This window comes from Microvirga guangxiensis (genome assembly GCF_900102135.1).
In the GTDB taxonomy this organism is placed as follows: Bacteria; Pseudomonadota; Alphaproteobacteria; order Rhizobiales; family Beijerinckiaceae; genus Microvirga; species Microvirga guangxiensis.
The window spans coordinates 269,380-382,960 of record NZ_FMVJ01000002.1 but is presented as its reverse complement, the minus strand read 5'-3'; the positions used below and the strand labels follow the sequence as shown (position 1 = coordinate 382,960).

Here is a 113,581-nt window from a genome sequence, read left to right as displayed (position 1 = left end):
TGCGCTGCTCCAGCATGCTCTCGGCCTTGCGCAGCACGACCGCCCAGCTCTCGTCGGGCTTCTTGCAGGCGCAGCTCTCGTCGAAGGTCTTGCGGAACTTGAAGGCGTTGGCGAGGGACGTGTAGGCCCGGTTGCCGGAAAGGGAAACCGCGCGGGTGAGGCCATCATCGCCGCCGGGATAGGCGAAAGCGGTCGTTTCCGTGCCGGGGCAAAGGGCCTGGCACATCTCGTCCGCGCTCTGCCGGCCGCCGGGCGGGGTGGTGAGCGGGAAGAACGAGCCGTCGCAGGTCTTCACGCAGATCAAGCGGCCGCCGCCGAGAGAGGGCGATCCCTCATCGGCAATGATCGGCTGGCCTTCGGGGGCGATTTCCTGCTGTTGCTGACCACGCGGGGGGCCAAAAAGCGACTCGAAGAAACCGCGGGGCTGATCGGCGGAGCAGGTCTGCTGCACGGCGGCCTGAAGCTGGCGGCGGCGTCCCTCGACGGCTGCGGGATCGATGGATTGCTGCGCAAGGCGAGCATAGCCGGCCTCGAGCTGGCGGATCTGTCCGGCGATGGCGGGACATTCTGCCGGGGGAGGACCGGCAAAGAAACTCAAGGGGCCGCGCTCGCAGCCGATGGAGCTGTAATAGCGGACAAGGCGGTTGATCTCCGCCCGCTGGGCCTGCATCTGCCCGGTCGGCGCTCCGCCTCCGCTGCGCTCGAGATTCGCCAGTTCCGCACGAAAGCGCTGGCACTCGGCCGATTGGGCGAAGGCTGCCTGGCCGGCGGCGAGAAAGGCCGTCACGGCGAGGAGAGAGCGGAGAAAGAATGTCTTTGTCATCAAGCTGATCGCAGAACTCATGTCCGATAGGGCGCCATGGCCAGGGTGATCATGTGGCGCCGGAATGGGGCCCTATTGTGGTTACCGCCTCGCAGGCTTCCGGTGAAGCTGCGAGGCAGCAGATTGCATGTACCCCCATCCGGTCCTGGGAGCAAATAAGGTTGCGGCACTCTCGTCAAAAGCGGGCGGCATCCCCACATGGAGCGTAGCATTAGGAGACAACGAAGAATGCTTGCGCGAATCGTCCTGGCCCTTGCCCTCGTCATGGGAGGCACCCTCGGTGCCACGGCCCAGGAGCCGGACCTGATCTTCAAGAAGTCCACTGTCTGGCGGGCGCTCACCCCGGACGACAAGCTTGCCGTCTACGGGATCGACGATCCGCTGGTGGAGGGTGTCGCTTGTCACTACACGACCCCGGAACGGGGCGGCATCTCCGGCACGTTCGGCGTGGCGGAGGAGGTCTCCGACATCTCGCTGTCCTGCCGTCAGGTCGGCCCGGTGAAGTTCAAGCAGCGCTTCGGCCAGGGGGACGTGGTGTTCAGCGAACGGCGCTCGCTCATCTTCAAGAAGATGCAGATCGTCCGTGGCTGCGATGCGAAGCGCAATACGCTCGTCTACATGGTCTACTCGGACCGTCCCATCGAGGGATCGCCCAAGAATTCGACCTCGAGCGTGCCATTGATGCCCTGGGGCACGGAAGTTCCGCCGAAATGCGGGGAATGGCTGAACAAGTAGCGGCGGCTGATCAGGTTTCGTTCAGCAGCAGCCTTGCCGCTGTGACCCACATGATGAGTCCAATGGCCACATCAAGGATGCGCCATGTCACAGGCCGCGCGAAGAGCGGCTTGAGGAGACGCGCGCCATAGCCAAGCGAGAAGAAGAACGTGAACGAGGCCAGCATCGCTCCAAGGGCGAACAGGCCCCGGCTCTCCGAAAACTGCGTTGAGATTGAGCCGATGAGAACCACCGTGTCGAGATAGACATGCGGGTTGAGCCACGTGAAGGCCAGGCAGGTGAGCACCACGCGCTTCAGGCTCTCCGGCGCGGCTTCCGAAGGTTTCAGGGCTTCAGTCCGGAATGCGTCCCTGAAGCTGCGGGCGCCATATACGATGAGGAATGCGGCGCCGAAGTAACGTAGAACATCCTCGGCCCAGGGCAGGGTCGCGCTGATATGGGAAAAGCCGGAGACGCCGGCCAGGATCAACAGGGCATCCGAGAGGGCGCAAGCCAGGCAGACGGCCCAGACATGCTCGCCGCGCAAGCCCACCCGCAGAACAAAGGCATTCTGAGCGCCGATAGGGAGGATCAGGCTGAGGCCGAGGAGGAAGCCTGCAAGAAGAGGGGAGGTCATATCGATCGTCCAAGCGAAAGGTCGACCTTCCGTAAGCGGAGTCTTGAGATTAGGATAGTTAAAGAAACTATCCTCACATTAGAAAAACTTATCCATGTTCGACTATGAGCAACTGTCCGCCCTTGCTGCGGTGGTCCGGAGCGGCAGTTTCGAGCGCGCTGCGCAGCAGCTGAACGTGACACCTTCCGCAATCTCCCAGCGGATCAAGCTCCTGGAAGAAAGGGTCGGAACGGTTCTCGTCATTCGCGGTCAGCCTTGCTTGGCGACCGATGTCGGGCAGCGTCTGTGCCAACATCTGGAACAGGTGGCCCTTCTTGAGAACGCCATGCGGCAAAGCCTTCCGAGGCTTCAAGCCGACACCCGGCCCATGACCCTGCGCATTGCCGTGAACGCGGATAGTCTTGCCACATGGTTCATCCCGGCCATGGCGGAGACACAGGGGTTCCTCTTCGATCTGGTGGTGGACGATCAGGATTACAGCGCGGATTGGCTGCGGCGCGGGGAAGTCATGGCGGCCGTCACTTCGCATGGTACGCCGATCCAAGGGTGCAATTGCCGTCCCCTAGGCGCCTTGCGTTACGCAGCAACTGCAAGCCCAGGTTTTTGCGAGCGCTGGTTTCCCAACGGATTCAATCAGGAGAATGCGGCCCGCGCCCCGAGTCTGATCTTCAATCAGAAGGACAGGTTGCAGAATCTATGGCTGCAGAAGGTATTCGAGACGGAGATTCAGCCGCCGCAGCACTGGCTGCCCTCATCCCAAGCTTTCGTAGATGCCGCCCTTGCCGGGTTAGGGTGGGGAATGAATCCGGAGCTTCTGGTGAGAGAATACCTGCGGGCGGGGCGATTGGTGGCCCTCGATCCCCGCTTTCCCTTTGAGGTGCCTTTGTTCTGGCAGGAAAGCCGGATCGTGGGTCCGGTGATGGCCGACGTGACCCGGGCCGTCTTGAAAACAGCCCGGGCCATGCTGGCGCCGATGCCTGCCTCATCTTGAGGTAGGGCGGCTTAACGCTCTCAGTTCGAGCAGGTGATCGAGATCGGACGATCTTCCGGTGCTGCCATGGACACCTTCTGGATCGAGCCCGTCGTCTCGGCGTCAATCTGGCGGAACGATACTGCCTTGGCGTAGCCCTGAGCCTCGCACCAAGTATTGGCCACAACTTGGCCACAAGGCTGGTTTGAGATGAGGCATTCCGCGACGCCGTAACCATCGGCTGCGGGGACCAGGAAGGTCGCTTCGGACGATGAGGCTTGAGTGCCGCCGGGAAGCAGGGTGAGAGACGCTGCCCCAATGAACGCAGCAGTACTCAATCCGAGCATGGTGAATGCGCGGCGCATAGAAAACCTCATCAATTGAACTCGTGCTTTATTGTCACGGAACCCCGTGAATAAAGCTCTAACGGGTTTGGTAAAGACACGTTTCTTGCATGCCTGCAAATCAACTGTGCTAACCAGCATGGGAACCTTGACGCCTGCCAGCGGACGAGGCATTGATTGTTTCATGAACACGGCAACGATCCTCATTTCCGGGATTATTTGCGGCTAGCGACCCACGCTGGCTGGAGCCGTCTCGTTCTCATTCCAAGAATGAAACCAATCTCCGGCCTCGTGGCCTGATAGGGACTTGGTTTCATGGCGCCCCAGCTGAAACTCTACAACACGCTTACCCGGTCGAAGGACGCCTTCGTCCCGATCGATCCTACGGGTGTGCGCATGTATGTCTGCGGCCCCACGGTTTACGACTACGCCCATATCGGCAACGCCCGCCCCATCATCGTCTTCGACCTTCTGTTCCGTCTGTTGAGACATGTGTACGGCACGGAAAGCGTGACGTATGTGCGCAACATCACGGATGTGGACGACAAGATTAACGCCCGCGCCGCTCGCGATTACCCGGACCTGCCCCACAACGACGCCATCCGGGAAGTGACCCGGAAAACCGAGGAACAGTTCCACGCCGACATCCGCGCCCTCGGCGTCCTGATGCCGGAGGACGTGAACCTTCCCGGGCAGCGGCCGAGCTTCGTCGAGCCTAGGGCGACCGAGCATATCGACGAGATGCGCATGATCATCGAGCGTCTCATCGAGCGGGGGACCGCCTATGTGGCCGAGGAGCATGTGCTCTTCTCGGTGTCGGGCATGCAGAAGCTCTCCGGCGTGCCGCAATACGGCGCCTTCTCGAAGCGTTCCCTCGACGAGTTGCTTTCCGGCGCCCGCGTGGATGTGGCGCCCTACAAGCGCGACCCCATGGATTTCGTTCTCTGGAAGCCGTCCGGCCCGAACGATCCATCCTGGCCCTCGCCAGCAGGCATCAAGACACCGGGCCGTCCCGGCTGGCATATCGAGTGCTCCGCCATGTCGTGGAAGCACCTGATCCAGGCCTTCGAGAACCGTCTCACCTGCAGCGACCCGACCGAGCGCGAGATCTTCGACATCCACGGTGGCGGCATCGACCTCGTGTTCCCGCACCACGAGAACGAGATCGCGCAGAGCTGCTGCGCGTTCGACACGCCGCGGATGGCCAATGTCTGGATGCACAACGGCTTCCTGCAGGTGGAAGGCGAGAAGATGTCGAAGTCGCTCGGCAACTTCTTCACCATCCACGATCTGCTGAAAGACTGGCCGGGCGAGGTTTTGCGCTTCAACATGCTGCGCACCCATTACCGCCAGCCCATCGACTGGACGGCGAAGGGACTTGAGGAAAGCCAGAAGACCCTTGACCGTTGGTACGACCTTGCGGGCCATGGCGATGCTGCACGTCTCTCCGAGCAGGTCGTCGAGGCTCTCGCGGACGATCTCAACACGCCGAAGATGCTGGCCGAGCTCCATGCTTTGGACGGGCAGGGGGCACATGAGGAACTCGGTGCGAACCTGCGCGCCATGGGCTTTCTGGCCGAAGGGGCTGAGGCATGGAAGGCGCGTAAGCAAGCCTCGCTTTCCGTCGATCCCGCTGTGGTCGAAGGCTTGATCGCCGCCCGCAAAGAGGCGCGGGCATCGAAAAACTGGGCTGAGTCCGACCGCATTCGCGACGAACTCGCGGCGTTGAATGTCGTGGTGAAGGACAACAAGGACGGCACCACCACTTGGGAGGTTGCACGCTGATGGGACAGTCATTGCCGAAGCCTGGGCTTCGTCCCTTTCTTCCCGCCGACATGCCAGCGCTCGTCGAAATCTTTCAGGCGAGCATCGAAGAGTTGACGGGAGAGGATTACAGCGAGGCGCAGCAGGAAGCCTGGATGATGCAGGCCGACGATGCGGACTTTGCCCAGAAGCTGACGAAGGATCTCACGCTCATCGCGACGCTTGAAGGTTCCGCTGTCGGTTTCATTGCCTTGAAAGACAACGAGCTGATCGAGCTCTTCCATGTGCATCCCGCCGTGGCGGGGCAGGGGATCGGCACCATGCTCTATGACGCGGTGGAGAAGCTCGCCACCGCGCGCGGCGCGTCGCGCCTCGTGGCAGAGGTGAGCGACAACGCCCAGCCCTTCTTCCAGAAGCAGGGCTTCCAGCCGCAACGCCGCAACACCTTGTCTCTCGGAGACGAGTGGCTCGGCACCACCACCATGGAAAAGCGCCTCGCATCCGCCGAGGACAGGAAGTTGTCATCATGACCCGCGAGCGCGTCTATCTCTTCGACACGACCTTGCGCGACGGCGCGCAGACCACGGGCGTCGATTTCTCATTGGAAGACAAGCGCGCCGTTGCAGCGCTTCTCGACAAGCTCGGGATCGATTACGTCGAGGGCGGTTATCCGGGCGCTAACCCGCTCGACACCACCTTCTTCTCTGAAAAGCGTACGAAGAACGCCAAGTTCACGGCCTTCGGGATGACGAAGCGGGCAGGGCGCTCCGTCTCGAACGATCCCGGCGTCTCGGCGCTTCTCGACGCGCAGGCCGATGCGATCTGCTTTGTCGCGAAAGCCTGGGATTACCACGTGCGGGTGGCGCTCGAGACGACGCCTGAGGAGAACCTCGCCGGTATCCGCGACAGCGTCGAGGCCGCGCGCGCCAAGGGGCGTGAAGTAATCGTCGATTGCGAGCATTTCTTCGATGGCTACAAGGCCAATCCGGATTACGCGCTCTCCTGCGCGAGGACGGCCTATGAAGCCGGTGCGCGATGGGTCGTGCTCTGCGACACCAATGGCGGCACCCTGCCTCACGAGGTGACGGAGATCGTGACGTCCGTCACGAAGGTCGTGCCAGGTGCTCATCTCGGCGTTCACGCCCACGACGATTGCGGCTGCGCGGTTGCCAATTCGCTCGCCGCAGTCGAGGCAGGAGCCCGTCACATTCAAGGCACGCTCAACGGCCTCGGAGAACGCTGCGGCAACGCCAACCTCATCACGCTGATCGGTGCGTTGAAGCTGAAGGATGTTTACGCATCGCGTTTCGATCTCGGCGTGTCGGACGAGGCTTTGAGCGGGCTGACCCATGTGTCCAGGCAGGTGGACGAAGTCCTCAACCGCCAGCCCAACCGCCATGCTCCGTTCGTCGGCGCGAGCGCGTTCGCGACCAAGGCGGGCATCCATGCCTCAGCCGTGCTCAAGGACCCGCGCACCTACGAGCATGTGGAGCCGGATGTCGTCGGGAATGCGCGCAAGGTGCTGGTGTCGGATCAGGGTGGGCAGTCGAACATCCTCGCCGAGCTCAAGCGTTGCGGCTTCGAACTGGAGAAGGGCGATCCGCGCATCGCCCGCGTGCTCGACGAGGTGAAGCGCAAGGAAGCGGAAGGCTTCGCCTTCGAGGGAGCGGACGCTTCCTTCTACGTGCTGGTCAAGCGCATGCTGGGCGAGGTTCCTGCCTTCTTCGACGTAGAGCGCTTCTCGGTCAATGTGGAGCGCCGCTACAACGCCATGGGCGAGCTCGTCACGGCCTCGGAGGCCATCGTGAAGGTGCGCGTGGGCGATGAGGTTCTCATCTCCGCCGCCGAAGGCAACGGTCCCGTGAATGCGCTTGACGTGGCCTTGCGCAAGGACCTCGGCAAATATCAGAACCTGATCCAGGATCTGGAGCTGGTGGACTATAAGGTGCGCATCTATCAGGGCGGCTCGGACGCCGTGACGCGCGTGCTCATCGAATTCACCGACGCCACGGGCGAACGCTGGACCACCATCGGCGTGTCGGCCAACATCATCGACGCCTCGTTCCAGGCCCTGACGGATTCCATGATCTACAAGCTGCTGAAAGGCGGGGCGACGCTTTAAGCGTTTTATGCGGATCCAAACCGTCATTCTGACGGGCCACTGAAGGCTGCATCTCGAAGGAGCTTCCGGCATGTGCTGGGACTGCCTTCGGGACGGCACTGATGCGCGTTGTCAGAAAGAGGACGGCGCTTGACCGTCAATCAAGAGCGGCTTTCATCTCCATTATGAGACAACCCATGAGCATCTCACTTTTACTTCCCCTCTTGGGGATCGTTCTGGGCGGCATTTTCGTGGCCGCGCAGGCCCCCATCAATGCATCGCTGGCCCGGGCGCTGGGAGACCCTCTGTTGGCGGCAGGCGTTTCGTTCGGAGTCGGCTTCGTTCTGCTCGCCGTCATAGCCTTGCTTCGGGGTTCATGGCCCGCGGAGGGCGCAATGGCCGCTGCCCCGTGGTGGGCTTGGCTCGGTGGGGTTCTGGGAGCTTTCTATGTAGCCATCGTCATCTGGGGAGTGCCGCAACTGGGCGCCATGAGCACTGTGGCCGCGCTGATCTTCGGCCAGGTAGTTGCTGCTCTGCTCCTGGACGCCGTTGGAGGCTTTGGCCTGCCTGTGCAGGCGATTACCTGGCAAAGACTCATGGCAATCGCGTTTATCCTGGGCGGGCTCCTTCTGTCCCGCGCAGGATGAGTTCTCTTTTCAGAACTTGGACTCGATGAGATCCGCATTCTCGACGATGCCGACGCGGCGCGCCGCGTCCTGAAGCATCGGGATCACGTCCTCGACCTTTTCGGCCACGAGGTAGTTGAGCTCGAGGCCGGGACGGATGAAGCCCTGGTCGCGCATATGGGCGAAGAGGGTGAGCAGCGGCTTCCAGAAGCTCTTCGTGCTCAGCATGAGGATCGGCTTCGTGTGACGGCCGAGCTGGGCCCATGTCATCTGCTCTACGAGCTCCTCCAGCGTGCCGATGCCGCCCGGAAGAGCCACGAATGCATCGGCCTTTTCGAACATCAGGCGCTTGCGCGTGTGCATGTCCGGCACGACGATGGTTTCCTGCACCTCATCGAGGAGCTTCTCGCGGGATTTCAGAAAATCGGGAATGATGCCTGTGACATAACCGCCGTTATCGAGCGTTGCCTGGGCGACCGTGCCCATGAGGCCAACGTTGCCCCCACCATAGACGAGGCTGATTCCCTGCTCGGCCATGTAACGGCCTAATGCCGCCGCATTTTCAGCGAAAACGGGATCGTCTCCGAAGCCGGAGCCGCAATAAACACAGATTGATTTGATAGGCTTGAGTTCTGACATGGGCGTTCCGGGGAGGCGGGGAGCCTCCCGCGTTGAATCATAAAACATACAGATTCCCTTATATGGCCGTAGCCTTTTGAAAGATAAATGGTTTAAATGCATGAAAGTGCCGCGGTTGAGAAAAAGCAGCATGGCTCAGGCGACAGAAATCAAAGGAACCATTGCGATCCTCGGCGCAGCCGCCGCAGGCGTCGTCGCAGTTCTTGTCGGTGCCCTTTACTGGGCCTGGCCCAGCACCCCTGAAACCTCAAGCCAGACCCCTGCGCCTCAAGCCGCTCTTCAGCAGCCTGCTCCACAGCAGAAGCCCGCAGCCGGGACGCCAGCCAAGGCACCGGAACCCAAGGCCGCCGAGACCAAGCCGTCCGAGCCTTCCATCGTGCCATCCTTCGATCTGGTTCGCGTGGAGCCCAATGGCGAGAGCGTGATCGCCGGGCGCGCGGCTCCCGGCGCGACCATCGAGCTGATGCGGGGCGATCACGTTCATGCCCGCGGCGTGGCCGATGCATCCGGCCTCTTCGCCATCGTGCCGCCGACCCTTCCGCCGGGTTCTCATCAGGTAGCACTGCAATCCATTGCTCCGGATGGCGTGCGCCAGCGTTCCCCCCAGACCGTAACGGTGGTGATCGACGCGGCCCAGAAGCGGCCCCTAGTGACCCTTACCACGCCGAACCAGCCGACGGTGGTTCTCTCCAATCCCGAGCCGCCTGAGCCGCAGGTCGCCCAGAAGGAGCCTGAGCCGCCGGCGAAGCCCGAGGAGCCCGCTCAGCCTGCGCCTCAGCCGCAGCAGCAGGCCAGCGCCAATCCTGAACCTCCTGCTCAGCAGCCCCCCGCTCAGCCCGCAACACGTCCCGAGATCAAGATAGTGAGCGTGGAAGCGGAGAGCGGGAAGCTGTTCGTGTCCGGGCTCTCGGCTCCGGGAGCGACGGTGCGCCTCTATCTCAATGAGACCCTCATCGCTCCAGGCGGCGCAGGGGGAGACGGCAAGGTCTCCTTCTCGATCGGCTCCGGCGTTCGTCCGGGCGATTACCGCATCAGGCTCGATGACGTGGACCCGGTTTCCGGGCAGGTGAAGTCCCGCGCCGAAGTCGGCTTCAACGTGCCGGAGCAGGTTGCCTCCGCGTTGCCTGAAGTCCCCGTCGCCTCGGCCACTCCCGATGTTTCCATCCAGGTGCAGTCTGCCGAGAAGCCCAACGTCGATGCTCAGATCGCCGCGGCGGGGGAGGCGGGAACGGTCGTCATTCCCAACATCAACACGGCCATCATCTCCAAGGGCGACAATCTCTGGCGGATCAGCCAGCGGATCTATGGCGCGGGCTACCGCTACACGGTGATCTACGGGGCGAACAAGGATCAGATCCGCAATCCTAACCTGATCTATCCTGGCCAAGTTTTCGTGCTGCCGACCGAGCAGGAACAGAAAACCAACTAAGTCTGGCTAGACCTGCGGGCATGGCAGGGTGAATTCCTGTGCTCGATCCCTTATATCGGGGTCCGATAGTACATTCGGATTCTCTGATCATGCCCCCCACCGCCTCGGTCCCCTCGACGAGCGCCACCGTGCGCAAAGCTAACGGCTTGGCCGAAACCTGGACGAAGCTCTGGCCCTATCTCTGGCCGCAAGGGCGGCCCGATCTCCAGCGCCGCGTTTTTCTGGCTTTCGGGCTCCTCCTCGTCGCCAAGGGCGTGACGATGGTGACGCCGTTCGCCTTCAAATGGGCGACGGATGCCCTCGTGGCGGTCACCAGCAGCGGCAATCAGGCCACGGAAGCGGCCGCCACCGCCGGATCGTGGCTGTGGAAGTCGCCGATCATTCTCACCATCATCTATGGCGTCACCCGGATCCTCATGGCGGTGCTGACCCAGGTGCGCGACGGCCTGTTCGCGAAGGTCGCCATGCATGCGGTGCGCAATCTCGCGCTCCAGGCCTTCGAGCATATGCATCGGCTGTCCCTGCGGTTTCATCTCGAGCGCAAGACCGGCGGCCTCACCCGTGTGCTTGAGCGTGGCCGCGAGGGCATCGAGGAATTGTCGCGCCTCGTGGTGCTGACGCTGGTGCCGACCATTCTCGAATTCGTGCTGGTTCTCGGCCTTCTCGCCTGGGAGTTTGACTGGACCTATTCCGCCGTCGTCTTCGGGATGGTGGTGGTCTATCTCGCCTATACCTACAAGGCGACGCAGTGGCGTATCTCGATCCGCAAGCAGATGAACGATTCCGACACGGACGCCAACACCAAGGCGGTCGACTCGCTGCTTAACTACGAGACGGTCAAGTATTTCGGGGCCGAGCAACGCGAAACCGCGCGTTACGACCGCTCCATGGAACGCTACGAAAAGGCTTCGACGCAGACTTACACCTCGCTTGCCGTGCTGAACGCAGGTCAGGCCGTGATCTTCTCCATCGGCATGGGCGTCGTGATGGTGCTCGCGGCGCGGGACATCATGGCAGGGCGCGTTTCCGTCGGCAGCTTCGTGCTCGTGAACGCCATGCTGGTACAGCTCTACATCCCCCTGAACTTCATGGGCATGCTCTATCGTGAGATCAAACAGGCGCTCATCGACATCGACGACATGTTCAACATCATCGAGCGCAACCCCGAGATTCAGGACAAGCCGGGGGCGAAGCCGCTTGAGGTCAAGCAGGCCGTCGTACGCTTCGAGGATGTGCACTTTTCCTACATTCCGGAGCGCCCAATCCTGAAGGGCGTGAGCTTCGAGGTGCCGGCCGGGCACACGGTCGCCATCGTCGGGCCTTCGGGCGCGGGCAAATCCACCATCTCGCGTCTCCTCTTCCGCTTCTACGAGCCCACGAGCGGGCGAATCCTCATCGATGGGCAGAACATCGCCGACGTGCAGCAGGGATCGCTCCGCAAGATCATCGGCATGGTCCCGCAGGATACCGTGCTGTTCAACGACACGATCGGCTACAACATCCAGTACGGCCGCTGGGACGCGTCCGAGGAGGAGGTGAGGGAAGCCGCTCGCCTTGCTCAGATCGACCGCTTCATCAAGCTCCTGCCGGAAGGCTACGACACGCCCGTCGGCGAGCGCGGCCTGAAGCTCTCAGGGGGCGAGAAGCAGCGCGTGGCCATTGCCCGCACCATCCTGAAGGCACCACCGATCCTGGTGCTCGACGAGGCCACATCGGCCCTCGATACCTTTACGGAAAAGGAGATCCAGGATGCCCTCGACCGGGTCAGCCGGGGCCGTACCACCCTCGTGATCGCCCACCGCCTGTCCACCGTGATCGGTGCCGACGAGATCATCGTGCTCGATCAGGGCCGCATCGTGGAGCGGGGCAATCATGCCAGCCTGCTGGCGCAGGGCGGGGTCTATTCGTCCATGTGGAATCGCCAGCGCGAGGCCGATCAGGCCCGCGAAACGCTCAAGCGCACGGAAGAGCAGGAACGGTCCGGGGAGAGCGTGGCAGGTTGACGGGAGCGCCGGCTCCTGCCATCCCCTCGCAAACTCAATAAGGTTTCAAGCGAATGACCGATATCCTGGAATCGATGCGCCGCATCTTCGTCCCGATCCACAAGGAGGGTTATCCCTTCATCCTGATCGCGCTGTTCGCGACCATCGTCCTGGCTTGGCTCTGGTCGCCCCTGGGCTGGATCGGGGCCATCCTCACCGTGTGGGTGTGCTACTTCTTCCGCGATCCGCCGCGCGTGACCCCCATGCGCGAGGGCCTCGTGATCTCCCCGGCGGACGGGCGGGTGAACCTCATCACCACGGCCGTTCCCCCGGCCGAGCTCAGCCTCCCCCCTGAGCCGATGACCCGCATCTCGGTCTTTATGAACGTGTTTGACTGCCACGTGAACCGCTCGCCGGTCACGGGCCGCATCGAGCAAATCCTTTATACGCCGGGCCTTTTCCTCAATGCCGAGCTCGACAAGGCGAGCGAGGACAACGAGCGCAATGCCCTGGTCATCGAGACAGCGGGCACCCGCATTGGCGTGGTGCAGATTGCCGGACTCGTGGCGCGCCGCATCGTCTCCTTCGTAAAGGTGGGAGATTCCCTGAGCACTGGCGAGCGCTTCGGCCTCATCCGCTTCGGCTCGCGCCTGGATATCTATGTGCCCATGAGCGCGCAGGTGCTGGTCGGCCTCGGCCAGACGGCTGTGGCCGGCGAGACGGTTCTGGCGGATCTCACCGCCAACGAGCCCGCCCGCCAGTATCGGGTCGGCTAACATCTTCGTCAGCGGAGGCCGGTTCCCGGCCTCCTTTGACCCTTTGGACGGAACTGTCCACAGCAGTTTGCGCTTCTCCCATCATCCGCTCACTGCTCAGCTCGGCTTGCCGGTCGGGCCCGCTCCTCCTAGGTTCATGTCATGAGTGACCTCTTCCCGCCCTTTGCTCCGGATCCGAACGAGCCGCGCAAGCGCCTCTTCAAGCCCGTTCCGGTTCGCGTCATCATCCCGAACATCATCACCCTGATTGCCCTGTGCCTCGGCCTCACGGCGATACGGCTGTCTTTCGAGGGGCGCTATGAGCCCGCCGTGGTCGCCATTGTCGTGGCCGCGCTGCTGGACGGGATCGACGGACGCATTGCGCGGATGCTGAAGGGCACCTCCCGCTTCGGCGCGGAACTCGATTCCCTGGCCGATTTCGTCAATTTCGGCGTTACTCCGGCGCTCATGCTCTACAGCTTCCTGCTGCACGAGCTGAAGGCGATCGGCTGGATTGCGGTACTGGTCTTCGCCATCGCCATGGTACTGCGCCTCGCCCGCTTCAACGTGATGCTCGACGATCCGAACCGGCCCGAATGGAAGAAGAACTTCTTCACCGGCATGCCGGCCCCGGCGGGGGCGCTCACCTCGATGCTGCCCCTCTACCTTTCGTTCCTGGGCTTCTCGATCGGCCCCGCCGCTGCTCCCATCGCGCTCGTCTATCTGCTGGGATTGGCCTTCCTGATGGTGTCCACCATTCCGGTTTATTCGGGCAAGACCATCGGATTGAGGGTGCCGCGCCAATGGGTTCTGCCGATCTTCGTCATCTCGGTGGCGCTGTTCGGGCTCCTGGCGAATTTCCCCTGGGAGATGCTGACAGCCATTACGGTTCTCTTCCTGGCCTCAATTCCGCTGAGCGTCCTGCGCTACCGTCAGCTCGAGCGCACGGAAGCTCAGGGAGCGGCTCCCGTTCCCCAGCCGGTTTCGCCATCGGAGAGCGAACCGCCTCCGGCAGCTTGATTCACGCGCGCTCGGTGCCATGTTGTGACCGGGCGTAGCCTTAGGCCTGAAAAGCAAGCAATAATCGTGCAGGGCTTAAGGATTGCCCTGAAGCGTGGAGATCAAAGTGGCGTCGTCTTCCGAGGTGTCGAATTCAAGCCTGCGTCCGAAGCTCGTGCTGGCTTCCGCCTCGCCCCGCAGGCTCGCCCTGCTGCAGCAGGGCGGCATAGAGCCCGATGCCCTTCTGCCCGCCGATGTGGACGAAACACCCTTGAAGAACGAGGGGCCCAAGGACCTCGCCAAGCGCCTCGCGCGCACCAAGGCGGAAGTGGCCCGCAAAACCGCACGCAACCGGGAGGACCTGAAGGACGCCTACATCCTCTCCGCCGATACGGTGGTGGTGGTCGGCAATCGTATCCTGCCGAAGGCCGAGGTGGTGGACGAGGCAGCAGGATGCCTACGCCTGCTCTCGGGGCGAGCGCATCGGGTCTATACTTCCATCTGTCTCGTCACTCCGAAGGATTCGATCCGTGAGCGGCTCGTGGAAACCCGCGTGCGCTTCAAGCGTCTCTCGCGGGAAGAGTTCGAGCGTTATCTCGCCTCCGGCGAATGGCGCGGCAAGGCGGGCGGCTATGCCATCCAGGGCCTCGCGGGCACCTTCGTGGTGAAGCTGGTCGGCTCCTACACCAACGTGGTGGGATTGCCGCTCTACGAATCCGTGGCACTGCTGGACGGGGAGGGTTATCCCGTGCGGTTCACCTGGCTCGACGCCGCCTGAACCCTGAAAAGGAGGCAAGGCATGGATCCAGCCAACGAGAACACGCCGAAAGCACCCGCTGGCAAATGCCCGATCTGCGGCAAGCCGACTGTCATGGAATACAAGCCCTTCTGCTCCAAGCGCTGTGCGGATGTGGACCTGAACCGTTGGCTGTCAGGAACCTACGCCATTCCCGCCGTCGACGACCCTGAGGATCGCGGCGAGGACGACCGGGAAGACACCGAATAACTTTTCTTATAAAATTTTCTCACGCGGCGGCTGGACAGGCGACAAAGGTCTGACTATACAACCGCCCACGACGCGCACGACAGAAGTCGCGCATCGGATGCCCAGGTAGCTCAGTTGGTAGAGCATGCGACTGAAAATCGCAGTGTCGGCGGTTCGACTCCGTCCCTGGGCACCACTTCTTCCCATCTCAGCGATAGATTACTTCGAGCGGCGAAATATCGAGCCTTGCCTCAGGCGGTTTCGGTAGATGGCCTCGCTTGAGCCAAGTCACCGAAGTAGGGCGCGAAGCCGGTGCTGAAGTGAGCTTTCTTGTTCAGCCCTAAAGCAAGTCTGCTTTTACTCCGTAGACTCATTGATCATGATTGTCCGAATGGCGCTCAGATGGTCGAACATGGCCTGCCGCGCTGCCTCCGGATTACGAGCGGCGATGGCATCGACGATGGCTAGATGCATGCGCCCCTGTTGAGCTGCATATTCCTTCTTGCGCGCCCGTCGGAAGGCAAGGTCGTGCTGCCGCTGCCAACGGGCGCGGCCGCGCACGGACGAGAGAACATCCAAAAAAGCGATCAGCAGCGGATTATTGGTGATCCGAGCGATGCCTTTGTGAAAGGCGTCATCTGCCTGTTCATAAGCCTGCCAGTCAGGTGCCTCACTGCTCTTCAGTGCATGACTGCGCAAGAACGTGATCTCCTCGGCAGAGGCATAGAGTGCCGCTGCGCCCGCGATCGGCGGCTCGATCAAAATTCGTGCGTCGAGCACATCGGCGGGTGAGGCCATCTCGGCCAGGACCGAGGGGCGGATCGGTTCATGAGCCGGGCGCGGCCCGACGAAGGTGCCTTGCCCCACATGCCGCCAGATCAGACCCTCCTTTTCGAGCACATCGAGCGCTGCCCGCAGGGTATCGCGGCTGCATCCGAGCTTGGGGGCCAGAACCCGCTCAGGCTCAAGCCTATCCTGCGGACCGTAGACGTTCTGCCTCAAATGGGCGCGCAGACGCTGTGTGGCATCATTCGTCGACAGGCGTACCCGAGCCATGACATCCAGACCAATTTTCAGACCAATTAGGTTCCGCCGTACGTATCAGACCTGGCTCTGTCAAGAAAGCCGTGCCGAGTTCCCCGGAGCAGAGGAGAGGTCTGATGCGAAACACGTTTGTCGAACGATTTTTTGATGATGCACCCGCCCAGGATGGCGCCGTCCGCGCCGGACGTCTCTTCGGCACCATTCTAGGGCTATCGATCTACCCCATGTTCGTCTGGATCGTAATCGACGGCCTCTTTCGGGTTCTGTGAACCATGACCCGCCTCAAGGCGAGAGCGGCTGGCTGAGCCAGCCGCGACAGCTCTTCAACGATCCACCAGGAACAGACAATGCGAAAGATCGATCCCTTCCTTCTACTGATCATGGGAGCCGTTGCCGTGGCCAGCGTCGCTCCAGCTCAGGGGACGGGCGCCGAGGTTCTCGACATTCTTGGGATCCTGGGGATCGCATTGCTGTTTTTCGTCCACGGCGCAGCCCTGCCACGTGAAACTGTGATCAATGGTCTGGTCCAATGGAGGCTGCATCTCTTCATCTTCGCCATCACATTCGTGGCGTTCCCAATCATCGTCATGCCGTTCGGCATCCTGCCGGCGGCTTGGATGCCAGCCGATCTGCTTCTCGGCTTTCTTTATCTGGCGGCGCTTCCATCCGCAGTCTCGTCATCGATTGCATTTACTGCGATGGCCAACGGCAACGTGCCGGCAGCCATCTGCAGTTCAGCTGCGTCGAACGTTTTTGGGCTGCTCCTGACGCCGGTTCTGCTGTCGCTGCTCACACGAACCTCGGTGGAAGGTGGGTTCGACCTGACCCAGGCCTTGGGCGACGTGATTCTCCAGCTCCTCGTCCCTTTCGCGGCGGGCCAGCTCGCTCGTCCCTGGCTGGCAGGCATCATGAGCCGGCATGAGCGGCGGATCGGCCAGCTGGATCAGGCGATCATCCTGCTGATCGTTTATACGGCGTTTTCGCAGACGGTCGTCGACGGCCTGTGGTCTTACCTCCCACCAGCGAGCGTTGTTTTGACGGTGATCCTGTGCCTGGTGCTGCTGCTAGCCGTTCTCGCCGTCACGACCTTCATCGCCCGTCGCTCCGGCTTCTCTCGTGGAGACGAGATAGCGGCGGTGTTCTGCGGCTCCAAGAAAAGTCTGGCATCAGGCCTGCCGCTCGCAAAGGTGCTGTTCGCGGCCGCCCCCGGCTTCGGCATGATCGTCCTTCCGATCATGTTCTATAACCAGATCCAGATTCTCGTAGGCGCGGTCCTCGCCCGCCGTTATGCGCGGAACGAGGCAATGCACATGGTCTCGCGTTAGAGGCCGCGCCTCACTTGATCGCGTCGAAGAGCGGGCCTGAGCACTGGACGACGAGGATCAGGAGCAGGATGCCGAAGAACCAGAGCCAGGAGCCGGATTTCTGCGGCTTCGCAGGTTGAGCGGCAGGAGCGGCTTGAGGCTTGAAGATCGGGACGGGCGGAGCGGGCAGGCGCTCGATCAGTTCTGCAGCCTCAGCCCGGACGCGGCCTTCCGTGCCGATGAAGCGAAAATGCACGGGGATGCCCCCGACGAAGCCAACCTCCGCCGGTTGAACCTCGGAATCGTGATGGACCCACCAATATTCCGTGCGGTCATTCATGCGGCATCCTCTCAGAATTTGCAGGCTAGCCCACCTTTTTTGCCAGCAGGTTGTACTGGAAATCCAGCCTCATTAAAGCGACCATACAAAAAGGGCACTGAAGGGGGATATGGATTGAACGTACTGGTGACTGGAGGCGCCGGCTATATCGGCGGCCATATGGTGCTGGCCCTGCGCGATGCGGGGTACAAGCCTGTGGTGTTCGATAATCTTTCGACCGGATTTCGCTGGTCCGTGCCGGAGGATGTTCCCCTCATCGTGGGCGATATCGGCGATTACGAGCTGATGCTCCAGACCCTGCGAGCCCATTCCATCGACGCGATCGTGCATTTCGCCGCCAAACTCGTCGTGCCTGAATCGGTACGCGATCCATTGGGTTATTACCTGAACAACACGGTCAAAAGTCGTTCCCTGCTGGCTGCCGCGGTGGCGGCGGGGATCAAGACTTTCGTCTTTTCCTCCACGGCGGCGGTTTATGGCAATGCATCCGACAAACCTCTTGCGGAGGACGCGCCATTGGCGCCCCTGTCGCCTTATGGAAGCTCCAAGCTGCTGACCGAGGTGATGCTGAGGGACGTGGCGGCGGCTCACGACATGCGCTTCGTGGTTCTGCGCTACTTCAACGTGGCAGGATCGGACCCTGCCATGCGGCATGGCCAATCCACAGTCAATGCAACCCATCTCATCAAGGTGGCGGTGCAGACGGCGCTCGGCATGCGCACCCACATGGAAGTCTACGGTACGGATTATCCGACGCCGGACGGCACCTGCATTCGTGACTACATCCACGTCAGCGATCTGATCTCGGCCCACATGCAGGCGCTCGAATATCTAGGCAAGGGCGGCGAGAGCCTCGTGGTGAATTGCGGCTACGGGCACGGCTATTCCGTCTCTGAGGTGATCGACACGGTCCGCAAGGTTTCAGGCCGTCCGCTCGAGGCACGCATCGGACCGCGGCGCGATGGCGATCCGATCACCATCGTGGCGGATTCAAGCCGCATCCGGTCCAAGCTCAAATGGGAGCCCCGGCACGACGATCTCGCCACCATCGTGGAGCACACCCTGCGCTGGGAAACCATGCTGCGGGAGCGGAACCTGAAGCTCTGACCGATTGGCTATGGACAACCCCGACGCGATAAGAACAGGTTAAGAACCTCTGCCTCATACAAAGGCCGCGGCCCGGCGATTCCGGGGCGCGCGAGGAGAGGGGAACGATCATGAATTCTGGCGCAACGAACGGAATCCTGCTGTTGAGCCGGGTTCTCCTTGCCATATGCTTCCTGCCCCCGGCCACGGCGCGGCTCAGCAACATTTCCGGATTTGCGGCGTCGCTCACCATGAAGGGCGTCCCCTATGGGGACATCGTGGCGACGGCCATCGTGGTCGTCGAGATCGTGGCACCGCTCGCCCTTATCCTTGGTCTCGCGCCCCGCATAAGCGCCTCCGTCCTGATCGCAGCGCTTGCGATCACCACCGGAGCCTTGCACCGCTTCTGGGAATATGGCGGCCTGACCCGTCAGGGAGAGCAGGCCGTATTCCTCGCCAATCTCGGTGTTCTCTCAGGTCTCCTGTTCTACCTGCTCGTGGGTCCGGGCGCCTGGAGCTGGCAGGGCTGGTGGAACGGCGCAGGTGCCAAGAAACCTGCCAAGAAAAAGCGCCAGACCCGTCCTCGTGCGGCCAAGCCGAAGCCCGCCCCTGTTCGCCCGATGGAGGATGACGAGGACGAATATGCGAATGCCGCATGATTGAGGCGTGCAAAGCCTCCATCCGTCCCTGGACGCGACTCGCTTTCGTCTGCAAGCTCCTGCCTTCATTAAGCCTCTAATCGACGCGATAAGGCGTGACCGCCACGGTTTCGCGGCCTCTCGCCTGGGCGGACATCTGTTGTTTATCGGGTTTGCAGTCGAGCCATGCTCAAGAAGTCTTTGCGTCGTGTTTCCGGTCTTGCCCTTCTGCTGGCGCTCACCTCGCCACTTGCGGCCCAACAACGGACGCCAGATCCGCTAACCCGCTTCCTCGACGGCATCTTCAAGCCTAACCAAGGGCAGGGCGCTCCTGCGGCTCAGCCCCAGGTTACGGAACCCGCAGCGCCTGCGGTCGAGGAGCCTCCGAAGCCTGCCGCAAAGCCCAAGACCGCAGCTCCGAAGCCGAAGGCTCCCCCTCGTCAACAGGCCGCGGAGCCCAAGCCTCAACCTGAGGCGCAGCCCTCGAAGACGCTTGCCGCGCCTAAGCCCGCTCCCGCCAAGCCTGAAGTGAAGCAGGCCGCGCCTGCCCCCGCTGTGTCCTCTCCTGAGCCGGAGCCTGCTTCCAAACCGGCTCCCGCGAAGGTGGCCGAGCCGCCCAAGCCTGCCCGGTCGACCCCGGCTCAGGCCGCGCCGACGCCCACGCCCATCGCGGCTGCGACAGCTGCGGCCACGCCGGTTTCGCCGCCAAATCCCTCATCTCCGGCGGCGGCTCTTGAGCGGGTGAACGCCTATTTCAACGCCATGGACACGCTGTCCGCCTACTTCGTGCAGAAGAACCCCAATGGTCAGCAGGTTGAGGGTACGCTTTCCGTCCGGCGTCCGGGGCAACTGCATTTCGCCTATGCGCCGCCCAGCACGCTGGAAGTCGTGTCCGATGGGCGCAACGTGGCGATCCGCGACAAGAAGCTCGGCACCAACGATGTCTATCCCGTAGGCCAGACGCCCCTGAAATTCCTGGTGCAGGACAATGTGGATCTGGCGCGGGACACCAAGGTCCGCGACGTGCAGATTGCCCGCGACGGCATGATCACGGTGAGTTTCGACGACAGCGCAACGCTCGGCGGCACCTCCAAGATCACCCTGCGCTTCGACAGCCGCGCCAACGCCCTGAAGCAATGGACCATCGTGGATGCCCAGGGCTACGAGACCACCGTGGTCCTCTCGGGTCTCAACGTCGTGCAGCGCAAGAACGCCAGCGCGGGCAACTGATCCCGTGGAAAGGCTTAAACTTTCTTAGGTTGAGGCCTAGCCTGCTTGCGGATTCAGTCTAGAACTCGGCGGAAACCCGAACTCCTTGGCAGGTGAGCATGGTCGATCAAGCAGCCCTTCAGGCTTATGCCGGTTACGTCCTTCAGGATGCGACGATCCCGGAACTGCCGAACCATTACCGGGGCAAGGTGCGCGACAACTACGACCTGCCGGATGGGCGGCGCATCATCATCGCCTCCGACCGCATCAGCGCCTTCGACATCAATCTCGCGTCCATCCCGCTCAAAGGGCAGGTGCTCACGCAGACCGCGCGCTTCTGGTTCGAGAAGACGGCGGATATCTGCCCCAACCACATCATCGAATATCCCGATCCGAATGTGGCAATCTGCAAGAAGCTGACCATTCTGCCTGTCGAGATCGTAGTGCGCGATTACCTCGCCGGCACCACGGGCACCTCGATCCTCTCGCTCTACAAGCAGGGGCAGCGCGAGATGTACGGCATCACGCTCCCCAATGACATGCGGGACAATCAGAAGCTTCCCCAGACCATCATAACGCCTACCACGAAGGCCTTCGACGGCGGCCATGACGAGCCTCTGACGGCGAAGGAGATCGTGGAGCGCAATCTGCTCACTGCCGAGCAGTGGAAGACCGTGTCCGACTACGCCCTCGCGCTCTTCGCCAAGGGCCGCGAGATGGCGGCCGCGCGCGGCCTCATCCTCGTCGATACGAAGTATGAATTCGGCATCGACGAGAACGGCAAGATCATGATCGCCGATGAGATCCATACGCCGGACAGCAGCCGCTATTGGTTCGCGGAGAGCTATCCCGAGCGTTTCGAGAAGGGCGAGCGGCCTGAGAGCTTCGACAAGGATTTCGTGCGCAGCTGGGTGGTCGCCCGCTGCGATCCTTACAAGGATCCAATCCCGCAGATCCCCGCTGACGTGATCCTCGAGACCTCGAAGGTCTATATCGACGCTTTCGAGCGCATTACCGGGCAGAGCTTCTCACTGCCCGATGCCAACGTGCCTGTATTGGAGCGCATTCGGAAGAACCTGGCTCCGTATTTCTGAGCCAGGTTCTCCTTAGAGAAAATCTCTGACCACCTTCGCGACATCCCGCGCCCGCTCGATGGGCAGCATGTGCGTTTCGCCGTTGAACAGCTTGAGCTGCGCGCCGGCGATCAGGCGGGCTGTTTCCTCCATGGCCTCCACATCGAAGAACGGGTCGCGCGTGGCGCCGACGATGAGGGTAGGGGGCTGGATGGCCTGGAGCCATGACGGGTCCTTGCCAAAATCATCGCCTGCCACCGCGTGAAGACCGCGCACGATGATGGCGGGGTCGTTCATCGTCTCGTGAAGCCTCTCCCTTTCCTGCCGGAAGCGCAGGCGCAGCAGCCAGTTGAGCCAGGGGCGACGGAAGACGAGGCCGAACTCCTTCAGGAAGCCTTCGAAATCGCCCTGCCAGGCGCACTCGATCTGCCGGTCGACGCTGCGGCGGCCCTCAGACGAGAAGCGATGCGCGCTCACCATCAGGATCAGGCTTTTCACGAGAGCGGGATGATCCGCGGCAAGGCGTGCCGCCACGAAGCCGCCGAAGGAAATGCCCATCACGCTGGCAGGACCGGTCTCGTCCCGGAGGATCCGCTCCACGTCCTTCACAATCGTGTGGATGCTGTAGCCTGGAGGCGGCGAGGAATCGTAGCCCAGCACATAGATCGGACGGTGAGGCGGCAGGAGCCGCGCGATGCGCTTGGCGTCTCTTTGCGCGTGTGCGGGCGTCGGACGGCGCACGAAGGCCTGTCCACCGTTCAGGACGACGATGGGGTTGGAGCCTGAGCCAATCTTCACGAAAGGGATTCGGTTCAGGAAAGTGCCTGTTTCAAAACTCGTCATAGCAGAAAGCTGTCATTGCAAGCAGCCTGTCACGCCATGACGTGAGAGCAAACAGAGGGCTGCTTCGAACTTGCAAGGGAAACCTGCCGGAGTGGATCGCGCGCTGATGTGCGCAAACGCACGCCATCCATGCGGATGAAACGCTGAGAATGGCAGATTGTGGAGCCGACGGACGCTGGAAGGGCGGCGTCGGCTTGCGGCCCGGAATCCTGTCCTAAGGGCTTTACGTTACGTCGTCAATCTCTTTGCGTGTTCACCGGCACCGCAAAGGAGCGCTCGCCCTTGTGCCGGTCCCATGGCCATCGTCCCTCGATCTCGACTTCGAGAGAGAAGCTCAAGAACGTGCGGATGAGCACGATGCCGCCAAGGATGAGAAGGCTCTGGAGCGATGGCTCGATGGCGACCGTATTGATGATATCGGCGGCAACCAGGAACTCGAGGCCGGGCAGAATCGCGCGTCCGAGATTGGACCGGTAGAGATTGAAGGCATCCTCGCTCCGGCGCCCCTGTAAAACCTGCCAGAGGACGGCGATCGTCGCCCCCAGGGTGCCGAGCACGATGACGGCGATGCCGCCCACTTCAATCACGCGCGTCGTGAGCCGCAACGCCTGCTGGAACCAGTCGTCCATGGGCAATCCTTTGCGAGGAGCATGGACATTGATTCATAGGACAGAGAGCCAGGGGCACCAGGGGTAGGGAAAACCTCAGGTAAAACCGGGCTTGCTTGGAAGCCCAAGCCGCTTGAACATCATCACGACCGGGCAAAGGCCCGTGAACGATGCCTGCACGAGGTGGGCTCCGAGGATTCCGGTCAGCCAGAGCCAGTTGATATTGACGTAGACCGCGAGCAGGACGCTGACGATGATAAGTCCGCCGACGGTGAGAAGGATCGCGCGTTCGACAGTCATGGCGTGCCTCCAGTAGAGACGCAGCCATCATACATCAGGAAAGGCTGCCGATAAAGAAAAGGGCCGGCCAGCGGCCAGCCCCTTGTTTCCATCCATGATGCGCCCGTTCAGTAATACGAGACGCGTTGTTGATCCTGTTCGACATCCGGGAGAGACGTGCCCTGAAGCACCACCACCGGGGAGCCCGTTGGCACGCGGCTGTAGAGGTCGATGATGTCCTGATTGAACAGGCGGATGCAGCCCGAGGACACCGACTGGCCAATGGACCAGGGTTCGGTCGTACCGTGGATGCGGTACATGGTGTCTCTGCCGTTACTGTAGAGATAGAGCGCACGGGCGCCGAGGGGGTTGTCGAGGCCGCCAGCCATGCCGCCAGCCCATTTCGCGTTGCGCTCGGGTTCGCGCTTGATCATCGCGGCAGTCGGTGTCCAGTTCGGCCACATGGCCTTGCGGCCGATCACGGCGCGGCCGGACCACGCCATGCCTTCCTTGCCGACGCCGATTCCGTAGCGGATTGCGCGGCCGCCCTCGCGCACGAGGTAGAGGTAGCGAGCAGCCGTATCGACCACGATCGTGCCGGGTTCCTCGCGGCCATAATAGGCGACCTCACGGCGCAGGAAGCGCGGATCCACTTCGCTGATATCGGTTGCCGGAAGCGGATGCTTCTCGTCGGGGCGCGCGCCATACATGGCCATGTAGGCCGGATCGATACTGCGGATGGCTTGCTGCGGGGGCGGGGAAGTCACGCAGGCAGCCAACGCCAGCGGGAGGGCCAGGACGCAAAAGCGGATCGCGTTCCGCAACGAAGAGAAGCTTGGGGCCGGGAGAGCAAACATCAGTGGGGAGGCTCACAGTTTCTGGTTTTTGGCGTGTGCCGTCGGAACTTGGTCCGGTGGCATTACTCTTAAAGAGAGTTCATAGTTCCGGCAGTGTCCACAAGGTGTTAACGAGGTGGCGGAAATGTGGCTGTGTCCGATTGTGATCAAAAGGCCACAATCGTTTGATTGGATTGGATTTATTTCGCTTTAGTGGGTACAAGATCCTCACGAAGCCGTGATGAAGACACAGCTTCAACATCCAAAAGGTTTTGCAATGCAATCTCTCTCCATTTCCATGCTGACGGTCTGCGGAATTTCCGAATTGCCGGAGCAGAAGGAGAGGGCCGTCACGCATGTGCTCTCGATTCTCGATCCTGACCATCCCGATCCGGATGCCTTCAGCGCCTACGATCCGCACTACCGCACGATCTTGCGCTTCCACGACATCATCAATCCCATCGACGGCATGATCCTTCCGCAGCCTGAGCATGTGGAAGCGGTACTGCGTTTCGGAGATGATGTAGCGGCAGGCAAGGTCGAGCGCGCGGAAGGGCACCTTCTCGTCCATTGCCACATGGGCATCTCGCGCTCGACGGCGGCGATGGTAACGCTGATGACGCAGACGAATGTGGACGAGAACGAGGAGAGGTTGTTCGAGCGTCTTTTGGAGATCAGGCCTCAGGCTTGGCCCAACTCGCGTATGATCGCCTTTGCGGATGATATGCTGTCACGCAATGGACGCCTCGTCGATGCTCTGCGCCGCCACTATGGACGCCAGATCAGCCGCAAGCCGGAATTCGCGCAGTGGATGAAGGAACTCGGCCGCGGCCGCGAGGTGGAGATGGCGGTTTAAGCCTTGCCCAAAGCGCCGAACTTCGCGTCTGCCTTGGCGTGAACGGGCAACGGTTCCTCGCTCGCAAGCTCCTCGAGAATAGGACAATGCGGGCGTGAATCCCCACAGCAATTCTCGGCGAGATGCTTGAGGGTCGAAGCCATGTCCTGCAACTCGCGGATCTTGCGCTCGAGCACGGCGACATGATCGAGCGCAATCGTCTTCACGTCCTTGCTCGCGCGTTCGCGGTCGCGCCATAACGACACGAGATCGGCGATCTGCTCCACCGAGAAGCCGAGATCGCGAGCCCGCCGGATGAAGCGCAGCGTATGCACGTCGTGATCGGAATAGACCCGGTAGCCCGATTCCGTGCGGATGGTCTTCGGGATGAGCCCGATGGATTCGTAGTAGCGGATCATCTTGGCGGAGACGCCGGAGGCGGAGGCTGCCTGTCCGATATTCATGCCACACCTTCCACGGTTCGAGTTGTGGGAGCTGATTGCGGTTGGGATTGGACTGGCGCCTTGAAGCGGCGCAGCCGCAGCGCATTGCCCACCACGAAGACGCTAGAAAGCGCCATGGCGGCTGCCGCTACGATGGGCGAGAGCAGGGTGCCGTCGATGGGATAAAGCACGCCCGCCGCAACGGGGATCAGCACCACGTTATAGGCAAAGGCCCAGAACAGGTTCTGCTGGATATTGCGGATCGTCGCCTTCGAGAGCGCAATCGCATTCACGACACCGCGCACGTCGCCGGACATGAGCACCACATCGGCGCTTTCGATGGCGATGTCGGTGCCCGTGCCGATGGCGATGCCGATATCGGCTTCAGCCAGAGCGGGCGCATCGTTGATGCCGTCACCAACGAAGGCGATGTGACCGTGTGCCTGGCGCAGGCGCTTGACCACTTCCACCTTGCCCTCCGGCAACACTTCCGCCACCACCTCGTCGATGCCGATGCGCCGTGCAATGGCTTCCGCCGTCCTGCGGTTGTCTCCCGTGATCATGGCCACCTTCAGTCCGAGAGCGTGCAATGCGGCAATGGCTTCGGAGGTGGAATCCTTGATGGGATCGGCAACAGCGATGGTCGCTGCGAGCTTGCCGTCGATGGCGGCGTAGAGCGGGCTCTTGCCCTCCGCGCCGAGGCGCGCTGCCGTATCAGCAAAGGTGGTGACATCAAGCCCGAGCTTTTGCATGAAACGGTCCGCACCGACATCGACCTTGCGCCCTTCGATCACGGCGGAAACGCCGAAACCGGGGACGGCCTCGAAGCTGTCGGTTGCAGGCAGATCAATGCCCCGGCGCTCCGCAGCGGCGACGATGGCTTGTGCGATCGGGTGTTCGGAGCGCGCTTCGACGGCGGCGACGAGGCGCAGGGTTTCCATGTCGGAGAAGGCTTCCGACGTCACGAAATCCGTCAGGTCGGGGCGGCCCTGAGTGAGCGTGCCGGTCTTGTCGAATGCGACAACGCCGATCCCCTTCAGGCTCTGCAGCGCTTCGCCCTGGCGGAAGAGCACACCGAGTTCCGCGGCCCGTCCGGTGCCGACCATGATCGAGGTCGGCGTCGCCAATCCCATCGCGCAGGGACAGGCGATGATGAGCACGGCGACCGCATTCACAAGGGCGAACGTCGTCGCCGGTTCGGGGCCGAAGATCAGCCAGACGACGAAGGTCAGCGCCGCTGCGGCCATGACGGCGGGCACGAACCATGAGGTGATCCTGTCGACCATCGCCTGGATCGGCAGTTTCGAGCCCTGCGCCTGCTCGACCATGCGGATGATCTGCGAAAGCACTGTATCCGCACCGATGCGAGTGGCGCGGAATGTGAAGCTGCCGGTCTTGTTGATGGTGCCGCCGACCACCTCCGAAGCCTGCGCTTTCTGCACGGGCAGGGGCTCGCCGGTGATCATGGATTCGTCGACGAAAGAAGATCCTTCGACCACCTCGCCATCCACAGGCACCTTCTCTCCGGGGCGCACCTGCACGATATCGCCGATCTGCACCTGATCGAGGGGGATCTCCAGGGCTTCGCCATTGCGCATTATGCGCGCGGTTTTCGGAGCAAGGCCGATGAGGCGCTTGATCGCTTCCGATGTGCGCCCCTTCGCTTTGGCCTCCAGAAAGCGGCCGAGCAGGATCAGCGTCACGATAACGGCCGCCGCCTCGAAATAGACATTGATCATGCCGGCAGGAAGGAGATTGGGCAGGAAGGTCGCGACGACCGAATAGGCATAGGCCGCGCTCGTGCCGAGCACGACCAGAGAGTTCATGTCGGGCGCCCAACGAAGGAGGGCAGGAACGCCCTTCCTGAAGAAGCGAAGGCCTGGACCAAACAGCACGAGGGTGGTGAGCGCGAATTGCAGATACCAGCTGTTCTGGTGGCCGATATTGTTCATCACCCAGTCGTGGACCGGGGTGATGAAGTGCGAGCCCATCTCCACCACGAAGACAGGCAGGGTAAGGATAGCCGCAAGCGCGAACGAACGCCTCAGAGCCGCGATCTCGGCCTCCCTGGCCGCACGCTCACGATCCGTACGGTCGGCATCCTGGCGGATTTCCTTGGCCGCGTAGCCCGTCGCATCCACTGCCTGTATCAGCCGGCCGATCACGTCGGTGCCGCCGAAATAGCGCACCGAGGCGCGCTCAGTCGCGAGATTCACATTCGCTTCGGTCACCCCTGGAACGCGCTTGAGAGCCTTTTCCACCCGCGCCACGCAGGAGGCGCAGGTCATGCCCTGGATCGTGAGATCGACCTGGCTGTCCGAGGGCTCATAGCCGGCATTGCGGATCGCCTCCGTTACGGCCCGAGGATCGCCCTTGTCCGACGCGAAGGTGACATGCACACGCTCCGTCGCCAGGTTGACGTTGGCGGCCGTCACGCCCTCGACGGATTTTACAGCCTTCTCGACCCGCCCGACGCAGGATGCGCAACTCATTCCTTCGACGGAGATGTCGAAGCTGTTCTGAGTGGCGGAACGATTGGCGACCATGTTGAATCTCCTGATTCATGATATGGGGCCAATGTGTAATCCTTCCAATCATAGGAAGGTCAAGGGAGGGCTGCATTTGCCTCATGCCGGAACTCTGGCCGATGATGGGTCATTGATCCGACACGTTTGCGCCATAGGTCGCCAACCAGTCACTCCTTTGGCTATCGTTCCTACCTACATTCACCATCGTTCGAGCCGGTACTGACCTTTGAATCACAGCGATAAACAGGGGCGACCCTTCCGGATCCTCACCTATAACGTTCACCGCTGGCTGGGCACCGACAGAAAAGTTTCGCCGACGCGGATCGCCGAGGTCATCGCCTCCTGCGAGGCCGATATCGTCGCGCTCCAAGAAGTGCGTGTCGGCCGCACGCGTGCAGGGGAGATCGATCAAGCCGCAACCGTAGCGGACAGGCTTGGCATGGATCTCTACTTCCAGCCTACGATCCGCATTCTCGGCGAGCAATATGGTATCGCCGTTCTGTCCAAACACCCCGCCCGTCTGGTGAAATCCGGCCGCCTGCCGACGCAATCGACGAAGCCGTCCTTCGAGAAACGCAGCGCTCTATGGGTCTGCACGGAAATTGACGGACAAAAGGTCAATGTCATCAATGCCCATCTTTCCCTCCGCTCCGGCGAGCGGCGCACACAAGCCAACGCGCTCGTGGGAAGCGATTGGATAAGTCACCCTGAATGCGCGGATCCGGCGGTTCTTCTCGGCGATTTCAACGCGCCGCCGTATTCACGCTCCTACCGCATGATCGCCAACCGCTTGCAGGATGCGCAGCTTTCGAACTCTCACGGCGAGCCTCAGCCAACTTTCCATACTCGTGCCCCTGTGCTGCGCCTCGATCATGTCTTCGTCACCAAGTCGGTGGAGGTCGTGAATGCCGGGCCAGTGCGGAACCCTCTTACGCGGGTAGCCTCCGATCATTTCCCGCTGCTCGCGGAGTTGCGGGTCCGCAACCATCAGGTTTCTGAACGTACAAGCGAACCGGAACGAGAACTCCTCTCATCCGGCCATGATCCTGCCTTAAAATGAGATAACATAACTACAATTTGATATGGGCTGCCTTATAAACAAATGCATTGTTATGACGTTTTAAAATCGTAACTTTCCGTGGGGGCGCGGGAGTGGGGAAACGGAATATGAAGCTCTACTACAGCCCCGGTGCGTCTTCGCTTGCACCTCATATTGTGATCCATGAGGCCGGACTGGAAGTCGAGTTCGACAGGGTCGATCTGAATACACAAACGACCGCTTCAGGACTTCGCTTCTGCAAGGTCAATCCCAAGGGGAACGTGCCGGCGCTGGCCTTGCGGAACGGGGAAGTGCTGACTGAAGTGTCCGTGATTCTGGAATACCTCGCCGATCACGTCCCCGATCGCCGCCTCCTGCCGGCTCCAGGCTCGTTCGATCGCTACAGGGTTCAGGAATGGGTCGGCTTCATCGGCACCGAACTACACAAGGGGTTCGGCCCGCTCTGGGACAGGCTCATGCCGGATGCCGCGCGGCGGCTCGCGGTTCAGTGTCTTCAGCGCCAGCTGACCTATCTCGACAGGTGCCTCGACGGCCGATCCTACCTGATGGGCGATAAGTTCACGATCGCCGATGCCTATTGCTTCACCGTACTGAGTTGGGCTCGTTTCCATCGGCTTGACCTAGGGGATTATCCCGCCGTCCGGGCCTTCATGCACGAAGTCGCGAACCGGCCCATGGTCCGCAAAGCCATGGAGGCGGAAGGGTTGATGCAGGCGGCTTAAAAGCCACACGGAACCGGCGTGCTTCCGCTAAAGGCTTGGCACCTCTTGCGTTCCTCGAAGAGGGCCGCTAGGCACCCGTTGCCATGCTTCCTTTATCCGTCTTCATCATCGCCAAGAATGAGGCCGACCGGATCGGCGCGACGATCCGCGCCGTCCGCGACCTGACGGACGATCTGGTGGTGATCGATTCCGGCTCGACGGACGGAACTCAGGCTGTGGCGGAAGAGCTGGGTGCCCGGGTGATCTTCAACCCCTGGCCAGGATATGGCCCGCAGAAACGTTTCGGCGAAGATCAGTGCCGCCACGAATGGATACTCAACCTGGACGCGGACGAAGAGCTCTCGCCAGCCCTGTGTGAGGAGATCAAGGCACTTTTCGCCAACGGAGAGCCCCCAAGACAGGCCTATGGCATCCGCATCGCGGAAACCTACCCCGGCGAGGCCGCGCCGCATCCTCTGGCCTATCGCCTTTCGCCCGTTCGGCTCTACCGCAAGGATGCGGGGCGCTATTCGTCCTCCCTCGTTCACGACCGGGTGGACCTGAAGCCCGGTACGTCGACAGGAACCCTCAAAGGTCTTGTCCACCACCGCTCCATCCGCTCACTCGGCGATCAGATCGCCAAGCTGAATCTCTATACGGATCAGCTTGCTCATGACCTCGAGGTGAGGGGGGTCTCCATTCCTACGTGGCGTGTTTATTTCGAGTTCCCGGCAGCCTTCATCAAAGCCTATTTCGGGCGCCTGCATTTCCTGCGGGGCACCTACGGCTTCCTGATCGCCATGAACTACGCCATCTGGCGGCATCTTCGTCTGGCGAAGCACTACGAGAAGAAGCGCGTCAACGCCTTGGCGAAGGCGAACAAGGCCAAGGGAGCCTGAACGCCTTCGCGGCTATCCGCTTAAACTGCGGCGGTCACCTGGATTTCCAGCGCATAATCCGGATTCGCGAGCTTGGCCTGGACAGTGGCTCGCGCAGGCGTATGGCCCGGCACGACCCAAGCGTCCCACACGGCGTTCATCTCGTCATAGGAGGCCATGTCCGTCAGCCAGATCGTGGCCTGCAAGAGCTTGGACTTGTCGCTGCCGATTTCCGTCAGGGATTGTTCGATCTGCGCCAGCACGTCCCGGGTCTGTTCGGTCACCGACTGTCCCACGCTGGTCTCGGGCACATATCCGGAGAAATAGGCGGTATTCCCATGAATCACGAGATCGCTGTAACGGGCGGCAACGCCAATCCGCTTGATATCTGCCATGTCGGGGCTCCTTTGGTTTTGCTGAGGGCAGCCTCCTAGCATGCAGGGGCAGGGCAGCCCAGGTTCAAGAGCCGGCTTTGCCTCTGTCCAAGTTACTTTTTGGCCTTGACGAAGGACGGCTGTTCGCGTCTATTGCGCCACCTGCGAGGCAGGGTTTCAGAACCCTGGATTATCGCGAACGGAGACGTGGCCGAGAGGCTGAAGGCACTCGTTTGCTAAATGAGCATACCCCAAAAGGGTATCGAGGGTTCGAATCCCTCCGTCTCCGCCATTTCCCTTCCCAAGTATTTGAACATGCAAGGTTTATTGGCTTCGCTTCATGTGATGCCATCTTCCGGGCGGGCGTAGACCGGCTTCAGGAATTATACTGTCATGGGGATCGGCCGAGATGTGTAGGCGGCCCATGTGATCGTAGCCGGTGTCACCTGAATTGGATCGGTGTGAGCCCCGTCTTGGAGAGCTGAGACCGAATGAGGGCTTTTGATCAGCGTCAATGTCGGGCCCCGGCAGCCAGGCCAGTATTCGCGATGTGCACCCTTGGATGCCGACACGCCCCACACGAACCAGACGTGGAGAACCGCCATGCCCAAGATGAAGGTTGCCATTTTCGTTGAGCCTGGGCGCATCGTCCTTGACGAGAAGCCGATCCCGGATGTGGGTCCGCTGGATGCCCTCTTGCGCATCACCACCACCACGATCTGCGGCACCGACGTTCATATCCTCAAGGGCGAGTACCCCGTAGCCCGAGGGCTCACGATCGGTCACGAACCTGTCGGTGTCATCGAGAAGCTCGGCTCCGCCGTGCAGGGCTACCGCGAGGGCCAGAGGGTGATCGCCGGCGCAATCACGCCTAGCGGGCACAGTGCGGCCTGTCTGTGCGGCTGCCACTCGCAGGATGGGGCGGGCACCAAACATGGCTGGAAGCCGCTCGGCGGGTGGCGGTTTGGCAATACCATCGATGGCTGCCAGGCAGAGTACGTGCTCGTTCCCGATGCCATGGCGAACCTTGCGCCCGTGCCGGACGGGCTGACCGATGAGCAGGTGCTCATGTGCCCCGACATCATGTCGACGGGTTTCTCGGGCGCAGAAAGCGGACGTATCCGCATCGGCGATACGGTTGCAGTGTTTGCGCAGGGGCCCATCGGGCTTTGCGCCACGGCCGGCGCGAGGCTGATGGGGGCCAGCACGATCATCGCCGTCGAGAGCGTGCCCGAACGCATGGAGGTGGCGCGCCGGATGGGTGCGGATCATGTGGTCGACTTTACGAAGGGCGATCCGGTCGAGGAGATCAGGCGCCTCACCGACGGGCGCGGCGTCGACGTATCCATCGAGGCGCTGGGGCGGCAGGAGACGTTTGAGGCGTCTCTGCGCGTGCTCCGTCCTGGCGGGACCCTGTCATCGCTCGGGGTGTATTCGGGCGATCTGAGGATCCCGCTCGATGGGTTCATGGCAGGGCTTGGCGATCACACCATTCGGACGACGCTCTGTCCGGGCGGCAAGGAGCGCATGCGGCGGCTCATGGAGGTGGTTGCATCCGGCCGGGTCGACACGCGACCTCTGGTGACACATCGCTTCAAGCTCGATCAGATCGAGGAAGCCTATGACCTGTTCGCTCACCAGCGCGACGGCGTGTTGAAAGTTGCCATCACGCCGTAAGGCCGCCCATGGGCAGTCAGGAACTAGGTTTGCAACACATATGCGCCGGGAGCGTCATGCAGCACGGGATAACCGCGCGATGAAGCGCCCATGGCGGGAGGCTGCGTAGGTTTTCCTGAATGTGAGGCGAGCCAGTGGACCCATTCGGGCCACCATGAGCCCTCGCGCCCAGGGGCGACCTTGGTCCAGGTATCCGGATCAAGGTAGCGGTCCGTGGCGGACTTCGTCAGAACCTGGAAGCGTCCTCCCGGCCGATCCGGGCCAGCCACGATGCCGGCATTGTGACCGCCGGATGCGAGAAGGAAGGTCACGTCGGTGTCGGCCAGGAGATGGATCTTGAAGGCGGAGCGCCACGGCGCCACGTGGTCGCGCTCCGTGCCGACAGCGAAAATGGGGGCTCGGATGTCGCTGATGGCAATGGCCTGACCGTCGACCCGGAAACGGCCCTCGGCGAGATCATTGTCGAGAAAGAGCTGCTCCAAGTAATCCGCGTGCATGCGGTATGGCATGCGCGTGGCATCGGCGTTCCAGGCCATGAGATCGTTCAGCGGCGTGCGCTCACCCAGCAGATAATGCCGAACCAGTCTCGACCAGATGAGATCGTTCGAACGCAGGAGTTGGAAAGCGCCTGCCATCTGCCGCGTGTCGAGGTAGCCTTGGCTGCGCATCAGATCCTCCAAGAAGTGGACCTGACTTTCGTTGATGAAGAGGGTGAGTTCTCCGGCCTCCCTGAAATCGGCCTGCGCCGCCAGCAGTGAGATGGTCTGCAGGCGCTCGTCTCCGTCACGGGCCATGGCGGCTGCCGCAATCGACAGGAGCGTGCCGCCGAGACAATAGCCGACGGCATGAACTTTTCGATCCGGAACAATAGCGCCGACCGCGTCGAGCGCCGCCATCACGCCGAGCTTTCGATAATCGTCGATGCCGAGATCCCGATCCTCCGCAGTCGGATTTTTCCAGGAGATGATGAACACCGTGAAGCCTTGCGCGGTGAGATAGCGAACGAGCGAGTTTTCCGGAGAGAGATCGAGGATGTAGTACTTCATGATCCACGCAGGCACGATCAGGATCGGCTCGGGTCGCACCTTGTCGACGGTCGGCTCGTACTGGATCAGTTCGATGAGTTGGTTGCGGTATATGACCTTCCCGGGCGTGGTGGCGACGTCGCGCCCGACCTGAAAGGCTTCTGTCCCAGCCGCGGGCTTCGAGTGGACGATCCTCTCCCAATCGTCCAAGAAATTTTGGAAGCCCTGCACAAGGCTCCGGCCTCCCGTCTCAAGGAAATGCCGCTGTACGATAGGGTTTGTGGCAAAGAAATTCGACGGCGACGCCATATCGAGGATTTGGCGCGAGACGAAGTCAACCACAGCTTCATGTTGCCTGGTAACGCCGTCGATATCCGTCGTGGCGTTGTGCCACCAATGCTGCTGCAGCAGAAAGCCCTGATGAATGAGGTTGAACGGCCAGCGCTGCCACTCACTTCCGTCGAAGCGGTGGTCCTGAGGCAGCGGGGTGATGCATGGCTCGCTGCTCCCGCCATCCATGACGCAGCGAGCGGCGTACTGCGCCAAGCAAGACCATGTGCCGGCTGCCTTTGCGGCGAGTTCAGCCTGCTTGCCGGGCGAGATGGCGAGGTGGACCGCCCAGTCCGTATAGGCTGCAGTGAGCGCTGCGGGTGAGAGGCCGCCCGTAAGCCGTGCTAGACCCGCATGGGCCGCATGATCGAGAGCATCCCGAAGCCGGTGAAGCTCCGCATCGTCCGGCAGGTGCGTCGGCGATATGGGTGAGAGTGCGGGCGAGCAAGGCAGGTTTGGATTCTGTGCCGGGATGGCGCCGGTTTTCCGCGTGGAAGTTTGCGTGAGAACACGAGACGAATGGGACGACATCGCAACCTCCAGAGCTTCTCGCCTGCCGAGATCGGTGAACTGTTCCACGCTAACCCGCGCCTTACCCAGGGGGATTGCGTCAAATCAAAGCATCTCTCCCGATTTCGACCACATGATGATCGGCAGTTGCTTGGGGCGATGCCCGGCATGTGGACGGAGAGAGCGATGATCAAAGACATCATGGTGCACCTCGATGGCAGTCTTGAGGACGAGATCCGGCTGGAACATGGGCAGGCGATCGCATCCATCGGACGGGCCCATCTGGTTGGGGTCTTCACCAACCTGTTGCCTGAACTGACGATGGCTATGCCGATGGATGGCGGAGCAGCCATGATTCAGGCTTTGAGTGAATTTGAGGACAGGGCTCGAGAGGAGGGTGATGCTCATGCCGAGCGCCTGATGAAACGATTGTCCGGCCTTCAGACGCCGAGCGAGTTCCGCCGGCTGGACGCAACCTTCGCCGGCCTGTCCGCAAGCGTGGCCGCCCAGGCCCGGTGTGCCGATCTCTTCATCGCGACGCGGCCTGACGGCAGAAGCGAGATTGCCGACTGGACCGACCTCGTTGAAGCAGTGATTTTCGGCAGCGGACGCGCTGTTTTGCTGGTGCCTCCGGGGCGTCGCCCGCAAGGGCCGATCCAGACCGTTCTGATCGCATGGAACGGGAGCCGCGAGTCGGCGCGGGCCCTGCGTGAAGGATTGGATCTTATCAGCCAGGCAACCCGTACAATCGTTCTCATCGTCGATCCATCACCCGACGCTGCGGCTTCCGTAAAGGCCCACCTGGCCCACCATGGCGTCGTCGCGGAGATCGCTACGGTGCAGAGCGGGGATCGCCGCATCGCGGATGTCATCCTCGAAGAGGCGCGCAGGGTCTCGGCGGATATCGTCGTCATGGGAGCCTACGGTCATTCACGCCTGAGGGAGCAGATCTTCGGTGGCGCGACCCGAGACATGCTCGCTGCCTCGGACCGGCCTATCCTGCTGGCTCATTGATTTCGCACAGCCCTCCGGCGGTTTCTCCCAGGGCCCGGTGGCCCTAACGCCGCTCCTGCAGAAGCTCGATCTGGAGCTCCTGGATCTCTGCGAGACGCTCCCATTGTCGCGTGATGAGATGGTCGATCTTCTCGTGCAGATGCCGAATCTCGAGTTCGGCCTTCAGGTTGACTTGGTAGTCGTTGAGGGAGCGCAGCCTGTCCTTCGCCTCCTGCCGCCTTTGGCTCATCATGATGATCGGCGCCTGAACCGCGGCCAGACAGGATAGAAGCAGGTTCAGGAGAATGTATGGATAAGGGTCGAAGGCCTCTGGCCCGCGAGCCGCGTTGACGATGATCCACGCGGCAAGTCCCAGAGCGAAGAAGATCAGAAACGGCCAGCTGCCGCCGAAGGTGGCAAGTCCATCCGAGAGGCGCTCTCCGAAGGTGCGGCGCTCGTGGTAGCTATTCTCTACGTTTTCAGTGACGGTGATGCCTTCTGCAAGGCTGCGCGCAACCTCCCTGTCTAGCCTGGTGAGATCGCCTCGTTCCTGTCGCAGGAGCTCTTCGACGTATCGGAGCCGATATTGGTCGACAGCTGCCCGGCTTATACGGCTATGGGCGGCCAAAGCCGGGTGATCCTGTCTGATCCTGTCGGCAAGGCCAGGGTGCAAGTGGTCGATCAGGAGGAAGTCTTTTGCAGGATAGGCTTGGCCTGTAACGGGGCAGATTTCGCTGGACGATGCTGCATGAGACGTCATGATTGCCGCTTCCGATGGTTTGGCATGGATCAAACTTAACGGCTCGGGGACGGTGTACCAAGGTTCGATCGTCCCGCTTGAACGCTCCTTGCACCCAGGAGATCCATTTGTCCCTTCGCTTGCATTTCTACGGCGCCGCCCGAACCGTAACGGGCTCCTGTTTCCTGCTTGAGACGGACGCGACCCGTGTCCTGGTCGATTGCGGGATGTTCCAGGGATCGAAAACCGAGCGGGAGCTGAACTACCAGCATTTCCCGTTCCGAGCGGCGGGGATCAGCGCACTATGCCTCACGCATGCGCATATCGATCATAGCGGTCTCGTGCCGAAGCTCGTGAAAGCCGGCTTCGATGGCCCGATCTATGCGACAGCCGGAACGGTGGATCTGGCCTCCATCATGCTTCCGGATTCAGGTTACATCCAGGAGGCTGAGGTCAATCAGCTGAACCGCCGCAACAGCCGCAGGGGGCTGGAGACGGTGTCTCCCATCTATACGCAAGAAGACGCCATAGAATCTCTCGAGCAATTCCAGCCCGTGGCCTATGGCCAATGGAGGGATGTCGCCCCGGGGTTCCGTGCCCGCTACTGGAATGCAGGCCATCTGTTAGGCTCCGCCTCCATCGAAATAGAAGTCGCATCCGAGGGGGGCGAGAAGCCGACGCGCCTTTTGTTCTCAGGCGATATCGGCCCCGATCACAAGCTGCTGCAACCCGATCCCGACGGACCTCGCGATCTCGATTACGTCATCCTCGAATCGACCTATGGCGACACGGACCGGGATGCGACGACCATTGAGCGCCGGCGGCGGATGCTGCGGGACGAGGTGCGTGCGGCCATGCATCCGAGCGGTGTTCTTCTCATTCCATCATTCGCGGTGGAGAGAACTCAGGAGCTACTCGTCGATCTCATGGAGTTGATGGAAGCTGGCGAACTGCCGGACATCCCGGTCTTCATCGACTCTCCCCTGGCCTCGAAGGCGAGTGCGATCTTCAAGCGGCATGCCAAGCATCTCAGGAACGGATCCGATCTGGTTCAAGCCCTCGAGTCGCGATGGGTCCGCTTCACGGAAACTGTCGAGCAGAGCAAGTCGATCGACCGCATTCACAGCTTTCACATCATCATCGCAGCCAGCGGCATGTGCGAAGCGGGCCGCATTCGGCACCATCTCAAGGCTTGGTTGTGGCGAGACGAGGCGACCGTTCTCTTCGTCGGATTCCAGGCTCAAGGTACTCTCGGGCGCATCCTGCAGGACGGGGCATCGAAGGTCAGGATCCATGGCGATGAAATCAAGGTGCGGGCCCGAATGCGAACGCTCGATCTCTACTCCGGCCACGCGGATCAACCCGAGTTGAAGGCCTGGCTCACCGAGCGCCTGCCGGTCCGGCGCGGAGTTTTTCTGGTGCACGGAGAGGACCCGGCGCTGAAGGCGCTGCAATCGTCGCTGGCTGATCTGGAGCACGCGCCTGACACGCTGATCCCCGAAATCGACGACGTCTTCGATCTTACGGGCGATAGAGCCGTTCGCATCGACCGCGCCCAACCGCGCATGCCTGGTTCGAGCGCGGGTCACCGGGACTGGCACAACGATTACGCGGAGATGCTTCTCGAGATCAACGATGCCGTCGAGGCTGCTGCCGACAGGAAATCCAAAGGGGTAATCATCCGGCGCATCCGGGATGCTTTAAAGGGCGAAACCATGGATTAGGCTGCTTTTCTCGCTTGAGGCGGACGGCGGATTGATCGGGATCAAGGCCGTCGAGCGGCGTGGCTCTAAGCTTTGCCACAATGGCGAGGTTCGCTTGCGGCACGCCTGAAACCGGGAGGGAAAAGTGCTTTTCCACGTCACGCTTCATTTGGCCCGCAGCAAGGAATTTCCCGAGGGCAGCCCACGCTACGGCTACGAGATTACCGCCCCTCTCGACGCGCAGGGGCATCTTGACCAGGAGGAATGGGCCGGCAAACGGGCTTATTGCCGGGTCCGTCGGTTCTGGGCCAATGAAGGCGAGCGTCAGGGAGTTCTGGTTCATCGTCCGGGCGGAGCCGGCGGAGCGACCTGGATGATCGACTATAACCAGGATCGCCCAGGCGACGAGGAGGCCGGTTATCACCTCCATCAGCACCGTTTCGCAGAAGGCGAATACGTCACCATCCAGGATGACGATGAAAAGCCATATACGTTTCGTGTCGTCTCGGTAGAGCGGGCCGAACCCAGAAGGCCAGAGGAGCAGGGATCATGAAGCGGCTCGTTCTTTTCGGAATAGCCCTCGCATTGGGCTCGTCGGCTGCCATCGCGCAATCCGGTCGCGTGCAGCGTGGGCTTACCTTCGCGCAGACCAACTGCTCCCAATGCCATGCCATCGGTCGTTTCGGTGACAGTCCCATCCCCGAGGCGCCGCCGTTCCGGACGCTCAGCAGCCGCTATCCGATCGAGGATCTCGCAGAAGCCTTTGCGGAGGGCATCACGACAGGCCATCCGTCCATGCCTCAGTTCGAGCTCGATCCGGCGCAGATCAACGATCTGCTGGCCTATCTGAATTCCATCCAGGGCTGATGGATGCAGCCGAGGCGTTTCGTCGAACGCCTCGGCTTTTCATGTTCAATAAGACATGAACAAGGGGACCGGGCAGTCCTTCAGCAGCGATTGCGTCGTTCCGCCGAGAAACATCTCGCGCAGGCGCGAGTGCACATAGGCACCCATTACGATCATGTCGGCCCGGGTCAGATTGGCGTGGTTGCGAAAAGTTTCGGCAACATCTCCATCCTGCGCCGGCAGTGCCAGCACATTCACCGCGATGCCGTGTCGGGCTAGATGCGGGGCGATCTCGGCGCCCGGAACGCTATGCGTCAGGTCCTTTTCGCCTGTGACACTGACGAGTTCGACATGCGAGGCCGTCCGCAGCAGAGGCATGGCATCGTTGAGGGCGCGCGCAGCTTTTGCGCTACCATCCCAGGCTATCACGATCCGGTCGCCTGCAAACGCCTCTCGTCCCTGCGGCACGACAATGAGAGGGCGTCCGCTTCCCGTCAGGACAGCCTCGATGAGGCCCCTGTCTACCGCGGTGGCGACGGGTTCTCCGTCCAAGATCGTCAAGTCATGGGTCCGCGCCAGAGCGGTGAAGCTCTTGACCAGGTCCGGATAAGCCAAGTGCGGCGCCTGGGTGGTGCAGGAAAGGCCCGATGCGGAAGCCGCTCGCTGCGATGCGTCTGCAACAGCGCGGGCAAGAGTGTCGAGGCGCTGGTTCTCGCTGGCCACGAGTTGCTCGGCGAAGTTGCTGATGAAGGCGTGCGTCACCATGAGCTTCAGAGAAGCTGCTTGGACTGTGACATGCGCATCAGCCTCGCGGGCGAGCGAAAATCCATAGGCTAGCGCCGAGGAGCGCTCTTCCCCATCTCCCTCTTCCGTGAGTCCGATCAGAACACTCTTGATATTTTGCAGCATGATCGCCTTTCTCTGGATTTTGCTTGGATGTTCATCCGGCACACGGCGCAGGCTTAGGCTGCTCCTCATGGACCAGGAGCGTATGCACCTCACGAAGAGCCATCGCCTTCATCGACAGGCCCTCTCGGATTCTTTCGCTTCGCCACCGATTAGTTGAAAGAGGCTTTTACCTGCTCCTGCAGTTCCTCGATCTCGACGATGTAGGGTGCCCGGCTCGCCTGATGCTGCCGTTCAAGCTCGGCGACCATCCTGCGCCTGAGGCTTTCCTCCTCCAGGCTGCGTTCGATAACATCGAGTTTTTTCTGATAGGCGACTTCCATATCGGCCAGGATAGCCAATAGCGACTGGAGCCGAGGCAGGATGTTCGGGGAATACATCCGACCACTGCTTGACCGTTGCTCAAAACGCGGGTGGTGCACACCGAATGCCATGGCTTCCTCCGCTGTCGTTCCGGTTCTCAGGCTGTGTCCGCCTAAGCTGCCAGCTGCAAGTTATCAGTACATTCTGATGAACCTGCGGCAGCTTGGCGGCTCCTCAAACCGGACAAGGCCAGGTAACCGTGCAGCATCTCGCGAGAACTTGCCTTGATAGAGATCAAACGAGCGGCCGAAGGAGTGCTATATTTACAATATGCTCATGGACGCGGCGCGGTGGTGATCCTGCGCCGTCCAGCTTGGCAGAGGAGGAAGGCATGATCTCCTGGGTCGTTCGTTTGCTGCTGATTGCCGCAAGTGTCGTGACGAGCTGGTTTGTCGCCAAGGATGCCGTCAACTTCGGCATCATCCAGATGATGGTAGCTCTCCTTTTGCTCACGCTTGTCGTGGCCATATTTGCCTTCTGGCCATCCCGCTGGACGATCAAGCTCAATCGCCTGCCAAAGTCCCGATAGCGGGTAGCGTCCGGCCCTGCACTGGCTGCCGGAACCTTGCAAATTACCACAAGCAAGTGATACGAATGTGCATCAGGGTAGCTTGAAGAGCTCCTTCTCCTGACCCTCCTAAGCATGACCGTTGAAGCCTGCGGTTCTGCCATTCCTCTCCCTGGCGCCTGATAAGTTCGGCCTCTTAGGTCTTTGCGGGCTTTCAGCGTCCTCTTAGCTTCGAAACCAAGCGAACGATTTGGCCCTGCCGATTGTGGAACATGTGATGCTGTTGTCGTGGATGAAACTGGCGATGGAGACAAACAGGCTGGCCGTCGAGTCTCAGCTCGTCATATGGACGCGGCTGACTCAGATTGCTTATGGTCAGGGCACCGTTGCCGAATCCATGCTGATGGTCACCGAGAAAGTCGCGGCTTTTGCGGAGGCTTCAGCCACGATGGCGACCGGCGGCTCGCCACATAAGGTGGTCAAGGGATACCGTAAGCGCGTGCGGGCAAATGTGAGGCGCCTAAGGCGCTGATGATATTCCTTTCTGCTTGCCTGCCGTCACCGCCAGCCTAACGCCGGAGCGACATGCTTCAGGATCGCTTCGATGACGTGGGCATTGTATTCGACGCCGAGCTGGTTCGGCACGGTCAGAAGAAGCGTATCGGCTTCCGCAATCGCCTCGTCGGCTTTGAGCTCCTCCACCAGTTTATCCGGTTCGGCGGCGTAGGAGCGCCCGAAGATCGCGCGCATGTTGTCGATGATGCCGATCTGGTCGCTGTCCTTGCCATGGCCGAAATAAGCCCGGTCGCGGTCGTCCACGAGCGCGAAGATCGAGCGTGAGACTGAAACACGGGGCTCGCGGGAATGCCCTGCCTTCTTCCACGCCTCCTTATAAAGTCGGATCTGCTTGGCCTGCTGGACGTGGAAGGGCTCGCCCGTTTCGTCTTCTTTCAAAGTCGAGCTCTGGAGGTTCATGCCTTGCTGCGCGGCCCATATGGCTGTTGCGTTCGATGCGGACCCCCACCAGATCCGCTCGCGCAGGCCCTCCGAATGCGGTTCGATGCGGAGCAGGCCGGGAGGGTTCGGGAACATGGGGCGCGGGTTTGGCTGCGCAAATCCTTCACCCTTGAGAACGTTGAGGAACACTTCCGTGTGGCGGCGGGCCATGTCGGCGTCGCTTTGGCATTCCTCGGGCTCATAGCCGAAGTAGCGCCAGCCATCGATCACCTGTTCTGGCGAGCCGCGGCTGATGCCGAGCTGGAGGCGCCCGCCGCTGATCAGGTCGGCCGCGCCGGCATCCTCGGCCATGTAGAGCGGGTTCTCGTAGCGCATGTCGATGACGGCTGTGCCGATCTCGATGCGGCTTGTCCTAGCGCCGATGGCCGCCAGCAATGGGAAGGGCGAGGCAAGCTGACGGGCGAAGTGATGGACGCGGAAATAGGCACCGTCCGCGCCGAGCTCCTCCGCCGCCACCGCAAGGTCGATGGATTGCAGAAGAGTATCGCGGGCTGATCGCGTTTGTGATTGTGGCGAGGGGGACCAGTGCCCGAACGAGAGAAAACCGATCTTCTTCATGAGGCGGCCCTATCCGAATACCAACAACGATTCGGCACGATAGCACGCGGATCGGCTGCACAAACCTGGAGCCTCAGTACGCGCCCCAGCGTGCCGTTGCACGAAATGGTGGAGGCGGACGCTTGACGCGTCCGCCTTGCTTTCAAGATGTCTTAGCGCTCGATCGTCTTGTTCCAGCGGCTGTTCCACTCCGGCCGCTTCTCGTTGATCGTGTCCCAGTCGAGCGTGACGGCAGTCTTCATGTACTCGTGGAACTTCTTGAGCTTGGCGTCTGCCTCCGGCGTGGGGGCCTTGGCCTTCACGTTCGAAGGTACGATGTTTCCGTACTGGAGCGCCTTGCTTTGTGCTTCCGGCGTCAGAAGATATGCGGCGAGCTTTTGAGCCAGTTCCGGCTCGCTGTTGTTGGCGATGACGCACTCGGTCACCATCAGAACGACAGAGCCTTCCTTAGGCTGGGCATATTCCACTGGAATGCCCTTCTCCTGGTGAGCCGCCACAGCCGTGGGGGTCAACGGGAAGATCGCGGCTTCTCCGGTCTGCACCATCTCGGAGATCTTGGCCGAGCTGGGGATGTATTCGAGCACGTTCGGGCCGATGGTGTCCTTGAACTTCGCGAAGCCCGGCTCGACATTCTTCTCGTCGCCGCCCTGGATGCGGTTGAACATGAGGAACGCATGCAGTCCGAAGGACGATGCGGCGGCCGACTGGAACACGACCTTGCCCTTGTACTTCGGGTCAGCAAGATCCATCCAGGAGGTCGGCGGAGCCCAACCGTTTTCGTCGAACATCTTCTTGTTGTAGGCAAGACCCGTCATGCCGAGGTCGATGCCAACTGCCATGTCGTCCTTCAGACGGGTTCCGGGAGCCAGATCGGCCAGAGCCGGAGTGTCCTTCACCTTCTCGCAGAGGCCGGCGCCGATAGCGCGTACCATGACGCCGTCGTCGAGAAACATCACGTGCATCTGAGGATTGCCCTTGGCCGCAGTGGCCTTGGCAAGGATATCGGACGACGTGCCCGGCACGACGACGACCTTCACGTTGTTCGCTTTCTCGAACTCGGGAAAGACGTGCTGCGTGTAGGTTCTCTCGAAGTTGCCGCCGTTCATTCCGACATAGAGCGTCTTCGTCTGTGCCTGGGCGGCGCCGGATGCGGCAATGGAAAGTGCAGCGAAGGCTGCGGTCTGCAGAAGCCTGGTCTTGGTCACTTCGATATATCCCTCTCTTGGGGCTCTGGAGTGGAACCCGCAGGAGAGCCCTGGTCCTTGCGGGAAAAACGGTCGATGGCGAAGGCCTCGATCGGCGTGCGGCTCGCACCGTCACGGACGAGTTCGGCCAGAACTTCGCCGACGCCCGGAGCGATCTGGAATCCCGCGCCCGAGAAGCCGAACGCATGGATGAGATTTGGGGTGGTGCGACTGAAACCGATCACGGGGTTTCTGTCCGCCATTTCGCCTTCCGTGCCGCTCCAGAAACGGATGGCGTAGCTGTTGCGCAGGGCAGGGAACAATGCGGCTGCGCGGTTCATGATTGTAACGGCTCCCGACCCCGTCGGTCGCGAGAAATCCAAATCTGTATTCGGCTCCCCGCGCATGCCGCCGACTATGCAGTTGCCGCGATCCACCTGACGGGCATAGATGCCGCCGCCTTCGGCGCCGATATTCGCGCTCATGAAGACACTGACCGGTTCCGTCACGATCATGCTTGGATAGATGCGGCTGAGAGGCACCGGCTCTCCGAACGCCTCGGCGAAGCTGTCAGCCCAGGCTCCGGCGCTGTTGATCACGAACTGTGCCTTGATCTCGATTCCAGGACCCGTCGAAAGATGAAAGCCCTCCGGCACCTTCTCGACGTGGGAAACTGGCGTGTGCTCGAGAACATCCGCTCCAGCCCGGCGGGCCGCAAGAGCGAAGGCTGCCGAAACCAGGCGCGGATTGGCATGTCCATCCCCCTGGCAGAGCGAGGCCCCTACGATATTTCCTGCAATCCAGGGAAACCGTTCCCGAAGCTGATTATGGCCAACCAGCTCAAGGCCGAGGCCCAGATCCGCAACACGCGCCGCATAGGCCTCGAGAGACGCCATCTCCGCCTCTGTCCGGGCGATCTTCAGATGGCCGGACCGTACGAACTCACCGTCTATGCCGATGACTTCCTTGAGGCGGGGCCAGATGGCGTGAGCCCGCTGGGAAAGGGCGATCTGTTCGGGCGGACGTCCCTGACGGCGCACGCCGCCGTAATTGACGCCGCTCGCCTGCGCGCCGCAATACCCCTTGTCGAGGAGGACGACGGAAAATCCCATGCGCCGGAGGGCGAGTGCAGCTGAGCTGCCGACAAGCCCGCCACCGATGATGGCAACATCCTTGTGAAGGGTTCGGCTCATGCGGCCTCTCCATCCGCCGCAATCCCCAGGGGAATGGGTTTGATGGGCGGCTGCGCACGCAGGCGGCCTGCCGCCTCCAGCGGCTGCCCGTGGACATCAGCCAGAATTTCAGCTGCCGCACATGCGCAAATTCGCCCTTGGCACCGGCCCATGCCGACGCGCGTCAGAGCCTTCAGACGATTGAGCTCACGCACTTCCTGCTCGCGCATGGCAGCGCGTGCCTGACCGACGGAAATCTCCTCGCAACGGCAGAGGAGAACATCGTCCGCTACGCTGGCAGCCCATTTATCGGGGAAGGGGAAGGCGATTTCGAGAATGTCGCGGAAGCGCTGGATTCCCGCGAGCCCGCGTTCCAACACAGCAACCCGTTCGCGGTTGACAGCGTAACCCGCGTCCTCGAGGAGGGCGAGGCTGGCGCGCTCTCCCGCAAGCTCTGCGGCGTCAGCTCCGGCAATTCCAGCCCCGTCGCCCGCGATGTATACGCCGCTCACGCTGGTGCGCCCTGCCATGTCACGCTCCGGACGCCATGCGCGATCCCGTTCGTCGAAGACGAAGCGGCATCCGGCGAGATCCGCCAGCTGCGTTTCGGAACGCAGGGCGAAGCCGTAGCCCACGGCATCGCAGGCAAGACGACGTTCCTTGCCTCGCTCACGCCAGACAATCCCCTCGACCCGTGCCTCGCCCTCGATCCGATCGGGCTCGACGCCGAAATGCACTGGGATGCCGCGCGCCATAAGCTCGGCTACATAGCGCATCCCACGCAGCACGACGCCGGGCTGAGATGGAAGGCCGCGCAGAAGATTGAGCTTTGCCGAGAATGGTGCCGTATCGAGGACGGCGGCAACACGGGCACCAGCCTTCACGTATTGCCAGGCAACGAGATAGAGCAGGGGGCCGGAGCCCAGGAAGACAACTTGTTCGCCGATGGCGCAGCCCTGCGATTTCAGAGCAATCTGTGCGCCACCCAGGGTGAATACGCCGGGTATGGTCCAGCCGTGGAACGGAACGATACGGTCCGTCGCTCCGGTCGCGAGGATCAGGTGGCTGAAGTCGAGGCGGCGCGTTCTGCCATCGATGGCCACATCCGCGGACGTGCCACGGACATTCCACACGAGGGTTTGCGGAAAATATTCGATCTTGTCCCTAATCCGCGCAAAGGTTTCGTGAAGCGCAGTCGCCTTGCTTGCCTCCGAGCCGTAAAGGTCGCGCGGCGTGCGCTTATCGGGGGCGAGCCTTTGGCGATAGATCTGCCCGCCGCCCGATGCTGCCTCGTCGACGACAATCGGCTTCAAGCCTGCTTCGACGAGTGCCTGAGCCGCGCGAATGCCTGCGGGACCTGCGCCGACGATCAGCGGGCGAACTGCGTTGCTCACGATCTCTGCTCCGCGAAGGTTCGAAGATTCATCCCCGGCTCGAGAGCCGTGCTGCAGGCGCGGATGCGCTCGCCGTCACTCGTCATGACCCAGCAATCCTGGCATGCGCCCATTTGGCAGAACCCGGCTCGGGGAGAGCCCGAGAAGTCGCTCAGGCGCAACTGGTCGGCCTGGGTGAGGATGGCGGTCAGAACCGTGTCTCCCACGCGCCCCGTACAGACGGTACCGTTCAGCGTGAATGAAATCGGAGGAAGCTCGTGCCGTGCCAGGCGCTTGAGAAGAGCCATATCCGTTTCCTCAGCGCTGCCCGACAAGAATGCGATCAAGTCCGAAGGCGCGATCTAGCACCAGCATGGCCGCAGCGGTGATTGCGATCATCAATGCCGAGACGGCCGCCATCATCGGGTCGATGGACTCTGTCGCGTACATGTACATGCGGACCGGCAACGTGACGGTCGAGGGCGATGTCACGAAGATGGACATCGTCAACTCGTCGAAGCTGTTGATGAAGGCAAGCAGCCAGCCGCCCGTGATGCCGGGCAGGATCATGGGGGCGGTGACGCGGCGAAACGCGGTCCACTCGCTGGCTCCGAGCGTACGCGCCGCCTGTTCCGCGCTGCGGTCGAGCCCGGACAGAGCTGCGAGCACAAGACGCAGGACATAGGGCGTCACGATGATGGTGTGCGTCGCGACGAGCCAGGAGAAGCTTCCGGTCGCACCGATGAGCGCGAACAGACGCAGGAAGGCGACGCCGAGAACAAGGTGCGGAATGATCAGCGGCGACAGGAACAGGGCGTTCAGAAAGTCCCGTCCCGGAAACGTATAGCGGCTGATGGCGAGACCAGCGGGGACGGCGAAGGCGACGGCAAGCGTCGCGGAGAACGTGGCAAGCCAGATGCTGTTCCAGAAGGACGCCATGAAATCCGGATGCGCGAACACGGCCTTGAACCAGCGCAGCGACAATCCGTTTGTCGGCAGGCTCAGCGTGTTTTCCGGCGTGAACGCGACGAGACAGATAATGACGAGCGGCGCCAGGACGAACGTCAGGACGAGAATGTGAAAGAGAAGAGCGATAGGGCCGTTCTTGTGCATGGTATCACCCAAGGGTCCGGCGCGCGCGAGCCTCGACCATGCGGTTGTAGGCCAGCATGATGCAAAGATTTGCGACAAGCACGATGATCGCGATGGTGGCTCCGAGCGGCCAGTTGAGTTCCTGGAGGTACTCGTCATAGACCAGCGTTGCCGCCATCTTGAGACGACGACCGCCAAGCAGGGCCGGAACGGCGAAAGCGCTGGCCGACAGGCCGAAGACGATGAGGCTGCCGGAGAGCATGCCCAACGTGACCTGCGGCATCACCACACGGCGCAGGGCAGTGAAATGCGAAGCGCCGAGCGTCCAGGCCGCAGCTTCCACCATGGGGTCGAGCTTCTGCAAAGCCGTCCACACCGGGATGACCATGAACGGCAGCATCACGTGGACGAGGGCGATGACAATGGCGGTCTCGGTGTAGAGGATTCTGACCGAAGGAAATCCGAAGAGCTGGAGAGCTTGGTTCACGAGGCCTTGCGAACCGAGCAGCATGCTCCAGCCGAAGGTGCGGACGACGACCGAGACGAGCAAGGGGCCGATAATGACGAGAAGGAAGACCGAGCGCCACGGATCCTTCATGCGTGAGAGAATATAGGCTTCCGGAACTCCAATCACGGCGCAGAGGAGCGTGGTTAGCGCTGCGATCCGCAACGTGCGCCAGAAGATCTCCAGATAATAGTCGTCAGTGACGACCGCGATGTAGTGAGACAGCGTGAACGTGTTCTGGATGCCGGTGGAATGATCGTAGGCGTGAAACGACAGAATGAGGGTCAATGCCAGCGGCAGAAGCACGAGGCCTGCAAAGAACAACGCGCCAGGGCCGGCAAGCAGCCATGGAATGGAAATGGTGGGGGAGCGTGAAATCATCTTTCTCCCTCAAGCCGCAGTGGCGGTGCCTGCCATGATGCGCAGGTTGGCAGGTGACCAGTCGAGGCTGACCGGCGAGCCTTCGGTGGGAGGCTCGTTGCCCTGATTGGGAATGGAAACCGTCATGGTTCCGACGGGAGTCTCGACCGTGAAGAGCCATTGACTGCCCAGGAAGAAGCGACTGAGGACGCGTCCGTCGAGGCGTCCCGAGCCCGCATCCCGCAACAGAATCTTCTCAGGACGGATCGACAGCGTGATCGGCGCGCCGGGAGCGATGTCCGGAGCAGATGCTTCCAGCACAACGTTTCCGATTTGCGCGCCGTTGCCGCGCCAAGTGCCGCTCAGAAGATTGGTCTTGCCGACGAACGAGGAGATGAAGGCGTTAGAAGGCTGCTCGTAGAGACGGTAGGGAGCGTCCACCTGCGTCATCTTCCCGTTCTCCATCACGACCACGCGGTCGCTGATGGACAGCGCCTCGGCCTGATCGTGAGTGACCATGATGGTGGTCGTACCGACCTTGCGCTGGATCCGTCGCAACTCGAACTGCATTTCCTCGCGCAGCTTGGCGTCCAGATTGGAGAGCGGCTCATCCAGCAACAGGACAGGCGGCGCGATCACGAGGGCGCGCGCAATGGCGACACGCTGCCTCTGGCCGCCGGACAGCTGACGAGGATAGCGATCGGCAAAGGAGGAGAGCTGCACCAACGAAAGAGCTTCACGGACACGCTCGGTGCGTTCAGCCTGCGGTACGCGCCGCATCTCGAGGCCGAAGGCCACGTTCTGCGCGACGGTCATGTGAGGGAAGAGGGCATAGCTCTGGAAGACGACGCCGAGACCGCGGCGATTGGGCTTCTCGCGGGTGATGTCGCGACCGTCGAGCGAGATGCGGCCGTGGGTCGGTTCAAGCAGCCCTGCGATCATCTGCAAGGTCGTCGTTTTTCCACATCCTGATGGCCCGAGCAGCGAAACGAATTCGCCTTTCTCGATTGTCAGGTCGACATCGCGCACGGCTGTGAACGTACCGAATTCCTTGGAAACCCTTTCGAGCGTCAGGAACGCCATACAGTCCTCCGATCATTGCAAAGCCTCGGATCTCGCGATCCGTGTGAGCACGCTGCCCGGGGACCCATCACGGCGAAGACCTCCGGCCAAGTCAACGAAGAGGTTCCACAGTATGAAATTTTTTTGACATTTCTTCCGCTATTTGAAAGATAGCCTCGGAATAGCAATTGACGGTTTCAAATGTCGGAAGATACAGTATCCGGAACGAGGCGAGCTCTGGGAATCCTCAAGGTTTTGGGGAGTGGAGATCCTCAAGGCATGCGCCTCACCGATATCGCCGCCGCAAGTGAGATCAGCCAGCCCAGCGCCCATCGAGCATTGAAGGCCCTGATGGCCGAAGGCTTCGTCGAGCAGGCCGAGGCCAGCCGGAAATATCGGCTCGCTCTCGACTTCTTCGTGCTCGCGGCGCGCGCGGCGCATGCAGGCGGTCTGCGCCGCGCGGCACGACCAGCGCTCTTGCGTCTGTCGTCAACCCTGAGCGACAGCGTCTTTCTTCTCGTGCGCAATGGCTTTGACGCAGTCTGTCTGGACAGGATCGAAGGGCCGTTCCCAATCAGAACTTTTACGGGCGATATTGGCGGCAAGGTGCCACTTGGGATCGGGCAGGGCAGTCTGGCTATTCTGTCCTATCTGCCGGAAGATGAGCGCGAGACGATCATTCGTTTCAATGTTCCGCGCCTCCTCGATCGAGGAAGCTTCGATGAAGTCGGGTTGCGGATGCATCTCGATAACGTCCGTAAGACCGGATATGCCAGCCTCAACACTGGTTTGATCCCTGGCATGGCCGGTGTCGGTGTTCCGATCCTCGATGCGGAGGGGCGAGCAGTTGCTGCGTTGAGCATCGGGACATTGTTGGAGCGGCTGCAGGGAGATCGCCTGCCGCTCGTCGTCGAATTGCTTCGGAAAGAAGCGGAGGGGATTTCTCGCCAGCTCAATCCCTTTGATCCGACGCTGCGCTATCCGGCCCGGAGCCTTGGAGCCGGATCCGTCTGATCGATCTCAAGAGATGCATCCGCCTCATACGCAGGTTTTTAAGGCCTACGTGAGGCGGATTTTGGAGTCTCTAATGCGCCACGTCGGCCTCGATGGCCTCGTGCCGGATTTCCTCGGTCAATTCGGCTTTCAAGCTGGAGAATTCCGGTGTCGTCTTCATCGTGTAGTGTCGCGGGTGCGGCAGGTCGACAGGGATGTCGGCCTTAATGCGGCCGGGGCGCGCCGACATGACGATGACACGGGAGGCAAGGAAGATCGCTTCCTCGATGTCATGCGTGACGAAGAGAACCGTCTTGCGCTCGCGCTCCCAGATGCCGAGCAGCAGCTCCTGCATCAGGCCGCGAGTCTGGTTGTCGAGCGCGCCGAAGGGTTCGTCGAGAAGCAGGATTTCGGGGTCGTTGGCCAACGCGCGGGCAATGGCGGTGCGCTGCTGCATGCCGCCGGACAGCTGCTTCGGGTAATGGTTCTCGAAACCGCGCAGGCCGACCTTCTCAGTATAGGACGCCACGATGTCCCGACGCTGCGACTTCGCCATGCCCTTTTCGCGCAGGCCATATTCGATGTTCTCGGCAATCGTGAGCCATGGGAACAAGGTGTAGGACTGGAACACCATGCCCCGATCCGCGCCGGGGCCCTTGATCTCGCGCCCATTGAGAAGCACGCGTCCGCCGCTCGGGCGGTCGAGCCCCGCTACGATGCGCAGGAGCGTGGATTTTCCGCAGCCGGACGGGCCGAGAATGGTGATGAAGTCGTTCTGCGCTACCTGCAGGCTCGTCGGCTCGAGCGCACGCACAGGCGCTCCGCCGCGAATGCCGGGAAACACACGCGAGACGTTTTCGATCTGGAGAATCGTGCCGGTCATGCGAGCCTCCAGGCGAAGATCTTGCGGTTGACCGCCTTGAACAGGAAGTCGGAGATCAGGCCGATGACGCCGATGACGATGATGCCGAAAATCATTTGTCCCGTCGCCATGAGCGCCTGGCTGTCGATGATCATGTGGCCGATGCCCGATGACGATCCGATGAGTTCGGCGACGATGACATAAGTCCAGGCCCAGCCCAGGACGAGACGCAGGATCTCCGCGATCTCTGGCGCATTGGCCGGAATGAGCACGCGTTTGACGACACCCTGATCGCTCGAGCCCAACGTATAGGCGGCCTCTACCAGATCGCGGCGGGTATTGCCCACGGCGACGGCCACCATCAGAATGATCTGGAAGACCGAGCCGATGAAGATGACGAGAAGCTTCTGCATCTCGCCGATGCCTGCCCACAGGATGAGCAGCGGCACGAAGGCGGATGCGGGAAGATAGCGCGCGAAGGACACGAACGGCTCGAGAAACGCCTCGAAGGATTTGTATGCCCCCATGAGGATGCCGAGGGGCACGGCGATGATCGCCGCCATGATGAAGCCGCCGACCACGCGCCAGACTGTGATGCCGATATCGCTCAGGAACCCGAAGCGCGTGAGCAGCAGCCACCCGTCCTGCAACATGGTGATCGGGTCTGCGAGGAAGGTGCGCGAGACGAAGCCGCCAAGGGTCGCAAAGGCCCAGGCCGCGAAGAAGAGCACGAAGAAGGAGATGCCGAGCGTAATACGCGTGCTCTGGCCGACAGGTTCGAGAGGACGAGGCATTAAGAAATTGCTTCCGGACAGCAAGGATGGGCGGTCGAGCGGTAGCTCACGGAGAGCTACCGCCGTGAGTGTGCGTTACTGGATGAAGCTCGTATCCGCGAGAGCTTCCATATCCGGCTTCTGCTTGATGACGCCGGTTTCGAGCAGCAGGTCCGCAGCTTCCGCCGAGAAGGTCTTGAACTCGCCTGCGAAGAATTTCTTGTTCGCTTCACGGTCCTGCCAGCGCAGGAACTGAGCCGACTTGCCGAAGGCTTCACCGGTCTGTTTCACGTCGGCGCCCATGATCTCATAGGCTTTCGCCTGATCCTTTGCGATCATGTCGACAGCGTCGAAATAGCTGTCCGCCAGAGCCTTAGCGGCCTTCGGGTTCTCCGTCAGGAATTTCGGCGTGCAGCCGAAGGTGTCCATCACAGCCGGATAGTCGAGGGTGGTGGCGATGATCTTGCCGGATTGCGGCGCGGCGCGCACCGATGAGAGATAGGGCTCATAGGTCATGGCCACATCGTTCTGCCCGGCAATGAAAGCCTGGGCGGCGGGGCCCGGCTCCATGTTGACCACCGTCACGTCCTTCACCGAAAGGCCGTTCTTTTTCAGCATCCAGGAGAGCACGAAATAGGGGGACGTGCCGGGAGCAGAGGCCGCGACCGTCTTGCCCTTGATGTCCTTGATGGAGCCGACGTCGTTTCTCACCACCATGCCGTCCGCGCCATAACTCTTGTCGAGCTGGAAGATCTGCTTGGTCGGCACGCCGTTGGCATTCCATACGATCCAGGTTTCAACGGTCGTGGCGGCGCACTGAATGTCGCCCGACTGAATCGCAAGGTGGCGGCTGGCCTGGGGAACCTTCTTGATCGTGACGTCGAGCCCGTTCTTCTTGAAAATGCCGGCCTCTTTCGCGAGCGTGAGGGGCGCAAAGCCCGTCCAGCCCGAAATACCGATGGTCACCTTCGTTTCCTGCGCCGCGGCTGGCCCTATCGCCAGCGCCAACACGGCCAATCCACCCATTACCGACTTCATAGCAGCCTCCGTTGCTTTCAAATCCTCTGGCCCGTTCTGTCGACTGCATCCCTTGAGGGATTTTGATCCTGCTGCGTCGAAGGTTTTTCCCGAGCGCGCGAATGGCAACATGCCGTAACGACAATGTCAAATGTATAGACATTTCCCGCTGCCACTGTTTTAGGCACCTCCCGCTGAAATTGGGCGCTACGCCGGATCGGGTTCGATCTCCACGAGAATGGCGCGGCCAGAACCGGAGATCTGCAGGAGGTCCTGCGTAGGCTCCAGCATGAGGGTATCCATGGCCTGAAGCGAATGGAGCATCGAATGGACCGTCACGTCGAAGGAGCCGTCGAGGGCTACGAGGGCAGCCGCCACGGTGTCTTCCGACAAAAGTGCGACGCCGGATTCCACGAACCGGGTCCGATGCCGGAAACGTCCACGGCGCGTCATCACGTTCAGGTCGCGGATCGGACCTGAGAGAAGATGCCCGGTTGTGATGTTGTCGCCTGAGAACGAGAGCTTCGGAGAGGCGCGATCCAGCTGATAGGCAATGCCCTCCACGTCGAGCTCGATGCCGTCCCCCTCGACCAGGATCAACGTGCGGTCGATGCCGGGGAACAGGGAGAACGGCCCGTCGGACGCGACATCGGCCATGCTGATGCGCCAGCTGAAGGAGTCGAAGCCCGAGCCCTCCGGGAAGGCGGCGACCTCCGCAGTGGTGCCGCCGCCATTCCTCCAGGGAACGCGAACAAGATCGCGGTTTCGGATCACGCGATCCTTCATCAGCGCAGGCTCGGCAGGTTGAGACCATGCTCGTGGGCGCAGTCGATGGCGATGTCATAGCCCGCATCCGCGTGGCGCATCACGCCGGTGGCGGGATCGTTCCAGAGCACGCGCTCGATGCGCTTGGCGGCTTCCGGCGTGCCATCGCAGACGATGACCATGCCTGAATGCTGCGAGAAGCCCATGCCGACGCCGCCGCCATGGTGCAGCGACACCCAGGTCGCACCCGAAGCGCAGTTGAGGAGGGCGTTGAGCAGCGGCCAGTCTGACACCGCGTCCGAGCCGTCCTTCATGGCTTCCGTCTCACGATTGGGGCTGGCGACGGAGCCGGAATCGAGATGGTCGCGACCGATCACGATGGGGGCCTTCAACTCGCCCTTCGCCACCATCTCGTTGAAGGCGAGGCCGAGGCGATGGCGGTCGCCGAGGCCGACCCAGCAGATGCGCGCGGGAAGGCCCTGGAACTTGATGCGCTCCTTTGCCATGTCGAGCCAATTGTGGAGGTGCTTGTTGTCCGGCAGCAGCTCCTTCACCTTGGCGTCGGTCTTGTAGATGTCTTCCGGATCGCCCGAGAGTGCAGCCCAGCGGAACGGGCCGATGCCCCGGCAGAAGAGGGGGCGGATGTATGCCGGAACGAAGCCAGGGAAGTCGAAGGCGTTTTCCACGCCTTCCTCCTTAGCCATCTGACGGATGTTGTTGCCGTAATCTAGGGTTGGCACTCCCGCCTTGTAGAAATCGAGCATGGCGCGCACGTGCTCGGCCATGGATTCCTTCGCCGCATGCTCGACAGCCTTCGGGTCTGTTTCACGCTTGGCTTCCCATTCCGCCAGGGTCCAGCCTTTCGGCAGATAGCCGTTGATCGGATCATGCGCGGAGGTCTGGTCCGTCACGGCATCGGGACGGATGCCGCGCCGGTAGATTTCGGGGAAGATTTCTGCGGCGTTGCCGAGAAGGCCGACGGAAACCGGCTTCTTGTCGCGGCAGGATTGCTCGATGATCGCCATGGCCTCGTCGAGAGTATCGGCGCGCCGGTCGAGATAGCCCGTGCGCAGACGCATCTCGATGCGGCTCGGCTGGCACTCGACGGCAAGGCATGAGGCGCCCGCCATCGTCGCCGCGAGCGGTTGCGCGCCGCCCATGCCGCCAAGACCTCCTGTGAGAATCCAGCGGCCCGAGAGATCGCCGTTATAGTGCTGGCGCCCCACTTCCACGAAGGTCTCGTAAGTGCCCTGCACGATGCCCTGGGTGCCGATATAGATCCAGGAGCCGGCTGTCATCTGGCCGTACATCATGAGGCCCTTGCGGTCGAGTTCGTGGAACTTGTCCCAATTAGCCCAGTGCGGCACGAGGTTCGAATTCGCGATCAGCACGCGGGGTGCATCCGAATGGGTGCGGAACACGCCGACCGGCTTGCCGGACTGGATCAGAAGCGTCTCATCCGTTTCCAGATTTTTCAAGGCGGCGACGATGCGGTCGAAACTGTCCCAATCGCGCGCCGCGCGGCCAATGCCGCCATAGACGACAAGTTCGCCGGGTTTCTCGGCGACGTTCGGATCGAGGTTGTTCATCAGCATGCGCAGGGGCGCTTCCGTCAGCCAGCTCTTGGCCGAGAGTTCGGTGCCGTGGGCGGCGCGGATTACGCGGGCATTGTCGATGCGTGTCATGGACATATCCTCGGGTCAGGCTTTCGAATGGGCAAAGGTGAGACAGGCTTTGAGAATCCGTGTGAGAACCTCGCGCATCGGCGCGGCATAGCTCTCGTCGTAAGGGGACGGCCATTGCCCCTCTGCAACAGGGCCGAGCGGCTCGTTCATGTAGCCGCGACAGGCCAGTTCCATCTGGATTGCATGCACGCCCTTGTCAGGCTCGCCGAGGCTTCGGGTAATGTACCCGCCCTTGAAGCGGCCATTGACTACATGACTCAGGCCGCTGCCGCTGCAAAGGTCTTCGATAGCTGCGCTCAACTCGGGGGCGCAGGTCGTGCCGCCATTGGTGCCGATGTTGAAATGGGGCAGGGTGCCTTCGAAGAGGCGCGGAATGACCGAGCGGATGGAGTGGCAATCGTAGACGACAACATGGTCATTCCGCGAGCGCAGGCGCTTGACCTCAGTTCTCAAAGCCTCGTGATAGGGATCGAAGAAGCGCGCGCGGCGTTCAGCAACCGCCTCTGCGTCCGGTTCTGCACCCGGCTCGTACAAAGGCTCACCATCGAAGGTGGTGGTAGGGCAAAGCTCCGTGGTGGCTTGGCCGGGATAGAGGGAGACTCCGCTCGGGTCGCGGTTCACGTCGATCACTGTGCGCGAGATCGACGTGCGAAGGACGGTCGCGCCGAGGCCGGCAGCAAAGTCATAAAGACGTTCTATCCACCAGTCGGCATCCTTGCGCGCAAGCCAGGGCGATACGAGACCGGAATCATAGGGGGCAGGGATGTCGGTGCCGGTATGCGGCAGGCTTACGACGAGCGGGGCATCGCCGCGAGTGATTGCCCGCCATGAAGTGCTCTGATCATGCATGATCATGCCTCATCCGTCACCAGAGGCAGGATATCGACACCGGCGCTTTCAGCGACCGCGCCGGAGGAAACAAGATCGGTCGCTAGTTGCATGTCGGGCGCCATGTGCCGGTCATCGCTGAGGTGGGCCACCCTTGCACGCAGCAGGGAGCGCGCGCGCTCCAGCCGTTCGCTTGACTGCATGGGGGCATGAAAGTCACAGCCTTGAGCTGCGGCCAGAAGTTCGATTCCGATAACATTCGCGGCGTTGGCAGCCATGGGCAGAAGCCTGCGCGCGCCATGGGTCGCCATGGACACATGGTCTTCCTGGTTGGCGGAGGTGGGGATGGAATCGACGCTCGCCGGATAGGCGCGCTGCTTGTTCTCGGACACGAGGGCGGCCGCCGTCACCTGAGGGATCATGAAGCCGGAATTCAGGCCCGGTTTCGGAGTCAGGAATGCAGGAAGGCCCGAGAGGCTGGGATCGACCAGCATGGCGATGCGGCGCTCCGCGAGCGAACCGATCTCGCACAAGGCCATGGCGATCATGTCTGCGGCAAAAGCCACGGGTTCGGCGTGGAAGTTTCCGCCTGAAATGACTTCGCCCGTATCGGAAAACACGAGGGGGTTGTCGGACACGCCGTTGGCCTCGGTGCCGAGCGTCTCTCCAGCCTGACGCAGCAGATCGAGCACCGCACCCATCACCTGCGGCTGGCAGCGCAGGCAATAGGGGTCCTGCACGCGGTCGTCATTGGTGAGGTGAGAGGCGCGGATGGCGCTTCCCTGCATCAAGGCGCGCAGCGATGCGGCCACCTCGATCTGCCCCCGATGACGGCGAAGCATCTGGATGCGTGCATCGAACGGACCATCGGAGCCCTTTGCCGCATCAGTGGCGAGAGCGCCTGTGACGAGTGCGGCCTGGAAAACACGCTCGGCTTCGAAGAGACCGGCGAGCGCCAGCGCCGTCGACACCTGCGTGCCGTTGAGGAGGGCCAGACCTTCCTTCGGCCCAAGGACCAGAGGATCAAGACCGGCTTGGGACAAGGCAGCTTCCGCGGGTATCCGCACGCCATCGACGAAGAACTCGCCAACGCCCATCAGCGCAGCGGTCATATGGGCAAGAGGCGCCAGATCGCCCGAGGCGCCGACCGATCCCTGGCCCGGAATGACGGGTACAAGCCCTGCTCTGAGGCACGCGATGAGGTGCTCGATGGTCGACCAGCGCACTCCGGATGCGCCTTGCGCAAGGCTTGCGAGCTTCAGCGCCATTACGAGACGCACAACAGGGATAGGAAGCGGCTCACCGACACCTGCCGCATGGGACAGCACGATATTGCGCTGGAGCGTTGCCAGATCGGCGGTGCCGATACGGACGCTCGCCAGTTTTCCGAAACCCGTATTGATGCCGTAGACCGGCTCACCCTTCGCAACGATGGTCTCGATGGTCTTCGCGCCAGCCTCGATACGCGTGCGGCATCCCTCGTCGAGCTCGACCTCGACGCCACGATAAACGCGACGCCAATCCGCGAGACTGACCGAGCCGGGAATGAGTGTAAGAATCTTGGTCACTGGCCTCTCCAGATACGGGCATGAAGGGGGTTGAAGCCGATGCGGTAGACGAGTTCTGCGGGCCGCTCGATCTCCCAGATCGCGAGGTCGCAGAACTTGCCGGGCTCCAGCGTGCCGATCTCGTCGAGCTTTCCGAGTGCGCGGGCGGCTTCGCGAGTCACGCCGGCAATGCATTCCTCTACTGTCAGGCGGAACAGGGTCGCGCCCATGTTCATCGTCAGCAGAAGGGACGTCATCGGGGAGGTGCCGGGATTGCAATCGGTCGCCAGAGCCATATGCGTGCCTGCTTCGCGGAAGGCGGCAATCGGCGGAAGCTGCGTTTCGCGCAGCATGTAGAAGGCACCCGGCAGCAGCACGGCGACTGTGCCGGCCTTCGCCATGGCGACTGCTCCATCCACATCCGTGTATTCGAGGTGATCCGCGGACAAGGCGCCGTAATCGGCGGCGAGCTTCGCACCGTTCAGGTTCGAAAGCTGGTCGGCATGGAGCTTGATTTTCAGTCGGTGTGTTCTGGCGGCTTCGAATACCCGGGCGACTTGCTCCGGAGAGAAGGCAATGCCCTCGCAGAAGGCGTCGACTGCATCTGCCAGACCTTCTCGGGCCAGCACCGGCAGCATCTGGTCGCAGACCTTGTCGATGAAAGCATCCTTGTCGCCATTCGCCTCGGGCGGCAAGGCATGGGCGCCGAGGAAGGTGGTGGTGACGGAGATGGGCCGCGTATCGGTCAAGCGGCGCGCAGCACGCAAGGAACGGGTCTCCGACTCAAGATCGAGGCCGTAACCAGACTTGATTTCGACAGTTGTGCAGCCTTCTGCGATGAGATGGTCCAAGCGAGGGAGGGCGCTTGCCACAAGCTCGTCCTCGCTCGCCGCGCGAGTCGCCTTCACAGTAGAAAGAATTCCGCCGCCTGCGCGGGCGATTTCTTCGTAACTTGCCCCTTTCAGGCGCAGTTCGAATTCATGGGCGCGGTCGCCGCCGTAGACGAGGTGAGTGTGGCAGTCGATCAGGCCCGGGGTAATCCAACGTCCCTCGCAGTCGATCCGCCCCGCCGCATCCCATCCGGTTGGAAGATCCTGCATCGGCCCTGCGAAGGCGATAAGACCATCCTTGGAGGCAACGGCCCCGCTTTCGATAATCCCAAGATCGTTTCCGCCAAGGGTCGCTAGGCGGGCGTTGAGCCAAACCCGGTCGAAGCGCATGTCTCTGCTCCGGTGCATTCGCGATAATGTCTATACATAATCGCGAATAATCGGTATTGTCTAGACTTATTCGATCAGCTCTGATGGTCAGGCGGCGGCGTGGCTTTTTGGCGGCCACCCATAGTCGGGCCGTTTTCACAGCAAAGGCGGCAGCAATGCGCAGGCTCATTCTCGATCATGCACTTCTTCCCCATGGCTGGGCTCGGAATGTCGGTCTCGACATTGAAAACGGCACTATCGACGCCGTGCATCCGGATGCTTCTCCGGAAGGGCGTGAACGTATCGCGGGGATCGCGCTGCCTGGACTTCCCAACCTCCACAGCCATACGTTCCAGCGCGGCATGGCGGGGCTTGCCGAAACGCGCGGCCCCGAAGGTGACAGCTTCTGGACATGGCGGCAGGTGATGTACCGGTTCCTCGGCTCACTCACGCCGGACGACGTAGAAGCCATCGCGGCCTTTGCCATGATGGAGATGCTCGAGAGGGGCTTCACCTCGCTTGCTGAGTTCCACTACCTGCACCACGACGCACAAGGGCGTTCTTATGGCGATATCGCTGAGCTTTCGGGGCGCATCGCAGCCGCGGCCCATGAAACCGGCATAGGCCTAACATTGCTGCCGGTCTTCTATGCACAAGGCGGTTTTGGCGGCGCTGCTCCATCGGAGGGGCAACGGCGATTCATCAATGATGTGGAGAGCTATTCCCGCCTTCTCGAAGGCGCTCGCAAGGCTGTGGCCGGACTCGACAACGCTGCGGTCGGCATTGCGCCCCACAGCTTGAGGGCCGTGACGCCGGAGGGCCTCAATGAGGTTCTGGCCATGGCTGGGGAGGGACCAATCCACATTCACATCGCTGAGCAGACCAAAGAGGTCGAGGATTGCCTAGCGTGGTCAGGACAGCGCCCAGTGGCGTGGCTGCTCGATCATGCGCCTGTCGATCGGCGCTGGTGCCTCATTCATGCGACGCACCTGGATCGCGACGAGGTCAAGGGCATGGCGAAGAGCCGTGCCGTGGCCGGACTGTGTCCGATCACCGAGGCCAATCTCGGCGATGGTATCTTCGAGGGTGTGGATTATCTCGCAGAAGGTGGCGTCTTTGGTGTTGGGTCGGATTCGAATATTGAGATCTCAGCTCCCGGAGAACTGAAGCAACTCGAATATAGTCAGCGCCTCAAGCACCGTGCCCGTAACGTTCTGGCGGCCGGTGAGGGGGATTCGACAGGCCGCACGCTCTATGAAAAAGCGCTCGCCGGCGGCGCTCAGGCACTTCGGCGGCGCATCGGCGTCCTGGCTCCAGGGCAGAGAGCCGACATCGTGGTTCTTAAGCCGGACCACCCGGATCTGGCTGCGGTTTCAGGAGACCGCTGGATCGATGCCTATCTCTTCGTCGCCAGCCATTCGGCCATCGACATGGTGATGGTTGCGGGCAAACCTTTGGTAAAAGACGGCAGGCACATTGATCGCGAAGTCATCACCGCACGCTACGTGCGTTCCATGAGGCACATTCTGTCGTGAAGGAAGCACCGTCCGGCATGAAACACCTGTACCAGCGTATCCGCGACGATATCGAAGCCAAGATCATGTCTGGCGAATGGCCTCCGGGATACCGGATTCCTTTCGAGCACGAACTCATGGCGGAATATGGCTGTTCGCGCATGACCGTGAACAAAGTGCTCTCGACGCTCGCAGTCAACGGTCTCATCACGCGCCGGCGCAGAGCTGGTTCGGTGGTGGCGGAGCCGAGCACGCGGCAAGCTGTCCTGGACATTCAGGATTTCGCCCTCGAGGCGGCGCGCACCGGCACCGTCTATCATTTCAAGGTCGTTCATCGGTCCATTGATCCCATCGATACCGCTGCCGCGCACCGCATCGGGCTGCCCGTCGGCACCGAAATGCTCTACATCTCGACCCTCCATGTCATGGATGATGTGCCTCAAGCCTTCGAGGAACGCCTGATCAGCCTTGCCACTGTTCCGGAAGCCAACGGAGAGGTCTTCAAGGACGCCCCTCCAGGCACTTGGCTGCTGAGGCGCGTGCCGTGGACAGATGCGGAGCACATCGTCCGCGCCGTCAACGCCGACAGCACGATGGCAAAACGTCTTCAGATCAGAACAGGAGCGGCTTGCCTCGTTCTCGAACGGCGAACCTGGCAGGCCGGAGCCTTCGTGACGGAAGCGCGGATCACTTATCCGGGCGAAAGGCACCACCTGATGGGTCGTTTTTCTCCATCCGTCAAAGGTAGCTCAGCCGTTCAATGACCATAAGGGCTGTAACGTCGACTGCGAGGTTCGCCCGCACGTAATGACGTCGACCGCTCCAGTCGCGCTCCCTTATGGGAGGCGTGAAATAGCTCGATAAACGCTTGCTGAGACTCGTTGACGGCTGCGGGAAAGATACCTAAATATACTCCAAATTGGAGTATTCCATTTTGGATACAAAAACGCTGTGTCTGGCTGTCCTGTCCATGGGGGATGCGTCCGGCTACGAGATCAAGAAGCGCGTCGAGGAGGTCTTCTCACGCTTCATCGATGTGGCGCCCAGCGGGATCTATGCCGCTCTGAAGCTCCTCGATCAGGAGGGACTGGTTTCGGCCAAGGTCGTGCCTCAGGAAGGGCGGCCCAATAAGACCGTTTACACCTTGCTCGAGGCAGGGCGCGAGGCCCTGACCACATCCTTGAGGGCCTCGGAAGGGCGACACAAGATTCGTTCCGAACTGGTCACGCTTCTGATGTTCGCCGATCTGCTGCCCCCCGAAAAGCTGCGTGACGTGCTCGCTAACCGGATGCTGGAACTCAAGCAGGTCAGGATGGAAATGGAAGCATCGACCGGCGCGTCTCGGCCGGGGCATCGCTTTCTGGTGCGCATGGGGATGGCGCTGGTCAATGCCGAGCTTGCTTTCCTGAACGAGAGCGTACCCGCCTTCCTGGCTGAGCTGTCGGGCGGAGCAAACAAGCAACACAAGCAGAAGACGGCCGATCTCGTCGACTCGGAACTGTCTTAGGAACATCGCCGTGAAGAAGAAAACGACAGCCGCGCTTGTTGTCCTCGGCATCTCTGCCCTGGGTATTGGAAGCGCACGCTACCTGAAGAACGATACGGCCCAGGCGGTGGTACAGCCGAGCGCGCCGGTAGTAACGGAGCTTGCTCGCAGCGAGACCTTTGCCGTTCGCAAGGCCGATTTACGCTTTACCGTGCCGCTTGCAGGTACGCTGCGGCCGGTCAACCAGACGACCCTCAAGTCCCAGGTTGCCGCCCAGGTGGCCGAGGTTTTGGTGCAGGAAGGTCAGCCGGTGAAGAAGGGCGACGTTCTCGTACGCCTCGACACCGAAGACCTGAAATCCCGGCTCAATGAGCGAGTAGCCAATCTTGAGTCCGCCAAGGCGCAGTTTGCTCTGGCGGAGAAGAACCGGCAGATGAAGCTCAGCCTGCAGGACAAAGGTTATGCAGCTCAGGCCTCCGTCAACGAGGTGGAAAGCGCGTTCCGGGCAGCTCAAGCAACCGTGCGGGCTCAGGAGGCGCAGGTGGAGCAGGCGCGCAAGGCTCTCGAGGACGGCGTCGTGCGGGCGCCCATCGACGGTTTTGTCTCCGAGCGTGCCGTCAATCCGGGCGACAAGGCTGCGGTGGACGGTAAGCTCCTTGTTCTCATCGACTTGGCCGAACTTGAAATCGAGGCTCCTGTGCCGACGAACGAGATCGGTCTTATAGCTGTCGGCCAGAGGGCGCTGTTCCGCGTGCCCGGCCTGGAGGGCCGCGAGTTCTCGGGGCTCGTGGAACGTATCAACCCCACCGCCAAGACGGGATCGCGTTCGATACCGGTCTACATCCGGGTTGAGAACGGCGACAGGATTCTGCGCGGTGGCATGTTCGCCTCCGGCGATATCGTCGTGCGTGAAGTGCAGGACGTCGTTGCAGTTCCGCCCGAGGCCGTGCGCGGTGATCAGAACCACCGATATGTGCTCAAGCTCGATGGCGAAACCATCGCCCGGCAGCAAGTCGAGGTGTCGAAGGATGCAACGGCCAGCCTTGTCGCCGTCACATCCGGCTTGCGGGAGGGCGATATCGTTGTGAGCGCCGGCTCCATCATTCTTGAGCCGGGAACGCCGGTTCGCATCGGGGACAAATAGGATGTTCCTTACGCGCATCAGCATTAACAACCCGGTTTTCGCCACCATGATGATGGTGGCGATCCTCGTGGTTGGGTTGTTCTCCTATCAGCGCCTCGGCGTCGACCAGTTCCCCGATGTGGACATTCCCACCGTGGTGGTGACGGCTGCCTATCCAGGCGCGTCGCCGGAGGCGGTCGAGAGCGATGTCACGCGCAGGATCGAAGACGCAATCAACACGATTGCCGGTCTCGATACGCTCACTTCGCGCTCCGTTGAGGGGCGTTCCATCGTAATCGCTCAATTTACCCTCGACACGCCCGCAGCCGTCGCTGTGCAGGATGTTCGCGAAAAGGTGGCGGGGATTCGCGGCCAGTTGCGGGATGAGGTAGACGATCCGACCGTCACCCGGTTCGATCCTGACAGCGCGCCGATCGTATCGGTGGCGGTTGAATCGCCCGTGCGCTCCCTGCGCGAGCTGACGACGCTTGCCGACGAGGTGCTGCTCAAGCGCATCCAGACCGTGCGCGGCGTAGGCAGCGCCACCATCGTGGGCGGCATGAAACGTCAGGTCGAGGTGCGCTTGAAACCCGATCGCATGCAGGCGCTTGCTATTGGCGTCGATCAGGTGGTGGCCACGATCCGCTCTGAAAACCAGGATTTGCCAGCCGGTAACGTGACCCGCGGGCGAGAGGACAAGGTCGTGCAGATCGAGGGCTCCGTGAAGGAGCCGCGCGAGATCGGCAACTTCATCGTAGCCCAACGGGGCGGGTCGCCGGTACGGCTGTCGGAAGTGGCCGATGTCATCGACGGTCAGGAAGAAAAGACGAGCCTCGCCTTGTTCAACGGCAAGCCTGCGCTCGCCGTAGATGTGGTGAAGGTGCAGGGTGCCAACACCATCGAAGTGGCCGACGGCGTGTTTCGCGCTGTCGAGGAACTCAAAAGCTCGCTGCCCTCAGATGTCGAACTGTCTGTGGTGAAGGATTCTTCGAAGGGGATCCGCAGTTCCGTGCACAATGTGCAGAGCACGATGTTCGAGGGCGCGTTCCTGACCGTCGCCATCGTATTTCTGTTCCTGCACTCGTGGCGTTCCACGGTCATCACCGGTCTGACGCTGCCGATCTCCGTGATCGGCACCTTCGCGGCGCTGGCCTTCATGGGCTTCACCCTGAACAGCATGACGCTGATGGCGCTGTCGCTTGCCATCGGCATCCTGATCGACGACGCCATCGTGGTGCGAGAGAACATCGCCCGTCACTTGGAGATGGGCGCGGGCCATTTCGAGGCGGCTCTCAAGGGTACGCAGGAGATTGGCCTTGCCGTGATGGCTACAACGCTCGCCATCGTGGCCGTGTTTGCGCCAGTCGCCTTCATGGGCGGCATCATCGGTAAGTTCTTCTACCAGTTCGGCATCACCGTATCGGTAGCCGTGCTGATTTCGCTTTTCGTGTCGTTCACCCTCGATCCCATGCTGTCGAGCGTGTGGCACGATCCATCCATCGGCCGGAAGCCGCGTGGGCTCATCGGCTGGCTCACGGGCCTGACCGACAAGGGGATTGCGGGCATTCTTGCCATCTATCGCCCTCTCATGCGCTTCAGCTTGCGACGGCGCTGGGTGGTGATGGTGGCGGCCATTGGTATCTTCGTGGGAAGTTTCGCCCTCGTGCCGATGATAGGCGTCGAGTTTGTTCCCTCCGCTGACATGGGTGAGATGAATGTGAAGGTCACGGCACCTGTGGGCTCCTCGCTCGAATATACGGAGACGAAGCTCCGTCAGGCCGAGGCTGCGATCAAGGAGTTCCCCGAGGTAAATTTCACCTACGCGACGATCAACAGCGGGCAGGCCGCAGGCAGAAACGAGGCCATCGTTGCAATCACGCTCAAGCCGATCGCCGAGCGCACGCGCTCAGCTACGCAGCTCGTGGACCTGATGCGTGCGCGCCTCAAGGCCATCCCCGGCATTGACCTCGCCGTCAGCCTGCCGGGCGTTGGCGATGGTAAGCCGGTGCAAGTGTCGATCCAGGGGCCGAACTTGGATGAACTGGCGCGGATTTCCCAGGAGACCGCCGCAATCATCGCGAAGGTGCCGGGTGTCGTCGATATGGAATCCAGCCTCAAGGCCGCCCGTCCGACCATCGCTGTGAGGCTCGACCGGGAGCTCGCGAGCGATCTTGGCGTGAGCTTGCAGCAGGTCTCCGACACGTTGCGGCCTCTGCTTTCGGGTGAGGATGCTTCGAGCTATCGCGCACCCAACGGCGAGAACTACGACGTCAACGTGCGCCTGCCCGAGACTGGGCGTGAGTCGCGCGAGGACCTGTCGCGGCTTTATCTTGCCAGCAGGATGACCAACGAGGATGGCACGCCTCGCATGGTGGCCTTGCGTGAGATTGCCAAACTGGAGGCGGGGGTCGGCCCGTCCCAGATCAACCGGCGCGATCTTGCCAGGGAGGTGCAGATCACCGCCAATGTCAGCGGGCGTGCTGCCGGTGACGTCACGCGGGAGATCGGGGCCGCCCTCAAGGAGGTGAAGCTGCCCGCTGGCTATCAATTCGTGTCCGGCGGTTCGGCCAAGAACATTCAGGAGACGTCCGGCTATGCGGGATCGGCGCTGCTTTTGGCGGTGATATTCATCTACATCATCTTGGCATCGCAATTCGGCAGCTTCCTTCAGCCGCTCGCGATCATGGCATCCTTGCCGCTTTCGCTGGTGGGCGTGTTTCTGGGCCTCTTGGCCTGGGGCTCGACCCTGAACATGATGTCGGCCATCGGCTTCATCATGCTCATGGGATTGGTGGTGAAGAACGCGATCCTGCTCGTCGATTTCGTCAATCAGGCCCGCAAAGGTGGTGTGGAGCGCACCGTCGCGATCATGCAGGCAGCCGAAGTCAGGCTCCGTCCGATTCTGATGACCACACTCGCGATGATCTTCGGCATGATCCCCATGGCGCTTGGTCTGGGAGAGGGCGGCTCGCAGCGCGCCGGCATGGCACATGCGGTGATCGGCGGCCTGATCAGCTCCACCATCCTGACCCTGGTGGTGGTTCCGGTCGCACTCACTCTGCTTGAGGACATGGCGCGCAAGCTGGGCTTCGGGCGCAAGCCCGATACGGCTTCGACGGCTCCAGTGCTCCAGGCGGCAGAGTAGGGGACGCCCACTCGCGTCTCCAGAAGAGATCATAGCTCCAGAGAGGCGCGCGCAAGTGCGCCTTTTTTCAGGGGCGTCAGGGCTGAAACGCTTGCCTAGCCTCATTCCGCGCATGGCGGTTACCATCTGTTAACCATGGTCGCGAATAATCCCCGGTAAATCACAAGGCTGGTTCGCAGCCGGTATTGTTCGGGGCTGAGTATCAACAGGAAACCCAATGATTACCGAGGGAAATCTGGATCAGAAGGCAGCGCGTCCATGGCTCGACCGTGATGCGCGGGAACAGATCGGAGCTCACCTCCAAGCTCTCTTCGCAGAAATCGAGGGGCAGCCGATCACCGATGAACAGATCGACTTGCTGCTGGCATTGCGGCGGGCTGAGCGGGAACTCGGGCGTAACGAAGTCTGACTGGAACGGTGTCGCAGCTTCGCCGTTGTCGAAGCTCGACACCAATCCAGGAGCGTTGAGCCCATGCCTCGCGAAGTCACGGACCCCGACGGCATCACATGGACCTGTATCCAGGCCTTCTCGGGTTTGGGGAAGAACCCGGAAAAGATGGAGGCAGCTCGCGTCGACGGGGAGGCTGACGCCTTTCAGGTGGTTTGCACTCCCTCTGGCGGGGCGCAATCAGTACGGATCGAGCTGCCCGGAGACTGGGAGCAGGGATATTCCGACGAGCAGCTGCTGAAGACGATCCAAGCCCAATTGGCTCAAAATCCATGACACGCGGACAGGAACTCCCTGCCTCTTTACGAAAGCTCCTTGAGCGGAACTTCCAGGCCGCCCGGTAATTGACCGGTTCACGCGAGAAGGAGCGTCCGCATGAGCCAGTCCGAGCAGGAGCATATCGACCCCCCAGGCACCGAGGCGGAGATGACGCCGCAGGCCGACCACGGAGAGGCGAGCTATCGCGGATGTGACAAGCTCACCGGACGGGTCGCGATCATCACCGGTGGAGACAGCGGGATCGGCCGCGCCGTGGCGATAGCCTATGCGAGGGAGGGGGCGGACATCCTCATCAGCTACCTCAATGAGGAGGAGGATGAAGACGCCCGCGAGACTGCGCGGCACGTGGAGGCCGCAGGGCGGCGTTGTGTGCTGATGCCCGGCGATATCGCGGAGGCCGCTCATTGCCGCGCCATCATCGACCGGGCCGTGGACGAGTTCGGCCGCATCGATATCCTTGTCAACAATGCCGCCTTCCAGCGCACCTACGAGTCTCTGGAGGAGATCCCGGACGAGGAGTGGAGCTATACCTTCCGCACCAACATCGAGGCCATGTTCCACCTTGCCAAGGCCGCCGTTCCGCACATGCGGCCGGGCTCTTCCATCATCAACACGACATCCATTCAGTCGGATAAGCCGAGCCCAATGCTCCTGGCCTATGCCTCGACCAAAGGAGCGGTTTCCAATTTCACCGCAGGCCTCGCGCAGATGCTGGGCAAAAAGGGTATCCGCGTGAATGCGGTTGCACCCGGACCGATCTGGACCCCATTGATTCCGTCCACCATGCCGGACGAAAAGGTGAAGAGCTTCGGCAAGGATACGCCGCTGGGCCGAGCAGGGCAGCCAAGCGAATTGGCCGGCATCTATGTTCTTCTTGCCTCTGACGAGGGCAGCTACATGACAGGTGGAATCTACGCCGTCACGGGTGGGACGCCGCTCCTGTAGGAACAGGGACCGCGAGCGTTACATCATCCAAGAGCTCGCAGCATCCGGAAAGGATCAGGATGCAAGCCTGCCGACAGCCACAGGGAGTACGAGGGAGCTCTTGGTCTTTATCACCTCAGGTCACCCTCATCCCTGCCAAAGTTAACGGAATGCCCACGATTATCGATGAAGGCTGAGGGAGATCGTCGCTCAAGGTTGAATCGAAGTTTGTTGTGCTCGCTAATGTGATCCTGATCCTCAGCATCCTGACAGCGGTGGCCGCCCTCGTTGGTGCAGCCTTCCTTCTGTTGCGTGAGCACAACGACGATCTTGCTAAGGCCGAAGGCGATCTGGCGAGCCTTGCGCTTACTCTTCAGGAGCGCACCGACGCTACGCTCCAATCGATCGAGAACGTTTTGCGTGATGTGGTCGGACGCATTCCACAAGCATGCCTGAAAGCGAACGAGTTCGATGGATATGCCGCTTCGCAGGCGACAAAAGCCGTTCTTGTCGGGGCTTGTCACACCCTGGCGCTGATCCAGCGCATCGATCTCGTCAATGCCCGTGGGCGGATCGTCGGAACATCGTATCCCCGGCCACTTGCCGATCCGATCTATCTGAGAGACACATCGTACTATCAGGCCCTCGCAAACGATCCCTCGCTTCTCGTCTACCTGAGTGAACCGGTTCTCATCCGGGCGACCGGCAAAAGGGTCTTCTCACTCTCACAAAAAATCAAAGATACGGATGGAAACTTTCTTGGTCTCATCGTGTCGACGATCGACCTGGGGCATTTCGAGAAACTGTTCGACAGTCACCTGAAGCCGCGATCTCTGGCGATCACGTTCTACCGGCGCGATGGGATCATTCTCGCTCACAGCCCAAAAGCCGACGGAATCCTCGGACGCAGGTTCTGGAAGCCCAGCACGCCTCTGCAGCGAATGGTCGTCAAGAACAGCCCTACGCTCATTCGCGACGTCAGCTGGATCGACAGGAAAGAGCGGCTCGTCGCCCTTCACCCCCTTGCTCATTATCCGAGCGGTATCGCCGTCAGCAGGACTTTGGCGGAGCTCATGGCCGGCCGACGCCTTGAGGCACGTCTGATCCGGTTCATCGCCCACCTCATGGATATCGCCATCGACGCCGCGAGCCTGCTGGGCATGAAGCATGTCAGAACCGGCATCCTGAGGGCTGCCAGTGAAAGCTACCTGTCCCGTCATGACATCCTGACCAGACTTCCGAACAGGCTTCTGTTCTCGGAGGAGCTGAAGCGGACGCATCTTGCCTCTCAAAGAGAGGGGAGAGACTTTGCGCTCCACCTGCTCGATCTCAACCGCTTCAAGGATATCAACGACAGCTACGGACACGCAGCGGGAGACGAGATCATTCGGATCGTGGCCCGGCGCCTCCGGGACCGTCTCAGGAAGAGCGACTTCATCGCCCGGATCGGAAGTGACGAATTCGCAATCGTTCAGAGGCCGACCAGGGGGCGGCAACAGGTCATGGACCTCGTCACGACGATTCAGGACGCGATGAAGGTCCCATGCACGGTCGGCAACACAGAGATTGAGGTCGGGCTTTCGATTGGTGTAGCCATTGCATCAACCGATGGCAGGACCTCGATTGAGCTGATGAAAGCGGCCGATGTCGCTCTCTACGCCGCAAAGTCCGATCCTGACCGCAGCTATCGGCTTTATGATGCGAGTATCAAGGATCCCCGCGCAGAGCGCCGCGCTCTCGAGGGAGCTCTGAAGAGCGCCCACGACAACAGGGAGTTCGAGCTCTACTATCAGCCGATCCTCGATCTGGCGACAAATCGTATGTGGGGCTGCGAGGCGCTTGTCCGATGGAAGCATCCGGCAAAGGGAATGGTCTCACCGCTCCAATTCATACCGGCTGCTGAAGAATCGGGTCTGATTGGTCAGATCGGCGACTGGATCCTGGAAGACGCCTGCTCGACGGCCATGAGCTGGGACCTGCCGCTGAAGGTTGCGGTTAATCTCTCTCCGGTGCAGTTCCAGCGGAGGGACGTGTTTTCCAGCGTCAAGCAGGCTCTCGACAAATCCGGCATGCCCGCTCAGCGCCTAGTTCTGGAGATCACGGAATCCGTCAAGCTCACTGAAGAAGCCACCGCGACGCTCAAGCGGCTCAAGGCCCTTGGGGTTTCGATCTCGCTGGACGATTTCGGTACCGGCTACGCATCGATGAGCTATCTCCGAAGCTTTCCGTTCGATAAGATCAAGATCGATCAGTCGTTCGTGCGTGGAATGATGGATGCATCCGATAGCCGCGCGATCATCAAGGCGACCATCGGTCTTGCGAACGATCTGAAGATCAGCACGACAGCCGAAGGTGTGGAAACGGAAGAGCAACTCAACGCTCTGCGCCTGGCAGGTGCGTCCCAGGCACAAGGCTACCTTATTGCAAAGCCCATGTCGCGCGAAGCTATCGCGACTTTCATCTCTGACCTCCGGGGGACATGGCAGGACAAGCCCTCACGCGCGCGGGCTACAGGAACGTCTTGGTCGTAAGCTCCTGGATGGAATAACCTATGCTCTTACGGAGCAGGAGATTTCTCGGTTCGTACCAATCCAGTCACCCTGAACAGGACGGAAGGCAGTTTCTGGAAGGCTGAAGCGCTCCCGCAGGCTTCTTTGCCTGGGATGAATCCGCGCAATGCCTTGCTCGGGCTTGCTCGGCAACTATAAAAGCTAAGCCTGCTCTACCACCGCTCTGACCCGTCTGCCTGCGCGGCTTGCCGGTCAGGATGTGTGGCCGAATATCGTCTATCAATCCCAAGGGGCCTCAATGGCACTGGTCAAGACGTCCGAACTCCCAGGCAAGGGTAACCTTCGTCCAGGGGGTGATGAAACGCCTCCTAAGAATGCATCTTCCGCTCCTGCACGTGGAGGGGCGTCCCAGCGCCGGATGCTTGGACGCGTCAGGGCACGAAAGCAGCAGGCTGCTGAGCGCATCGGCGCGGCCACGGAGCAGCTTGCGAGCGGCGTAGCGGAGGCATCTGCTGCTGCGGAGGAACTCCGGCGCTCCATGGAACAAATTGCCGTGGGAGCAGAGGAAGCTGCAGGCGCGTCGCAGCAATCGCTCTCTGCCATCGTAAGCCTCGGTGCCTCGTTCTCCGAAGCGCGCGGGCATGCGGAGGCCGCACGCACGAAGACCGCGAGCCTTCAGAGCCTCTTGATCGAGACTGCCGCTCAGATCGATGCGTCCGTAGCGTCCGTCGAGGCGAATGCTGCCCGCCAGAGGGGGATGGTAGATATCATCTCGCTACTGGAGAGGCAGGCGACCACCATCGGCGAGATCACCCGCGTGGTCGGCGACATCTCCGATCAGACAAACCTTCTGGCCCTCAACGCGGCAATCGAGGCGGCGCGGGCGGGAGAGAACGGACGCGGCTTCGCGGTGGTTGCCGATGAGGTGCGTGCCTTTGCGGGAGCCTCGGAGAAGAGCGCGCAGGACGTCCAAGAGCTGGCTGAGGTGATCGTAGACAAGGTCCGCTCCGTTGCCGAGAAGATCAGGGCGACGGCGGAGACCGCTTCCGGCGAGGCACAATCCGGCCGCGGCATCGTCGCGGCTCTGGATAGGATCAGGTCGGATATCACTCTTTTATCAGAAGGCAGTCAGTCCATCCTTATTGCCGCCATCGAGGCGGAATCGGCCATTCGCGAGGCGCAGCGCGGGGCCGAGCAGGTCGCCAGCGCTGCCGAGGAGCAGGCCGCTGCGGCGGCGGAAGCCCAGCGGGCCGTTCAGCAGCAGAGCGTTGCTCTCGACCAAAGCCAGCAGACCGCGCATGCCTTGGCGGTCTTGGCGGACAATCTGCAGGCGGATACTGCGGGCTCGACCAGCGCTGAGCAGGTGGGGTCGGCAGCGGAGGAGCTTTCGGCCGCCATCCAGGAGCTTTCAGGCGCTGCTGGCGAGATCATGACCGCGGTCGATCAGATCAGCCGTGGAGCTCAAATGCAGGCTGCCGCGACCCAGCAGACCAACGCGGCGATGGAACAGATCGAGCGGGCCACCAGTGCATCGCGGGAGGTGGCTGAAGCAGCCGTCCAGCGCATTGAATCCCTAGCAACGGCGCTCCAGGAGAACCGGTCCGGGACCATTCGCCTCGCAGGCGGGGTTGAAGGCGGGCTCAGGGAGATGCGCGTCGTGATCGAGATGATGGGCGGGTTGGACGAGTCCGGGCGGCGCATCGAGAAGATTGTCGACAACATCGCTCTTGTTGCGGTCCAGACCAATATGCTGGCTGTCAGCGGCTCCATAGAGGCCGCGCGTGCAGGTGATGCGGGACGTGGCTTTGCCATTGTCTCCGGCGATATCCGCAGCTTGGCGCGCGATGCGTCCGAGAATGCCGACCGCATCAAGGACGTCATCCGCCAGATCCGCGACCAGATCACCATTGTCCGTCACGATTTGGAGCAAAGCGCTGCCATCGCCGAAGCTGAAGTGGTCAAGAATACGTTGACGGCTGAGAAGCTGGGCGCCGTGGAGGCGGATGTCGACGAGATCCGTCGAGGCAGCGCTGCGATCCTCGCAGGCTCGGACAGCATTCTCGCGTCCGTGCGCGAGGTTAGGCTTGGGACGCAGCAGATCGCCGTTGTCGCTGAGGAGGCCGGGAACGCTGCTGCACAAGCTGCAAGTGCAGCGCGTCAACAGGCGCAAGGATCCGAGGATCTTGCAGCCGCGATTGAAGAGATCGCCTCGCTGGCGGACGAACTCCAGATCGTGGAGTCGTAACGTGGTAGCCCAGGCGGCTCCAGCATCCGTCTCTCGATCGTTTCTCACGGTCGAAGTGGGGGGCGAACGCTTTGCCCTTTCGGCGGCCGATGTTGCCGAGGTGATCCGCTGCCCGGCTGTCACCAGGGTACCGCTTGGCCCCGCGAGCCTTCTTGGAGTGGCAAATCTCCGAGGCGCAGTAGTGCCCATCGTGTCTCTGCACAAGCTCCTGGGAAAAGAAGCAACCTTCTCGGCAAATGCACGTGTCATCGTGGTCGACCGCGGCGCTCCGGTCGGAGTTGCGGTAGATAGTGTGGCGTCGCTTGGATCATCCCGATTTGGGTCAGAGGACGATGCCATTCAGGCACGGCTGATCGACCTCGATGAGCTGCTCGCCAAGGATTTCGGCGGCTTTATGCGACGAACCCAGAGCCGCTCGGTCTCCGCTCCACGAGTGCTCCATGAGCAGGCTGCCGAGCCTGACAAGATCTCTTTGGTATGCTTTGCCGTTGCGGAGCAGGAATTTGCGATGCCGCTGGCCTCCGTTCATGAGGTTGTCGCGTTGCCGGAATTCGTGACGGCAGTTCCGCGGACGGATGCCGTCATGCTCGGAGTGCTGCCCCTGCGAGGAAAGCTCGTGCCTCTGGTGTCCCTGCGGGGGCTCCTGGGCTTTAGCGCCACGGGTAATCGCGGCAGAGCTCGGGTGGTCGTGACTCAGGTCGGCGAGAGTCTGGTAGGGCTTGCCATCGATAGCATGAAAGAGATCCTTCGGCTCGCTCCGGACATGATCGACCCTGTTCCGGCGATCATCACACGAGGGGACGCTGAGGCGCAGATTCGAGGGATCTGTCGGCTCGATGGCGGCCAACGGCTGGTCTCCGTCCTGTCGTCGGACCATCTGTTCCGCGATCAGAATCTGCTTGAGCAGATTTCCTCCCAAACGGAGAAGAGCAACGACATGGGTACGCCTGACGGGCTCTCCCACCACGACGAGGAGCAATTCATCGTTTTTCAGCTGGGCGGCGAGGAGTACGGATTGCCTATCGGAGCTGTCGATGAGGTCGTGCGCGTGCCCGACACGCTGACACGATTGCCCAAAGCTCCCGCTTTCATCGAGGGGGTCATGAATCTGCGTGGCCGCGTGGTCCCGATTATCGATCAGAGGCGGCGCTTCAGACTTGACGCGCAAGGGGAGAAGCGGCGGGAACGCATTGTGGTCGTCAGGATCGATGACCTGCAAGCCGGCTTCGTCGTCGACACCGTATCGGAGGTTCTCAAGATTTCCCATGCGCAGCTTCGGCCAACTCCCGATTTGGCAACGGACGGAAACCAGGTTATCGACCGCATCGCCAATATCGAGATCGAAGGCCGGATGATCCTTCTGCTTGACCCGCGCGAGTTGCTGGATCGGGCAGAGAAGGATCTGCTCGCTGCCATGAGTAACGGTCATCCGGAGCGCTCCGCTCCGTGATCCGGCTGCTCATCGTCGACGATTCCCCTTTGATGAGACGCCTTCTCGGCAGTGTCTTCACGGCCGAAGGCGACTTTGAGATCGCACTCGCCCGCAATGGTGTGGAGGCGCTGGAGCAGGTGCATGCCTTCAAGCCGGATGTGGTCACGCTGGACGTGAACATGCCAGAGATGGACGGTCTCACCTGTCTTGATCGCATCATGCTGGAGCGTCCGTGTCCAGTTGTGATGGTTTCATCCCTCACCGATGCAGGTGCGAGCGTCACGCTGGAGGCCCTGGCTCTTGGAGCCGTTGACTTCATTGCAAAGCCTGCCCGCGCGATTTCGCTTGAAATGGAGACTCTTGCTCCGCAGCTCATCGAGAAGGTTCGTGCCGCATCGCGAGCGCGGTTGCCCGGCAGCCTGCGGCTGGCCGAACGGGTGCGGTTGCGGAGCGGCTTAGGTACTCGGGCGCGTAATGCTGCGCCGAGACAGCCTGCGCCTGTCGCGCCGGTTCGCCGCAGGCGCAAGAACGTGTCCTCTCATGGTGTCGTGCTGATTGGCGCATCGACGGGAGGGCCTCCTGCTCTGGATGCCGTCCTGTCACGATTGCCGGTGGATTTTCCTTGGCCGGTAGTGGTCGCCCAGCACATGCCCGGCTCGTTCACAGGCCCTCTTGCGCGCCGCCTCGACAAGCTGTGTGCTTTGAAGGTGACTGAGGTCGCTCACGCGATGCCGCTCGACGCCGGCAATGTTTATATCGCGAAGGGCGATGCTGACGTCATCATCAGCGTTCGGCCGGATGGTCCCGTTGTACTGGCCGCGCCTTCATCGTCCGACCATCGCTGGCATCCGAGCGTCGACCGTCTGGTTGAGAGCGCCATGCAGCACCTTGCGCCCGAGAGCCTCATCGGCGTGCTGATGACCGGCATGGGCAGCGATGGGGCCGAGACCATGGCGCGTCTTAAAGCCCAAGGCGGGCGGACCATCGCCGAGGCAGAAGAGACAGCCGTGGTGTGGGGCATGCCCGGTGAACTCGTTCGTCGCGGTGGCGCAGAACTGGTCGTGCCCCTGGAGCAGATCGCCGACCGCATCATGAGCATGGTAGAGTCATGAGCAGGGCGCGCAAGGAGCAGGTGCTGACCGCCGATGATATCCGCCGGCTTTGCGCGTTGCTCTACCGTCATACCGGGATGATTTTCGGAGAGAGTAAGCGCTATTACATCGAGAGGCGGGTCGCCGATCGCATGGCTGCGACCGGAGCGCAAACTTTCCCCGCCTATTTAGCACATGTTGAAGCCGATGGGGGTGAAGTCGAGCATCTCATCAATATTTTCACGGTCAACGAAACGTATTTCTACCGCGAGGAGCATCAACTGAGCTGCCTCAGCCGCTCCATTCTGCCGGCAATTGTGCAGAACAGGAAACCGGGAGATCTCGTACGGATCTGGTCGGTACCCTGTTCGACGGGAGAGGAGCCTTATTCGATCGCGGTATGGCTGCTGGAGAATTGGCCGCTGGTTGACGCCTATCATATCGAAATTATCGGCTCCGATATCGACACGCGGGTTCTGCTCGAAGCACAGGATGGAAATTACGGAGAACGTGCGCTTGCCCGCTTGCCGCAAGAGGTGATCGAGCGCTATTTCGAGCCGCTCCGAGACGGGAAGCGCAGACTGATCCAGGACTTGCGGGAATCGGTGAAGTTCACGGCGGCCAACCTTATCAATCCCGCATCGGTTGCAGCTCAGGGAAAGTTCGATGTCATCTTCTGCCGGAACGTGCTGATCTATTTCGACGATGCTTCCCGGCTTATGGCCGTCAATAATCTCTATGACGCCCTTCATCCGGAAGGGTACATCTGTCTTGGTCATACCGAGTCCATGACACGGATCTCGAAGCGCTTCGACTTGCGTCGGTTCGAGGATGCGATCATCTATCAGCGACCAGGAAAAGATCGCGATGGATGATCTTCTGCAACATTTCATCGTCGAAGCGCGTGAGTTGATACAGCAGGCCACGGATGACCTGTTGGCCCTTGAGCGCGACCCAAATGCTGTGGTGCCGATGGACGGCGCTTTCCGGGCTGTGCACACGCTCAAAGGATCCGTCGGCTTGTTCGATTTCGCTCCTATGGGCCTGGCGCTCCACGCGGCGGAGGATGTGCTGGGCGCTCTTAAAGAGGGGCGCGTGAGGGCCGAGGCCGATGTCATCGACACTCTCCTCGATTGCATCGGCCAAGCGGAACGTTGGGTCGCAGAAATCGAGCGAACAGGGCTGCTGCCCCCGGATGCGGCTGAGGAAGGCTATCGTCTGGCGAGGGTCCTGCGCTCACACGCGGATGAAAATTCGGCTCCTGCCGCGGCTGCGGGGTCACCGGTCGATCTCGGCTGGGTCAAAGACCTGATAGCCCAAAGCCCAGATGCGGCGGCGCAAGCAAAATCTCTCGTCGCCATCGTCTATACGCCTCGGTCCGATTGCTTCTTTTCCGGCGACGATCCGGTAGCGCTTCTGCGCTCGATTCCCAATCTCGTTTCCGTCCGCATTTCGAACAGGGAGCCTTGGCCGCCCGTCTCTGAGATCGATCCCTTCGCCTGCAATCTCAGGATCGAGGCGCTCTCCAGCGCAGCGCTCGATGCAATCAGGGCAATCTTCCGATTCGTGCCTGATCAGGTGACGATCCATGAGGTGCCTTGCAGCGCAAGCGATCGTGCAGCTACAGGAGCTGCGGGTCCCTTGGAGGAAGCTGCCGGAGGAGCCCGTGGGCGGACGCTTCGAGTCGATGCTGTGCGCATCGACCATCTGGCCGATCTTGTCGGGGAGATGGTCGTTGCGAAAAATGCTTTAGCGCATCTGTCAGGCCAAATCAGGGACAGGTTGGAGCACAAGGATTTGGCTCAGGCTCTCCTCACGAGCCAAGCGTCCATCAGCCGGATCGTGGCGGAACTCCACAGGGCCGTCATGGATGTCCGCATGATGCCCATGCGGGACATCTTCCGGAGGTTTCCCCGCGCTGTGCGCGACATTGCGGGCGCGCTGGGGAAAGCTGTCGATTTCTCCATGGAAGGAGAGGATGTAGAGGCGGACAAGTCCGTTGTAGAAGGCCTGTTCGAGCCTTTGCTTCATGTCTTGCGCAATGCAATCGATCATGGGGCCGAACCTGAAGAAGCCCGTCTGAAGGCAGGGAAGCCGGGAAGGGTCAAGGTCACGCTTCGAGCCCGTCGCGAGGGCGACCGCGTCGCGGTCGAAATCGAGGATGACGGACGTGGAATCGATCCCGCGGCTGTTCGACGTGTTGCTGGCGAGCAGCGGGTTACGTCGGCAGACGAACTCGAACGAATGAGCGATGCAGAGATCATCAATCTGATTTTCGCCCCCGGTTTCTCGACCGCATCGGAAGTAACCGATCTGTCGGGCAGGGGGGTCGGCATGGATGCCGTGCGTTCAGCGGTCGAGAGGATGGGCGGGCAGGTTTCCGTTCAAAGTCTGCTGGGCCACGGAACGACGATCCGTCTTTCCTTGCCTCTGACGATTGTCATGGCAAGAGTGATGGCCGTCAGAATCGGTCAGGAACTCTACGGCATTCCGCTCGATGGAGTGATTGAGACGACTATCGTGCCGAGGTCGCGCGTCATTCCGGTCGGGGATGCGGAGGCTTTCGTTCTGCGGGATCGGACGATCCCTCTGATCCGGCTCTCAGATCTCTTGGAAATTTCACGCTCGCTGGAGCTGCGCTCGAGCATGAAGGTTGTGGTGATGGCATTGGACGATGGGCCAGTTGGAATCGCAGTCGACTCCTTTGCCGAGAGAATGGACGTTCTGATGCGTCCCATGTCCGGTATTCTGTCCGGCATGCCCGGCGTTATGGGAACGACTCTCCTCGGAGATGGCAACGTCCTGATGATCCTCGATATTCCGGAGCTTATCGGATGAGCGTGCATCTTGATGGCAACATGGTTGTCTTGGAGGGGATCTGTCGTGTCGAAGATGCGGAGCCCTTGCTCCGCTGGCTCCAGGCCGATCCCGGTCGCATCGTCGACCTATCGAATGCCGAGCACCTCCACGCAGCTGTTCTTCAGGTTCTGATGGCCTTCAGACCCAGCTTGAAGGGACCACCCAAGGACGAATTTCTTCGAGGCTGGGTGATGCCGGCTTTGCTTGATCCAGGCTCCTGCGACATGACACCCGAGACGGGGTGAGCAGTTGTTATTCTCTAAGCATACTCTAAAAGAGCAAAGAGCAGTTCCTTCCATATCGTTCCGGTCCTTCCGGGCAGTATATTCCTAGCGGAGTACCTGAGTGGCGATAACCGTCCTGATCGTCGATGACAGCAAGCTGGCACGCATCGTTGCCGCTAAAGCTCTGACCGCACTCCAGCCGGAGTGGGAAAAGGTCGAAGCTGGTAATGCCCAGGAAGCCCTTGGCGTACTCAATAGCCAGAAGATCGATGTGGCGATGATCGACTTCAACATGCCGGAGAAGGACGGCCTCGAGCTTGCCGCCGAAATCCGTGCGAGCCATCCGATGATGCCGATCGCAGTGATCACAGCCAATATTCAGGATGAAGTCATTGCCCGGGCTCGCGAGGTAAATGCCACCTTCGTCAGCAAGCCGCTGACAGAGGAGGGGTTGCGAGGGTTCATCTCCGGAGCGGCGCTGCGCCTGCGGACCGGCGGTGTTTGATGTCCACGGTCAGGGAAATCGCTCTTTCAGAGCTCGAACGCGATGCCCTGACGGAGCTCGTCAATATCGGAGTCAGCCGGGCGGCTTCGAGCCTCCGGAAGATGATCGGCGAGGAAGTGCTCCTCTCCGTTCCATCTGTCGAGATCATGGCCCCGGACGATGCCGTCCGATTGATCGGTGAACGCGAGACGGATGAACTCGTCGCCATCCAGCAGCAATTCGAGGGAGCCTTTTCCGGCCAAGCCCTTTTGATCTTCCCACAGACGATCAGTCTGGATCTGGTTCGTGCCATCATCGGCGAAGACGTGCCGCCCGATCAGCTTAGCGAAATGGAGCAGGAGGCCCTTGCTGAAACAGGCAACGTAATACTGAACGGCTGCCTTGCCACAATGGCGAACATGTTGAAGCGTTCGCTGAACATCTCCCTGCCCGAGGTCGTTCGAGGCGACGGCTCTCGATTGTTCAAGCTCATGCAGCCACGTCCGGATGATGGGCTGGTGCTCTTCCTGTACATCAACTTCTCTGTCCGCAACCGGGACATCCGTGGCTACATCGCCATGCTCATGGATCTGCCTTCGCTGGCTGCTCTGAAAGAGCTTATTGCAGGCTTCATTCACCGGGTTGTCGGGGACGAGGCTTAGCCTATGTCCTGTGACCGTATCACTCAATGAAGACATTATTGGCATGATAGCCCGGATGCTCCCCTACGAGACGGCCGATAAGAGAATCGAGGCGGCCCTCGAGGAATTGCGCAGCATTGCCGGGCCGATCTTCTCGGCTCTGGAGCGCTCTGGGCTGGCGATGTTGGCAACCAACCCTCGGTTGCCCGATAATCCGATCGTCTTCGTAAACGATGCATTCTGCCGGTTGACTGGATACTCGGCTGAGGAAGCCCTTGGACGCAACGGCAGCTTTCTGCAGGCGCCCGAAACCGATGAAGAAACCGTCCTCCAGATCCGCGAGACGCTAAGAGAGGGCGGTTCAGTCTCGACCAAGGTTCTGAACCGACGCAAGGATGGAAGCCGCTTCTGGAATCATCTCTTCGTCACCCCTGTCAACAATGACAAAGGTGAACAGATTTTCCTTCTGTCGACCCAGGTCGATGTCACGCAGTCGCATCAGGCCGAGGAGATGCGCGCTGCTCTCCAAACGAGCCAACGTGAACTCGATTGGACCAATGAGCGGCTTCGCCAGACACTGACTGTTGCCGGAGCGGGTGGATCCTGGGATTGGGACATCCCTCGTGGGCACTTCACCGCCGATGTGCGTTTCGCCGCCCTCCATGATCTCGATCCAGTCGAGGCTGCAAAAGGCCTGCCAAGCGGGGACTTCTTCAAGGCCATTCATCCTGAGGACCGCTTGAGGATTCGGCTCGCTGTTGCAGGCATTCTCAACGGCGCCGAAGTCTTCTCGAAGGAATATCGGCTTCTTTCCGCCGACGGATCCGTGCGTTGGGCTCACGCGCGAGGCCGTTGCCATTTCAGCGATGAGAACCAACCCATCCGGTTCACCGGCGTTGTCCTCGACATAACCGAGCAGAAGCATATCGAGGAACGCCTGCGGATCGCTCAGAGCGCGGGCGGCGTCGGAACGTTCGAGTATATCGATGGTTTTGCGACCGTTAGCGTCTCCGAGGAGTTCTGCCGCTTGGTCGGACTTCACTCGACCAATGCCCTTCCCGTTCGCACGATCAACAATCTTGTCACCCCAGGCGATCCGCTTCTTGTCGAGCAGGGCTTGTGCTCCGAAGGCGTGACGTATGCCGAATGCCGAATCCAGCGGGCGGACAACAAGAAGCTCCGCTGGCTGGCTCGCAGAGGCGAGTATGTTCGTGACACCGAAACCGCGGGCTTGCGGTTCATCGGGGTCATCTATGACATTACAGCAGCGAAGCAATCCGAAGAGAGATTGCTGGAGCTCAACGAAAGGCTTGAGAGCCGCGTTGCTGAACGGACGGCCGAACTTGCCGAGAGCGAGCGCCGTTTCCGAGCAATCTTCAACACCACTTACCAACTTATCGCGCTTGGTGCGTTGGACGGTACCATTGTAATCGTCAACAACGCGGCCTTGCAGGCTTCGGGAGCCACGGCGAGCCAGATCGCCGGAATAAAGATATGGGATGCTCCCTGGTGGACGCATTCTCCTCATGAGGCTCAGAGAGTGCGCGAAGGCGTCGCGCGTGCTGCCGCCGGGGAGTTTGTGCGCTACGAGTCCGAACTCCTGCTGCCAGGCGGTCACCGCACTTTCGACTTTTCGATGAAACCAGTCCTGGACGAAGAGGGAAAGCCCATTTTTCTGGTGGCTGAAGGCCATGACATCACTGATCTGAAGCATACCGAAGAGGCGTTGCGTCAGGCGCAGAAGATGGAAGCCGTCGGGCAACTGACTGGAGGTATTGCCCACGACTTCAACAACCTTCTGACAGGTATCGTCGGCTCGCTGGATCTTCTGAATACGCGCATGGCGCAGGGCCGCCTCGACAATCTCGATCGTTATATCGCGGCCGCTACATCCTCGGCCAATCGCGCAGCTGCCTTGACGCATCGCCTTCTGGCCTTTGCACGACGCCAGCCCCTCGATCCGAGAAGTGTCGACGTCAACCGTCTTGTCATGTCCATGGAGGATCTTCTCCGGCGAACGATCTCCGAATCCATCGAGCTCAAGTTTGCCATCAGCGAAGACTTGCCCCTGACTCTGTGCGATCCCAATCAGTTGGAAAGCGCTGTCCTCAATCTTGCGATCAACGCCCGTGATGCCATGCCCGACGGCGGCATACTCACGGTCGAAACCGGCGTGTCGCATCTGGATGATCTCTATGAGGCGGCTCAGCATGGGGTCTCGCCCGGCCGCTATGTTACGATCAGTGTTTCCGACACAGGAACCGGCATGCCCGCCGACGTTCTGGCACAGGTCTTCGATCCGTTCTTCACCACCAAACCGATAGGAGTGGGTACGGGTCTCGGCCTTTCCATGGTGTATGGCTTTACGAAGCAGTCTGAGGGCCACGTTCGGATCCATAGCGAGCTCGGAAAGGGTACGTCGGTCAGGCTCTACCTGCCGGCTCACGAAGGCACGGTTGCTGAGGCTGTCTCCGTGACGGGTCTTAGCGAGGCGCATCGGGCAGAGGCGGGCGAAACCGTTCTAGTGGTTGAAGATGAGCGTGTCGTCCGCTCCCTGATCCTGGAGGTGCTCGCCGATCTTGGCTACCAGGCTCTCGAGGCGGTGGATGGGCCGTCCGGTCTGAAAATTCTGGAATCGAAGCAGCGGGTGGACCTGCTCGTGACCGATGTCGGACTGCCTGGACTGAACGGCCGCCAACTCGCGGATTATGCGCGTCTGATTAGGCCCAATCTCAAGGTTCTCTTCATCACCGGTTATGCCGAGCAGGCTGCTATGGCCACCGGCTTCCTCGATCCGGGCATGGAGATGATCACGAAGCCTTTCGGTATTGAGGCCTTGGCCGTGCGCATCCGTGAGATCATCGAGCGAGACTAGTCGGATCCATCGCGCGGGCCTGTTCCCCACGCTGGATCATGAGAAAAGCCTGAGGTCCTTACCGAACTCCAATCCTGAGCCCTAGCAACTTCGGGAGTTTGGCGACGACCTGTGCCAGGACGGGGGCACGAAGATTCCGCTCGTCAGCCTCTTCACAAGCGAGAATGGCTGAGCGGATCGCGCTGGCGCCGGTGAAGCGGAAGGGTTCGGGCGGCAGGCGGGGCAGGGAACGCGTGCAGAAGGGCAGGGTCGACCAGCGATCCTTTTCGTTAAGCACCAGCGATGCGAGGCATTGTCCCGCGATATAGGTGGCGTTCACGCCGTGGCCCGAGAAACCGCAGGCGTAATGGATACGCGTATCGGGGATAGTCTTGAAGAACGGCAGACGATCGGCGGAAACATCGATTGCGCCGCCCCAGGCACGAGCGAGCGAAACGCCTTTCAATGCGGGAAGCAAGCGACGAAGCCCTGTTTCCGCCCGACCGATGCTTGCCCTGTCATGCGTCAGATGCCGCGCCTGCGCGCTATTACCGTAGCCCACCGGCCCGGAGCCCGAACCCATCAGGACGCGGCCATCCTCTGTCTTGCGGAAATAGTGCAGGAACATCCGCAGGTCCGCGAGGCCTTCATCGCCTGTCCAGTTCATGGCAGCCAACTGTTCCGACGCAGGCTCGGTCATGACTACGTAGCTGGAAAATATGCTGACATGCGGCCTGACTTCCCGCCGCTCGCTGAGTGCTGCATTGGTCGCAAGCACGACCTCACGAGCAATGATTTGACCGCGAGGAGTCTTGATCCGGCAGGGAGACCCCGCATCGACGCGCTGCATCGGCGTATTCTCGAAAAGCCAAACGCCGCGATCAATGACAGCCTGGCGAAGAGCGCGTGCCAGACGTGCCGGATGCACGGTCGCCGCATCTGGATATAAGACGCCTCGACGGAACACCGGTGATGCACAACGCGCCTGAACTTCTTGAGCTGACAGCACGGTTACATGATCTTCCGCGCCCAGTTCCCTGGCTCGCTGCACGATGCCTGCGATCTTCTCCTCTTGCTCGGCGGTGGTGGCAACGACGAGATTGCCTCTATCCCGCCACCAGATGTCGCGGCCGCATTCGGAAGCAAAGGTTCGAATGCCATCTTGCGCCCAGTCACCGGCCTTGGCGATGGCAAGCGCGCCATCGCGCCCGAGCGCCTGGACGGCGTTGCCCAGGGAGGACCAGTAGCCGTGAGATTTTCCGCCATTCTTGCCGCTCGCACCTGAGCCGCAGATGGATGCCTCGATCAGAGCGATGGAAAGATCAGGACGGCGGTTCTTGAGGGTAAGCGCCGTCCATAGCCCCGCGAAGCCGCCACCGACAATGGCGACATCGACCGTCAGTTCACCTTCGAGCGGCTGGGCTGCAGGCACGTTGCCCTCGTTCCTCAGAGCTTCATCGAGCCACCAGGAGCGATCAGACGGATCGATGGAGGGCAGGGAGGAATTCATGATGCCAGTGCCATGAGAAAGTGATGCGCCGAATGTCTGAAAGCTGCGCGCGGCGCTGGCCGCGCGCAGCCGGGATGTCGGGTTTAGCCTTGCTGTTGCAGCTTCGTACGAAGCTCCTGCATCGAGCGGTGAACTTCTTCGAGATCCGCCACATCGAAGCCTTCAGCCAGGGCAGGGGAATGCTGAGCCAGACGCTCGCGCAGAACGCCCGTATAGCGCGCCCGCCGATCCTCTCCGACGACGAGACCGTTCTCTTCCTCGAAGCGTGAATTCCATGCCACGGCTTCTTCCCGCGAGATGGACGGCGGCAGGTTCAGCGACAAAGCGCCGTCTGTCAGCTGTACCGGATATCCTCCCGGCAGGCCGTAAGGGCCCGGAACGTGGCCCGTCCATGAGTTGCCTGCCGCCAGAGCGAGGATCATCGGGACACCGCTTGCTCCGGAAATGTCGATGACCGGCTCGGGCGTCAGCTTCACATCGCGGAATGTGCCGAATACGTCGTCGATTTCTTGATCGTCGATCCACACCCGCGGAGCCGATCCCGAGCGTGCTTCGACGGGGCGACGCCATGCTCCAAGGTGCTGGTAATGGGCCAGGACCTTCATGCGTTTCCTGTCCATCAGGCTGCGATCGGCTGCGAAGACATTGGACAGGATCGCGACATTGCCCATGCCGCATATCACCTGATGGCCGAGCGCCTTGATCAACCCGTTCACCACGTCCGGGAAACTGCAATTGATCAGGGGGGCGGTGCTGCCGAGGCGCGTCATGGCCGCCGCGACGCGGGAGCTGAGGAGCGCCTGGAAGACCGCAGTCGCGCTCAGGCCGCCTTCCTGGACGAGCTTGCTCCAGGCATCTCCCGATCCGGCGATCACGGACGAGGTCTGCACGGATGCCGCCTGCACGACTACAGAGGGTTTCGTCTCTTCGAGCAATTCGGTGGGAGAGCCTTCCGCAAGCAGATCCGCCTCACGCGCAATCACGGTTACAGGCGTGTCGAAGATTGCGGCTCGCGCACCTGCCGCGACTTTCAGCCATTGCAGGCGCTCGCGGTTGCGGCCCGCGAGAACCACCCGGGTTGGGGTAGTGGCGGTGGCTGCGATGTCCAACAGGATGCGGGCTGCGAAAGCTCCGGTTCCGGTCAGGAGAATGGTGGGTTCTGTCGTCATCTCAGCTTCCTTTCGCGAGCCTGTCCCAGCAATCGTCGAGACGCTTGGAGAGTTTATGCTTCATGATCCGCTGGCTCGGCGTGCGCTCGAACTCCTCGACGACCGCGATGTAGCGGGGGTTCTGGTAGCTTGCGAGGCGGGTGGAGAGCCACGTGGATATCTCAGCAGGCAGCACGCTGGAGCCCGTCTTCGGCTTGATGAAGAGCTTGATGTCCTGCTCGCCGATATCCGCCGCGACGCCGATCATGGCGCAATCCTCAACCGACGGGTGATCAGAGGCCACGCGCTCGACTTCCCAGGCGGAGACGTTCTCGCCGCGGCAACGGACGCTGTCGGTCATGCGGCCATGGAAGATCAGGTTGCCTTCCGCGTCGTATGTACCGAGATCGCCCGTATACAAGGCATCATTCCGTAAGGCCTTCTCGGTCGCGGACGGGTTGTCGAAATACCCTGGGAAGATCGCGCCAGGCAGCGAGGTGCGCACCACGATCTCTCCGCGCTCGCCTTGAGGCACAGGATTGCCCTCGGGATCGAGCAATTCCACCGTGAACCAGGGCACGGCGTTTCCGACGGACCCGACGATGCCCTTGTCGTTGAAGGTGGTGATGCTGGAGGCTTCCGTCATGCCGTAGCATTCACGGATCTGAACGCCGAAACGGTTCTGGAAGGCTTCCCAGATGTCACCGGGACAGCCTCCGCCCCAGGCGATCCTCACCGTATGGTCGCGATCCATCGGCGATTCAGGCTGCTTGAGGAGGATCTGCAGAATGCCTCCGAGATAGTGAATGTGCGTCGCGCCGTATTCACGCACCTGAGCCCAGAAGCGGCTAGCACTGAAGCGATCCACCATCGCGAGAACGACGCCGTGGGTCATCGGGAGGCTCAGAAGCTGGGCTCCTCCGATATGATAAAGCGGCTCCCACACGAACATCACGTCGCCTGCACGAGAGGCAGCGACGAGACTGACACCTTCTCCCGCGAGGCGGATCATCCGGTTGGAGACGATCACGCCTTTCGGCTGACCCGTCGTGCCAGAGGTGTACATGATGGCGAAGGGCGCATCCATGGTAGGCGCCGGCTCCGTGAAGGAAACTCCGGAACTCAGGACGTCGGCCAAATGTGGATGGCCCTCGGCCTCTCCATGAACGAGGAAGCCTTCGCGGGGATGGTCGGCCTCGCTTTCGACAATCGTCGGAAGGAGGTCGGCGTCGGCGACTATGAGAGCAGGCTTCGAGTGGTTGATGATGTATTGAAGGCCGGGGCCACGCTGCTGAGCGTTGAGCGGCACCCAGGCCAGACCGGCTTTGGCGAGGCCGAAGACCACTGCGAGGGTTTGCACGCTGTTGCGCATCATCACCGCAACATGCTCGCCGGATTGCAGGCCGCGGGATCGCAGCCAAGCCGCTAGGGATGAGGATTGGGCATCCAGCGTGGCGAAGGTGATGGGCTCACCGTTGAAGCGTGCGAAGATCCCGTCCGGGTCCTTCTCGGCCTGCAGACGCAACAGATCGGCGAGACTAGTTTCATCGAGTGACATCGATATTTCTCAGCTTGTGATTTTTCAGGTCGTACGGCGGAAGCGTTCCGCGAGGAGGAGGAGCACGGTCACGATCACGAAGACTACGACGGACACAGATGCGAGCGTGGGGTTGAGCTGCAGGATCATGTCGTCCCACATCTGCTTCGGCAGCGTCGTCTTGATCCCGCCGCTGACGAAGATCGCGATCGTGAGCTCATCGAAGGAGGTGATGAAGGCGAACAGGAATGCCGCAACCAATCCACCCTTCACGAGAGGGACCGTGACGAGCATCAAGGTCTTGAACCGGTTGGCTCCAAGCACTGCCGCCGCCTGATCTAGACGCCAGTCGTAGTTCTTCAGGATCGCCGTGATGGTCACGAAGGCAAAGGGAAGAGCCAGGACCGTGTGACCGATCACGAGGCCCATATCCGTCGCGACGAGGCCGATCTGTGCGAAGAGATAGAACAGGCCGACCGCGATGATGATGCGCGGGACGATCAGGGGAGCAAGGAACGTCGCAAAGACGAGACCGCCCCAACGGGTGTTCGAACGTGCCAGGGCCAATGCCGCCAGGCCACCGATGAGGGTTGCGCAGATTGCAGTCGCTGCGGCTACGCCGAACGAGCGCAACGTGGCGGAGAGCCATACGGGCGAGGAGAAGTAGGTCTCGAACCACTGCAGGCTGTAACCCGGAGGCGGAAATTCCAGGAACTGCGAGCTCGTGAAGCCGATCGGGATCACAAGCAGGGTGGGCAGCACCAGGAACATAAGGGCCAACGTGCAGTAGATCGGCAGCAGCCGGCGCGTTCCACGGGTTCCGATCACCCGACGGACGGCATCGGCCAGCACGGCGCTCGCCTTGGCGACAACCCTCAGGATTGCAAGGCCGAGCAGGCGCAGACGCCCTGGCCCACCGTCCTGTGCCGAGGTGTCGCCCGACAGGGACGACAGGCCAAAGAGACGGTCGTAGATCCAGACCGTGACGAGTGCCGCCACCAGCATCATGGCTGCAAGCGCGCCTGCAAAAGCCCAGTTGAGAAGCTCCTGCACCTGCGTGATGATGAGCTGCGCCAGCATCGTCTCGCGTCGTCCGCCCAGAAGAGCAGGCACGATGAAGAAGCCGAGAGACGAGATGAACACGAGCAGGCCGCCGGCGGTTACGCCGGGCAGGGAGAGCTTGAAGTAGATCAGCCAGAAGGATTGAGCGGGAGCCGCGCCCAGCGCCTGCGCGGCCTGGATCAAGCGCCGGTCGATACCGATCATGACCGGAAGCATGGTCAGCACGGCGAGCGGCACCATGGCATGGACCATGCCGACCATCACGCCGAATTCGTTATAGGCGAGGGGAAGAGGCTGGGAAGCAAGGCCGCTTCCAGTGAGCATGCTATTGATCACGCCGGTGCGGCCGAGCACGACCATCCAGGCGAAGGTCTTCACGAGATAGCTCGTCCAGAACGGGACCATCACGAGAAGCACCATGCGCTCCCGCAATCCCTCCTTCAGCCCCGCCAGCCAATAAGCGAGCGGATAGCCGAGCAGGATCGAGAACAGTGCCGTATTGGCAGCGATCTTGAACGTGATGCCGAGCACCTGGAGATACACGTCCGTGTTCGCGATGCGGGCATAGGTTGCGACGCTCAGGGCGCCGGTTGCCGGGTCCTGAACACTCAGCGCCAGCAGACGCAAAACCGGGTACAGGAAGAAGATTGCCAGAAAGGCAATGCCCGGTGCAGCAAGCCAGAGGGCGTTAGGGCGAAAGAGGCGCTGTCGGAGCGGGACGGCGGGAGCTGTGATGGCTGTCATGCTTGCGGTTCCCTTACCGTTCATGGCACCAGAACCGCTGCGTCCGGGTTCCAGCCCAAGGTTGCGCGTTCGCCATATCCAGGCGTGGGCTGGCCGGGCGGCAGGCGCACGATCACCGTTTCACCCTCATCCAGATCCACGATGAGACGAGTCTCGGAACCGGCATAGACGGCATCGGTGACGCGGCCTACGACGGTGTTCCCATTGCCGCCTCCGAGGCTGATCTGCTCAGGACGGATCACGATTGCCGCCTCTGCGCCTGAAAAGGACGCACCTGTGGGAAGGCGGAAATGCCCGTGGCGCGTTGCGAGGCGGGTCTCTCCATTGGAATTGTCGACCCGGCCACGGAAGATGTTCGAGATTCCGATGAAGTCGGCAGCAAAGGCCGTCGCCGGATGCGCATAGATCTCATGGGGAGAGCCGAGCTGCTCGATCCGCGCATGGTTCATCAGGCAAATGCGATCGGAGAGGGCAAGCGCCTCCTCCTGGTCATGGGTCACGTAGATGATGGTTGCGCCCGTCTCGCGGTGCAGCTGCTTGATCTCGATCTGCATGTGCTCGCGCAGCTTTTTATCGAGAGCACCGAGCGGCTCGTCCATGAGAATGATGGACGGCTGATAGACGAAGGAACGTGCGAGCGCGACGCGCTGCTGCTGTCCGCCGGAAAGCTCGCGCGGGAAACGGGCGGCGAGATGGTCTAGCTGCACCATCTTCAGCACATCCTTGACCCGCTGCTTGATCTCCGATGCGGACAAGGCACGCATGCGCAGAGGGAACTCGATGTTCTCGGCAACAGTCAGATGGGGGAAGAGAGCATAGTGCTGGAATACGAGGCCGATATCGCGCTGATGGACGGGCGTCTGAGTCTGATCGCGTCCATCGATGAGAATGCGCCCCGAGCTCGGCTCGACGAGACCGCAGATCATTTGCAGCAGCGTCGTCTTGCCCGATCCGGATGGCCCGAGCAGGGTGAGGAACTCTCCGGTCGGAACGGTCAGATGAGTCGGTTCCAGCGCAGTGACGGCGCCATATTGCTTTGACAGGCCTTCAATGATCAGCTTCGGCGTGGTTCCGCCATTCTTCGCTACCGTGGTCATCGGAGCGTATCCCTTCCTTCATATCAAAGCCGTGTGCGGGCGCGGTGTTGAATAGCTCCGCGACGTCCGCCCAGTCGAAAAATGCAATAAGTTCTGACCCTGCAGAGCCTAAGGCCGCATCCGGCCGCAGGCCCTCGTTCGAACCGTCGCGCATCAGCGAAAGCTCGCACGCGCCCGGTTCGTGAATCTCAACTCAGTCTTGGCGAAAGGCGCCGCCGCCTTGTTCAGTCATTGAGGCGGCGGCGCCTCTCATCAGCTCAGAAGCCAGCTGTTGAAGCGTTCAGTCACCGCAGCGCGGTTCTCGCTCCACCAGTTTTCATCGGCGACCCGCATCTTCTTGAGATTCTCAGGCGAAGTCGGCAGGACCTTCGCCCGCTCCGCCGAGATGCTCTTGTAGGCATCCAGGTTGGTCGGACCGTAGGCCAGGACATCCGTGAAGGCTGCCTGACGATCAGGTGCGGAGCAGAACTTGATGAACTGCTTCGCGGCGTCTGCACGCGGGCAGCCCTTCGGAATAGCCCAGCCCTCGATGGAGTAGAGGCCTTGCTCCCAAACGATTGTCGCCGGCGCGCCACCGTCGATTGCCGATTGGAGACGTGCGTTCCAACCGCTGATGATGTCGACTTCGCCGCTTTGCAGAAGCTGCGTCGATTGCGCGCCGCCGGTCCACCACACAGCGATGTGCTGCTTGATCTTGTCCAGGCTCTTGAATGCGCGGTCCACGTCGAGCGGATAAAGCTGATCGATGGATACGCCGTCTGCCATCAGGGCCTGCTCAAGAGAGTCGATGGCGTTCTTGCGCAGTGAGCGGCGTCCGGGGAATTTCTCCACGTTCCAGAAATCGGCCCAGCTCTTCGGTCCATTGTCCTTGAAGCGGTCGTTCCGATAAGCGAAGACCGTAGAGTACACGTCTGTACCCATCCAATGATCGGTGATGGCTTCGGGCATCAGACCGGGAGCCGCATCGCGGGTGAAGCCGATAGGCTCGAGGAGGTTTTGCTTCACCAGAATGTCACGCGCCGAGAGCGTCAGCGTACAAACGTCCCAGGTGTAGGATTTCGTCTCGACGATCGCCTTGAACTGAGCCGTCGGCTCGGCCTCGCGGGCAACGTTGATGACCTTGATGCCTGTGGCCTTCTCGAACGGGTCGTAGAAAGCCTTCCGGAAGGCAGGGCCGAACGGGCCGCCGGGGTCGGCGACGGTGATGGTCGTCGCCGCCAGGGCCCGGCCGGCGAGGCCTGGCATTCCGAGGGCCAGTGCTGCACCACCCGCGGTCTTGAGCAGGTGCCTACGATTGATGGTCAGATTGGTATCGGTCATGTTCATCCTCCAGTTTCGCAGGCCTTCGACCTGCTTTCCCTCGTGTTGTGGCGGGGGCTTCAGCCCTTCTTTGCCGCGGCCTTGCGAGCCAAGAACTCTTCCATCATCCGGGCCGGTTCTCCGGATGCATAGGCTTCGCGCTGAATGCGGACGCCGGCGGCAAGGCAATCGCGGAACCCTGCTTCCGTCATCTCGCGGAAACGCTGACGATCCAGGCGCATGGCAACGGGAGGCTTGCCGGCCAGGAATTCTGCAAGTGCAAGCGCTTCACTCATCACCTTGTCCTGCGGCACCAAGCGGTTGATGACGCCGATGCGATAGCACTCATCGGCATCCATCATGCGGCCGGTGAGCGTCAGATCAATGGTTCTTGCGAGACCAATGTGCTCGCGCATGATCCAGGGACCAGTGGTGCTGGCGATCCCTGAGTTAATTTCAGGCTGTCCCATAGTTACGCCGGGGTGCCCAATTCGGAGGTCGCAGAGGAGGGACACTTGAAAGGCAGAGCCTGCTGCAACGCCGTTCAGGGCTGCGATGATCGGCTTCGAGAGTGAGCGAATGCGGTCGTAGAGGCGCTCCCATTCACCCATCCACTGCTCGGCACGATCGGGATCGAAGGTCTTCGTCTCGTTGAGATCCTGACCAGCACCGAAAGCGCGGTCGCCTGCACCGGTGAGGATGATGGCGCGGACTTCCGAGTCCTCTTCCATGGTTGCCAGGGTGGCAGTCAGTTCCTCTCGCATGGCTGTGTTCCAGGCATTCAAAACCTGGGGACGATTCAGGGTGATGATACCGACGGCACCCCGCTTCTCACTCAAGATAAACTCAGCCATAGCCCGGAACCTCCTGATGTTTTATTGCAATGCAATAGGTCTTATTGTATGTTCCGCTTAACTTAGTGGGATTGTCAACTCCTATTGAGATTTTTATCGAGGCCGTTCAGATGCGAGAGAATTCAAGAATGGCGATTAGCAAGATGAAGAAGATTGAAGATGAGGAGCCGCTAAAGCGCGGCCGTGCGACAGATCCGCTGATGGTCATGTCGGTCGAAAAGGCTTTTCGAGTGCTTTCGGTTTTCGATCACCACAGCACGAACATGAGCCTTTCCCAGATTGCGGCAGCAACCGATATGGATGTCAGCGGGGCACAACGCTTCACGCATACGCTGACAAAGCTGGGTTATCTGCGCAAAGATCCGGATACAAAGCGGTTCGAGTTGACCGCGAAGACGCTTCAACTGGGGTACTACTATCTGCGTAGCAATCGACTTGTAGAGCGGGCGATGCCTTATCTGCTTCATCTCTCCAAGGAGACTGAGGAGACGGTGAACATGACCGTTCTCGATGATACGGAGATCATCTTCATATCCCGCTTCATGAGCCGGCACATGCTTAACACGAATGTGATCATCGGCTCCCGTATGCCCGCTTACTGCACCGCTCCTGGAATGGCGATCCTGTCGCGTTTGCCGGAGGATGAGGCTGTTGCGATTCTCGAGCGCTCTGATCGGAAGGCATACACTCCCTCAACGACATGGAAGATCGACGATCTGGTAAAGAAGTTGCGCGTTTCGCGTGAGCAGGGGTACGCCACCGCTTTCGACGAGTTCTATCGAGGCGATGCATCCATCGCTGCGGCAGTCGTTGCGGCAAACAACCGTCCAGAGGGCGCAATCAATATCGCAGTCCCGCTTTCACGGTTCTCGCCTGAGGCCGTCATCGAGCGCTTCGCAATGCACATCATCTCTGGAGCGCATTCGATCTCGTCCACCTAGGACGATTTCAATCCAGCTAATATTTGAGCGTATTGCCCTAAAGACCGAGGGGCTTTTCCTTGACAGCTGTTTTCCGCCACACTTACCATTCCACAAAAGTTATTGCATTGCGATAAAAGTGTGGTGGTCTGGAATGTCGGACGATCCAAGTCGGAAAACGCGCAAAGGACAATTCGTGAGGGCAGTTCGCCGTCACGGTGCGCTGCTGCGTCTGACGGTTGACGGAAATACGGTCGAGGCTGTCGAGGGAGACAGCCTGCTTGCGGTGCTCCTGCTGAACGGAAAGGCCGTTCGGCATCTCGAGTTCGGTGGCGCGCCCCGCGCCGGGTTCTGCCTCATGGGGGCCTGTCAGGATTGCTGGGTCTTGCTGGGAAACGGTGAGCGTGTACGGGCCTGCACGACCCTCGCAGCCAACGGCATGGTCATCTGGACCGATCGGCATGAGGCCAAAGCCAATGCGTAATGTGGTAATTGTTGGCGGCGGCCCGGCTGGAATACGCGCAGCCTCCGTTCTGGTCGAGGCAGGCTTGAAGCCTATCCTCGTGAATGAGACCAGGCAGGTGGGAGGGCAGGGCTATCGTGCGCCGGCCAAAAGCCTTGCTCTGGATATCAAGTCCTTGATGGGCTCCGAGGCAGGGAAGTACCAGCGCCTGCATTCGCTCTTCGCAGCGCTGCAGGACCGGATCGATTATCGCCCTGGCACTCTCGTCTGGGGAATACACGAGAAAGTCCTGCACACCCTGTCCGATGGCATAGCGGGCACGATCCCGTATGACGCGCTGATTCTCGCGACCGGCGCGACGGATCGCACCATGCCGCTGCCGGGATGGACGCTGCCCGGCGTCTTCACCTTGGGCGGCGCGCAGGTGATCCTCAAGGATCAGGGTTGCCTGATCGGCAATCGTATCGTTTTCCTCGGCAGTTCGCCGCTGCTGTTTCTGGCAGCGTTGCAATACCACAAGTCCGGCGCATCGATTGCGGCCGTCGTGGATACCACGCCTCTCTCCGCGAAACGCGCCGCTCTAAGAGATCTCGCCGCGAGTCCGCGCACGCTGGCGCGAGGTCTGATGTATCGGGCGGCCCTCCATATGGCTGGCATCCCCATCATCGATGGCGCGACGCCGCGGGGAATCCACGGTGAGGATCATGTCGAGGGTGTGCGGGTTACCGATGGCCGAGGACGTGAAAGGCTCATTCCCTGCGATGCCGTTGCATATGGCTACGGCCTCAAACCGGAGACCCAACTCGCGGAGTTGGCGGGGGCCCGCTTCCGGTTCGATGACATCTTCCGGCTCTGGTTGCCGGAGGTAGATACTGACGGTCGGGCGGGGGCCGAACTTTATCTGGCAGGCGATGGAGCCGCCATTGGCGGAGCCGACGCCGCTGAGGCAAGCGGCGCGCTTGCCGCGCATGCTCTGCTTGAAGATATGGGCCGACCACAGCCGCAGCCCGAATTGGCACGTCTGCGGCAGGAGGTCGAACGCCTGCGGAAATTCCAGCGGGGACTCGCGAAGGCTTTCGCATGGCCGGTCGCGCAGGCGGCTGCTCTCTCGGACGAGACCATCGCCTGCCGATGCGAGGCAGTGACGGTAGGAGAAATTCGAGCCGCCATTCGTGCGCCCTTGGGCCCACGCGAGGTCAATCGCGTCAAGGCCATCACCCGTTGCGGCATGGGCCGATGCCAGGGGCGCTTCTGCGGTCCAGCCTTGCAGGAGATCGTCTCAGGCACCTGCAATGTGCCGATTGAGGAAGTTGGACGGTTACGTATGCAGGCGCCAGTGAAGCCTATTCCTCTTCATGCGGCTGCGGAGATGGAGCCATGACGACGAAGACGCGTGTGGTCGTTGTTGGAGGCGGCCTCATCGGTACCTGGACGGCATTACTCCTCGTCAAGCGTGGGCTTGATGTGATCCTGATCGAGAAAGGCATCGTCGGGGCCCAATCGAGCGGGGTGAATTTCGGAAACCTGCGTTTGCAGGGGCGTCATCCCGGGCAATATCCCCTCTCTCTCAGGTCGCAGGCGCTCTGGGAGAACATCGAAGAGCTCATCGGCGACAGATGCGAATTCGAAAAGACCGGTCACCTCTATGTCGCAAAGAACGATGCCGAGCACGAGAAGCTGGAGCAGCACGCGCGCGTTGCCGAGAGCCATGGCCTTGTGATCGAGCGAATAGGCCGCAACGAGCTTCGCCGCCGGTGGTCCTGGGTCGGAGAGGAGCCTCAGTCCGCGACCTACTCTGCGCGGGACGCGACGGCCAATCCTCGCCTAGTGTCGGTCGCCGTCGCAAGAGCCGCGCAGCATCTTGGTGCGGAGATCGCTGAAAACACCCGCGTAACGGAGGTGCTGCGGAGCGGAGAAGGCTTTACCGTCAAAACCGCTAACGGGCGCACGATCGGATGTGACGCCGTGGTGAACGCCGCTGGCGCCTGGGCGCTCGAGGTTGCTGAGGCTTTCGGCGAGACGGCGCCCATGTTCGCAGCCGGCCCGCCGCAATTCGTGACCGAGCCTCTTGCCTATCGGATCACGCCTTCCGTTCAGGCAGTCGACGGGTCCGTGATCGCAAGGCAAATCCCGCGCGGCAATGTGATCTTCGCAGGCTATCCGCGCACGGCGTCCGATCCGGTGCTCAACCGTGCTCCTGTGCCGCCGGTCAAGACTCTCAACGGCATGCGCAGTCTTATGAAGATTGCGCCATTCCTGAAATCGGCTCAGGTCATTCGTGTCTGGTCAGGTATCGAAGGCTATCTGCCCGACATGCTGCCGGTCATCGGCAAGAGCGAGACGACCCCCGGTCTGTTTCATGCCTTCGGATTCTGCGGGCATGGCTTTCAGGTCGGCCCCGGAGTTGCTGCGGTGCTTGTCGATCTCATCGTGGATGGAAAGACTGAGACGCCAATTGATCTTTTCTCGATCAATCGCTTCAAGAACGAGGTTCTGGTCTCGGATAAACTGGCCAAGGAATTCGATGCACCGGCCGCGTCCGGCAGCCGGGCGGGGTGAGGGCAATGAGCAAGCTGCTTTATCTTTCCAGCGCGGACATTGCCGCTCTCGATATAACGCCCACGGTTGCACGCGCAGCCTTGGCCCATGCTTTCCGCCTGCATGCGGAGGGCAGAACTCACGTTCAGCCGAAACTTACAGTGCCGGTCAGCCCAGGGCATTTCTTCCAATCGCTCTGCGCTGCCATGCCCGAACCTCCATTTGCAGCCACGAAGTGGGTCGGGGTTGCCGCCGACAACAGCGATCGCGGTTTGCCGAATGTCAACGGACTGATCGTTGTGAGCGATTTCTCCACTGGAGTTCCGGTGGCGGTTATGGACGGAACAAGCCTCACGGTGCTTCGCACGGCCGCCATGTCGGCCCTTGCCGCGTCGTATCTTGCCCGTCCCGACAGTTCTACTATCGGCTTCATCGGTTGCGGCGCTCAAGCCTACGGGCACCTCGCCAGCCTTCGGGATGTGCTGCCCGGTCTCCGCAAGGTTGTCTGCAGCTCGCGCGGGCGCTCTTCCGCTGAGAGGCTCGCGGCCTATGCTCGTGAACACGGCTTCGAAGCGGAGGCAGTGGATTCGCCCGACGAGGCGCTCGCGTGCGATGTGGTTGTCTCGACAGTTCCGGCGCAGCCCGGCCTTGAGCCGTTCATCGACGCTTCGCTCCTGCGGCCCGGAAGCTTTGTCGCCGCAGTCGATCTCGGGCGCCCCTGGCACGGCGAGGTGCTGCGCTCCCTCGATATCCTGGCCACCGACGATCACGCCCAAGCGGCGGATCCGTCCAATCGCGCCAAACTCCGTTATCCAGGCCCCTTCGATGCGGACCTTGCGTCTCTCGTGACGGGAGCCTCTCCTGGCCGCACGGATGCGAAGCAGCGTGCCATGTTCCTGTTTCCCGGCTTTGCCCTTGGCGATCTCGCCATTGCAGCCGAGGTCATCGCGGAGGCCGGACGTACCGGCCGTGGAGTACATCTTCCATTGTGAAGTGAAGGAGAAGGCCTTGGCCAACATCGCCATCATCGGAGCAGGCGTCATCGGCGTCTCATGCGCAGCCTTCCTTCAGCGCGACGGGCACAATGTGACGATCTATGATCCCCTGCCGCCGGGGGAGGGATGCTCCTTCGGCAATGCGGGAAGCATCGGCCCTGGTTCTGTGGTGCCCCTATCCACGCCGGGCATCGTACGGCAGGCCGCATCATGGATCACGGATCCCGATAGTCCCTTGTGGATCGACTGGCGTTATCTCCCTCGAGCCGTGCCGTGGCTTGCCCGATTCATCACTGCGGGGGCAAGCCCACGCATCAACGGGATCGCGAAAGCGCTCCGTCTGCTGCATGCGGACAGCTTCGAGAACTACCGAACGCTTCTGGGTGTAGATGCCAAGAGCCTTCTTCATATTTCCGGTCAGCTTTATCTCTATGAAAGCGATGCCGCCTTCACCAAGGATGCGCTGGGCCGAGAGTTGAGGGAAGCACTTGGCATCCGCTCGGAAATCTTGAGCGCCGACGAGGTTCGTCAGCTGGAGCCTTCGCTGGGCCCGCGCTTCGCAAAAGCAATGTACCTTCCCGATTCCGGGCATTGCAGCAATCCCCACCGCCTCGTGACGACGATTGCCGAGGATATTACGAGAAACGGCGGACGCTTCGTGCGCGCGTCCGTCAAGGATTTCGAGCTGGAGGCCGGACAGGTTCGCGCCGTCGTGACGGATGCAGGGTCCATGCCATGCGACACGGTGGTGATTGCAGCGGGTGCGTGGTCCCACCGGCTGGCCGGACGTCTCGGCCTCAAGATTCCGCTCGAAAGCCTGCGCGGCTATCACGTGATGTTGCCCATGCCGGAGAAGGCTCCGAAGCGACCGCTCTATCCATTGGCGGCAAAGATCATGATGACGCCGATGGAGCACGGCCTCAGGATCGCGGGAACGGCGGAAATCGCGGGGCTCGACGCACCGATGAACGAGCGTCGTGCCGCCGCTTTAGGGAAGATCGCAAAGCGCTATTTCCCCGGGATGACAGGGGAGCCGATCTCGGTCTGGATGGGCCACCGCCCTGCAACGCCCGATTCCCTTCCGGTGATCGGAGCGTCGCCGCGGCACAAGAACGTCATGCTTGCGTTCGGCCATGGTCAGACAGGGCTGATCGGAGGCTCGACAACGGGACTGCTGGTTTCCGATCTGGTCGCAGGCAGAAAGCCGACGATCGACCCGCACCCTTATCGGGCCAACCGGTTCTGAACCTGCCCTTCGGGGACAAGCTACCTCGCCTTTCAGAACTTCAATCCATGAGGCGTGAGCTTCTCGGCATTCCTCTTAGGCTGCGGTCGGCGCTGCAGCCGCGCGGAGCAGCATGCCGAACAGGTCACGCGGCTCATCCGGATCGGCGAGGAGATCGAGTTCCTCGTAAAGTCTCGTCTCTTCGATCTGCTTCTTTACATATCGCAGAGCCGAGAAATCCTCGATGGCGAAGCCAACGGAGTCGAACAGGGTGATCTGCCGCTCGCTGGCGCGACCTGTCTCCTGACCGGCGATCACGCGCCACAATTCCTTCACTGGATAATCGGGGGCGAGCTGCTGGATCTCGCCTTCGATGCGCGTCTGCGGCGGATATTCCACGAAGATGTCGGAGCGCTTCAGGATATCGGCATGCAGCTCGGTCTTGCCAGGGCAATCGCCGCCGACCGCGTTGATGTGCAGGCCGGAGCCGACCATGTTGTCGGTGAGAATCGTGGCGTTCTGCTTGTCGGCAGTGACGGTGGTAACGATCTCGGCGCCTTCCATTGCCTCCTCGATGGAGCTGCATACGGTGATGTCGAAGCCATAACCTGCGAGGTTGCGCACGCATTTCGTGCTCGCCGAGCGGTCGATATCGTAGAGCCGCAAACGGTCGACGCCGATCAGAGCCTTGAAGGCAACGGCTTGGAACTCCGCCTGTGCGCCATTGCCGATGATCGCCATGGTGCGGGCGTTCTTCGGAGCCAGATATTTGGCGGCGACCGCCGATGTGGCAGCGGTGCGAAGCGCAGTGAGAATGGTCATTTCGGTCAGCAGCACCGGATAGCCTGTTCCGACATCCGCCAGCACGCCGAAAGCGGTAACGGTCTGGCGTCCCTCGCGGGTATTCTTCGGATGACCGTTCACATATTTGAAGCCATAGACCTCGCCATCGCTGGTAGGCATCAGTTCGATCACGCCCTCGCGGCTGTGAGATGCGACGCGTGGTGTCTTATCGAAGGTTTCCCAACGGCGGAAATCAGCCTCGATATATCCTGACAGCTCCACGAGGAAGCGCTCCACGCCGATGGCGAGAACGAGCTTCATCATGTGATCGACGCTGACGAAAGGGACGATGTTGAGTTTCGGAATCATGCTGCGTTGACTTTGGGCGTATGGCGATAGCTTTGGGTGGGGCGATCAAGAACGCGGCGGCCCAGGAGGCTCGAGGCGAGATCGACCATGAGGAGGGCCGTGCGGCCACGCTCATCCAAGAACGGGTTGAGTTCGACGAGGTCGAGGCTTCTCACGAGGCCGCTGTCATGCAGCATTTCCATGATGAGATGCGCCTCGCGGAAGGTTGCGCCGCCGGGCACCGTGGTGCCGACGCCTGGCGCAATGCCGGGATCGAGGAAGTCCACATCGAGGCTTACATGCAGGATGCCGTCCGCCTCCGCGACGCGCTTCAGGAAGGCGTCGAGCAGAGGGGCCACGCCATTCTCGTCGATGGCGCGCATGTCATGGATGGTGACGCCTGTCGTTGCGAGCGCAGCGCGCTCGGCCGGATCGACGCTGCGGATCCCCATCATGCAGACATTCTCCGGCTTTACCGGCGCATGAACCTTCGGGAAGTAGCCATCGAAACCCCGGCGCCCGGTGGCATAGGCCATGGGAACGCCGTGCAGATTCCCGCTCGTGGTTGTTTCCAGGGTGTGGAAATCCGGATGGGAGTCGAGCCATAGAACAAAGAACTCCCGACCGTCTTCAGCCGCGCGCCGGGCAAGGCCTGTCATGGACCCGGCGGAGAGGCTGTGGTCACCGCCCAGGAAGATTGGCATGCCCTCGCTGGCAGCCCTGTACGCAGCCTCGGCGATCGCCTCGGTCCAGGCCACGGTCTCGGGCAGAGCCTTGATCGCCTCATTCTCGTGACGCAGATCGCGCAAGGATGCGGGAGCGATATTGCCTCGATCTTCTACCGCATATCCTAAATTCTTCAGCTCCGTCACCAGTCCGGCGGTGCGATAGGCGCTGGGCCCCATATCGCAGCCAAGCCGTCCGGCGCCCTCCTGAACGGGCACGCCAAAGAGAATGCAGGGCTTTTGAGTCATTCGACCTCTCCACGGATTCTCGTCAAGCTAGGGCAGAGGCTTGGCGATATGAACAGGGTAGTTTGACAAATAGGGACGGTTCATTGACCATTTTGGTAAGTGTTCTTTTCCAAAGTGGCATTCATGGACAATCTCGATTATCGCCTCATCACTCTTCTTAGACATAACGGCCGACGCAGCGTGTCGGACTTGGCGCTCGAACTCGATGTCTCCCGGGCGACCGTCCGATCGCGCATGGAGCGTCTGGAGCGTTCGGGGGACATCGTCGGCTACACGGTGATCCTGCGAGCTGATGCTGTGTCCCTGCCAGTGCGTGGCATCATGCTGATTGAGGTCGAGGGCCGCGCCGCCGATCGGGTGGTAGATGTTTTGGGCGGGTTTCCGGAGATCAGCGATATCCACACCACGAATGGGAAGTGGGATCTCATCGTCGAGCTGGGAGCGGCCAATCTGTCCGACTTCGATGGAATCTTGAGGCGCATCCGCTTGATCCCAGGCGTCATCGCTTCTGAGACCAATCTGCTTCTGGCAACCCCGCGCAGTACCCGTGCACGGCTGGGATGAGGCCAGGTTTCATATGTCTGCCCCGGCACGAACGTGTCTTCATGCCAGGGACATGAGTTGATCAGTTATTGTCCCGCGCCGTAAAGGATTGGAGCTCCGCCTGCGGCGTCAGATGCTCAATGGAGACCCAGTCTGTGCAAGCACGGAGGATGGGAGCCAGATAAGCACGGCTGCCCTCGATCTCGACAACCCGGCAGGGATAGGCTCTGCGGTCGCCCGGAGGACGATAGACCACCGTGCTGCCGGGCTTTATCTCGTCCGAGGACATGGGATGAGGTCGACCCTGTAAGTGATGTGCGCTGGGCCCGTTGTCCTGCACGACACCGGCGTTCTGGAGGGCACGGTATCGATCCAAGGCCTCGATGGCGATACGCGCCCGGTCGCGATAGCGGTCCGTGACCACTCGCATCAACGTTCCCTTTTCGCGCCCCGGATACCAGGACACGCCTCCGATTTTTGCAAGCTCCTCTGCAACGATCTCGATTTCTTCTTCGGTCATTGGCTCATTCCCTGAGGAAGGTATCTGATAGGCCCGGATTTCGACGATGGTGCGCCATGATCCGATGCATCTGTTTTATCAGCCCCGAAGAGTCGCCCCCTTATGCTGGAGGCGTGTAGCTCTTTCTTTTAGTAACGCCTGTATAGTCTGAGTTACGTCCTTTATCTGTGCGGAATCATACGCTCCTGCAAAACAGCCAATTGCTGGATATACGGCATGCGGCGCTCGTGATGCTGGGCTCTCAGTTTCTCGAGGACCTTGATCTTCAAGTTGGTATCTGGCGAATTCTTGCTCACCTTATCCTTTGCCTGCTCGTATTCAAAGTCGATGTCGGCCAGGGTGGAAAGCAAAGACTGAAGTAACGGTTGGAGGGTGGGAGAATACATTTTAGGAGAATGTTGTTCTGTTTGGGAATTATCTTTACGAAACGAAATTTCGTTCATTTGGCGCCTCGTATTAACTTTGATTAGCCTGTTCCCACCGTACTGACGCAGGGTTACTCCGTCTGTTGGGTATCCGACATAGTGCAGAAAGATTTCTGTAATCGTGCCGTCGGAACACGAATTGTGCTCATATTCCTTTGTCAGCGTGTCTGACTGCAGATCAGCTTTTCTGAGGGCTAGCGCTATAACTTCGTGGAAGAAGGCGCTCGAAGCTTTTGCGAATCTTGCGGTAACACTCGCAGGACATTTCTTCGAGGCCTGCGCGGTCCGTAATCGTGATGACACCCCGGCCTTGATGGATCAGGCCCGCGATCTGCAAAGCCCGCGTCACACTGCTGACAGTTGAACGCTGCACGCCGAGCAATTCGGCCAGTGTCTCGTGTGTCAGGGGCAGTGCGTCATGATCGACGCGATCGCGCGTGCTCAAGATCCAGCGGCAGCAGCGAGCTTCCACGCTATGCACGGCGTTGCATGCAACGGTCTGCAAAGTCTGCGCCATGAGGGCTTCGGTGTAGCTCAGCACCAGTTGGCGGATCTTTGGGCGCCCCTGTCCCGCATCATTCAGTTTCTCCACACTGATGCGCGATGCCGTGCCGGAAAACTGCGCCACATAACGCCCAAAGGATTGCCGCGTGACGAGGGCGCTGATGAGACCGAACATCGCTTCCCGTCCGAAGACGGCCATTTCTACCGAGCTGCCATCTTTCAGAACGGTGGTCAGGGAAACGATGGTGTCATGTGGGAAGTAGGCGTATCCGACCGTCTCGCCGATATCGTAGATGATTTTGTTTTTCGGCAGCTCAACAACTTCGAGATACGGCTCGAGAGCGCTGAAGTCCTCAGGCTCCAAAGCGGCGAGGAGCCGGTTCTTCCGATGAACGATGGCATTAGAACCATGCTGCATGGCAAGGTATACCGATCTCCGCCGACGCCCGATCCAGAGCCGGACCAAGCCTGACGATAAGATGCTTGCGCAACTTCAGGTGGTCAATTGATCGAGTCTCTATTGTAAACAGGCTTTCGCAGGCGGCCATGTTCTTAGAACTCTTTCAAGGGGAAGAAGTTTGAGCTCCTGCTCCATGAAAACGGGGCTTAAAGGAGGTATTTCTTCCTCTGCCGGCGGGCGCAGCGTTCGGGAAAGCGACAGGCTTCGGAGCTACCCCGGTTTACGTAGGAGAAGGGATCGCGCAGCATAAGGTTTAAACGAATCCATATGCAGCAGGGCTTAGACGTGAGCGCAAGAACATCCTCCTCATCACCTGCCGATCTAGCTGATTGGTCGGCGGCAGAACTGCTTGAGGCTTACGCCCGCAGAACAGTCTCTCCGGTTGAGGTCACGAACGCCGTTATCGCACGTATCGAGGCTTATGAGCCCAGCCTGCAGGCTCTCTACGCTTACGATCCCGAGAGCGCATTGAAAGCCGCGCGCGAATCCGAGAGGCGCTGGGGGGCTGGAGATGCGAAGGCTCTCGATGGCGTTCCCGCAACTATCAAAGAAAACATCGCCACGAAAGGCACGCCCGTACCTCTCGGCACGTCGGCGCGCCCGCTGATGCCGGCGGAAGAGGATGCACCTTCCGCCGCGCGGCTGCGTGAAGATGGTGTCGTCATTCTCGCCAAGACCACGATGCCTGACTATGGCATGCTCTCCTCAGGGCTCTCGAGCTTCCACCCGCTCGCCCGCAACCCATGGGACCTGTCCAAGAATCCCGGAGGCAGCTCGGCCGGTGCGGGCGCCGCTGCTGCGGCAGGGTACGGGCCTTTCCATATCGGCACCGATATCGGCGGCTCCATTCGCTTGCCTGCGGCTTGGTGCGGCGTATTTGGCCTGAAACCTAGCTTCGGGCGCATTCCCATCGATCCGACCTATTACGGACGCGTGGCAGGGCCGATGACCCGCACCGTCCGCGATGCGGCCCTGATGATGACGAGCCTTACGCGGCCTGATGTGCGCGATCCTATGAGTCTGCCTTATCAGGAGCTGCCCTGGCTCGATCTGGATATTGACGTCAAAGGGCTCAGAATCGGTCTCATGATGGAAGCTGGTCTCGGTTTGCCGCTCGATCCTGAAGTGCGCGCCGCAGTGCAGGCCGCCGCGAAAGCCTTTGCGGATGCGGGCGCCACCGTCGAGGAGATGAGGCCGTTCATCACCCGCGAGATGCTCGACGGCCTCGACGATTTCTGGCGCCAGCGCGCCTGGATGGATATCGGCGCCCTGACCAACGAGGAGCGCTCCCGGGTGCTGCCCTACATCCTGAAATGGGCGGAGGGAGGAAAGTCGCTCACCGGCGCTCAGGTCTATGCCGGCATTAACCAGATGATGGTGATGCGCCATGCGGCGGTGGCGGCCACACACCGCTTCGACTTCGTTCTCTCGCCCGTCGCGCCGAATGTGGCCTACGAGGCGGAGCTTGCCTCGCCGATCCATGATCCGGAGAGGCCGTTCGAGCACATCGGCTATACGGTTGCCTTCAACATGTCCGATCAGCCTGCGGCCTCCGTCAATGCCGGATTCACGAAGGCGGGTCTGCCGATCGGCCTCCAGGTCATCGGCCGCCGTTTCGACGATGTCGGCGTGCTCAGGCTCTCTCAGGCCTGGGAGCAGATGTGCCCGGACAAACGGCCTTGGCCAAAGCTGTAAGTCGCGACACTGCGGAGCGTTGTGACGGGTTTTCCGTGAAGCCCCATGCTGGTAAACAGCCGCCATGACGTACAAGGTTGCCGCTCTCTATCAGTTCGTGGCGCTTCCCGACTTCCGGGAACTGCGCGATCCGCTCCATGCCATCTGCTCCGATCGTGGGATCAAGGGGACCCTCCTGCTTGCCCAGGAGGGGATCAACGGCACCGTGGCCGGAACGGAGGAGGGGATCGATTCCCTGATCGCCGAGCTGCAGCAGGGCCCACTTTTCCATGGTCGTCTCGACAATCTGGAGCTGAAGTTCTCGACCGCCTCCGAGATGCCTTTCGGCAAGATGAAGGTGCGTCTGAAGAAGGAGATCGTGACCCTCGGCGATCCGCAGACGGACCCGACCAGACGGGTCGGCACCTATGTCTCGGCCTCCGACTGGAACAGCCTCATCGAGAACCCGGACGTGATCCTGCTTGACACCCGCAACGACTTCGAGGTGGAAATGGGCACCTTCGAGGGTGCCATCGATCCGCGCATCAAGAAGTTCAGCGAATTCAAGGAATTCGTGGAGAAGGAACTCGATCCCGCCAAGCACAAGAAGGTCGCCATGTTCTGCACCGGCGGCATCCGCTGCGAGAAGGCCAGTTCCTACATGCTGGGGCAGGGCTTCGAAGAGGTCTACCATCTAAAGGGCGGCATCCTGCAATATCTGGAGGATGTGCCGGAAACCGAGAGCCGCTGGAACGGCGGCTGCTTCGTATTCGACGAGCGCGTATCTCTCGGGCACGGCTTGGTGGAACGCCCCGAGGACAGGAGCCTGCTGGCCGATGAGTGATGCGAATGGGGTCAATGCCCGCCTGGAGGCCCTGGAGGTGCGCGTCGCCTATCAGGATCAGGTCATCGAGGACCTGAATCAGACCGTCATAGACCAATGGAAGAAGATCGACTCGCTGAGGCGCCAGCTCAATGAGTTGCTGGACCGGGTGCAGGAAGTCGAGGACAGTGGCGCCGGGCCCCGGACGCCCGAGCCTCCGCCGCCCCATTATTGAGAATTTGCCTTTGGCCATGGACGCATCTGTCCTGGCCATTCTCTCGCAAAACCGGGTTAAGGCGCAGATGCCCAGATAATCCGGGCATAACCGCGATCTCGATCAGACCTTCTTCACGAACTCGGTCTTGAGCACCAAGCCTTTGATCTGGGCTGATCGGCACTCGATCTCGCCGGGATTGTCTGTCAGGTGAATGTTCTTGAACAAGGTGCCCCGCTTCAAGGTGGTGGAAGAGCCTTTCACCTTCAGGTCCTTGATGACCTGCACGGAGTCGCCCTCGCTCAGGACGGCCCCATTGCTGTCCCTCACAACCATTTCGCTCATTTTGATCTCCTGGGCGTGTCTTACGCCGATGGAAGGGGCATAGCCTCCAGGGCGATACCTTGTCCAATCTGGGCTCTTAAAGCGCAGCTTGGCGCTCTAGATGACGAGTGCCAAAAAATTTTCATATCCCCTCTTGAACAGTGAAGCTTGTTCAACCAAATTTTCGACCGCGGAGGCCCTGAAGGGCTCCGCGTATGACAGTCAACGCACTGAAAACATTGGAGGAAGCTTCATGAAGTTCCGTCCTTTGCATGATCGCATTCTGGTCAAGCGGATCGATGCGGAAGAGAAGACGGCGGGGGGCATCATCATCCCCGATACCGCCAAGGAAAAGCCCCAGCAGGGTGAGGTGATCGCCGTCGGACCCGGTGCCCGAAACGAGGTCGGCCAGCTCGTCGCCCTGGACGTGAAGGTCGGCGACCGTGTGCTTTTCGGCAAATGGTCCGGCACGGAGGTGAAGATCGATGGCGAGGATCTCCTGATCATGAAGGAGAGCGACATCATGGGCGTTCTGGACGAGACCGTCGCTCAGAAGAAGGCCGCTTAAGGCCGGAATACCAGAGTCACATATCGTTACGTCTAAGGAGTGACGAACAATGGCTGCTAAGGAAGTCAAATTCTCATCCGACGCGCGCGAAAAGATGCTGCGCGGCGTCGACATTCTCGCCGATGCGGTGAAGGTCACGCTGGGCCCCAAGGGCCGCAACGTGGTGATCGAAAAATCCTTCGGTGCGCCGCGCATCACGAAGGACGGTGTCACCGTCGCCAAGGAAATCGAACTCGGCGACAAATTCGAGAATATGGGCGCGCAGATGGTGCGCGAGGTCGCCTCGAAGCAGAACGACCGCGCCGGTGACGGCACCACCACCGCGACCGTTCTCGCCCAGGCCATCGTGAAGGAAGGTGCCAAGGCCGTTGCCGCCGGCATGAACCCGATGGACCTGAAGCGCGGCATCGACATGGCCGTCGAAGCCGTGGTGGCGGACCTCAAGAAGAACGCCAAGAAGGTCACCTCCAACGACGAGATTGCCCAGGTCGGCACCATCTCGGCCAACGGCGATGCCGAGGTCGGTCGCATGCTGGCCGAGGCCATGCAGAAGGTCGGCAACGAAGGCGTGATCACGGTTGAAGAGGCCAAGTCCCTCGAGACCGAGCTCGAGGTAGTCGAGGGCATGCAGTTCGATCGCGGCTACCTCTCGCCGTACTTCATCACCAACGCGGAGAAGATGCGCGTGGAGCTCGAGGATCCCTACATCCTCATCCACGAGAAGAAACTCTCCGGCCTCCAGGCCATGCTGCCGGTGCTCGAAGCCGTCGTTCAGACCGGCAAGCCGCTGCTCATCATCGCCGAGGACGTGGAAGGTGAGGCTCTCGCCACCCTCGTCGTCAACAAGCTGCGTGGCGGCCTGAAGATCGCCGCCGTGAAGGCCCCGGGCTTCGGCGACCGCCGCAAGGCCATGCTCGAGGACATCGCCGTTCTCACGAAGGGGCAGGTCATCTCCGAAGACCTCGGCATCAAGCTCGAGAACGTCACGCTGCCCATGCTCGGCCGCGCCAAGAAGGTCGTGATCGAGAAGGAGAACACCACCATCGTCGACGGCGCCGGTAACAAGGCCGACATCGAAGCCCGCGTCGGCCAGATCAAGGCGCAGATCGAGGAGACCACCTCGGACTACGACCGCGAGAAGCTCCAGGAGCGTCTCGCCAAGCTCGCAGGCGGCGTCGCGGTGATCCGCGTCGGCGGCGCGACTGAGGTCGAGGTGAAGGAGAAGAAGGACCGCGTCGACGACGCCATGCATGCTACCAAGGCTGCGGTCGAGGAGGGCATTCTGCCTGGCGGCGGCGTTGCGCTGCTGCGGGCTCTGAAGGCCCTCGACGGCGTGAAGCCTGTCAACGACGACCAGAAGACCGGCGTCGAGATCGTGCGCCGCGCGCTCCAGGCTCCGGCTCGCCAGATCGCCCTGAATGCAGGCGAGGACGGCTCCGTGATCGTCGGCAAGGTGGCCGAGGCAAAGGAGTATTCGGCAGGCTGGAACGCCCAGACCGGCGAGTATGGCGATCTCTACAAGTTCGGCATCATCGACCCGGCGAAGGTTGTCCGCGTGGCTCTCGAAGACGCAGCCTCCGTGTCCGGCCTTCTCATCACGACGGAGGCGATGATCGCGGAGAAGCCGAAGAAAGAGGCAGCCGCACCCGCAATGCCCGGTGGCGGCATGGACTTCTAAGCCTCTGCTGATTCAGAACAGCACTTGGCGGCGCCGTGAATAGCGGCGTCGCTTTTTATTTCATGTGGCGAATATCTCAGGAAATTTTCTTTCCAGTATATATGCAATATAGGCAGGGGTCATCTGCGTTCACGTCATGCCAAAGAACAGAGGCTAAAGCCTTGAGACTGTTCTTCGGTTGAGCTTCCGTAGCGTATCTTGAGGCTTCTTAAGGGCTTGAGTTGCATGAGTTTCCAGCAGAGCTGACAGTGAGGATGTGCTCCTGGAAGCTAAGTCCTATGAACCTCAACTTATGTCTAAGTTTTGCTTTTGGGCTGCAGCCTGCTTGTTATCGCACGACAACAAATACGATAAGCCCTAGAGGAGTAGGCTTTCATGAAACGCCGCAATTTTCTCGCGACCGCCGGTGCTGGCATTGCCGCCGGTGCCATTGCTTCGCCGGCCATTGCCCAGTCCAACCCTGAAATCCGCTGGCGTCTGACTTCGGGTTTCCCGAAGTCCCTCGACACGATCTATGGCGGCGCGGACTTCCTCGCGAAGTTCGTTTCCGAGGCCACTGAAGGCAAGTTCCAGATCCAGCCTTTCTCGGCGGGTGAAATCGTCGGTACCTTCCAGGCCGCCGATGCGGTGTCTTCCGGCACGGTCGAGATGGCCCATACGGCCGCCTATTACTATGTGGGCAAGGACCCTACCTTCGCGGCCGCCGCGGCGGTCCCGTTCACGCTCAACGCCCGCCAGCTCAATGCCTGGCAGTATCACGGCGGCGGCATCGACCTCGTCAACGAGTTCATGGCCAAGCACAACCTCTATGCTCTTCCAGGCGGCAATACCGGCACCCAGATGGGCGGCTGGTTCCGCAAGGAGATCAAGACAGTCGAAGACCTGAAGGGCCTCAAGATGCGCATCGCCGGCATCGCCGGCCAGGTCATGGCGAAGCTCGGCGTCATCCCGCAGCAGGTGGCGGGCGGCGATATCTACCCGTCGCTGGAGCGTGGCACCATCGATGCCGCCGAATGGATTGGCCCTTACGACGACGAGAAGCTCGGCTTCCAGAAGGTCGCCCCGTACTACTACTATCCCGGCTTCTGGGAAGGCGGCCTGACGCTCCACTTCATGTTCAACAAGGCGAAGTGGGAATCCCTGCCGAAGCACTATCAGGCGATCGTGCAGGCAGGCTGCATGGCGGCCAACCAGGACATGCTGGCCAAGTATGACGCCAAGAACCCGGCGGCTCTCCGCAGTCTCGTGGGCGCAGGCGCGCAGCTGCGCCCGTTCTCGCAGGAGATTCTCGACGCCGCCTACAAGGCCACGAACGAGGTCTATGCTGAAATTTCCGCCCAGAATGCGGACTTCAAGAAGATGATCGACTCGCTCCGCGCCTTCCGCAACGAAGAATACCTCTGGTTCCAAGTGGCCGAGTACGCCTTCGACAGCTACATGATCCGCGCTCGTACCCGCGGCTAAGCCGTTATAGGTGAGGACTTCGAAACCCGGCGCCGCAAGCGCCGGGTTTTTCTTTTGCAAAGCTGCTGCGCTTCAGGCGAGGGGCTTCAGGTCTTGTATCGAGCAGCCGGAGTGCTGATTTGAGATCGATCATCGCCCGCCACGTTTCAAAGAGTTTCCCATGCCTCCGCTTTCCATTCTCGATCTTGCGCACATCACCGAAGGCTCCACGGCGTCCGATGCCTTGCGCAATTCACGCGATCTGGCGCAGCATGCGGAACGGTGGGGCTATAATCGCTTCTGGCTCGCCGAGCACCACAACATGGTGGGTATCGCGAGCGCTGCGACGAGCGTCGCCATCGCGCATGTGGCTGGGGGCACCAACAGGATCCGCGTGGGCGCAGGCGGCATCATGCTGCCGAACCATTCGCCGCTCGTCATCGCCGAGCAGTTCGGCACCCTCGACGCGCTCTTTCCGGGACGCATCGACCTTGGCGTAGGACGCGCTCCCGGCACCGATCAGCGTACCATGCTTGCCCTGCGCCGCGATCCCACCAGCGCTGACACCTTCCCGCAGGACGTGGTTGAACTCCAGGCCCTGCTCGGACCGCTTCAGCCGGGACAGGTGATCCAGGCGGTTCCAGGGACAGACAGCAACGTGCCGGTCTGGATTCTAGGCTCCAGCCTCTTCGGGGCGCAGCTTGCGGCCATGCTCGGACTGCCTTACGCCTTCGCCTCGCATTTCGCGCCGAACGCCCTGTTTCAGGCGCTGCAGGTCTATCGCGAGCGCTTCCAGCCTTCCGCTCAACTCGACAAGCCTTATGCGATGGTGGGGGTGAATGTGATTGCCGCCGATACGGACGAGGAGGCGAAGCGTCTCTTCACCTCCGCGCAGCAGGCTTTCACCAACATGTTCCGCGGAACGCGCGGCAAGCTGCAGGCGCCCATCGACGACATCGAGACCTATTGGACGCCTTCTGAAAAGGCGCAGGCCTCCAGCATGCTCGCCTGCTCCTTCGTCGGTTCCGCCGAGACCGTGCGCGAGGAGCTCGAAGGCTTCATCGAGCAGACCGGTGCCGATGAGCTGATCGTGGCATCGGCCATCTACGATCACGCTGCGCGCCTGCGCTCCTACGAGATCCTGGCAGATGTGCGAAAGGCCATGAGCAAGGCTGCTTAAGCTGGAGCGCTGCGGCCCTTGAGTGTGGGGTCCAGTGCATCGCGCAGGCCATCGCCCAACAGGTTCAGGCCAAGCACCGAGAGAGCGATTGCGATGCCAGGCGCGATGGCGAGGTGCGGAGCTTGGGAGAGATAGGTCTGCGCATCGCTGAGCATGCGGCCCCAGCTTGGGTTGGGAGGCCGCACGCCGAGGCCCAGATAGCTCAATCCTGCCTCGGTCAGGATCGCGAGCGCGAGCTGGATCGTCACCTGCACGATCAGCGCCCCTGCGATGTTGGGGATTACGTCCTCCCAGGTAATCCGCAGCGGATGCTTGCCGATGGCACGGGCGGCGGCGATGTAGTCGAGCGTCCAGACCTGGAGCGCCACGCCGCGTGTGACGCGCGCGAAGACAGGCACGTTGAACACCGCAATGGCGAGGATGGCCGCGAGCGGGCCTGAGCCCACGAGCGCACCGATCATGATCGCGGACAGAACTGCGGGGAAGGCGAAAACCACGTCGGACGCGCGCATGGCGATTTCATCGGCGATGCCCTTCCATGCCGCTGCCGCGCAACCGATAGCGGTGCCGATGGCAGCGCCCAGAAGAACCGCAGGCCATGCGATGGCGAGCGAATTCCACGCACCGACCATGAGAAGCGACAGGACGTCCCGTCCGAAATGATCGGTGCCGAGAAGGCCAGCCTCCAACGGCCCTTTTAGGCGCATGGCAACGCGCACGCGAGTGGGCACTTCCGGTGTCCAGACAAGAGAGAGGAGGGCGGTAGCGATCAGCAGGGCTGTGAGGATGCCGCCGATGATGAGGGCCGTATTCCAACGAATTGAGGAACGCTTCATCATGTCCGGCTCCTCAGGCGCGGATCGAGGATCGTGTAGCCGATATCGACCAGGAAGTTCACCACGATGACGAGGCCGGAAAAGATCAGCACGATGTCCTTGATGACCACGAGGTCGCGTTGGCTGAGGGCCTGATAAGCCAACCGCCCGAGCCCTGGCAGGTTGAACACGTTCTCGACCAGGATCGCGCCGCCGAAGAAGAATGAAAGCTGAAGGCCGAGGATCGTCGTGACCGGGATGAGCGCATTCGGCACCACATGCCGGCGCAGGGTGGAGCGCCGGTCCACGCCCTTGGCGCGTGCCGTGCGCACGAAATCCGCGCCGATGACCTCAAGGGTTGCCGAGCGCGTGACGCGGGTGAGCACTGCAGCCTGGGGCAGGGCAAGCGCCAGGGCAGGCAGAAGCAGCGCCTGAAGAGCAGGGCCGATCCCGTTACCCCAACCCGGAAAGCCGCCGGCCGGAAACCACCCGAGCCATGTGGAAAAGAAGAGGATGAAGAGAAGGCCGATCCAGAAGTTCGGCACCGCTACGCCCAATTGGCTGAACACCAGTACCGCCCGATCGACCGGCCCATCGCGGCGCGCGGCTGCTGCAACGCCCAGGGGCAGGGCGAGGACGGTTGATATGAGAATGGCAAGAAGGCTCAGCGGGAGCGTCACGTTCATGCGCTCGGCAACGAGCGTCGAAACCGGCATCTTGTAGGTGATGGACGTGCCGAGATCCCCGTACAGAATTCCCCCGACCCATTCGAGATAGCGGATGAGCGCAGGCTGATCGAGCCCCATCTCCTGGCGCAAAGCGGCGAGCGTATCCTCGCGCGCAGCCGTCCCCAGCATGATCGCCGCCGGGTCGCCGGGCAGCACTTCCAGAATCAGGAAGATCGCCAGCGAGACGAAGAGCAGAGTGATGGCGAGCGAAACCAGCCGGGAAATGATGAGCCGCAACACGAGCGAAGAATGCCTATCCGATTTGTGCGAACCGATACGTCAGCAAACAGCATCCTCATGCCCGGCGTAAAGCCGGGTGAACCATGAGAATGCTGTTTTCAGACTGCTTTATTCAGTCCACGACACTTCCGTCACGTCGTTGATCGGGATCGGGGAATTCTCCCACATGCCCTGGAGCTTCGCGTTCCATACGCCGAGCTTCGGCAGCTGGAAGAGGAAGAGGGCGGGCACGTCCTCGGCGAGGATCTTCTGCGCTTCGGCGTATTTGGCGAAGCGCGCCTTCTCGTCCGTGGTCTTGGCGGCATCGGCGATCAGCGCCTTGAACTTGTCGTTCTTGTAATTAAAGTAGTAGCTGTCCCGGGCGAAGATATCGATGTCGAGCGGCTCCGTGTGGGAGACGATGGTGACGTCGTAATCCTTGTTCTTGAAGACTTCCTCGATCCACTTGGCCGGGAACTCGGTGGGGATGATCTTCATCTCCACGCCCACTTCCGAGAGCATGGCGGCCATCAGCTCAGCCGAGCGGCTCGCATAGGCCATCTGCGGAGACTTGATGGTGATGGAGAGGCCATTGCCATAGCCCGCTTCCGCGAGCAGCGCCTTGGCCTTCGCCGGATCGTAGGGGATGACGTTCGTCGTATCCACATAAGCCGGGTTGTTGGGCGAGAAGAAGCTGCCGATGGGCGTGCCGAAGCCGGAATAGGCACCCTCGATAAGCGCCTTGCGGTCGATGGCGTGCATGAGCGCGCGGCGCACGCGCACGTCGTCGAAGGGTTTCTTGGCATTGTTCATGCCCGCAACCGTCTCGCCTTCCGTGTTGCCGGCAACGGCCTTGAAGCGGGAGTCTTTCTGGAATTCGGCAAAGAGTTCCGGGGCTGCGAGGTTGGGGAAGGCATCTACGTCGCCCGCGCGCACAGCCGCGACCTGCGCTTGCGAGTCGCTGATGAAGCGGAAGGTGACGCTTTCGAGCTTCGTCTTGTCCTTCTGCCAATAGTCCGGGTTCTTGACGAGTTCGACCCTGTCGCCACGCGTCCAGGATTTGAACTTGAAGGGGCCGGTGCCGACCGGGTTGGCGGCATTGCCCGCCGCCGTCTCCGACGCGACGATCACCGCATCGCCCCAGCCGAGATAGGTGAGGAAGTTGCCGGAGGTTTCCTTCAGCTTGATCACCACCGTTGCGGGATCGGGCGTCTCGATGGAAACGATGGGCGCGAAGATCTGCTTCTGCGCATTCGTCGACTTAGGATCGCGGGCGCGATCGAAGGCGAATTTCACGTCGGCAGAGTCGAAGGTGGTGCCGTCGTGGAACTTCACACCCTCCTGCAGGCGGAAGGTGTAGGTCAGTCCATCGGGGGAGATTTCCCAGCTTTTCGCCAGAAGCGGCTGTACCTTGCCGTTCCGGTCGATGCGCACAAGACCCTCGTAGAGATTGGCGAGCGTCACTTCGCGGATCGCGACGGGCGCGGCAATCGTCGGATCGAGGCCTGGCGGCTCGATGGGCATGCCGACGACGAGAGAGGTCTTGGCAGCGTAGGCCGGAAGGACGCTGACGGAAAGGAGCAGGGCGGCAGCCAGAATACGCTTCGACATAAGGCGGATCTCCATCCGGTGTTGAATTGCGGCAGGGCGCATGAGCCTCAGCTTACGCAGTGTGACGCCGGATGGAAGATGTTCCTTGGCTGTTTTAAGACTATTTCATCAGATGCAGCGTCCGCCATCGACCTCCAGCACCACGCCGGTGATCATGCTGGCCTCATCCGAGGCGAGGTAGAGCGCGGCGTTGGCGATGTCCTGCGGCGTCGAAAAGCGGCCGAGAGGGATGGAATTGACGAACATCTGGCGTTTCTCGGGCGTGTCCTCGCCCATGAAGGTGGAGAGCAGGGGCGTCTCGCCCGCCACCGGCGCCAGGGCGCAGACGCGGATCTTGCTGGGCGCAAGCTCAACAGCCATGGACTTGGTCATGGTGTGCACCGCGCCCTTGGTGCTGTTGTACCAAGTGAGGCCGGGACGTGGGCGCAGGCCCGCGGTCGAGCCCACATTGATGATCGCGCCGCCACCTTGATTCTGCATCAGCGGAACGGCGGCCTTGGCGAAGAGATAGATCGACTTCACGTTGACGGCGAAAACGCGGTCGAACTCATCTTCCTCAACTTCCAGCATGGGCCGGTTGCGGTGGCTGATGCCTGCATTGTTGACCACGATGTCGAGCTTGCCGAAGGCGGAGACGGTCTTCTCCACGGCAGCGTT

111 protein-coding genes and 2 tRNA genes (2 of these 113 running past the window's edge) are annotated in these 113,581 nt (G+C 61.2%); 63 read left to right on the top strand and 50 right to left on the bottom strand.

Annotation, left to right across the window (positions count from 1 at the left end):
- Positions 1–823 carry the 5' portion of a DUF2865 domain-containing protein gene (locus BLP10_RS01840; protein ID WP_175493733.1) on the bottom strand. The gene continues 302 nt to the left of window position 1, outside the view, so the window shows 823 of its 1,125 coding nt (coding positions 1–823); the start codon lies at positions 821–823; its stop codon lies beyond the left edge, outside the window.
- A gap of 228 nt (positions 824–1,051) precedes the next feature.
- Between BLP10_RS01840 and BLP10_RS01835 the strand changes: the two genes are divergently transcribed.
- On the top strand, positions 1,052–1,558 hold the full coding sequence (locus BLP10_RS01835) for a CreA family protein (RefSeq protein WP_091128884.1): 507 nt from the start codon (positions 1,052–1,054) through the stop codon (positions 1,556–1,558).
- A 10-nt stretch (positions 1,559–1,568) separates the two neighbouring features.
- Here BLP10_RS01835 and BLP10_RS01830 read toward each other — a convergent pair whose 3' ends face one another.
- Complete coding sequence (locus BLP10_RS01830; RefSeq protein ID WP_091128879.1) at positions 1,569–2,174, bottom strand: LysE/ArgO family amino acid transporter; 606 nt, start codon at positions 2,172–2,174, stop codon at positions 1,569–1,571.
- A 94-nt stretch (positions 2,175–2,268) separates the two neighbouring features.
- Between BLP10_RS01830 and BLP10_RS01825 the strand changes: the two genes are divergently transcribed.
- Complete coding sequence (locus BLP10_RS01825) at positions 2,269–3,165, top strand: LysR family transcriptional regulator ArgP (protein ID WP_091128877.1); 897 nt, start codon at positions 2,269–2,271, stop codon at positions 3,163–3,165.
- Positions 3,166–3,185: 20 nt separating this feature from the next.
- Here the strand turns inward: BLP10_RS01825 and BLP10_RS01820 are convergent, their stop codons facing one another.
- Positions 3,186–3,509, bottom strand: a complete 324-nt coding sequence (locus tag BLP10_RS01820) for a hypothetical protein (protein ID WP_091128874.1) — start codon at positions 3,507–3,509, stop codon at positions 3,186–3,188.
- A gap of 294 nt (positions 3,510–3,803) precedes the next feature.
- On the opposite strand from BLP10_RS01820, the gene cysS reads away from it, so the two are divergent.
- The 4 genes from cysS to BLP10_RS01800 all read left to right on the top strand — a co-directional run bounded on the left by cysS (position 3,804) and on the right by BLP10_RS01800 (position 8,000).
- Positions 3,804–5,273 (top strand): cysteine--tRNA ligase, encoded by a 1,470-nt coding sequence (cysS, locus tag BLP10_RS01815; RefSeq protein WP_091128871.1) that lies wholly within the window; start codon positions 3,804–3,806, stop codon positions 5,271–5,273.
- A complete protein-coding gene (locus BLP10_RS01810; protein WP_091128868.1) occupies positions 5,273–5,782 on the top strand; it encodes a GNAT family N-acetyltransferase in 510 nt (169 codons plus the stop codon). Before cysS ends, BLP10_RS01810 begins: the two co-directional genes overlap by 1 nt.
- Positions 5,779–7,374 (top strand): citramalate synthase, encoded by a 1,596-nt coding sequence (gene cimA, locus BLP10_RS01805; protein ID WP_091128865.1) that lies wholly within the window; start codon positions 5,779–5,781, stop codon positions 7,372–7,374. Before BLP10_RS01810 ends, cimA begins: the two co-directional genes overlap by 4 nt.
- A 176-nt stretch (positions 7,375–7,550) precedes the next feature.
- A complete protein-coding gene (locus tag BLP10_RS01800) occupies positions 7,551–8,000 on the top strand; it encodes a DMT family transporter (protein WP_091128861.1) in 450 nt (149 codons plus the stop codon).
- 9 nt (positions 8,001–8,009) lie between these two features.
- On the opposite strand, the gene BLP10_RS01795 is transcribed toward BLP10_RS01800, so the two are convergent.
- Positions 8,010–8,618, bottom strand: coding sequence for an LOG family protein (locus BLP10_RS01795; RefSeq protein ID WP_091130048.1), 609 nt, complete (start codon positions 8,616–8,618; stop codon positions 8,010–8,012).
- Positions 8,619–8,748: 130 nt separating this feature from the next.
- Between BLP10_RS01795 and BLP10_RS01790 the strand changes: the two genes are divergently transcribed.
- The 7 genes from BLP10_RS01790 (at position 8,749) to BLP10_RS01760 (ending at position 14,964) form a co-directional block, all read left to right on the top strand.
- On the top strand, positions 8,749–10,047 hold the full coding sequence (locus tag BLP10_RS01790) for a LysM peptidoglycan-binding domain-containing protein (protein ID WP_175493731.1): 1,299 nt from the start codon (positions 8,749–8,751) through the stop codon (positions 10,045–10,047).
- Positions 10,048–10,136: 89 nt separating this feature from the next.
- On the top strand, positions 10,137–12,050 hold the full coding sequence (locus tag BLP10_RS01785; RefSeq protein ID WP_091128853.1) for an ABCB family ABC transporter ATP-binding protein/permease: 1,914 nt from the start codon (positions 10,137–10,139) through the stop codon (positions 12,048–12,050).
- Positions 12,051–12,103: 53 nt separating this feature from the next.
- The gene (locus tag BLP10_RS01780; RefSeq protein ID WP_091128849.1) at positions 12,104–12,805 is read left to right on the top strand and encodes a phosphatidylserine decarboxylase; all 702 of its coding nucleotides are present in this window, start codon (positions 12,104–12,106) and stop codon (positions 12,803–12,805) included.
- A 141-nt stretch (positions 12,806–12,946) separates the two neighbouring features.
- Positions 12,947–13,804, top strand: a complete 858-nt coding sequence (locus tag BLP10_RS01775) for a CDP-alcohol phosphatidyltransferase family protein (RefSeq protein ID WP_091128846.1) — start codon at positions 12,947–12,949, stop codon at positions 13,802–13,804.
- A 106-nt stretch (positions 13,805–13,910) separates the two neighbouring features.
- Positions 13,911–14,561: a Maf-like protein gene (locus BLP10_RS01770; RefSeq protein ID WP_091130044.1), complete on the top strand. Its 651-nt coding sequence runs from the start codon at positions 13,911–13,913 to the stop codon at positions 14,559–14,561.
- 21 nt (positions 14,562–14,582) lie between these two features.
- Positions 14,583–14,789, top strand: a complete 207-nt coding sequence (gene yacG / locus BLP10_RS01765; protein WP_091128842.1) for a DNA gyrase inhibitor YacG — start codon at positions 14,583–14,585, stop codon at positions 14,787–14,789.
- Between the two features lie 99 nt (positions 14,790–14,888).
- Positions 14,889–14,964, top strand: a tRNA-Phe gene (locus tag BLP10_RS01760).
- Between the two features lie 161 nt (positions 14,965–15,125).
- On the opposite strand, the gene BLP10_RS01755 is transcribed toward BLP10_RS01760, so the two are convergent.
- Positions 15,126–15,824, bottom strand: coding sequence for a FadR/GntR family transcriptional regulator (locus BLP10_RS01755; protein WP_091128839.1), 699 nt, complete (start codon positions 15,822–15,824; stop codon positions 15,126–15,128).
- 104 nt (positions 15,825–15,928) lie between these two features.
- On the opposite strand from BLP10_RS01755, the gene BLP10_RS23040 reads away from it, so the two are divergent.
- On the top strand, positions 15,929–16,081 hold the full coding sequence (locus BLP10_RS23040; protein ID WP_175493730.1) for a hypothetical protein: 153 nt from the start codon (positions 15,929–15,931) through the stop codon (positions 16,079–16,081).
- 78 nt (positions 16,082–16,159) lie between these two features.
- On the top strand, positions 16,160–17,137 hold the full coding sequence (locus BLP10_RS01750; RefSeq protein ID WP_091128835.1) for a bile acid:sodium symporter family protein: 978 nt from the start codon (positions 16,160–16,162) through the stop codon (positions 17,135–17,137).
- A 10-nt stretch (positions 17,138–17,147) separates the two neighbouring features.
- Here the strand turns inward: BLP10_RS01750 and BLP10_RS01745 are convergent, their stop codons facing one another.
- On the bottom strand, positions 17,148–17,456 hold the full coding sequence (locus BLP10_RS01745) for a hypothetical protein (protein ID WP_091128831.1): 309 nt from the start codon (positions 17,454–17,456) through the stop codon (positions 17,148–17,150).
- 114 nt (positions 17,457–17,570) lie between these two features.
- Between BLP10_RS01745 and galE the strand changes: the two genes are divergently transcribed.
- From galE to BLP10_RS01725, 4 genes are all read left to right on the top strand, one after another.
- Positions 17,571–18,563 (top strand): UDP-glucose 4-epimerase GalE, encoded by a 993-nt coding sequence (gene galE, locus BLP10_RS01740; protein WP_091128827.1) that lies wholly within the window; start codon positions 17,571–17,573, stop codon positions 18,561–18,563.
- Between the two features lie 110 nt (positions 18,564–18,673).
- Entirely contained in the window at positions 18,674–19,201 is a 528-nt protein-coding gene (locus BLP10_RS01735) for a DoxX family protein (protein WP_091128823.1), read from the top strand.
- Positions 19,202–19,366: 165 nt separating this feature from the next.
- Positions 19,367–20,410, top strand: coding sequence for an outer-membrane lipoprotein carrier protein LolA (locus BLP10_RS01730; protein ID WP_091128820.1), 1,044 nt, complete (start codon positions 19,367–19,369; stop codon positions 20,408–20,410).
- A 98-nt stretch (positions 20,411–20,508) separates the two neighbouring features.
- A complete protein-coding gene (locus BLP10_RS01725) occupies positions 20,509–21,483 on the top strand; it encodes a phosphoribosylaminoimidazolesuccinocarboxamide synthase (protein ID WP_091128817.1) in 975 nt (324 codons plus the stop codon).
- A 12-nt stretch (positions 21,484–21,495) separates the two neighbouring features.
- On the opposite strand, the gene BLP10_RS01720 is transcribed toward BLP10_RS01725, so the two are convergent.
- The 4 genes from BLP10_RS01720 to BLP10_RS01705 all read right to left on the bottom strand — a co-directional run bounded on the left by BLP10_RS01720 (position 21,496) and on the right by BLP10_RS01705 (position 24,049).
- Positions 21,496–22,260: an alpha/beta fold hydrolase gene (locus BLP10_RS01720; protein ID WP_175493729.1), complete on the bottom strand. Its 765-nt coding sequence runs from the start codon at positions 22,258–22,260 to the stop codon at positions 21,496–21,498.
- 281 nt (positions 22,261–22,541) lie between these two features.
- Positions 22,542–22,934, bottom strand: coding sequence for a DUF1622 domain-containing protein (locus BLP10_RS01715; RefSeq protein WP_091128810.1), 393 nt, complete (start codon positions 22,932–22,934; stop codon positions 22,542–22,544).
- A 75-nt stretch (positions 22,935–23,009) separates the two neighbouring features.
- Positions 23,010–23,213, bottom strand: coding sequence for a YgaP family membrane protein (locus BLP10_RS01710; RefSeq protein WP_091128806.1), 204 nt, complete (start codon positions 23,211–23,213; stop codon positions 23,010–23,012).
- Between the two features lie 107 nt (positions 23,214–23,320).
- Complete coding sequence (locus BLP10_RS01705; RefSeq protein ID WP_091128804.1) at positions 23,321–24,049, bottom strand: L,D-transpeptidase; 729 nt, start codon at positions 24,047–24,049, stop codon at positions 23,321–23,323.
- A gap of 256 nt (positions 24,050–24,305) precedes the next feature.
- On the opposite strand from BLP10_RS01705, the gene BLP10_RS01700 reads away from it, so the two are divergent.
- Positions 24,306–24,884: a tyrosine phosphatase family protein gene (locus BLP10_RS01700; RefSeq protein WP_091128800.1), complete on the top strand. Its 579-nt coding sequence runs from the start codon at positions 24,306–24,308 to the stop codon at positions 24,882–24,884.
- On the opposite strand, the gene cueR is transcribed toward BLP10_RS01700, so the two are convergent.
- Together cueR and BLP10_RS01690 are read right to left on the bottom strand one after the other, a co-directional pair.
- Positions 24,881–25,327, bottom strand: coding sequence for a Cu(I)-responsive transcriptional regulator (gene cueR / locus BLP10_RS01695; protein WP_091128796.1), 447 nt, complete (start codon positions 25,325–25,327; stop codon positions 24,881–24,883). The genes BLP10_RS01700 and cueR overlap by 4 nt on opposite strands.
- Entirely contained in the window at positions 25,324–27,852 is a 2,529-nt protein-coding gene (locus BLP10_RS01690) for a heavy metal translocating P-type ATPase (protein WP_091128792.1), read from the bottom strand. Before BLP10_RS01690 ends, cueR begins: the two co-directional genes overlap by 4 nt.
- Before the next feature lie 208 nt (positions 27,853–28,060).
- Between BLP10_RS01690 and BLP10_RS01685 the strand changes: the two genes are divergently transcribed.
- The 3 genes from BLP10_RS01685 (at position 28,061) to BLP10_RS01675 (ending at position 30,494) form a co-directional block, all read left to right on the top strand.
- Complete coding sequence (locus BLP10_RS01685; RefSeq protein WP_091128788.1) at positions 28,061–28,894, top strand: endonuclease/exonuclease/phosphatase family protein; 834 nt, start codon at positions 28,061–28,063, stop codon at positions 28,892–28,894.
- Positions 28,895–29,001: 107 nt separating this feature from the next.
- A complete protein-coding gene (gstA, locus tag BLP10_RS01680) occupies positions 29,002–29,616 on the top strand; it encodes a glutathione transferase GstA (RefSeq protein ID WP_091128785.1) in 615 nt (204 codons plus the stop codon).
- An 83-nt stretch (positions 29,617–29,699) separates the two neighbouring features.
- On the top strand, positions 29,700–30,494 hold the full coding sequence (locus BLP10_RS01675; protein WP_091128782.1) for a glycosyltransferase family 2 protein: 795 nt from the start codon (positions 29,700–29,702) through the stop codon (positions 30,492–30,494).
- Between the two features lie 20 nt (positions 30,495–30,514).
- Here BLP10_RS01675 and BLP10_RS01670 read toward each other — a convergent pair whose 3' ends face one another.
- A complete protein-coding gene (locus tag BLP10_RS01670) occupies positions 30,515–30,868 on the bottom strand; it encodes a RidA family protein (protein WP_091128779.1) in 354 nt (117 codons plus the stop codon).
- A 180-nt stretch (positions 30,869–31,048) separates the two neighbouring features.
- Between BLP10_RS01670 and BLP10_RS01665 the strand changes: the two genes are divergently transcribed.
- Both BLP10_RS01665 and BLP10_RS01660 read left to right on the top strand, forming a co-directional pair.
- A tRNA-Ser gene (locus tag BLP10_RS01665) sits at positions 31,049–31,139 on the top strand.
- 311 nt (positions 31,140–31,450) lie between these two features.
- The gene (locus BLP10_RS01660; RefSeq protein ID WP_091128777.1) at positions 31,451–32,524 is read left to right on the top strand and encodes an NAD(P)-dependent alcohol dehydrogenase; all 1,074 of its coding nucleotides are present in this window, start codon (positions 31,451–31,453) and stop codon (positions 32,522–32,524) included.
- 23 nt (positions 32,525–32,547) lie between these two features.
- On the opposite strand, the gene BLP10_RS01655 is transcribed toward BLP10_RS01660, so the two are convergent.
- The gene (locus tag BLP10_RS01655) at positions 32,548–34,410 is read right to left on the bottom strand and encodes a PHA/PHB synthase family protein (protein WP_091128775.1); all 1,863 of its coding nucleotides are present in this window, start codon (positions 34,408–34,410) and stop codon (positions 32,548–32,550) included.
- Positions 34,411–34,575: 165 nt separating this feature from the next.
- Between BLP10_RS01655 and BLP10_RS01650 the strand changes: the two genes are divergently transcribed.
- Entirely contained in the window at positions 34,576–35,403 is an 828-nt protein-coding gene (locus tag BLP10_RS01650) for a universal stress protein (protein ID WP_175493728.1), read from the top strand.
- 43 nt (positions 35,404–35,446) lie between these two features.
- On the opposite strand, the gene BLP10_RS01645 is transcribed toward BLP10_RS01650, so the two are convergent.
- Entirely contained in the window at positions 35,447–36,142 is a 696-nt protein-coding gene (locus tag BLP10_RS01645) for a DUF1003 domain-containing protein (RefSeq protein WP_091128764.1), read from the bottom strand.
- A 101-nt stretch (positions 36,143–36,243) separates the two neighbouring features.
- Between BLP10_RS01645 and BLP10_RS01640 the strand changes: the two genes are divergently transcribed.
- The 3 genes from BLP10_RS01640 to BLP10_RS01630 all read left to right on the top strand — a co-directional run bounded on the left by BLP10_RS01640 (position 36,244) and on the right by BLP10_RS01630 (position 38,691).
- On the top strand, positions 36,244–37,845 hold the full coding sequence (locus tag BLP10_RS01640) for an MBL fold metallo-hydrolase (protein ID WP_425286930.1): 1,602 nt from the start codon (positions 36,244–36,246) through the stop codon (positions 37,843–37,845).
- A gap of 124 nt (positions 37,846–37,969) precedes the next feature.
- On the top strand, positions 37,970–38,377 hold the full coding sequence (locus BLP10_RS01635) for a hypothetical protein (RefSeq protein ID WP_091128760.1): 408 nt from the start codon (positions 37,970–37,972) through the stop codon (positions 38,375–38,377).
- Complete coding sequence (locus tag BLP10_RS01630) at positions 38,374–38,691, top strand: c-type cytochrome (protein ID WP_091128758.1); 318 nt, start codon at positions 38,374–38,376, stop codon at positions 38,689–38,691. Before BLP10_RS01635 ends, BLP10_RS01630 begins: the two co-directional genes overlap by 4 nt.
- Before the next feature lie 45 nt (positions 38,692–38,736).
- On the opposite strand, the gene BLP10_RS01625 is transcribed toward BLP10_RS01630, so the two are convergent.
- Together BLP10_RS01625 and BLP10_RS01620 are read right to left on the bottom strand one after the other, a co-directional pair.
- The gene (locus tag BLP10_RS01625; RefSeq protein WP_091130037.1) at positions 38,737–39,579 is read right to left on the bottom strand and encodes a universal stress protein; all 843 of its coding nucleotides are present in this window, start codon (positions 39,577–39,579) and stop codon (positions 38,737–38,739) included.
- Positions 39,580–39,728: 149 nt separating this feature from the next.
- A complete protein-coding gene (locus BLP10_RS01620) occupies positions 39,729–40,010 on the bottom strand; it encodes a hypothetical protein (protein ID WP_091128755.1) in 282 nt (93 codons plus the stop codon).
- A gap of 260 nt (positions 40,011–40,270) precedes the next feature.
- Between BLP10_RS01620 and BLP10_RS01615 the strand changes: the two genes are divergently transcribed.
- Both BLP10_RS01615 and BLP10_RS01610 read left to right on the top strand, forming a co-directional pair.
- Positions 40,271–40,468 (top strand): hypothetical protein, encoded by a 198-nt coding sequence (locus tag BLP10_RS01615; protein WP_175493727.1) that lies wholly within the window; start codon positions 40,271–40,273, stop codon positions 40,466–40,468.
- A gap of 229 nt (positions 40,469–40,697) precedes the next feature.
- Complete coding sequence (locus tag BLP10_RS01610) at positions 40,698–40,979, top strand: hypothetical protein (RefSeq protein WP_342025839.1); 282 nt, start codon at positions 40,698–40,700, stop codon at positions 40,977–40,979.
- A gap of 26 nt (positions 40,980–41,005) precedes the next feature.
- Here the strand turns inward: BLP10_RS01610 and BLP10_RS01605 are convergent, their stop codons facing one another.
- From BLP10_RS01605 to BLP10_RS01570, 8 genes are all read right to left on the bottom strand, one after another.
- The gene (locus BLP10_RS01605; RefSeq protein WP_091128749.1) at positions 41,006–42,022 is read right to left on the bottom strand and encodes an LLM class flavin-dependent oxidoreductase; all 1,017 of its coding nucleotides are present in this window, start codon (positions 42,020–42,022) and stop codon (positions 41,006–41,008) included.
- Positions 42,023–42,174: 152 nt separating this feature from the next.
- Positions 42,175–43,209: a polyamine ABC transporter substrate-binding protein gene (locus BLP10_RS01600; RefSeq protein ID WP_244510376.1), complete on the bottom strand. Its 1,035-nt coding sequence runs from the start codon at positions 43,207–43,209 to the stop codon at positions 42,175–42,177.
- Positions 43,210–43,223: 14 nt separating this feature from the next.
- Complete coding sequence (locus tag BLP10_RS01595) at positions 43,224–44,399, bottom strand: NAD(P)/FAD-dependent oxidoreductase (protein ID WP_091128747.1); 1,176 nt, start codon at positions 44,397–44,399, stop codon at positions 43,224–43,226.
- Positions 44,396–45,772, bottom strand: a complete 1,377-nt coding sequence (locus tag BLP10_RS01590) for an FAD/NAD(P)-dependent oxidoreductase (RefSeq protein ID WP_210183583.1) — start codon at positions 45,770–45,772, stop codon at positions 44,396–44,398. Before BLP10_RS01590 ends, BLP10_RS01595 begins: the two co-directional genes overlap by 4 nt.
- Positions 45,769–46,059 carry a (2Fe-2S)-binding protein gene (locus BLP10_RS01585; RefSeq protein ID WP_091128740.1) on the bottom strand — a complete coding sequence of 97 codons (291 nt, stop codon included), beginning with the start codon at positions 46,057–46,059 and terminating at the stop codon, positions 45,769–45,771. The genes BLP10_RS01590 and BLP10_RS01585 overlap by 4 nt, the downstream gene beginning before the upstream one ends.
- Before the next feature lie 10 nt (positions 46,060–46,069).
- The gene (locus BLP10_RS01580; RefSeq protein ID WP_091128736.1) at positions 46,070–46,864 is read right to left on the bottom strand and encodes an ABC transporter permease; all 795 of its coding nucleotides are present in this window, start codon (positions 46,862–46,864) and stop codon (positions 46,070–46,072) included.
- Between the two features lie 4 nt (positions 46,865–46,868).
- Complete coding sequence (locus BLP10_RS01575; RefSeq protein ID WP_091128732.1) at positions 46,869–47,729, bottom strand: ABC transporter permease; 861 nt, start codon at positions 47,727–47,729, stop codon at positions 46,869–46,871.
- Positions 47,730–47,738: 9 nt separating this feature from the next.
- Positions 47,739–48,791 (bottom strand): ABC transporter ATP-binding protein, encoded by a 1,053-nt coding sequence (locus BLP10_RS01570; protein WP_091128729.1) that lies wholly within the window; start codon positions 48,789–48,791, stop codon positions 47,739–47,741.
- Positions 48,792–48,971: 180 nt separating this feature from the next.
- Here BLP10_RS01570 and BLP10_RS01565 point away from each other — a divergent pair, with 180 nt between their 5' ends.
- Positions 48,972–49,784, top strand: coding sequence for an IclR family transcriptional regulator (locus BLP10_RS01565; protein ID WP_091128726.1), 813 nt, complete (start codon positions 48,972–48,974; stop codon positions 49,782–49,784).
- Positions 49,785–49,854: 70 nt separating this feature from the next.
- Here BLP10_RS01565 and BLP10_RS01560 read toward each other — a convergent pair whose 3' ends face one another.
- From BLP10_RS01560 to hutI, 8 genes are all read right to left on the bottom strand, one after another.
- The gene (locus BLP10_RS01560; RefSeq protein WP_091128721.1) at positions 49,855–50,646 is read right to left on the bottom strand and encodes an ABC transporter ATP-binding protein; all 792 of its coding nucleotides are present in this window, start codon (positions 50,644–50,646) and stop codon (positions 49,855–49,857) included.
- Positions 50,643–51,419, bottom strand: coding sequence for an ABC transporter permease (locus tag BLP10_RS01555; protein WP_091128717.1), 777 nt, complete (start codon positions 51,417–51,419; stop codon positions 50,643–50,645). Before BLP10_RS01555 ends, BLP10_RS01560 begins: the two co-directional genes overlap by 4 nt.
- Before the next feature lie 75 nt (positions 51,420–51,494).
- On the bottom strand, positions 51,495–52,436 hold the full coding sequence (locus tag BLP10_RS01550) for an ABC transporter substrate-binding protein (protein WP_091128714.1): 942 nt from the start codon (positions 52,434–52,436) through the stop codon (positions 51,495–51,497).
- Positions 52,437–52,622: 186 nt separating this feature from the next.
- Positions 52,623–53,201 carry a HutD/Ves family protein gene (locus BLP10_RS01545; RefSeq protein ID WP_091128711.1) on the bottom strand — a complete coding sequence of 193 codons (579 nt, stop codon included), beginning with the start codon at positions 53,199–53,201 and terminating at the stop codon, positions 52,623–52,625.
- The gene (hutU, locus tag BLP10_RS01540; RefSeq protein WP_091130027.1) at positions 53,201–54,865 is read right to left on the bottom strand and encodes a urocanate hydratase; all 1,665 of its coding nucleotides are present in this window, start codon (positions 54,863–54,865) and stop codon (positions 53,201–53,203) included. The genes BLP10_RS01545 and hutU overlap by 1 nt, the downstream gene beginning before the upstream one ends.
- A gap of 15 nt (positions 54,866–54,880) precedes the next feature.
- Positions 54,881–55,714 carry an N-formylglutamate deformylase gene (hutG, locus tag BLP10_RS01535; protein WP_091130023.1) on the bottom strand — a complete coding sequence of 278 codons (834 nt, stop codon included), beginning with the start codon at positions 55,712–55,714 and terminating at the stop codon, positions 54,881–54,883.
- A 2-nt stretch (positions 55,715–55,716) separates the two neighbouring features.
- Positions 55,717–57,261 carry a histidine ammonia-lyase gene (hutH, locus tag BLP10_RS01530; RefSeq protein WP_210183582.1) on the bottom strand — a complete coding sequence of 515 codons (1,545 nt, stop codon included), beginning with the start codon at positions 57,259–57,261 and terminating at the stop codon, positions 55,717–55,719.
- Positions 57,258–58,460 (bottom strand): imidazolonepropionase, encoded by a 1,203-nt coding sequence (hutI, locus tag BLP10_RS01525; RefSeq protein WP_091128708.1) that lies wholly within the window; start codon positions 58,458–58,460, stop codon positions 57,258–57,260. Before hutI ends, hutH begins: the two co-directional genes overlap by 4 nt.
- A gap of 155 nt (positions 58,461–58,615) precedes the next feature.
- On the opposite strand from hutI, the gene BLP10_RS01520 reads away from it, so the two are divergent.
- From BLP10_RS01520 to BLP10_RS01435, 17 genes are all read left to right on the top strand, one after another.
- Positions 58,616–59,974, top strand: a complete 1,359-nt coding sequence (locus BLP10_RS01520) for a formimidoylglutamate deiminase (RefSeq protein ID WP_091128705.1) — start codon at positions 58,616–58,618, stop codon at positions 59,972–59,974.
- A gap of 17 nt (positions 59,975–59,991) precedes the next feature.
- A complete protein-coding gene (hutC, locus tag BLP10_RS01515; RefSeq protein WP_091130015.1) occupies positions 59,992–60,717 on the top strand; it encodes a histidine utilization transcriptional repressor HutC in 726 nt (241 codons plus the stop codon).
- 170 nt (positions 60,718–60,887) lie between these two features.
- Entirely contained in the window at positions 60,888–61,460 is a 573-nt protein-coding gene (locus BLP10_RS01510) for a PadR family transcriptional regulator (RefSeq protein WP_139165408.1), read from the top strand.
- 10 nt (positions 61,461–61,470) lie between these two features.
- A complete protein-coding gene (locus tag BLP10_RS01505; RefSeq protein ID WP_175493726.1) occupies positions 61,471–62,583 on the top strand; it encodes an efflux RND transporter periplasmic adaptor subunit in 1,113 nt (370 codons plus the stop codon).
- A gap of 1 nt (position 62,584) precedes the next feature.
- On the top strand, positions 62,585–65,707 hold the full coding sequence (locus BLP10_RS01500) for an efflux RND transporter permease subunit (protein ID WP_091128695.1): 3,123 nt from the start codon (positions 62,585–62,587) through the stop codon (positions 65,705–65,707).
- A 217-nt stretch (positions 65,708–65,924) separates the two neighbouring features.
- Entirely contained in the window at positions 65,925–66,116 is a 192-nt protein-coding gene (locus BLP10_RS22770) for a hypothetical protein (protein WP_139165407.1), read from the top strand.
- A 63-nt stretch (positions 66,117–66,179) separates the two neighbouring features.
- Entirely contained in the window at positions 66,180–66,431 is a 252-nt protein-coding gene (locus BLP10_RS01490; protein WP_091128689.1) for a hypothetical protein, read from the top strand.
- 99 nt (positions 66,432–66,530) lie between these two features.
- Complete coding sequence (locus BLP10_RS01485; RefSeq protein ID WP_091128685.1) at positions 66,531–67,379, top strand: SDR family oxidoreductase; 849 nt, start codon at positions 66,531–66,533, stop codon at positions 67,377–67,379.
- Positions 67,380–67,591: 212 nt separating this feature from the next.
- Positions 67,592–69,889 carry a putative bifunctional diguanylate cyclase/phosphodiesterase gene (locus tag BLP10_RS01480; protein WP_091128681.1) on the top strand — a complete coding sequence of 766 codons (2,298 nt, stop codon included), beginning with the start codon at positions 67,592–67,594 and terminating at the stop codon, positions 69,887–69,889.
- Between the two features lie 397 nt (positions 69,890–70,286).
- On the top strand, positions 70,287–72,113 hold the full coding sequence (locus BLP10_RS01475; protein ID WP_244510344.1) for a methyl-accepting chemotaxis protein: 1,827 nt from the start codon (positions 70,287–70,289) through the stop codon (positions 72,111–72,113).
- Between the two features lies 1 nt (position 72,114).
- A complete protein-coding gene (locus BLP10_RS01470; RefSeq protein WP_175493725.1) occupies positions 72,115–73,563 on the top strand; it encodes a chemotaxis protein CheW in 1,449 nt (482 codons plus the stop codon).
- Positions 73,560–74,657 carry a protein-glutamate methylesterase/protein-glutamine glutaminase gene (locus BLP10_RS01465; RefSeq protein ID WP_091128671.1) on the top strand — a complete coding sequence of 366 codons (1,098 nt, stop codon included), beginning with the start codon at positions 73,560–73,562 and terminating at the stop codon, positions 74,655–74,657. Before BLP10_RS01470 ends, BLP10_RS01465 begins: the two co-directional genes overlap by 4 nt.
- Before the next feature lie 23 nt (positions 74,658–74,680).
- Positions 74,681–75,511: a CheR family methyltransferase gene (locus BLP10_RS01460; RefSeq protein ID WP_244510374.1), complete on the top strand. Its 831-nt coding sequence runs from the start codon at positions 74,681–74,683 to the stop codon at positions 75,509–75,511.
- The gene (locus tag BLP10_RS01455) at positions 75,504–77,474 is read left to right on the top strand and encodes a chemotaxis protein CheA (RefSeq protein ID WP_175493724.1); all 1,971 of its coding nucleotides are present in this window, start codon (positions 75,504–75,506) and stop codon (positions 77,472–77,474) included. Before BLP10_RS01460 ends, BLP10_RS01455 begins: the two co-directional genes overlap by 8 nt.
- A 366-nt stretch (positions 77,475–77,840) precedes the next feature.
- Positions 77,841–78,224, top strand: a complete 384-nt coding sequence (locus tag BLP10_RS01445) for a response regulator transcription factor (RefSeq protein WP_091128653.1) — start codon at positions 77,841–77,843, stop codon at positions 78,222–78,224.
- Positions 78,224–78,865 carry a chemotaxis protein CheX gene (locus tag BLP10_RS01440; protein WP_091128650.1) on the top strand — a complete coding sequence of 214 codons (642 nt, stop codon included), beginning with the start codon at positions 78,224–78,226 and terminating at the stop codon, positions 78,863–78,865. The genes BLP10_RS01445 and BLP10_RS01440 overlap by 1 nt, the downstream gene beginning before the upstream one ends.
- A 55-nt stretch (positions 78,866–78,920) precedes the next feature.
- A complete protein-coding gene (locus BLP10_RS01435; protein WP_091128644.1) occupies positions 78,921–81,719 on the top strand; it encodes a hybrid sensor histidine kinase/response regulator in 2,799 nt (932 codons plus the stop codon).
- A 58-nt stretch (positions 81,720–81,777) separates the two neighbouring features.
- Here BLP10_RS01435 and BLP10_RS01430 read toward each other — a convergent pair whose 3' ends face one another.
- The 7 genes from BLP10_RS01430 to BLP10_RS01400 form a co-directional block, all read right to left on the bottom strand.
- Positions 81,778–83,208 (bottom strand): NAD(P)/FAD-dependent oxidoreductase, encoded by a 1,431-nt coding sequence (locus tag BLP10_RS01430; RefSeq protein WP_091128641.1) that lies wholly within the window; start codon positions 83,206–83,208, stop codon positions 81,778–81,780.
- Between the two features lie 83 nt (positions 83,209–83,291).
- The gene (locus BLP10_RS01425; protein ID WP_091128638.1) at positions 83,292–84,377 is read right to left on the bottom strand and encodes a hypothetical protein; all 1,086 of its coding nucleotides are present in this window, start codon (positions 84,375–84,377) and stop codon (positions 83,292–83,294) included.
- 1 nt (position 84,378) lies between these two features.
- Positions 84,379–85,914: an AMP-binding protein gene (locus BLP10_RS01420; protein ID WP_091128635.1), complete on the bottom strand. Its 1,536-nt coding sequence runs from the start codon at positions 85,912–85,914 to the stop codon at positions 84,379–84,381.
- A gap of 24 nt (positions 85,915–85,938) precedes the next feature.
- Positions 85,939–87,699 carry an ABC transporter permease subunit gene (locus BLP10_RS01415; RefSeq protein WP_091130011.1) on the bottom strand — a complete coding sequence of 587 codons (1,761 nt, stop codon included), beginning with the start codon at positions 87,697–87,699 and terminating at the stop codon, positions 85,939–85,941.
- A gap of 20 nt (positions 87,700–87,719) precedes the next feature.
- Entirely contained in the window at positions 87,720–88,796 is a 1,077-nt protein-coding gene (locus BLP10_RS01410; RefSeq protein ID WP_091128633.1) for an ABC transporter ATP-binding protein, read from the bottom strand.
- 252 nt (positions 88,797–89,048) lie between these two features.
- Entirely contained in the window at positions 89,049–90,116 is a 1,068-nt protein-coding gene (locus BLP10_RS01405) for an ABC transporter substrate-binding protein (RefSeq protein ID WP_244510343.1), read from the bottom strand.
- Between the two features lie 59 nt (positions 90,117–90,175).
- Complete coding sequence (locus tag BLP10_RS01400) at positions 90,176–90,949, bottom strand: enoyl-CoA hydratase/isomerase family protein (RefSeq protein WP_091128626.1); 774 nt, start codon at positions 90,947–90,949, stop codon at positions 90,176–90,178.
- Positions 90,950–90,993: 44 nt separating this feature from the next.
- Here BLP10_RS01400 and BLP10_RS01395 point away from each other — a divergent pair, with 44 nt between their 5' ends.
- The 6 genes from BLP10_RS01395 to BLP10_RS01370 all read left to right on the top strand — a co-directional run bounded on the left by BLP10_RS01395 (position 90,994) and on the right by BLP10_RS01370 (position 97,111).
- Entirely contained in the window at positions 90,994–91,890 is an 897-nt protein-coding gene (locus tag BLP10_RS01395; RefSeq protein ID WP_244510342.1) for an IclR family transcriptional regulator, read from the top strand.
- 175 nt (positions 91,891–92,065) lie between these two features.
- Positions 92,066–92,353 (top strand): (2Fe-2S)-binding protein, encoded by a 288-nt coding sequence (locus BLP10_RS01390; protein ID WP_244510341.1) that lies wholly within the window; start codon positions 92,066–92,068, stop codon positions 92,351–92,353.
- Entirely contained in the window at positions 92,346–93,713 is a 1,368-nt protein-coding gene (locus BLP10_RS01385) for an FAD/NAD(P)-dependent oxidoreductase (RefSeq protein WP_091128620.1), read from the top strand. The genes BLP10_RS01390 and BLP10_RS01385 overlap by 8 nt, the downstream gene beginning before the upstream one ends.
- Positions 93,710–94,891 carry an NAD(P)/FAD-dependent oxidoreductase gene (locus BLP10_RS01380; protein WP_091128617.1) on the top strand — a complete coding sequence of 394 codons (1,182 nt, stop codon included), beginning with the start codon at positions 93,710–93,712 and terminating at the stop codon, positions 94,889–94,891. The genes BLP10_RS01385 and BLP10_RS01380 overlap by 4 nt, the downstream gene beginning before the upstream one ends.
- A gap of 5 nt (positions 94,892–94,896) precedes the next feature.
- Positions 94,897–95,862 carry an ornithine cyclodeaminase family protein gene (locus BLP10_RS01375; RefSeq protein ID WP_091128613.1) on the top strand — a complete coding sequence of 322 codons (966 nt, stop codon included), beginning with the start codon at positions 94,897–94,899 and terminating at the stop codon, positions 95,860–95,862.
- Positions 95,863–95,878: 16 nt separating this feature from the next.
- Entirely contained in the window at positions 95,879–97,111 is a 1,233-nt protein-coding gene (locus tag BLP10_RS01370) for an NAD(P)/FAD-dependent oxidoreductase (protein WP_175493722.1), read from the top strand.
- A gap of 75 nt (positions 97,112–97,186) precedes the next feature.
- Here the strand turns inward: BLP10_RS01370 and BLP10_RS01365 are convergent, their stop codons facing one another.
- Both BLP10_RS01365 and rocF read right to left on the bottom strand, forming a co-directional pair.
- Positions 97,187–98,242 carry an ornithine cyclodeaminase gene (locus BLP10_RS01365; RefSeq protein ID WP_091128604.1) on the bottom strand — a complete coding sequence of 352 codons (1,056 nt, stop codon included), beginning with the start codon at positions 98,240–98,242 and terminating at the stop codon, positions 97,187–97,189.
- Positions 98,239–99,195 (bottom strand): arginase, encoded by a 957-nt coding sequence (gene rocF / locus BLP10_RS01360; protein ID WP_091128601.1) that lies wholly within the window; start codon positions 99,193–99,195, stop codon positions 98,239–98,241. Before rocF ends, BLP10_RS01365 begins: the two co-directional genes overlap by 4 nt.
- A 123-nt stretch (positions 99,196–99,318) precedes the next feature.
- Here rocF and BLP10_RS01355 point away from each other — a divergent pair, with 123 nt between their 5' ends.
- Positions 99,319–99,759 carry an Lrp/AsnC family transcriptional regulator gene (locus BLP10_RS01355; RefSeq protein WP_091128597.1) on the top strand — a complete coding sequence of 147 codons (441 nt, stop codon included), beginning with the start codon at positions 99,319–99,321 and terminating at the stop codon, positions 99,757–99,759.
- A gap of 61 nt (positions 99,760–99,820) precedes the next feature.
- Here BLP10_RS01355 and BLP10_RS01350 read toward each other — a convergent pair whose 3' ends face one another.
- The 3 genes from BLP10_RS01350 to BLP10_RS01340 all read right to left on the bottom strand — a co-directional run bounded on the left by BLP10_RS01350 (position 99,821) and on the right by BLP10_RS01340 (position 101,653).
- Positions 99,821–100,258, bottom strand: a complete 438-nt coding sequence (locus BLP10_RS01350; RefSeq protein WP_091128593.1) for a hypothetical protein — start codon at positions 100,256–100,258, stop codon at positions 99,821–99,823.
- Between the two features lie 161 nt (positions 100,259–100,419).
- Positions 100,420–100,701, bottom strand: a complete 282-nt coding sequence (locus tag BLP10_RS01345) for a hypothetical protein (RefSeq protein ID WP_139165406.1) — start codon at positions 100,699–100,701, stop codon at positions 100,420–100,422.
- Between the two features lie 160 nt (positions 100,702–100,861).
- Entirely contained in the window at positions 100,862–101,653 is a 792-nt protein-coding gene (locus tag BLP10_RS01340; protein ID WP_342025826.1) for a Crp/Fnr family transcriptional regulator, read from the bottom strand.
- A 279-nt stretch (positions 101,654–101,932) separates the two neighbouring features.
- Between BLP10_RS01340 and BLP10_RS01335 the strand changes: the two genes are divergently transcribed.
- From BLP10_RS01335 to BLP10_RS01325, 3 genes are all read left to right on the top strand, one after another.
- Positions 101,933–103,342 (top strand): amidase, encoded by a 1,410-nt coding sequence (locus tag BLP10_RS01335; protein WP_244510340.1) that lies wholly within the window; start codon positions 101,933–101,935, stop codon positions 103,340–103,342.
- A gap of 64 nt (positions 103,343–103,406) precedes the next feature.
- Positions 103,407–104,165, top strand: a complete 759-nt coding sequence (trhO, locus tag BLP10_RS01330) for an oxygen-dependent tRNA uridine(34) hydroxylase TrhO (RefSeq protein WP_091128581.1) — start codon at positions 103,407–103,409, stop codon at positions 104,163–104,165.
- Positions 104,158–104,379, top strand: a complete 222-nt coding sequence (locus tag BLP10_RS01325) for a SlyX family protein (RefSeq protein ID WP_091128577.1) — start codon at positions 104,158–104,160, stop codon at positions 104,377–104,379. The genes trhO and BLP10_RS01325 overlap by 8 nt, the downstream gene beginning before the upstream one ends.
- A gap of 102 nt (positions 104,380–104,481) precedes the next feature.
- Here the strand turns inward: BLP10_RS01325 and BLP10_RS01320 are convergent, their stop codons facing one another.
- Positions 104,482–104,703 carry an alkylphosphonate utilization protein gene (locus tag BLP10_RS01320; protein ID WP_091128573.1) on the bottom strand — a complete coding sequence of 74 codons (222 nt, stop codon included), beginning with the start codon at positions 104,701–104,703 and terminating at the stop codon, positions 104,482–104,484.
- 232 nt (positions 104,704–104,935) lie between these two features.
- Here BLP10_RS01320 and groES point away from each other — a divergent pair, with 232 nt between their 5' ends.
- From groES to BLP10_RS01300, 4 genes are all read left to right on the top strand, one after another.
- Positions 104,936–105,250 carry a co-chaperone GroES gene (gene groES / locus BLP10_RS01315; RefSeq protein WP_091128569.1) on the top strand — a complete coding sequence of 105 codons (315 nt, stop codon included), beginning with the start codon at positions 104,936–104,938 and terminating at the stop codon, positions 105,248–105,250.
- Between the two features lie 49 nt (positions 105,251–105,299).
- Complete coding sequence (gene groL / locus BLP10_RS01310) at positions 105,300–106,928, top strand: chaperonin GroEL (protein WP_091128565.1); 1,629 nt, start codon at positions 105,300–105,302, stop codon at positions 106,926–106,928.
- Positions 106,929–107,303: 375 nt separating this feature from the next.
- The gene (locus BLP10_RS01305) at positions 107,304–108,392 is read left to right on the top strand and encodes a TRAP transporter substrate-binding protein (RefSeq protein ID WP_091128562.1); all 1,089 of its coding nucleotides are present in this window, start codon (positions 107,304–107,306) and stop codon (positions 108,390–108,392) included.
- Positions 108,393–108,552: 160 nt separating this feature from the next.
- Positions 108,553–109,551 (top strand): LLM class flavin-dependent oxidoreductase, encoded by a 999-nt coding sequence (locus BLP10_RS01300; RefSeq protein WP_091128558.1) that lies wholly within the window; start codon positions 108,553–108,555, stop codon positions 109,549–109,551.
- Here the strand turns inward: BLP10_RS01300 and BLP10_RS01295 are convergent.
- The 4 genes from BLP10_RS01295 to BLP10_RS01280 all read right to left on the bottom strand — a co-directional run.
- On the bottom strand, positions 109,548–110,390 hold the full coding sequence (locus BLP10_RS01295) for an ABC transporter permease (protein WP_091128554.1): 843 nt from the start codon (positions 110,388–110,390) through the stop codon (positions 109,548–109,550). The genes BLP10_RS01300 and BLP10_RS01295 overlap by 4 nt on opposite strands.
- Positions 110,387–111,334 carry an ABC transporter permease gene (locus BLP10_RS01290; RefSeq protein ID WP_091128551.1) on the bottom strand — a complete coding sequence of 316 codons (948 nt, stop codon included), beginning with the start codon at positions 111,332–111,334 and terminating at the stop codon, positions 110,387–110,389. Before BLP10_RS01290 ends, BLP10_RS01295 begins: the two co-directional genes overlap by 4 nt.
- Before the next feature lie 108 nt (positions 111,335–111,442).
- Positions 111,443–112,924, bottom strand: coding sequence for an ABC transporter substrate-binding protein (locus tag BLP10_RS01285; protein ID WP_091130003.1), 1,482 nt, complete (start codon positions 112,922–112,924; stop codon positions 111,443–111,445).
- 108 nt (positions 112,925–113,032) lie between these two features.
- Positions 113,033–113,581: the 3' portion of an SDR family oxidoreductase gene (locus BLP10_RS01280; protein WP_091128547.1), read on the bottom strand. It continues 201 nt past the right edge of the window; the window shows 549 of its 750 coding nt (coding positions 202–750); its start codon lies beyond the right edge, outside the window — the gene reads right to left on this strand; its stop codon occupies positions 113,033–113,035.

Bases quoted from the DNA above. Each gene is read 5' to 3' on its own strand.
- cysS (WP_091128871.1), top strand. From the start codon at position 3,804: ATGGCGCCCCAGCTGAAACTCTACAACACGCTTACCCGGTCGAAGGAC.
- BLP10_RS01345 (WP_139165406.1), bottom strand. From the start codon at position 100,701: ATGAACGAAATTTCGTTTCGTAAAGATAATTCCCAAACAGAACAACAT.
- BLP10_RS01400 (WP_091128626.1), bottom strand. From the start codon at position 90,949: ATGGCTGAGTTTATCTTGAGTGAGAAGCGGGGTGCCGTCGGTATCATC.
- BLP10_RS01500 (WP_091128695.1), top strand. From the start codon at position 62,585: ATGTTCCTTACGCGCATCAGCATTAACAACCCGGTTTTCGCCACCATG.
- BLP10_RS01645 (WP_091128764.1), bottom strand. From the start codon at position 36,142: ATGACGTCTCATGCAGCATCGTCCAGCGAAATCTGCCCCGTTACAGGC.
- BLP10_RS01410 (WP_091128633.1), bottom strand. From the start codon at position 88,796: ATGACCACGGTAGCGAAGAATGGCGGAACCACGCCGAAGCTGATCATT.
- BLP10_RS01650 (WP_175493728.1), top strand. From the start codon at position 34,576: ATGATCAAAGACATCATGGTGCACCTCGATGGCAGTCTTGAGGACGAG.
- BLP10_RS01325 (WP_091128577.1), top strand. From the start codon at position 104,158: ATGAGTGATGCGAATGGGGTCAATGCCCGCCTGGAGGCCCTGGAGGTG.
- BLP10_RS01825 (WP_091128877.1), top strand. From the start codon at position 2,269: ATGTTCGACTATGAGCAACTGTCCGCCCTTGCTGCGGTGGTCCGGAGC.
- cimA (WP_091128865.1), top strand. From the start codon at position 5,779: ATGACCCGCGAGCGCGTCTATCTCTTCGACACGACCTTGCGCGACGGC.
- BLP10_RS01545 (WP_091128711.1), bottom strand. From the start codon at position 53,201: ATGAAGGATCGCGTGATCCGAAACCGCGATCTTGTTCGCGTTCCCTGG.
- BLP10_RS01560 (WP_091128721.1), bottom strand. From the start codon at position 50,646: ATGACCGGCACGATTCTCCAGATCGAAAACGTCTCGCGTGTGTTTCCC.
- BLP10_RS01795 (WP_091130048.1), bottom strand. From the start codon at position 8,618: ATGTCAGAACTCAAGCCTATCAAATCAATCTGTGTTTATTGCGGCTCC.
- hutU (WP_091130027.1), bottom strand. From the start codon at position 54,865: ATGACACGCATCGACAATGCCCGCGTAATCCGCGCCGCCCACGGCACC.
- yacG (WP_091128842.1), top strand. From the start codon at position 14,583: ATGGATCCAGCCAACGAGAACACGCCGAAAGCACCCGCTGGCAAATGC.
- BLP10_RS01285 (WP_091130003.1), bottom strand. From the start codon at position 112,924: ATGTCGAAGCGTATTCTGGCTGCCGCCCTGCTCCTTTCCGTCAGCGTC.
- BLP10_RS01415 (WP_091130011.1), bottom strand. From the start codon at position 87,699: ATGACAGCCATCACAGCTCCCGCCGTCCCGCTCCGACAGCGCCTCTTT.
- BLP10_RS01320 (WP_091128573.1), bottom strand. From the start codon at position 104,703: ATGAGCGAAATGGTTGTGAGGGACAGCAATGGGGCCGTCCTGAGCGAG.
- BLP10_RS01405 (WP_244510343.1), bottom strand. From the start codon at position 90,116: ATGACCGATACCAATCTGACCATCAATCGTAGGCACCTGCTCAAGACC.
- BLP10_RS01675 (WP_091128782.1), top strand. From the start codon at position 29,700: ATGCTTCCTTTATCCGTCTTCATCATCGCCAAGAATGAGGCCGACCGG.
- BLP10_RS01375 (WP_091128613.1), top strand. From the start codon at position 94,897: ATGAGCAAGCTGCTTTATCTTTCCAGCGCGGACATTGCCGCTCTCGAT.
- BLP10_RS01580 (WP_091128736.1), bottom strand. From the start codon at position 46,864: ATGCACAAGAACGGCCCTATCGCTCTTCTCTTTCACATTCTCGTCCTG.
- BLP10_RS01660 (WP_091128777.1), top strand. From the start codon at position 31,451: ATGCCCAAGATGAAGGTTGCCATTTTCGTTGAGCCTGGGCGCATCGTC.
- groES (WP_091128569.1), top strand. From the start codon at position 104,936: ATGAAGTTCCGTCCTTTGCATGATCGCATTCTGGTCAAGCGGATCGAT.
- BLP10_RS01295 (WP_091128554.1), bottom strand. From the start codon at position 110,390: ATGATGAAGCGTTCCTCAATTCGTTGGAATACGGCCCTCATCATCGGC.
- groL (WP_091128565.1), top strand. From the start codon at position 105,300: ATGGCTGCTAAGGAAGTCAAATTCTCATCCGACGCGCGCGAAAAGATG.
- BLP10_RS01710 (WP_091128806.1), bottom strand. From the start codon at position 23,213: ATGACTGTCGAACGCGCGATCCTTCTCACCGTCGGCGGACTTATCATC.
- rocF (WP_091128601.1), bottom strand. From the start codon at position 99,195: ATGACTCAAAAGCCCTGCATTCTCTTTGGCGTGCCCGTTCAGGAGGGC.
- BLP10_RS01430 (WP_091128641.1), bottom strand. From the start codon at position 83,208: ATGAATTCCTCCCTGCCCTCCATCGATCCGTCTGATCGCTCCTGGTGG.
- BLP10_RS01755 (WP_091128839.1), bottom strand. From the start codon at position 15,824: ATGGCTCGGGTACGCCTGTCGACGAATGATGCCACACAGCGTCTGCGC.
- BLP10_RS01820 (WP_091128874.1), bottom strand. From the start codon at position 3,509: ATGCGCCGCGCATTCACCATGCTCGGATTGAGTACTGCTGCGTTCATT.
- BLP10_RS01475 (WP_244510344.1), top strand. From the start codon at position 70,287: ATGCTTGGACGCGTCAGGGCACGAAAGCAGCAGGCTGCTGAGCGCATC.
- BLP10_RS01380 (WP_091128617.1), top strand. From the start codon at position 93,710: ATGACGACGAAGACGCGTGTGGTCGTTGTTGGAGGCGGCCTCATCGGT.
- BLP10_RS01725 (WP_091128817.1), top strand. From the start codon at position 20,509: ATGGTCGATCAAGCAGCCCTTCAGGCTTATGCCGGTTACGTCCTTCAG.
- BLP10_RS01565 (WP_091128726.1), top strand. From the start codon at position 48,972: ATGTCGGAAGATACAGTATCCGGAACGAGGCGAGCTCTGGGAATCCTC.
- BLP10_RS01705 (WP_091128804.1), bottom strand. From the start codon at position 24,049: ATGTTTGCTCTCCCGGCCCCAAGCTTCTCTTCGTTGCGGAACGCGATC.
- BLP10_RS01550 (WP_091128714.1), bottom strand. From the start codon at position 52,436: ATGAAGTCGGTAATGGGTGGATTGGCCGTGTTGGCGCTGGCGATAGGG.
- BLP10_RS01570 (WP_091128729.1), bottom strand. From the start codon at position 48,791: ATGGCGTTCCTGACGCTCGAAAGGGTTTCCAAGGAATTCGGTACGTTC.
- BLP10_RS01620 (WP_091128755.1), bottom strand. From the start codon at position 40,010: ATGGCATTCGGTGTGCACCACCCGCGTTTTGAGCAACGGTCAAGCAGT.
- BLP10_RS01700 (WP_091128800.1), top strand. From the start codon at position 24,306: ATGCAATCTCTCTCCATTTCCATGCTGACGGTCTGCGGAATTTCCGAA.
- BLP10_RS01575 (WP_091128732.1), bottom strand. From the start codon at position 47,729: ATGATTTCACGCTCCCCCACCATTTCCATTCCATGGCTGCTTGCCGGC.
- BLP10_RS01750 (WP_091128835.1), top strand. From the start codon at position 16,160: ATGCGAAAGATCGATCCCTTCCTTCTACTGATCATGGGAGCCGTTGCC.
- BLP10_RS01800 (WP_091128861.1), top strand. From the start codon at position 7,551: ATGAGCATCTCACTTTTACTTCCCCTCTTGGGGATCGTTCTGGGCGGC.
- BLP10_RS01595 (WP_091128747.1), bottom strand. From the start codon at position 44,399: ATGAGCCGAACCCTTCACAAGGATGTTGCCATCATCGGTGGCGGGCTT.
- BLP10_RS01775 (WP_091128846.1), top strand. From the start codon at position 12,947: ATGAGTGACCTCTTCCCGCCCTTTGCTCCGGATCCGAACGAGCCGCGC.
- BLP10_RS01490 (WP_091128689.1), top strand. From the start codon at position 66,180: ATGCCTCGCGAAGTCACGGACCCCGACGGCATCACATGGACCTGTATC.
- BLP10_RS01830 (WP_091128879.1), bottom strand. From the start codon at position 2,174: ATGACCTCCCCTCTTCTTGCAGGCTTCCTCCTCGGCCTCAGCCTGATC.
- hutC (WP_091130015.1), top strand. From the start codon at position 59,992: ATGAAACACCTGTACCAGCGTATCCGCGACGATATCGAAGCCAAGATC.
- cueR (WP_091128796.1), bottom strand. From the start codon at position 25,327: ATGAATATCGGACAGGCAGCCTCCGCCTCCGGCGTCTCCGCCAAGATG.
- BLP10_RS22770 (WP_139165407.1), top strand. From the start codon at position 65,925: ATGATTACCGAGGGAAATCTGGATCAGAAGGCAGCGCGTCCATGGCTC.
- BLP10_RS01810 (WP_091128868.1), top strand. From the start codon at position 5,273: ATGGGACAGTCATTGCCGAAGCCTGGGCTTCGTCCCTTTCTTCCCGCC.
- BLP10_RS01835 (WP_091128884.1), top strand. From the start codon at position 1,052: ATGCTTGCGCGAATCGTCCTGGCCCTTGCCCTCGTCATGGGAGGCACC.
- BLP10_RS01355 (WP_091128597.1), top strand. From the start codon at position 99,319: ATGGACAATCTCGATTATCGCCTCATCACTCTTCTTAGACATAACGGC.
- BLP10_RS01350 (WP_091128593.1), bottom strand. From the start codon at position 100,258: ATGACCGAAGAAGAAATCGAGATCGTTGCAGAGGAGCTTGCAAAAATC.
- BLP10_RS01485 (WP_091128685.1), top strand. From the start codon at position 66,531: ATGAGCCAGTCCGAGCAGGAGCATATCGACCCCCCAGGCACCGAGGCG.
- BLP10_RS01615 (WP_175493727.1), top strand. From the start codon at position 40,271: ATGATCTCCTGGGTCGTTCGTTTGCTGCTGATTGCCGCAAGTGTCGTG.
- BLP10_RS01730 (WP_091128820.1), top strand. From the start codon at position 19,367: ATGCTCAAGAAGTCTTTGCGTCGTGTTTCCGGTCTTGCCCTTCTGCTG.
- BLP10_RS01715 (WP_091128810.1), bottom strand. From the start codon at position 22,934: ATGGACGACTGGTTCCAGCAGGCGTTGCGGCTCACGACGCGCGTGATT.
- hutI (WP_091128708.1), bottom strand. From the start codon at position 58,460: ATGCGCTTCGACCGGGTTTGGCTCAACGCCCGCCTAGCGACCCTTGGC.
- BLP10_RS01745 (WP_091128831.1), bottom strand. From the start codon at position 17,456: ATGAATGACCGCACGGAATATTGGTGGGTCCATCACGATTCCGAGGTT.
- hutG (WP_091130023.1), bottom strand. From the start codon at position 55,714: ATGCATGATCAGAGCACTTCATGGCGGGCAATCACTCGCGGCGATGCC.
- BLP10_RS01420 (WP_091128635.1), bottom strand. From the start codon at position 85,914: ATGTCACTCGATGAAACTAGTCTCGCCGATCTGTTGCGTCTGCAGGCC.
- BLP10_RS01625 (WP_091130037.1), bottom strand. From the start codon at position 39,579: ATGCTGCAAAATATCAAGAGTGTTCTGATCGGACTCACGGAAGAGGGA.
- trhO (WP_091128581.1), top strand. From the start codon at position 103,407: ATGACGTACAAGGTTGCCGCTCTCTATCAGTTCGTGGCGCTTCCCGAC.
- BLP10_RS01605 (WP_091128749.1), bottom strand. From the start codon at position 42,022: ATGAAGAAGATCGGTTTTCTCTCGTTCGGGCACTGGTCCCCCTCGCCA.
- BLP10_RS01305 (WP_091128562.1), top strand. From the start codon at position 107,304: ATGAAACGCCGCAATTTTCTCGCGACCGCCGGTGCTGGCATTGCCGCC.
- BLP10_RS01585 (WP_091128740.1), bottom strand. From the start codon at position 46,059: ATGGCTCTTCTCAAGCGCCTGGCACGGCACGAGCTTCCTCCGATTTCA.
- BLP10_RS01385 (WP_091128620.1), top strand. From the start codon at position 92,346: ATGCGTAATGTGGTAATTGTTGGCGGCGGCCCGGCTGGAATACGCGCA.
- gstA (WP_091128785.1), top strand. From the start codon at position 29,002: ATGAAGCTCTACTACAGCCCCGGTGCGTCTTCGCTTGCACCTCATATT.
- BLP10_RS01655 (WP_091128775.1), bottom strand. From the start codon at position 34,410: ATGTCGTCCCATTCGTCTCGTGTTCTCACGCAAACTTCCACGCGGAAA.
- BLP10_RS01735 (WP_091128823.1), top strand. From the start codon at position 18,674: ATGAATTCTGGCGCAACGAACGGAATCCTGCTGTTGAGCCGGGTTCTC.
- BLP10_RS01435 (WP_091128644.1), top strand. From the start codon at position 78,921: ATGCTCCCCTACGAGACGGCCGATAAGAGAATCGAGGCGGCCCTCGAG.
- BLP10_RS01455 (WP_175493724.1), top strand. From the start codon at position 75,504: ATGGATGATCTTCTGCAACATTTCATCGTCGAAGCGCGTGAGTTGATA.
- BLP10_RS01790 (WP_175493731.1), top strand. From the start codon at position 8,749: ATGGCTCAGGCGACAGAAATCAAAGGAACCATTGCGATCCTCGGCGCA.
- BLP10_RS01425 (WP_091128638.1), bottom strand. From the start codon at position 84,377: ATGACGACAGAACCCACCATTCTCCTGACCGGAACCGGAGCTTTCGCA.
- BLP10_RS01670 (WP_091128779.1), bottom strand. From the start codon at position 30,868: ATGGCAGATATCAAGCGGATTGGCGTTGCCGCCCGTTACAGCGATCTC.
- BLP10_RS01440 (WP_091128650.1), top strand. From the start codon at position 78,224: ATGTCCACGGTCAGGGAAATCGCTCTTTCAGAGCTCGAACGCGATGCC.
- BLP10_RS01365 (WP_091128604.1), bottom strand. From the start codon at position 98,242: ATGATTCCGAAACTCAACATCGTCCCTTTCGTCAGCGTCGATCACATG.
- BLP10_RS23040 (WP_175493730.1), top strand. From the start codon at position 15,929: ATGCGAAACACGTTTGTCGAACGATTTTTTGATGATGCACCCGCCCAG.
- BLP10_RS01785 (WP_091128853.1), top strand. From the start codon at position 10,137: ATGCCCCCCACCGCCTCGGTCCCCTCGACGAGCGCCACCGTGCGCAAA.
- BLP10_RS01555 (WP_091128717.1), bottom strand. From the start codon at position 51,419: ATGCCTCGTCCTCTCGAACCTGTCGGCCAGAGCACGCGTATTACGCTC.
- BLP10_RS01630 (WP_091128758.1), top strand. From the start codon at position 38,374: ATGAAGCGGCTCGTTCTTTTCGGAATAGCCCTCGCATTGGGCTCGTCG.
- BLP10_RS01690 (WP_091128792.1), bottom strand. From the start codon at position 27,852: ATGGTCGCCAATCGTTCCGCCACTCAGAACAGCTTCGACATCTCCGTC.
- BLP10_RS01780 (WP_091128849.1), top strand. From the start codon at position 12,104: ATGACCGATATCCTGGAATCGATGCGCCGCATCTTCGTCCCGATCCAC.
- BLP10_RS01300 (WP_091128558.1), top strand. From the start codon at position 108,553: ATGCCTCCGCTTTCCATTCTCGATCTTGCGCACATCACCGAAGGCTCC.
- BLP10_RS01520 (WP_091128705.1), top strand. From the start codon at position 58,616: ATGCGCAGGCTCATTCTCGATCATGCACTTCTTCCCCATGGCTGGGCT.